The sequence below is a fragment of the Psychrobacter sp. Ps6 genome, from assembly GCF_022129235.1.
Classification (GTDB): Bacteria; Pseudomonadota; Gammaproteobacteria; order Pseudomonadales; family Moraxellaceae; genus Psychrobacter.
Genome location: NZ_JADQAI010000006.1, coordinates 115,344 through 198,920, shown reverse-complemented (window position 1 = coordinate 198,920; position 83,577 = coordinate 115,344). Strand labels below are relative to the sequence as shown.

Sequence of the window (83,577 nt, the reverse complement as noted above, 5' to 3'; positions counted from 1 at the left end):
AACCTGTACTAATTGCTCGTTTGGCTTGACCATACAACACCCAAGTGGTTTGTATATAAGTCTAATTAATCTATCTTGTATAGCTTACGCTATAGAATAAAAGAAAGAACATTTCGATATCACCGTTAACCTTGATTCAGTTAGGTTATGTGATACTTAGTCAAATAAGTAAAACTATAACAGACTCATATCTAACCCCCTTTGCTGACGACAATAGCGCGATGGCCCCACCTGATCCCTTCCCGAACTCAGAAGTGAAACATCGTTGCGCCAATGGTAGTGTGGTTCGCCCATGTGAGAGTAGGTCATCGTCAGCTCTCTATTCTGACTAGCCCCTTGATACTAACGTATCAAGGGGCTTTTCTTTGTCTACAATTTTGTTTCTGCCCTAGTCAACCTCATTAGTTGTCTCTACCTAGTTACTTCCTCTATCCATATCCCGTGTTATTGTATCTTTTTGCTCTTGTATTTGTTCTTTGGCTAATCTTGGCTATCTACTATTAAGACTCATCAAACCACACTCTACTTCTACATTTAGATTGTTGCTTAGCCATATTAGTGTTAAATTTACTCAACAATAAGTGATTATTTAGTAGAGTAAAAAGATGAGTACTGACGAACTCCCTCCTAATATTGGTGTTTCAGACAAAGTCATTCTATTTGATGGTGTTTGTAAACTCTGCAATGCGTGGAGCAATTTTATTATCAAGCATGATCGACAGCGCGTTTTTAAGTTGTGCAGCGTGCAATCAAAAGAAGGCAAACAGATACTTCTTCATTTTGGTCTACCATCTGAGTCTTATGAGACTATGCTCTATGTAGAGGGCAACCAGTCCTTTCAAAAGAGTGAGGCATTTTTTCAAATAATGACTCAGCTGAGCTATCCATGGAAAATAGTTTGCATTTTTAAAGTGATTCCAAAGCCGTTACGTGATTGGGTGTATGACCGGATTGCTTTAAATCGCTATAGTCTTTTCGGTAAATACGATTATTGTACTTTACCATCGCCGGACCATGAGGCACGCTTCTTAGATGCAGAACAATAAGCTTTCTCATGTCTCGTTTGTTAGTAGATTACTATTAGGATTTTTGTTCATTTATCATGGTTTAGTACCCAAAATACTGTGGTTAAGTGCAGTTGAAGTGGATTTAGTTTCGCTAAGTGGTCTTAGGATCCCTGCTAGTATTGCCTCTCCATTAGCTGGTATTGGTGAAATAATTTTAGGTTGCCTAATCATATTCTTAAAAAAATCGAATATTCCTGTGTATATAGCAGCGGTAACGCTATGCTTATTATTACTTTTCGTCGGTCTATCAAGCCCAAAATACTTGGTGGGCGCATTCAACCCCGTTACTACTAATATTTTAGGACTAGGTTTCTGTTATTTCATACTGTTTGCCAGTAAACATGAAAAGTCATGAGAGATGGCTTAAACCGATGAAGACTGACTTTGAAGCTTTGTGTAGACAAATAATATAAAGTCGATATTTTACGTTCTAAATGATAATAGAATCCGCTTAATACAGCATTATAGAAAGGTAAAAGAATGGATATCGAGCAGGAGTTTTCAGCGAAAGTTCGAGAACATCTACACGGACTTACTTCTAGTATAAAGCCAGTTTTAAAAGAGTTGATTGCGTATGACTATCCAAAGGAAGTGGTGAGTTTAGAATTTGAAGTATTTGCTAACGAATTTACAAAAGGGTTTCCAGTCAGAGCTTTTTTCATAGACGCAAATAACTCCGAGCACTTCGTTTATGTCAATGGTGAAGCACAGTATCCATCGCCTGTTGCTCCAGAGTTGTTAGAGATAGAGCATGTCTACCCTTATGAGATTGAAGAGAGATATACCAATCAAGATGAAGAGTTTGATTTATGGAGTATCGCAATCGATGAGCTTATCCAATGGTTTTCACAGTGCTGGAAAGAAGTGGGTGGAGAGTCGTTTCAGTTAAAGGCAAACATTGCGCCTCATGATAATGATGAGGTGTATAACCTTGTAGAGAGTAAGTGGGAAGAAGGATAGAAGTGAGTAAAGAAGATTAGGGAAAAGAATGGTAGAGTTTGGTGTTAAGTAACTGAGGTAAAAAACAAGTGAAAGCTAAATTTGCGGGTATTCAATATCTAGGCGACAGCGGTGTCACACAAATATGTAAAGAGGCAGTCATACAGCTTATACATGCTGGTGAAGACATAAGAGACGTGAAAATACTCACTGTTGAAGAAACTTATTCACATGCGCTATTGCTAACTCTCAAATATGATATTCAGGTTATCATCAAAGGTGGTTTTGCTTCTGGTTACAATGGAGAGGCACCAAAAGGATATGCATTCGTCTTAAACCTATTACGCAACTATACAGACAGTATTAATGAATACATTATTCCAAAGTCGATTTTTGAACGTATCTCCAATCCAAGTTTAACTGTGAAAGATTTGGAATATATCAATAGTATCGAGCCAGTGCGTCCTAATAGATGGCATGACGCTGTTTATCTCTATAAGGATCGTGAACGCAGTATTTTTAGTGAGTTTCCGCTTACTATTCCTATGGCATTGCTTGACCCACGCCTGATTGAGCTAGCATTGGATTTTGATAAGAATCCAGATAGTGCAATTATGAGTGCATACCGAAAGCTTGAGTCTATCGTCAAAGCGCGTACAGGCTTGAATAATGAAAGTGGCGTTAAGCTGTTTGCAAAAGCATTCCAAGGTGACGATTCGATTTTGTGTTGGGAAAACTTAGATTTAGGTGAATCTAAAGGCAGAGCATCGCTGTTTACAAGTGTCTATATGGCTTATCGTAACAATCGGGCACATCAAGAGCCTCGTCATGATCTAAGTGATGATATTCGAGAGTTTATATTGATTAATCAGTTATTTGTTTTAGAGAGTGAGTCAGTAGTGAGAAAATAAGAAAAGGCTTCTTAATATGTGATATGAAAAATTTTTCTGTTAATAAAAATATTGTTTTGGAGTAAAAAATTGAAAGTTCAATGGAAGAAAAATAAAAATTTGAAGCCTAGTATTATTCTAAAAAAGATTGATGATGAAAAGAGGTTGGAGAATAACAGGGTTAGCTTTTCTGGGTTTGAGTTTCATGATGCTATGGTCGCTATAGAAAGTATGATAGATTTCCCAAGTATAGCTGATGACTTGGATAAACATACTCTTGTGCAAAAAACAGTGTGGCAAGCCGCTAAAAGTACTAAAATCGAAGCAGATAAATTTCTTATTATTCTTAAAGAAAATATAGTTGTAGAATTGAAAAGGAGAAATAATAATTATTATTTATTGACTTCTTTGTCTATGAGATTGTTACATACAAAAAAAATAATATTTGATGGTTTTGTTTTTAGATTTTATAAATATGATTTTCCTAAAAAATTTAAAGGTAGAAAAAAATTAATAAATGAAAATAGAGATAGTAAAGAAACTGAGTCAAACGGTTATATTAAAGTGGTAGTAGAAATAGAAGCTAAGTCTGAAACTATTGCTACTAATAAGGCAATGAAAGCACTTGACATTTTGCGTAGTTTTTTTCTGTATACAATGTAATAGTTTTTCAGAAATAATTGGTGATGAGTATGAGCCAATTAATAAAATTCGTTTAGGAGAATTTCATACATTACACAATGCATCAGGGGATATTTTCGAGGATACATTTTGGTACGATCCTAGCTATTCTAAAGCTAAAGTGCATGTTTTTGGAGATGAGAAAAATACTGTTAAAAATGTAAGAAATATAATTAATACTTTTTATAAATTTGATAATAAGTATAGAAGTATTATATCTGATAGTATGCTGAGATTTGTCCGTGCTTTTGATGAAAAAAACCAAAATGTTGCTATCTTGAGAGTTTGGGGAGCATTAGAGGCTCTAGCAGCACCGAATGAAAGTAATTGTGATTCTGTAACCACGCGGTGCGCATTCATCTTTAAGGATTATGAATACCATAAACAGATACTTGAGCACCTGAGGGAGTATCGAAACCGAAATGTACATGCTGGACAAGAAAGTGAAATAGCTAAGACTTATGGATTTCAAATTCAAAAATATTTTAAACAACTATTTTTATTTCATATCAGACAGCAAGGTAACTTCAAATCTATAGATGAGGCTAATAGTTTTTTAGATTTACCAGCGGATAAAGAAAAGATATTACATTTGCAGAGTATTATAGAAAAATCTATTAGTTTTAGAGGGCATGGCTAAATTTTTGAATTGAAAGTTTAGCTTATCATTCATTAGTATCAGTGATTTCATGAAATATATTGAGATAAACTATATAACTTTATCAATATTTTCGCCTTATTCACTATGTTTTAGTATATGACACCCACACAAGAGAACCCCCATGACCACATCAAAAGTAACTTACCAAGGCGATTTGCGCACCACCGCCATTCATTTGCAATCAAATAATGAAATCATCACCGATGCGCCAACCGACAATCAAGGCAAGGGCGAGGCGTTTTCACCGACTGATTTGCTAGCGACCAGTTTGGCCAGTTGTATGCTGACCATCATGGGTATCAAGGCCCGTGACATGGAGATTGACCTTGCAGGCACCACGGCTGAAGTGACCAAAGTCATGGCCGCTGATCCAAGACGCGTGAGTGAGATCCATATCATCGTGACCTTTGATAAGGAACTTGACGATAGAACGCAAACGATCTTTTATAACACCGCATTGACTTGTCCAGTGGCCAATAGTATTCATCCTGATATCATGCAGAACTTAACGTTCCGTACTGCTCGTGGCATCTAATACCATGGCAAAAACGTTATTGATTGTCGCTCATGCACCATCGCCTAATACTGAGAAGTTGGCGCAAGCGGCGTATGCTGGTGCCAATCATCCTGATATAGATATCAATGTCGTTCTGAAGTCGTCGCAGGACACGCAGCCTGAAGACGTATTGGCTGCTGATGCCTTGCTATTAGGTACGACTGAAAATCTGGCATATATGGCAGGGCTGACCAAAGACTTCTTTGACCGCTGCTATTATCCCGTGTTGGAAGAGAAGCAAGGCATGCCATTTGCACTATATATACGTGCAGGGCATGATGGTACGGGTACCAAGCTTGCGATGAAGATGATTACAACGGGGCTGCGTTGGTCATGGATTCAAGAGGCGCTGATACTACAAGGCGAGTGGCAAGACAGCTATGTTGACCAAGTAGAAGAGCTTGCCATGACGTTAGCCGCTGGCGTTGAGGCGGGTATTTATTAGTAGCATATTTTGCCAGTGATTCGCGAAATATGCTGCAAATGTAATGGGCAGTCGAAGGAGCGTATCAATGCAAAACGATCATCTAAACAGCCAAGTGGATATCGACGCGTTGCCATTCTCTCAAGCGTGTGAGAATAATAAACAGCCCATTCTAGAAGTATTGCAAAACGAGCTGCAAGGCTTTACGCACGTGCTAGAGATTGGCTCTGGAACGGGTCAGCATAGTGTTTATTTTGCGCCGCATTTACCTGAGATACAGTGGCAAACCAGCGATGTCACTAGCAATCACCGTCATATAGCAGCTTGGTATCATGCTTATCCTGCGCCTAATCTATCTCTGCCATTAGTGTTTGATTTGGCGTACGATTCTGTACCTATCAATAGTCAGTCAGCAAATAGTAATATAGCCAAGCCTTATGATGTGATATTTACGGCCAATACGCTACATATCATTAGCTGGGTGTTAGTTGAACGATTATTTGTACTGGCTGGTGATGCGTTACCTGTAGATGGTAAGCTGATTGTCTATGGCCCATTTAACGAGCATGGTAACTATACTAGCGCGGGCAACCAGCGATTTGATGCGATGTTAAGGCAAGGTAATTCTGACAGCGGGATCCGTCATAAAGAAGATATTGTCAGTTTGGCAAGTACTCATCATCTAACGCTTAGCAAAACGTACGCGATGCCTGCCAATAATCAGCTATTGGTCTTTCAGAAGTATTAAATGATTAGGACATCAAAAAAAGACACCTCATTGATGATTCGTTGAGGTGTCTTTTTTTTTGCATTTCTTATGCAGTTACTGATGTTTTTTATGCTGCTAAATTATTTATACTCATCTGCTAAGAAGTCCAAATAACGTTTCCAAGAGCGTTCATCGGCACGGGCATCATATCTATCACTGCCAAATACGCTAAAAGCATGGGGTGCGCCACTGTAAGTGACCATTTCATGAGGAACTTTTGCCGCTTCTAGCGTTTTGCCCAGAGTCGCAAAGCTCTCTAGAGAGACAGACTGGTCAGCTGAACCATGGAATACCAATATCTCTCCAGTGGTTTTGTCATAACTTTGACCAGTCGGAATATCAAAGGCGCCATGGAAGGGGACAAAGGCTTTTTGCGGGAAGCCTGAACGGGCCAACTCTAATGCAACCGTACCACCGAAACAATATCCCATGGTCGTGCCGTTACGCACATCATTGCCCTCCAGTCGTCCAGCATTCAATGCACCTTGTAGTATGCGGCGCATTTTGTTGCGATCGTCATACAATTCGCCTGTTAAGCGTTTGTTTTCTTCGACAGAGGTCGGACGAATGCCTTGCCCAAACATGTCTGCTGCCAGAACGTTGTAGCCTTCATTTGCTAGCATATCAGCGCGTTTGCGCTCATAGTCTGTCAAACCATCCCAGTCATGAATGAGTAAAATAAAAGGAGCATTGGGCTTATCTGCTTTGGCGTAATAGCCTTCATACGCTTGGTTATCCACTGTATAAGTGACGTTCTTGGTCGTGATAGCGGCCGCTGTTTGGCTGACAGTCAATGCCATGAGACCCATTGATGCACCCATCAATAATGAGCGGTAAGGTTTTTTGGACGAGAAATTCGAAGTTGGTAACATAGTTGATAGCCTTATAGTTATATAAAAAAGAGATAAATATATGGCTAAAAACCATGCCAATGTTATTTATCGATGATCTCTAGTACGCCATAAAAGCATACCTTAAAGAATAACTACATTACAAGACTGGATTGTTAACGTTTGGGCTCACTCAAAAGTCGTCAAGCGGTTGAGTGACTGCGCACGTAAACTTTAACCAAACATCAACAAGGTTCACTATATATGCAACTATAAGCGACTCAGTTTTTGGGTAAGATAAGCCGTATGCCTTTTATTCCTTTATCTTTTTTAATAATTGGTCATGCAGCAGCACAGACAAATAATCGACAGATGAAGTCAGTATTATCCCAAAGGATACAACACCTGTGTAAGCACATTTTTAATGGTCTTAGAAGAGACTACTTTACTCATTAGCTAGGATGTTTTATGAATAATAATATCGATCATACCGACCCAGCCAAAGACATGAATACTGAACGCGGCAATGGGGGCGAAACCCACCAACGCGCAGGCGATGACACCAAAGTATTGACCACCCAACAAGGCGTGGCTATCTCTGACAATCAAAACTCACTAAAAGCAGGCGCACGCGGTCCTACGCTCTTAGAAGATTTTGTACTACGTGAAAAAATCAACCACTTTGATCATGAGCGTATCCCTGAGCGTATCGTCCATGCTCGCGGTAGTGCGGCACATGGCTATTTTGAGCTGACCGAATCATTAGAAGAGTATACAACGGCCAAAATCCTTACCGAGACTGGTAAGCAGACGCCACTCTTTACCCGTTTTTCGACCGTTGCTGGTAACAAAGGCTCAAAAGACACGCCACGTGATGTGCGCGGTTTTTCTGTCAAAGTCTATACCGAAGAGGGCAACTGGGATATCGTTGGTAACAACATGCCTATCTTCTTTATCCAAGATGCGATTAAGTTTCCAGATTTGATTCATGCGGTCAAGCCTGAGCCAGATCGCGGATTCCCACAAGCGGCGTCTGCCCATGATACGTTTTGGGATTTTGTCTCATTGAGCCCTGAAACCATGCACAACTTAATCTGGCTGATGAGTGATCGTGGTCTGCCACGTAGCTTACGTATGATGGAAGGTTTTGGTATTCACAGCTATCGTTTGATTGATAAAGACGGTAAGAGCACTTTTGTACGTTTCCATTGGAAACCCGTACTTGGCGTACAGTCAACCACATGGGACGAAGCCGTAAAAATCTCTGGCGCAGATCCTGATTATCATCGCCGCGACTTGTTTGAGTCAATTGATAATGGCATGTATCCTGAGTGGGAGTTTGGCGTTCAGTTATTTACTGAAGAAGAAGCGAATAACTTCCCATTTGACCATTTAGACGCGACCAAGCTCATTCCAGAAGAGCTAGTACCGGTGAAAATCGTTGGTAAAATGGTCTTGAATCGCAATGTAGATAATTTCTTTGCCGAAACGGAGCAAGTAGCGTTCTGTCCATCACACGTGGTACCTGGTATCGACTACAGTAATGATCCATTGCTTCAAGGTCGTCTATTTAGTTATCTAGATACGCAGTTGTCACGTTTGGGCTCACCAAACTTTGCGCAAATTCCAATCAATGCGCCAAAATGCCCGTTTGCCAACAACCAGCAAGATGGTCATATGCAAATACAGGTGCCTAAAACGCGGGTGCTCTATGAACCACAAAGCCTTGATCCAACACGCCCACGTGAAAGCGCCAAACGCGGATTTGCCTCATTCCAAGAGCAGATGGATGATGGCGTTAAAGGTCGTATCAGAGCAGAAAGCTTTGCTGATCATTACAGTCAGCCGCGTATGTTCTATCGTAGCCAGACCGATGCAGGCAAGGCACACATTGCCTCTGCATATGCGTTTGAGCTGGGTAAAGTAGACACTGCACATGTACGTACTCGTATGCTCAGCCATCTGCCGCATATCGATGAAGACTTGGCCAACCGTGTGGCAAATGCCCTTGGTATGGAATTACCAGAGCCTGCTGATGCCGCTGCACCTGTACAGGATCTAGGAACGTCAAAAGCGCTTCAAACCATCGGTATCTCACCGAAGAGCCTAAAAGGTCGCTTGGTCGGTATCTTAGTTGCTGAAGGCTCAAGCCATAGTGAAGTCAAGAAGTTTGAACAAGCCGCTATCGACGCTGGTGCTAGCGTCAAGATCGTCGCGCCTAATAAAGAAGTGACGTTAGACGATGGCACGCACATTCAAGCGGACGAACGTCTTGCTGGTGGCCCTTCTGTGCTCTTTGATGCTGTGGTCAGTATCATCATGCATCCACCAGCCAAAAAGCTGGCCATGGACAGCGCAGCACTAGATTGGTTCAATGATGCTTATGCACATTGCAAAGCGATCGCTTATTGCCCTGCGACTGAAGAACACATCTTGAGCAAATTGCCTATCGAAAAAGATGCGTTTGTGACGCCGCTTGATGACGTTGCTGGTTTTATCGAAAATGCTAAGACCCGTCTGTGGGAGCGTGAACCAAAGGTACGTGATCTTGCGTAATTTATATATATAAAATCCATCTTTAATAAGAGACCCAGCCTAAGCGCTGGGTTTTTTTGTGAAAAAATCATACAAAACGGTGGTCACAAGCGTTCACTGAAAACGATTTGTTTTGTATTGATTATCGCTATACTAAAAATACAAAGACACTAGGATCAGATGATCAGGGATGATAAATGAGTTCGTGTGAGATTGTACGCTTAGAGGGGTATATCCAGAGTAGCTACCTTGCGGTATATCCAGATAAAATAATGCTACTAGATGGCTGCTGCCGTGCCGATGTGCCGATGGTGCTTGATTATATCAAATCAACGCTAAAGCGACCCATTACCGACCTAAAAGTTGTGGTGGTCACACACATGCATCCGGATCATGCGGGCGGTGCGCGTAAGTTTCGACAAGAGACAGGTTGCCTTATTGTCTCTGCTGACAAGAAAGATCAGTGGTACGGCGGTATTGGTGGACGAGCGATGCATTTTGTCGATATCAATCTAGGGTATTATGTGGCGCGGCGGCAAGGTCGCCCATTTAAAAATCTGTATTATTCGGCAAGCCTAAAGCCAGACATCACTGTCACAGACGGTGACCTTGTCCCAGAGTTCGATGAATGGCAAGTGTTAGAGACGCCAGGACATACGGATCGTGATCTGTCTTTACTTCATCTGCACAGTCGCCAAGTATATACGGCTGATCTCATCATTAAATTGCGCCATAAGTTTGTTGCGCCGTTCCCTGTCTATGACCCCAAAGCCTATAAGCAATCGTTAAAAAAAATAAGAGATTTAAAGCCATCAATAATAATGATGGCACATGGTCGAGAGCGGGCGATGAGTAGGGCAGAGTTTGATGAGTTCATCGCTCAAGCACCCAAATACCCGCGTACGATTAAAGACACGATCAGCCATAAACTGCTATGGCGTAAGAAAGGCAGCTTCCGACTTTTTAAAAGGCAACGTCATAAGTAAACATAGAATAAAGAACTAAAAGTGCAGACGAAAAAAAGCCCAGCTACTATCATAGTAACTGGGCTTTTCAAATATGGTGGGCTGTCCGCGACTCGAACGCGGGACCAATTGATTAAAAGTCAACTGCTCTACCAACTGAGCTAACAGCCCTAACGTTTAAAGTGTTTGTATCCCTAAACGTGAGAGCACATTATATATATAATTCTGACAATTACAACCCCACATGATAAAAAAAGTGTAATTCTCTTATAAAATTGCCAATTTATTCCAGTTTCTTTAAGTTTTTGCCATTATATCGATATTGACTGCTCTATTTTTGGCTAAAGCGAGTCAATAATCAATTATTAGTCTCGAGAAAGCGCCTCGACGGGGTCAAGTTTGGCAGCATTACGTGCAGGCAAGAATCCAAATACTACGCCAATCAATGTCGAGCAAACAAACGCGGCAATAATAGAAGTCGGTGAGTAGATGACTTTGAAACTATCACCGCCCACACTATTAATCAGCTCACCAATGGCAAATGCCATTCCAATACCAATCAGTCCTCCTAGGATACAGACTAAAACGGCCTCAATGAGAAATTGCTGCATGATATCGCTTTGACGCGCACCGACTGCCATACGAACACCAATCTCATTAGTGCGCTCGGTGACAGAGACTAGCATGATGTTCATGACCCCAATACCACCAACAATCAACGAAATAACTGCAACTGATGAGATAAGTAGGGTCATTGTACCTGTCGTTGACTCAATCGTCTGGCGAATAGAGTCTGAATTTCGTAGCTCAAAGTCATCTTTGCCATGGCGACTTTCTATCAAGTCAGAAATGGCCGTCTCTGCGGCACTAGAAGAGATACTATCATCTAGCAACGCCACAAAGCGGTCAATATTGGTACTACCGGTGACGCGCGACATCACCGTCGTATAAGGCATATAGATAGTAGGCGTCGTTACACTGGGGCCAAAGCCACCATCGCTCTCTTCAAGTACGCCAATCACGCGTCCAGGCACACTACCAACCAATATTACCTCGCCAACAGGATTATCAATATCTGAGAAAAAGGTCTGTTTAGCGTTGTCATCGATGATGATATCTTGACTACGTAATGTAATGCTTTTTGCATCAAACCCTTGGCCCAATGCTAATGTCTCACCAGTGACGGTGAGATAGTCTTCACCAACGCCATTGACGGTAGCATCCTCCTGTATATTACGATAGCGGACACTAGAGCTGGCATTTACCTGAGGGCTGACACTGATAATATAGGGCTGATTGCCGACCGCCTCTGCATCTTCTGGTGTCAAATTGTCATCATTATAACGGCGTCTAGGGTCGCCTCTAGGGTAGCCATCATTGACGGTAATGGTATTGGTGCCTAGCGAGCTAATATTGGCGAGGATTTGCTGCTGAGAGCCTTGTCCAAGACCTACGATAGATACAACCGCAGCGATACCGATGATAATGCCGAGCATAGTCAGTAGGGTACGCATCTTATGCGCACGCATGGCAAGCAAAGACATTTTGAAAGCTTCAAGCAGTCGATCAATAAAACTACCAAAGGCACTTTTGCGATGCTCGCCAAGGATAGATTCTGGTTTTTTGTCTGTGTGCTTATAATGCTCAGTTTGATAGTCAGCGATGACATGGCCATCTTTTAGCTCAATCACACGCTCCGCTTGTGCTGCTAGTTTTGGATCATGAGTGACCATGATAATGGTATGACCTTGTGCGCTGAGGTCATGCAAAATCGCCATGACATCTTCGCCAGACTTACTGTCTAGGGCACCAGTTGGCTCATCTGCTAAGATAACATCGCCACCATTCATCAGTGCACGAGCGACAGAAACACGCTGCTGCTGTCCACCTGAGAGCTGATTGGGACGATTGTTGACCTTATTGCCAAGGCCGAGGTCAGTTAGTAGCTTCTCAGCACGATTGGTGCGTGCCTCGGTATCCATGCCCGCATACACGGCAGGGACGGCGACGTTGTCTTTGGCACTGATATCACCAAGCAAATGATAGCGCTGAAAAATAAAACCAAAGTGCTCACGGCGCAGTTCTGCTAGCTGATCGGCATCAAGCTTACGGGCGGATTGACCATAAATCTTATAATCACCAGCAGTGGCTTGATCTAGGCAACCTAAGATATTCATCAAGGTGGACTTACCAGAGCCTGACTGTCCAATGATAGCGACCATCTCACCTTGGTAAATCGTCAGATTGATATCATGCAAGACGCGAATGGTTTGCTCACCAGCAGGGAACTCTCTGATAATGCCAGATAGTTCCATAATGGGTTTGCCTGATGCAGAGTGGTTAGCGGTATTGGTTTTTGCTGAGTTGTTTGAGCGATTAGCAAAAGTGTGTGACCCTAAGTTTTGAGCCGTGCTACTTTCAGAGCTATCTTCAGTCGACGGTTTAGGGGATTGAGATATAGTCATAGCAGTGTCTTTAATAAAGGCTAATAAGCGTTATAGTGTTGTTATGAAAGGGCTGCTATGTTTAGCAAGCCTTTCTTACTCAACATAGTCAAAACACAAGTTACATTCGAGGTCCACCAGGTACGCGGCCGCTACCTGATTTCTTACCGCTTTCTTCACTGATGATTACTTCTTCCCCTTCTTTCAAACCACTTAAGATTTGCGCGTTTACTCGGTTATCAATACCGACTTCTACAGTACGCTCTTCTACGGTTCCGTCATCTTTTAATACACGTACAAACTTGCCCGTTGTTGATTTGCCTTTTTCTTTAGCTCGCTTTTCTTGTATCACTGTTGATGGTACTAATAGAGTGTTTTTGGCTTCGTTGACGATGATATATATCTGTGCCGTCATATCGATTCGGAACAAGCGGTCAGGGTTTGGTACTTCTACGTAGCCGACGTAATAGATAGCAGCGTCTGTCGAGCTGGTGCTACTGATCTGCTCTGGGGCAGGTTCGATAGCAGTTAATGTCGCATCATACTGCTTGTCTGGATTACCGATAATATTGAAATAAGCAGGCATACCAGCACTGACGTTAATGACATCAGCTTCTGAGATTTGCGCGTTGATACGTACGGTCGATAAATCTGCTAACGTCACTAATGTGGGCGCCGTTTGGTTAGCATTGACCGTAGTGCCTTGCTCAGTCGTAATAGAAACGACTGTACCTGATATTGGTGCACGAATCGTGGTATAGCTGAGATCTTCTTCAGCAGTACTGACGTTGGTTCGTGATTTGCGTAATGCTGCTTGCTGACTGTTGATATTGGCTTCTGTGGTCGCAATCGCGGCTTTAGCTGTGTCGATAGCCGCACGTGCATTGGCAACGGCTGCTTTTGCAGTCTCGACACTGGTCGCCTGCGTGTCATATTCTTGCTGGGAGATGGCATCGATAGCGACTAAGTCTTGCAAACGCGCAAAATCAGACTGTGCTTGTTTGAGCTCAGACTGGCGGCTAGCAAGATCGGAATAGGCACTTTTTAGTGCTGCCTGTTTGCTGAGCGATTCTGCTTGCGCACTTTGTAGCGCAGCTTCACTTTGCTCAAGGCTGGCTTGTTCGTTGCTCAGGTTGTTTTTTTGGGTCACTTGATCAATCTGTGCAATCAAGTCGCCTTGCTTGACTTCGTCACCGACTTCGACGTATAGGCGTTTTACTTCACCAGATACCTGCGCGCCGACATCAACGGTATTCAACGCTTTTACTTTACCAGACGCCATGACATTGTTTTCAATATCACCGACTTCAACGGTTGCGGTTAAATAGTTAGGTGTGGTTTCTTCTGGTTTTAAAAAAGTATAGGCCAAAGCCCCTAATGCTAAGATAATTAAGGTGATGACACCCCATTTAATAGCAGATTTTCTGCTTATTTTGCGCATGACAACAATCCAATCACAATTAAATCAAGTGTAGATATAGTAGAGACTTCATGTACGAAAGGGAATGATAATTAGTTTACGAAAGGTTAAGGCTTGTTTAGAACAGATAACATGACAGAAAATAAGTGGCTGCTAATGGTTGGATATTAGAAAGAATATATTTAGCAATGGATAAGAAAAAGGTATGTTTTAGAAAATGTTTTCAGTAGGATGACTTTGACAAAAAAGTAATAGAAAGGGGGAAAAATAGAAAGGCATGCCCAATCATTAGCGGCTCGTCTATCGCATCGCAAACAAACGCTTACCTGCAAGCTCTAATGCTGCTTGCAATAGAAGCTCCCATGCTGGCTGGCGAATAAGGCCTTTTATGGCTTGGTCACAACGATAGAGCAAAGCAGGCCACTCGGCAGTTTGGGACTTTGACTGACGACGGCAGGCTTGTTGATAAAGACCCTGCTTGCTACGCCAAATGCCTAATGCTTGCGGGTCTTGTCCATCCATCAGTTGTATAATTTGCCGCATGTCTTTACTGATTGCCCAAAGCACCAAGGTGGTCGGCTCATCTGTCGCCTTTAGCTGAAACATGATTTTGGCAACCTGCGTACTATTGCCCGCGAGCATCGCATCAGACAAGTCAAACACACTAAATTGAGCGTCACTGACCAAAGCGGCTTGCAAGTCTTTGATGTCCAGTGCCACGTTGTTTACCGGCTGCGTAGAATTATTAGAGTGCTCGTTATCTTCATGATTATCACTGTTGCTAACCGCTAATTGCGGTGCAAACAAATAGGACAGTCGCCATAGCGTTTGATAAGCACTGAGTAGATGGTGCTCAGTGTGTGACATCAATAGCTGCCACGCTTCTTGCGAGAGTCTTAACCCAAACTTTTGCGCCTGTATCTGCAACAACTGCTGGCGCTGCTGCTCGTTGTATAAATTGCAATCAATGACAGTGCCGTATTGAGCAAAAGGGGTAAACCATTTACTGCTCTGACTGCGTTTGTCTTGCTTGGGTGTTAACCATAATACGCTATGACTGTGCGCACCTGTTTGCGCCTCAACCGCAAAGCGCTCAAGCTCAGCAATAACTGCTTTATCAGGCTTATGGTTGCCAGTCACGATTACTGCACTGGCATCATCAAACAAAGACTGGCTGCCAAGCTCTGACAACACTTCTTGCCAACTCTTCACCGATATCAGCTCTATGCGCTTGATAGCGTAGTTTTGCGCGCGCCAATGCGGACGCAGCGCATCAATCAGCCATTGACTGAGTAATGGCGCATCACCATGCGCCAGCCACAAGCCCGCTACCGCAACCGAAGATTGCAGGAGTTTTGGATAAGCTTGTATAAAGGTATTTTGCATAGCGTGGTAGGACACAGGTTGGTAAGCAGGTGATAGTATTTGCAAAAATATGACGAGCGCTGTCGAACTTGCTTAGCTAACTAAGTATATATAGTGCGTACGCTCGTTGTTCTTCATACTTAAATGACTGCAAATGGTAGAGCTTCATAACAGTATTTGTTAAAAGTTACTTCTCAGGTACGACAACAACCGTTGGCGTTGCGCCTTTATTCATCAGTACAGACTGTTTGGCAGCAGGTGCGACTTTCGGTAGCGAAATCGCCACATATTGATCCGTGATACGGCGTGCTAAGCTGTCATAGAGCCAATCACGAATCTGGTCGCCTTGCTGATCGTCAGTACTGACGGAGGCTTCATTGTACTGATAGCTACGCTCGACTTGAATGGGGTTGGTAAGCGTGACGGGCTTGCCATTTTCGATCGTCTGGTAGCTGACATCGGCGGAGAGTACCAAGCGAATCTCTGTCAATACACCCACCAACTCGTAACGTTTAAAACGCACGTTACTGATATCGATCGCTGCAATCGGTTTAGCATCAGCTTGTTGATTGCTGCGAATCACATCATCAACTGTCATATTGTCAATGACATCGACACCTAATGTGGTTAGGCGGCGTGTCAATGGCAATTTTAGAGGAAATGAGGTGCGATTATCTTCGATAATGACGGCTGTCTTACTGTCATTAAGCAGCATAGGGGTGTCATAACCGCGTAGCTGAAAACCGCAACCACTTAGACCCGCCGTTGCACCCAATATCGCAAACATAGGTAATGCTGCGAGCATTGCGGTTGCAAGCTTACGCCCACCAGATTGTTTTGCACCAAAGTGCAGTGCGCTTGGCGTTGGTTGTGACTGTCCAGCTCGATGCTTGTATGACATAAACGCTATCCTCATATGATAAAAAGGCTTAGAGTACTAAGCCTAGGCGACTAGCCTGCAACCACAATATTGACCAGTTTGTTGGGTACGACGATTTCTTTTTTGATCTCGCCTGTGATGAACTTTGCCACGCTTTCCATCGTTCGAGCCTGTGCTTTTAGCTGCTCAGGATCGCTGTTTGGTGCCACATCCATCTTACCACGCATCTTACCATTGACCTGTACCACCATCGTGATCATGTCCTGTACCAGCGCACTTTCATCAACGGCTGGGTAGTCCAACGTTAAAGTATCAAGGCCTAGCTGCTCAAGCAAATGCTCACCAACGTGCGGCGCATAGACAGACAGCATAATCAGCAGATTGGTCAATGCTTCGTGTTTAACGTGTAGCTCTTGCTCGCTACTGGCGTTAAAAGAAGTCAGCTCATTCGCAAGTTCCATCAGGCTTGATACTGGGGTGTTGAGTGCCAAACGATCACCCAAGTCACTATCAATCTTAGCAATGGTTTCGTGCGTTTTACGGCGTAAGTTTTTAGCTTCTTTGCTCAGGCCCTCTGTGTTCAAGATAGCACCGTTCAGCGTATCAATGCTGATATTGGCGGCCGTTAGCGCTTGCATATGATCATTGGCAATGCGCCATACTTTTTTCACAAAGTTATAAGGACCTTTTAACGCATCATCTGACCATTCAAGCGTCTGGTCAGCAGGTGCGGTAAATAGCGTATATAAACGAACCGTATCTGCACCATATTTATCGATGGTTAGCTGGGGATCAACGCCATTGTTTTTCGACTTAGACATTTTCTCAATTTTACCAATCGTGACTGGCTGACCATCTAGTTTTAAGATGGCTTTGATCGGTTGACCACGTTCATTGAAGTCAATATCGATATCTTCTGCAAAGTAGTAAGTCGTACTGCCATCAGCGTTGACACGGTAGAAGGTACCAGCGAGTACCATACCTTGCGTCATTAAGTTGGCAAATGGCTCGTCGCCAGTGACTAAGTTTTCGTCACGCATGAGCTTATGGAAGAAACGTGCATACAACAGATGCATTACCGCATGCTCGACACCGCCCACATATTGATCAACCGGCAGCCATTTGTTGGCAGCAGACTTGTTGACCATGTTTTGCGCATCAGTCGGGCTAGCAAAGCGGGCGTAGTACCAGCTTGACTCTACAAAAGTGTCAAAGGTATCGGTCTCACGCTCGGCAGGGTTGCCACATTTAGGACAAGTAGTATTTACAAACTCTGGGATGTTTTTGAGTGGGTTACCGCGACCATCAGGCACGACATCAGTCGGCAACACAACTGGCAAGTCTTGCTCTTCAACAGGCACCGTACCACAATGCTCACAGTTGATCATTGGGATAGGGCAGCCCCAATAACGCTGGCGCGACACGCCCCAATCCCGCAAGCGATATTGGATTTTTTTCTTGGCAAGCTCTTTTGGCTCAAGTTTGGCAAGCATTGCTTCAAACGCCTGTTCAAAGTCTAGGCCATCAAACTCACCTGAGTTGACCAAAGTATTGCGCTCAGTGTAAGCAAGATTAACCTCAGTCTCGTTTGCTTTAGCATCCGCTTTAGCGTCGTCAAAATAGCCATCAGGCGTATGGATAACTTGCTTAATCGGTAGATTGTACTTAACCGCAAACTCATAATCGCGCTCATCGTGAGCAGGAACGGCCATAACTGCGCCCGAGCCGTAGCTCATCAACACGTAGTTGGCGACCCAAACAGGTACTTCTTCCCCAGTCAGTGGATGCGTCACAGTCAGACCTGTGTCCATACCGATTTTTTCAGCTTTGGCAAGATCCGCTTCAGCCACTGAGCCTTTTTTACACAATGTGCAGAACTGAGCGATCATGTCATCATTTTCAGCAGCGTATTGTGCAAGTGGATGCTCTGCGGCAACGGCGACATAGGTCACACCCATCAAGGTATCAGGACGAGTGGTGAATACATCTAGCGTGTTTTCTTCGCCAGCAAGCTCATAAGGGAAGTGGACTTCCATACCTGCACTACGACCAATCCAGTTGCGCTGCATGGTCAATACTTCAGACGGCCAGTGACCTTCTAGCTGATCCAAATCGTCTAGTAGCTCATCAGCATAGTCAGTGATGTTGAAGTAGTACATTGGGATATCGCGCTTTTCAACGGCAGCTCCACTACGCCAGCCTTTACCATCGATGACTTGCTCGTTTGCTAGGACAGTATTGTCAACTGGATCCCAGTTAACTGTTGAAAGCTTTTTATAAACCAAGCCTTTTTTGTACAACTGCAAGAATAGCCACTGCTCCCACTGATAGTATTCAGGGCTACAAGTGGCAAATTCACGTGACCAGTCAATGGACAGTCCTAGCAATTTAAGCTGCGCACGCATGTTGTCGATGTTGGCAAATGTCCATGCAGCAGGTGGGGTCTGGTTGGCAATCGCTGCGTTTTCTGCTGGCAAGCCAAAACCATCCCAGCCCATTGGCTGCATGACTTCATAGCCTTTTAGGCGATAATAACGGCTTAATACGTCAGAAATCGTATAGTTACGTACGTGGCCCATGTGCAGCTTGCCGCTTGGGTAAGGGAACATCGACAGCATGTAACGGCTTGGTTTGTCGCTTGGCTCATTGCTGACCTCAAAGCGCTTGTCAGTGGCCCATTTGGTTTGCTGCGCGGCTTCTATCGCTTGTGGGTTATAATAATGGTTGTCGGTCTGGTCTGCTGTCACGGCGTTGCTCATAGTCGGCTCGAAATTGGTTGATACTGATTTATTTAATACGGATTTGTTTAATACTGTTCAAAATAGGTGGAATTTGACAATGCCATAGCATAGCGTAATTTGGCAAAAATTGCGACGATATGATGCATTCGCTTACCAGGTTTGACGATTAAAAGTAATGCATTCTCTATATCCAGTCAGCCTTCGGTATAATAGAAATATTCACAAGCATTTATGAGCAATAATAAGGAGTCAACATGACCATCACCATTTACGGTATCAAGTCTTGTAGCACGATGAAAAAAGCGTTTACTAAGCTAGACGAGCTGGGCGTCAGCTATGATTTTCATGATTATAAAAAACAAGGTATTGATAAAGATACAGTACAGCGCTGGGTAAATGAGCTAGGGATTGATAAAGTGCTCAATAAGCGTGGAACGACATGGCGCAAGCTAGAGGAGAGCCAAAAGCAAGCGGCTGACGCCAGTGTGGACAATGCCATTGAGCTATTGATTGAAAAAACCAGTATGATTAAACGTCCGATTGTAGAAGGTCAGCTAGCAGATCAAGATCAGTCAATCTTGTTATGCGGTTTTGATGAAGCGGAGTTTGAGACGGCTTTTTCGTAGAGAGGTAACTTTCTATTTATTATTCTACATGACCAGCGTTCAAGTATTTCTACCCTAAAAGCCAAAAAGTTTAAAAAAACAGAAAAGAGCCCAAGCTTTGCATTAGCTTGGGCTCTTGTATATTAACAGCTGATAATAGTCACGTGTTATTGTTCTAACTATCTACCTCACGGCTGATTAAGGTGCCAACGCCTTCGTTAGTGAAAATTTCCAATAAGGTTGCGTGGGGCACACGGCCATCAACGATTACCGCACTTTTCACGCCGCTACGTACCGCATCAAGCGCACACTGAATTTTAGGAATCATACCGCCTGAGATCGTGCCGTCTTCGATTAAGCCATCGACTTTCTTTGGCGTGAGTCCAGTGACCACTTCGCCGTCACGGCCCAATACGCCTTTGATATTGGTTAATAGCATCAGTTTCTCTGCTTGCAAAAACTCAGCCACTTTACCAGCGACTAGGTCAGCATTGATGTTGTAGGTGTTGCCTTCGCTATCCACACCAAGCGGTGCAATAACAGGGATAAAGTCAGAGGCAATCAGCATATTAATCACATCTTTGTTGACGCTGACCACGTCGCCCACGAACCCTAAATCGACAGGAACAGCGATACCATCTGCACCGATTTTTTCCATCATCAGTTTCTTTGCTTGAATCAAGTTGGCATCTTTACCGGTTAGGCCGATCGCGCGTCCGCCATGCTTATTGATTAAGCTGACAATGGATTTGTTGACACTACCGCCCAACACCATCTCTACAACATCCATGGTGCTTTTGTCGGTGACACGCATACCATCGATACGGTCTGATTGACGCCCTAATTCTTTGAGTAGGTTGTCGACTTGTGGACCGCCACCGTGTACAACGACTGGATGCATGCCCACAGTTTTGAGTAAGACGATATCGCGAGCAAATGAGCTTTCAAGCTCAGGATCGGTCATGGCATTGCCGCCGTATTTCACCACGATGAGTTTATCAACAAAGCGCTGAATATAGGGCAGTGCGGTGGTTAATACCTCGGCGGTGTTTTTGGCGTCATCTAAATTAAGCGTCATTCCTAACTCCTAAAGGGCGGGTTTTAAATGGGTTGTTCTTTTTAGCATATTTAATCGATACAGGTTTAATGCCGTTATTCAGCAGGCATGGCGACAATCTGTGTTGCCAGATCTGTATTAAATGGGCGACATAACGCGGCAAAGGTCGCTTGAATGTCTTTTAGGTCATCCATGCTGTCACCAGCGAAGCGTGCAGTCAGGCTATTACTGGTATTTGATTGACGTAATACGCCAAATCCGTGCGCAAAATCCAAGCGGACACCATCAATGCAGCTAAGTCTAGTGCCAGCTGGCAATAAAGACTTGGCTTGTTCGACGGCTATATGTGATCTGACAGTGGAGCAAGTACAGACTGGTGACTCACATATAGCAGCTGGTAGATCAGCGGCGTCTAGTCGGTAATCAGAAATATCAAACAAATCAGCATGAGTAGTCACGCTCGCTAGCTGCTGCAAGTAGGTACAAACCCTCGTTAATTGCTCCATAATTGAGCAATCTGTCCTAGCAGTCTGCGGCATCGGCAAATAATGATCAGCCGTACTGACCATGGCGGGCAAGCGTTGAAGAATATCTGATAGCGCATTTTTATCATCTAAGATATTACGAGGCTTGGCAAACCAATGCAGTAAGCGCAATGCAGCATATATGGCATCATCATAAGGGATAAAGCGGCCATCATTAAAAATAAAATGCCCTGATAGCTCGCCAGCAAAGACAATTTGACTATTAGGATGCTGTACCTGTTGGCGCATAAAGCTGCTACCAGTCTTACTAATCACTGGCATCGCGCCAAGATCCGCCAGTAGCTTTGGCAGATGATGCGCGCATTTAATATCAAATAGCACCTCAGACGCTAAGGAGCTGGTCAAAGAATCAGGACGCTCTGTAACGGCAATGCGTGCCAATAAGTAGAGTAGGTGATCAGGCATGACCACTTTGCCGTTATTATCAACGATCATCAAACGATCACCATCACCATCAAATGCCAGACCAATATCGGCATGGTGAGAAATGACAGCTTGCTGCAACGCGGTTAGACGGTTGGGCTCGGCTGGATCAGGATTACCCAGAGGAAAACTGCCATCTGGCGTGTCATTGAGCACAATAACATGCTGGCAAAAACGGTCAAATAAGCGCTGAGTGATGTTGCCAGTGGCACCGTGCATACAATCAATAACCACAACCAGATTAAGCTTAGATGCTGTTTTTTGGTTGTTTGTAGGTGCTGCTTGATTATCCTGCGTCAACTGACAAAAGACTTGCTCGATAGCCGCGATATAGACGTCTGTTACTTGCTTGGCAGGCAGTTCTTTAGGCAACGTTCTAGACAATTCAGTACTGCTGCTAATATTTGTATGACGTGAGTCTGGTTCTGAGTCTAAGGTTGCTTGCTCGACTTGGTTTTTAGATGAGTAATGAGTATGAGAGATTAATTGTTGATACAGGGTTTGTATCTCTACATTACTGGGAGATTTATGATTGACCAGCCACTTGATACCCAATATGTCTCTGGCAGAGTGACTGGCGGTTACAATAATGCCATGACCTTGATATTGCTTTGCCCAAAATGCCATCATGGGTGTGGTAACAAGACCAAGCTGGATAATGCATAAACCCTGTTGGGCTAATACAGTAGAGAGTGTACGTGCAATCGATTCGCTGCCATGGCGCATGTCATAGCCAATAACGACGATAATTTCGGCTGCTATATTCTGCTGGACGTTAACGGTGTTATCGGGAGGGCAAGTAACAGCAGTAGCAGCCTGGGCATTACCATTTTTTGTGAATTGGCTGCGTTGAGAGCCATAGAGCTGAGCAAAACGATTGCCGAGCGCTTGTACAAACTCATCGGTAAAATGCGTGTTTGTACCACGGATATCATAAGCACGAAATAAGGATTGCTGCGCCGCAAAAGATGGCATGGCTTATTCTCCTTATTGACGTGGTAAATAGGTGATTATGAATACAAAATGGACAGCGCAATATTCTATTAATGTAAACAGATAAATTCTAGTCGCTATCTTGGTTACGATTTGGCTTAATGACGATCTAAGTCGCTGTCCAAAACTTACTTGCCAATGAATGGTTACTGACGACCTGAGTGTCCGAATCCGCCAGCACCGCGTACGCTTTCATCACTGAATTCTGCAACCACTTCAAACTCAGGACGAGCAACAGGCACCACGATATACTGTGCCATGCGCTCTGCAGGGTTCAGAGTAAAGTCTTCGTTACTGCGATTCCAAATACTGACCATCAGCTCACCCTGATAGTCAGCATCAATCAGCCCAACCAAGTTACCCAAGACGATGCCATGCTTATGGCCAAGTCCTGAGCGCGGCAATATCATACCGGCATAATTAGGGTCTTGAATATAAACGGCAAGGCCTGTACCTATCAAGTGAGTTTCGCCTGCTTTGATCGTTAAGGGCTCATCAATACAAGCACGTAAGTCGATACCAGCACTGCCATCGGTGGCACGAGTTGGCAAAGAAAATGCTTCATCTTCAGTAATCTTAGGGTTAACCACTTTCACTTGTACAGCTTGCATAACACACTCACTTAACGATTTAGAAGTTTTATAAATTAAGACCATTCAACATTATTGTATAAACAACAATGATATATAAATAGCAATGCTATATTTTTATTGAATACTTTATTATTTAACAATTCACTAGAGTATTAACACACTCGCCAAGCCTAAAAATGACATAAAACCGACAATATCTGTAACAGTGGTTAGAATCACTGAGGCGGATAGTGCAGGATCGATATTCATACGTTTTAGCATCAGCGGTATACTAATTCCCGAGACATTCGCCGCCGTCATGTTGATCGCGATGGCAAAGCCAATGACAGCACTAATTTCGATGTCATGAAACCATAATTGGGCAATAAATGCCATGATTATCGCCCAAATGATACCGTTTATCGCGCCAACCCATAGCTCTTTGTTAAGGAGCCAGACTCGGTTAGAACCACCGATTTGACCCATTGCCATACCGCGGATAACGACTGTCAAGGTTTGCGAGCCTGCAATACCGCCCATACTAGCGACCACCGGCATCAATATCGCCAGCGCCACCACTTCTGCCAACACTTCCTCGAACTGTCCAATCACTGCTGCTGCTAAAAGCGCGGTGCAGAGGTTAATGCCCAACCAGACACTACGGCTTTTAGCACTGGTCAAAATAGGCGCGAACAGCTCTTCATCTTGGCTAACACCAGCAAGATTTTTCATAGTGCTGTCGACATCATCTTGGATAATCTCCATGATGTCTTCGCCATTTAGCTGTCCAACCAGCTCGCCATAGCTGTTTGTCACAGGGGCAAAGCGGATATCTTCTGAACGAAAAATCGCCGCGGCATCTTGGATATCTAGGCGATCATTAATCGTGATAGCGGTATCAATCAGTTCTGACACTAACGTTTTTTGGTCATGTTTAATCAGATCTACCAGACTCAATAGCCCAAGTAATTGCTGGCTTTGATCGACCACGAGCAGCTCTTGGCTTTCGTCATCGAGTAGATCCTCGTTTTCGCGCAGCCAATCCTGTACATCCGCCAGATAGATATCATCCCGTATTTGGATAATATCAGGATCCATGTAGCTCCCAACTTCCCAGTCATCATACGTATCAAGTTTATTGACTTGGACGCGCGTTTCTTCATCGAGCGTTGCCATGACTGAGGTACGCACGCTCTCAGTAACGGTATCCAAAATCTCAGAGATGTCTTGGGCATCAAGATCTTGTGTAAATAGCGAGATTTCTTGAGAAGAAATATTCTCTAATAATGGCTGGCGGGTATCGTACTCGAGCTCAGCAAGTACCTCACCTTTAATGCCCTCTGGTACTTGCTCCCAGATGAGTAGGCGGTTTTGAGTCGGGAAAGATTCTAGTAGGCTTGCAATCTCATACTCAGACTGCTTTTCTAAAAATTCTGTAATCGCCTCATATGCTTTATCAGCAACCAAATCCTGCAAATACAGCAGTTTATATTCGGCACTGTATTCAGCCGGATTATAATCTCCTGGTAGCACTGATGGTCGTTCCTGATCGGGCATCGAGGTAGGCATAAGTATTCCAATATCTTTTATAAAGTGTCAATAATAGCAAATGGCAAAACGTCGGGTTAGCGTTTGCCGAGTCAGTTCTTTTTGGCATCAGCACTGCCAATATTGATGTTAGCGTTTACCCAATAAAGCGCGAATATTGGCCAAATACTCATCAGCGACCGCTTCTGGATCTTTGGTGGCTTTTTTCTTTTTGGCCTTGGCGGGCCAGTCGATATGATCTTCTGGCAACTCATCCAAGAATCTGGACTCTGAGGTGACACGCATCTGGCCACCAGCACGGCGCTGGGTCGCAAGCGTCAAAGTCAGTTCACGACGCGCGCGGGTAATGCCTACGTACATCAGACGACGCTCTTCTTCCACTGTGTCACTCATGATAGAGTTGCGATGCGGTAGCATCTCTTCCTCAAGTCCCATGATATAAACAAAATCAAACTCCAAGCCTTTTGCGGCATGCAAGGTCATTAGATTGACTTTGTTGGTGTTCTCTTCTTCTTGCTGCTGCTCGAGCATATCGAGCAAGACCAGCTTACGAATGATGGTATCAATCGTACGATCTTCGTCTTCTTCAGCGCGATTAATGAGAGATTGAATACTGGTATACAGCATATCAATATTATCAATACGGTTTTTTTCTTGCTGTGGGGTTTTGGCATCGCTACGGACAAAGTCAATATAGCCCGTCTCATCAATCATCTGGCGTACGATCGGCACAGGATCTGAGTGTTGGTCCAGCTCGCGTGTATAGTGCTCGATGAATTCGCCAAACTCTTTTATCGTGCCGTAAGCCTTGGATGGCAACACATGAGCCAAGCCGGCATGAGTACAAGAAGCCAATAGCGATATGCTGTGTTCTTGTGCAAACAAGCCAAGCTTCTCTAGCGTGGCAGGTCCCATACCGCGTTTGGGGGTATTAATAATACGCAAAAACGCGCTGTCATCTTCGGGATTTAATATCAGGCGTAGATAGCCCATGATGTCTTTGATTTCACTACGGGCAAAGAACGACTGACCGCCCGATAACTTATAAGGCACTTGTAGCTGGCGCAATTGTGCCTCTAGCATACGTGCCTGAAAGTTACTGCGGTAGAGTACTGCATACTGCTCCCACTCATTACCAAAACGCAGCTTATGAGTGACGATCTCTTTGGCGACGCGCTCAGATTCATCGTCGTCATTACGGCAATTGATGATCCGAATTTTTTCGCCTTGGCCTTTATCTGACCATAGCTTCTTTTCAAATAAATGCTCGTTGTTCAAAATAACAGCATTGGCAGAGGTCAAAATACGGGTGGTAGAACGATAATTTTGTTCCAGCATGACGATTTTTAGTTTTGGGAAATCTTCTTTTAGCAGTGCCATGTTTTCAGGCTTCGCCCCGCGCCACGCATAGATAGACTGGTCATCATCACCCACCACGGTAAAACGACCTTGCGGCCCAACCAAATGCTTAATCATCTCATACTGGGCCGTATTGGTATCTTGATACTCATCGACCAATAGATAACGAATACGGTTCTGCCATTTGTCTCGCAGTTCTCTATTTTCACGCAAGATTTTGGTTGGCAGTACAATTAAATCATCAAAATCGACCGCATTATACGCACGCAAGTTACGCTCATAAAGGGCGTATAAGGTTGCAAAAATCATGTCTTCTGGATCGTCTAACGTCTCCATCGCCTTGTCAGGCTCAATCAAATCGTTTTTCCAATCAGAGATCATCTTGATCGCTTTACCAACCAGCTCACGACTTTCAGCGCCACTTAGGTTGTCGCGCATCATCAGCTCCATCAAAAGGCGCTTACTATCATCGCTGTCCATGATAGAAAAGTTACCTTTTAGCGGAGTATGCATCAGCTCATAGCGCAAAAACTGGAGACCAAATTGGTGAAAGGTTGATACAGTCAAACCGCGCGTTTTTTCGCTTGGTAGTAGTTTGCTGACACGGGCTTTCATTTCACGTGCCGCCTTATTGGTAAAGGTCACGGCAGTGATGCGCTCAGCTGGCATGTCGCACTCTTGAATCAGATACGCAATTTTACGCGTGATCACCGAGGTCTTACCGGAGCCAGCACCTGCGAGCACAAGTAGTGGACCGGATACGTAGAGCATGGCTTCTTGTTGTTTGGGATTGAGTTGACTCATAACGTGACCTGTAAGACAAAAGCAAAAAGAGGGTAGCGCTGATATAGCACAAGTAGATGAATGCGGTGTGTATCACCAAAATTAATATCGTAGTGATATCTTAATAATGTTTGTTATAAGGATAATAGAATTTAAGGTTTGATGATGACCTATCGTAAAATTAGGTGGGTCATTATAAAGCAAAAACGGTCACTTTGGGGGAGGAGTTGGATGATGAAAATAGGGTATGAGCGCACTTGATTTTTGGTAAATAGCTTGACAGCGTTTGCGTATCGAACAAAGCATGGATTTGGGGTTAATATAAGGTAACGTCTATATCATAATTTTTGGTAAAAAAAACACATTTTGTTTCATAGAAAATGACCGTCGAATACAGTTAAAAACTAGCTTTTAGGCACTGATATGCGTATAGTACGTAAATAATTTATGCCAGTTGTCACGTCATTGTTAACCACGTGTAATGAGCTATTAAATCAATTAAGTACGCAGTCAGATATGATATTGATTTAATACGTTGATCTTACGTTGTTAGAAGATGCGTTGGGCGACCAGCCTTTATCCGCGCGCATACCGGAATCTCTACAGTTGGTCAGGTCTGACATCGTCGTTAATAAGCTTGATAATTGGTTATTACCAGCAAAATACCTAACATGTGACTCAATGACAGTTACTTAAACACAGTGTCAGTGAATGACAACTGCTTTGTGTTTTTGTCTGCGTTATACCTGTCGTGAGGCGACCTTAATGGGTCAGTGCCTACGCTGTGTCTAACACTCGATTGGGTGAGGAGCACGTATTATCATGTCTGCTTTTAATTGGTCAGCAGTTGCTTTTATCTTAGCCGCCATTGGGCTAGTTGTCTTTATGCTGGTGGTACCGCGTTTACTTGGCGGTCGCTCTCAAGGCTTACAAAAAGAAGAGATATTTGAAGCGGGTGTTGTCGGATCTGGCAACGCCCGTATTCGTTTGTCTGCTAAATTCTATTTGGTCGCGATTTTCTTTGTGATTTTCGATTTAGAGGCGCTGTATCTCTACGCGTATTCTGTGTCAGTACGAGAGGCTGGCTGGCTTGGTTTTGCTGCTGCTGCTACCTTTATCACTATTTTGATTATTGGTTTGATTTATGAGCTGAGCTTAGGCGCGATGAATTGGGCACCTGCTGACAAGCTACGCAAAAAGGCACGTCTATATGCCGCGCCTGCTGGCTTTAACTTAGCAGATATTACTAAGTTTGATGGTGCTCACGAGCTGATGGTCGATCCTACTGGTAAAGTACCCGCGCAATCATCCGGTCAAATCAATGTCTCAAACAATATTGAGACCAATCGCCGTCATCTACAAAACATCGATCATATCAATACCACAGGTAATGTAACGTCTGTGGATTTTGCGATGTCTAGTCAAAAAGATAAAGCTGCGCGTTAATGCCAGTTGATGGTTGTAGACCATAGTATATGTAAAGACAGGCAGCAAGATATAAAGACACCAGCCTGTTTATATCGATGATCGCTGATGATTAGCCACTTATTATTAATAAAATTATGGCGACAGCGCGAGCAAGATGATTGCCACGCCAAGCCTAATATGAAGGTTGTATGTTATGAAATACACATTAACAAAAGCCAACCCTGATGCAGATACCTATCCTGCACAGACCCGCCAAACGGTCAGTGACCCTATCGAAGATGAAGTGAATAAAAACGTCTTTATGGGTCGTCTCGAAGACCTCGTTCATTCGACAGCAAACTGGGGGCGTAAGCACTCACTCTGGCCATTTAACTTTGGTACGTCTTGCTGTTATGTCGAATATGCCACTACCTTAACCGCTGTTCATGATTTGTCACGCTTTGGGGCAGAGGTTATTCGTGCCTCGCCTCGTCAGGCAGACGTGATGATCGTTGCCGGCACTTGCTTTGTTAAGATGGCCCCTGTTATTCAGCGTCTTTATGAGCAAATGCTTGAGCCAAAATGGGTCATCTCTATGGGTGCCTGTGCCAACTCAGGCGGTATGTATGATATCTACTCTGTTGTACAAGGCGTGGATAAAATTATCCCTGTCGATGTGTATGTACCAGGCTGCCCCCCGCGTCCAGAAGCGTTGATTCAAGGCTTGATGTTATTGCAAGAATCTATCACCAAAGAGCGTCGCCCGTTAGGTATCCATGTCAATGAGCAGGGTATCTATCAGCCGCAAATGACGCCTGAGCGTGACCGTAAGCAAGCAGATCGTATCGCTGTCAAAAACTTACGTAGCCCAGACAGCATCTAGGTTTAGACAGCATCTAGGTTTAGACAGCATCTAAGTTTAGATAGCATTTAGATTCACAGCAATAACTTCAATATTTTATGCGCTTATCATAGTTCGGTTATGATTAACATAGCTCAGTTATGGTTGACATAGTTTAGTTATGATTAATGAAGGAATACGTCATTCATGGTCACGGTAGTCGAAAACACAGATCCTAATATTAAGCCTATCCCAGCAGTCATCACAGAGCTTGAGCAGAAGTACGCTGGTAAATTTGTCGTGCAGCACACTGTGGATGAGATTCCAACGGTTTGGGTGGCGCGTGCTGATTTATTAGACGTTCTCTTATTTTTGCGCAAACTGCCTCAGCCATACGTTATGCTATTTGACTTATCAGCGATAGACGAGCGTCTGCGTCAGCATCGTGCGGGTTTGCCTGACAGTGACTTTACGGTGTTTTATCATCTGATGTCGCTTGAGCGCAATAGTGATATACGTGTCAAGGTCGCGCTGAGCGAAGATGACCTCAATGTTCCAAGTGCGACGAATATTTGGCCAAATGCCAACTGGTACGAGCGCGAAGTGTGGGACATGTTCGGTATTGTCTTTACAGGTCATCCGCATTTGACCCGTATTTTATTGCCAAAATACTGGGAAGGTCATCCACTGCGTAAAGAATATCATGCGCGTGCGACTGAATTTACCCCATACTTCCTGAATACCGCCAAGCAACAATACGAGCAAGAAAACCTACGTTTTGTCCCAGAAGAGTGGGGCATGAAGCGCTCAGGTCGTGATGAAGACTTTATGTTCTTGAACATCGGTCCTAATCATCCCTCGGCTCACGGTGCGTTCCGTTTGGTACTACAGCTGGACGGTGAAGAAGTCGTCGATTGTATCCCTGATATTGGCTATCACCATCGTGGTGCAGAAAAGATGGCTGAGCGTCAAACGTGGCACTCATTTATCCCTTATACCGACCGTATCGATTATCTTGGCGGTGTGATGAATGAGCTGCCATATATCATGTCGGTTGAAAAGCTTGCCGGGATTACCGTGCCACCGCGCGCTGAAACCATTCGCGTAATGATGAGTGAGTTTTTCCGAATCACCAACAATTTGCTATACGTTGGTACGTTTATTCAGGATGCGGGTGGTATGACGCCTGTATTCTATATGTTTACCGATCGCCAAAAAGCCTATGACGTTATCGAGGCGGTGACGGGCTATCGTATGCATCCGGCTTGGTTCCGTATCGGCGGTACTGCGGCTGACTTGCCACGTGGTTGGCAGCGTCTGGTTCGTGAGTTCTTAGATTGGATGCCGAAACGCTTGGACGAATATGTCAAAGCAGCATTGCAAAACAGTGTGTTAAAAGGTCGTACTCAAGGTGTTGCTCAGTATAATGCCAAGCAAGCATTGGCTTGGGGTGTGACCGGCGCTGGTCTGCGCGCGACAGGTGTGGATTTCGATCTGCGTAAAGCACGTCCGTACATGGGCTATGAGAATTACGACTTTGAAATACCTGTCGGCTATAACGGCGACGCTTATGACCGCTGTATGGTCAAAGTCGAAGAGATGCGTCAGTCATTGCGTATCATTCGTCAATGTATGGACAATATGCCGCAAGGCCCTTATAAAGCGGATCATCCGCTGGCCGTACCACCGCCAAAAGACCGTACGCTAAATGATATTGAGACATTGATTAATCACTTTATCTCAGTATCTTGGGGTCCTGTGATGCCAGCGGGCGAATGTACGACGATTGTCGAGGCGACTAAAGGTCTGAACAGTTATTACATCACCTCAGACAAGGCTACGATGAGCTATCGTACCCGTATTCGTACGCCGACATTTGCGCATTTGCAGCAGATGCCATCGGTCATCAATGGCTCGCTGGTTTCTGATGCCATTATGTATTTGGCATCGATCGATATTGTGATGGCGGATTGTGATCGTTAAGATCTTGATCTTTAAGATTAAAACCGCTGCTTCAAAAGTATTTGTTCATCAATATATTATTGCCTGATGGCACACCAAAATGCGGTCGCTTATCGATATAACCCAGTTTTAATGAGACTGATATTGTCTAGTGATGGAGCAGGATGAGTGAGGAAAGACAGAAGATTATGAAAATTGTTTCCGATAAAATGCCAAAAGTAGATGTGGAAAGCATTCTCACCAGTGATGAAATTGCTGCCATTCATGAGTTTATGCACCATTACCCGCAGGCACGTGCCGCTTCGCTAGATGCGCTAAAAATCGTGCAAAAGCGCAACGGCTGGGTTGATGATGCGCAAGCGAATGCTATTGCCAACATCCTAGATATCCCAATGTCAGATATGGATGGGGTTGCGACTTTCTTTAACCGTATTTATCGCCAGCCTGTCGGTCGCCATGTGATTCTCATCTGTGACTCAGTGGCTTGTTATTTGACCGGTTATGAGGCGCTATCAGCTGAGATCAGATCGCAGCTGGGTATTGAGTACGGTCAGACAACTGCTGACGGTCGTTTCACCCTACTACCAATTTGCTGCTTGGGCAACTGTGATAAAGGACCAGCGGTACTGATTGATGAAGACACTTACGGCCCTGTCCAGCCATCTGAGGTCGCGCAATTATTGGAGCTATACGCATGAGTTTAACGATTTCAGAGCAAATTGCTCGTCGCGGTCAAGGCCAAGCGCCAAGCCAGCTGAATGCACAGCGTGTTCCGATCTATGGCGATAAAGACACAGCGACTAGCGAAACCAAACCATTGACATGGCGTTTGGCGCATCATGATGCCGTGCTTGATTTGGCTACTTACGAATCTCTAAAAGGGTTTACCGGTCTAAAAGAAGCGCTATCTAAGTCGCCTAAAGACGTTGGTAATATGATTAAAGCGGCCAATGTTCGAGGTCGCGGTGGTGCAGGTTTTAACGCGGGTCTAAAGTGGTCATTTATGTCGCCGCCGGATGGTTTGCCGCGTTATCTCATCTGTAATGCGGATGAAATGGAACCGGGCACATTTAAAGACCGTTTGCTCATGGAGCGTCTACCGTTTCAGCTTATCGAAGGTATGCTCATTACTGCCCATGCTATCGGTGCAACCGACGGTTATATCTTTATCCGTGGTGAGTATATCTTGGCAGCCCAGCGTTTGGTCGCTGCTATCGAAGAGTGCCTAACAAATAATCTCATGGGCGCCAATATTTTAGGCTCAGACTTTAGCTTTAATTTGCATGTGCATACGGGTGCTGGACGTTATATCTGCGGTGAAGAAACCGCATTGATTAACTGTCTAGAAGGCCGCCGTGCTAACCCACGTACCAAGCCGCCGTTTCCACAAATCTCTGGTGCATGGGGTCGTCCAACCGTTGTCAATAACGTTGAAACCCTGTGTAATATGCCAGCGATTTTGAATCATGGCGTCGAATGGTATCAGTCGTTATCTGATATTAAAGGCACCAGTAAAACACCAGGCACCAAACTATTTGGCTGCTCAGGCTTGGTCAACGATCCAGGCCTGTGGGAATTACCGTTTGGTTATACGGCACGCGAAATCATTGAAGATTTGGCTGGCGGTATGAAAGATGGTAAAAAGCTCAAAGCTTGGCTGCCGGGCGGCGCATCGACTGACTTTTTAACCGCTGATCATTTGGATGTGGTGGTAGATTTTGACACCATTCAAAACGCGGGTAGCCGTATGGGTACAGGGCTTATCATGGTCGTTGATGAGTCACAAGACATGGTGCCATTACTGCGCAACCTTGAGATTTTCTTTCAGCGCGAGTCATGTGGTTGGTGTACACCATGCCGTGATGGTCTGCCATGGGGCGTTAAACTGCTTACCGCCATCAATGATGGTGAAGGGCAAGTTGGCGATGTAGAAAAACTAGAAGGCCTGACGCGTGACTTATGGATTGGTAAAACATTCTGTGCGCATGCTCCAGGTGCGATGGAACCACTAATGAGTGCGATTAAATATTTCCGTCCAGAGTTTGATCAAAAAATCGCGCAGGCGGTTGGTGTCGATGTTATTGATGCGGCAGCCAACCAACAGCCAGTAGTGAAATAAGGAGAGCGGCATGGCAGTCATACATATTGATGGAACCACTGTCGAAGTAGATAGCAGCGACAACTTACTACAAGCCTGCTTATCACTCGGCATTGATGTGCCGTATTTTTGTTATCATCCAGCCCTTGGCTCAGTAGGCTCGTGCCGTCAGTGCGCGGTTAAGCAATTCCAGAATAAAGACGATATGGAAGCAGGTCGCGGTCGCCTTGTGATGTCTTGTATGGTCGCTCCTGGCGATGATATGTACATCTCGGTCACTGACGATGAAGCCAAAGCATTCCGCAAGTCGATGGTTGAGCTACTCATGACCAACCATCCACATGACTGTCCAACTTGTGAAGAGGGTGGACATTGTCATTTGCAGGATATGACTTACATGTCAGGTCATAGCCGTCGTCGCTATCGCTTTACCAAACGCACGCACCACAACCAAGAACTTGGTCCATTTATCGCACATGAGATGAACCGTTGTATCGCTTGCTATCGCTGTGTGCGTTTTTATAAAGACTACGCGGGCGGAGAGGATTTGGGCGTTTATGGCTCAAATAATCGTGTTTACTTTGGCCGTGACAAAGATGGTCAGTTTGAAAGCGAATTTTCAGGAAATTTAACCGAAGTATGTCCAACGGGTGTGTTTACTGATAAAACCCACTCTGAGCGCTACAACCGTAAATGGGATATGCAGTATGCGCCAAGCGTCTGTCATGGTTGCTCGGCTGGCTGTAATATCTCACCGGGCGAGCGTTATGGTGAATTGCGCCGTATCGAAAACCGCTATAACGGTGAAGTAAACCGCTATTTCTTATGTGACCGTGGTCGCTTTGGTTATGGCTATGTCAATCGTGATGATCGTCCAACGCAAGCGCTTGAACGTATCAATGATAAGCATGTCAAAATCAATATTGACTACGCATTAGATGAAACCATTAAGCGTATCAAAGATAAAAAAGTCATCGGTATTGGTTCACCGCGCGCCAGTCTAGAGACTAACTTTGCGCTAAAAAATCTGGTCGGCTTTGATAACTTCTCAACAGGTCTGAATCATCAGCAGCAAGCACTGGTCAATAAATGTATCGAAGTGCTTAGCACGGAAGGCATTTATAACCCTAGCATGACTGATATCGAAACGTATGATGCAGTGCTCGTATTAGGTGAAGATATCACGCAAACTTCATCACGTGTCGCCCTGTCAGTACGTCAAGCCGCAAAAAATGAAGGCTTGAAAATGGCGGCGGCGCTGCAAACGCAACCGTGGCTTGCTGAACCAGTTAAGCGTATCGCTCAAGATGCGCTAAGCCCAGTCTATGTCATCGATGTAACGCAAACTAAGTTAGAAGATATCAGTAAAGTGAGCGTAGTGGCGACCCCTGAAGATATCACTAAACTTGGCTTCAAGGTTGCTGATGAAATCGCTAATTTCGCTGATGATTTAGCAGACATAGCAGATCCACAAACAGCTGATGCAAGTGCTGAAACTGACGGTATGCAAGCGTTGGCGCAGCAAATCGCTTATGACTTGATTCAAGCTGATAAGCCGTTAGTTGTCTCGGGTAGTAGCTTGTCTTCTACCGCATTGATAGAAGCAGCGGCACAGATTACCCAAGCATTGACCCAAAAACGCGCGGCAATAAAAGCGACCGAGCAACAGCAGGTTGAGGCACATAATGCCAAAGTACAGGCAGCACAAGCGAAAGCGGCTAATGACCAGCCTGAAGAAGACCAAGATTTATCTGCCAAGCCAAACAAAACTGAAACAGGTGTAAATACAGAAGCGCAGGATGATGTCGAACGCGCACCTGCTGAAAACCTTGAGTTAAAAGAAGTGAACGCACAGTATCAGGCACAGGCAGGTATCTATCTAACGGTTCCTGATGCCAATAGCATGGGCGTTTGTATGCTTGGCGGTCAGTCAGTTGAAGAGCTGCTAGCCACTGATTACGATGTGGTTGTGGTTGCAGAAAACCAGCTAACAGATGCGATTGATGCCAATAAATTGACGCAGCTACTGACTGATAAAACGGTTATTGCATTAGATCATCAGCTCCTTGATTGGCATAAAGACGTAGATATCGTATTGCCAGCGGCAAGCTTTGCAGAAGCGGATGGTACATTGATATCAGCTGAGGGCCGTGCGCAGCGCTTCTTCCAAGTTTACGATAACGAATACTACCATCCGATGAGCAGCATTAAAGAAGGTTGGCGCTGGATACATGCTGTGCATAGCAGCATTGAAGGTCGTGATGTCGACTGGACGCAATTAGATGATGTTATCAATGCATTGATTGCTACCCATCCTAAGCTTGCAGGCATTAAAGGTGCCGCGCCTGATGCTGACTACCGTATAACGGGTCTGAAAATCGCGCGTCAACCGCGTCGTTATTCAGGTCGTACTGCTATGCGTGCGCCAATCTCAGTGCACGAGCCAATGCAGCCAAAAGATTTGGACACTGGTCTGACCTTCTCAATGGAAGGTTATAGCGGTAAAGAAACACCAAGCTCGATGATTCCTTTTGCCAATGTGGCAGGTTGGAACTCACCGCAAGCGTGGAACAAATACCAAGACAAAGTCGGTGGTCATCTGAAAAATGGTGATCCAGGTGTGCGCTTGTTCGATCAGCTAGAGCGCCTAGCCACTCGTCAATATGTGGCGCCAGAAGCGATGTCTTCGAATACAACTGACTTGCAGCACGGCCAAGCGAAACTGGTACCGATTCATAATATCTATGCCAGCTCAATGATGGCATCACGTAGCCCAATCGTCGCAGAGCAACTACCTGTTGCTGCATGGCGTATCGGTATAGACGATGCCAAAGACTGGAATATAGCTGCTGGTGATTACTTGGCGATAGAGATTGACAAGCAACAAATCACCTTGCCAGTACAGCTGGTCGGCTATTTGGCAGAAGGCTGTATCGGTTACCCAGTCGGGCAGGTGAGTATCATTCACCCATCCATGCCAGCGTCGGTACGTAAAGTAGACGCACCAGTGACGATGATGGGTAGCATAGCTAACGATATGATGAACAACAACGATACAGCGCAAATTAACGCAGCGCCGACCACCACACAGGAGGTGTAATATGCAAGTTACCCGTATTATCCCTGATGTGCCAAGCTTTTTGGCCAATAGCATGAGCTTTGATATTTGGTCTATTCTATTTTTGGTGGGTCAATCGCTAGTCATTTTTTTGGTCGTGGTATTGGTTGCGGCGATGATGATTATTTATGAGCGCCGTATGTTGGCCTTGTGGCAAGATCGTTACGGTCCAAACCGTGTCGGGCCTTTTGGTTCATTGCAGTTAGTCGCTGATATGCTCAAAATCTTCTTTAAAGAAGATTGGACACCAAACTTTACCGATAAGTTTATGTTCACGTTGGCACCTGCGGTCGCGATGTTTACTGCCTTGGCTTCATTTGCCATTATTCCTATCTCGCCAACGCTTGGCGTAGTTGATTGGGATATTGGTATTCTGTTTTTCTTTGCCATGGCAGGTATTGCTGTCTATGCGGTGATGTTCGGCGGTTGGGCCTCTGCCAACAAGTTCTCGCTACTCGGTGGTTTACGCTCTGCTGCACAGACGATCAGTTACGAAGTGTTTTTGGGCTTGTCATTGATGGGTGTGGTTGCATTAACAGGCTCGTTTAACTTGCGTGCCATTGTTGAGTCACAAGCGGACGGCTGGTATATCATTCCGCAGTTTTTTGGATTTTTGACCTTTGTAGTGGCTGGTGTTGCTGTCACCCATAGGCATCCATTTGACCAACCAGAAGCAGAGCAAGAACTGGCTGAAGGTTATCATGTCGAATATTCTGGCATGAAGTTTGGTATGTTCTTTATTGGTGAGTATGTCAACGTTGTCTTGATTTCTGCCTTGATGACTTGCTTGTTTTTTGGCGGTTGGCTTGCGCCGTTCAATTTAGATATTCCATTTATTCCACCAGCTTTTTGGTTCATGATTAAAACGCTGTTCTTTATGACTATGTTTGTTTTGGCTCGAGGCTCACTCATGCGTCCGCGTTATGATCAGGTGATGAACTTTGGCTGGAAAGTATGCCTGCCCGTAACCTTGATCAATCTGTTGATTACGGCTGCGGTCATTTTGATCTTTTCTCCAACGTTATAGTCATTACTAGTAGCCATCACTGATGAACTAGGGTAAAGCTGATAAGGATAATAATCCCATGTTTACTACCATAAAAAAGACCGTCATTGGTATATTTACCATTGTCCGCAGCATGTGGATGGTCAATAGTCATGCGCTTAGACCGCGTGACACCATCCTTTATCCTGAAGAGCCGGTACCTGTACCGCCGCGTTTTCGTGGACGTATTGTCCTCACACGTGATCCTGATGGAGACGAGCGCTGCGTCGCTTGTAACTTGTGTGCGGTGGCATGTCCGGTAGGGTGTATCTCATTACAAAAAGCCGAGCGTGAAGATGGACGCTGGTATCCAGAGTTTTTCCGTATTAATTTCTCACGCTGTATCTTTTGTGGACTGTGTGAAGAAGCCTGTCCAACGACAGCGATTCAAATGACCCCAGATTTTGAGCTGGGTGAATATAAGCGCCAAGATTTGGTCTATGAAAAAGAGCATTTGCTCATTTCAGGACCAGGTAAATACCCTGATTATAACTATTATCGTGTGACGGGTATGGCGGTAGCGGACAAACCAAAAGGCGCCGCGCAAAATGAAGCGGCACCGATTGATCTAAGGAGTTTGCTGCCATGATGAATATTTTAAACCATCCTGAACTGGCTGGGTTTTATTCGCTTGCAGCAGTGGCGATATTTGCCAGCCTGCGCGTCGTGACTCAGGCCAATCCAGTGCATGCTATCTTATCGATGATTGTGTCGTTGCTGGCAATTGCTGGGATATTTTTTGTATTAGGTGCGCCGTTTGCGGGTGCGCTAGAGATTGTTGTTTATGCAGGTGCCATTATGGTGCTATTTGTCTTCGTTATTATGATGCTTAATTTGGGCATGAGTAATGACGAACGTGAAGAGCGTTGGCTTGATGCCGGCACTTGGGCGATACCGACAGGATTGACGATAATCATTGCCGTTGTGCTATACGCGATGATTGGTCTTAATCATGATGAAGCGGTCATGATGGGTGGCACGACTATCTCTGCCAAAGCAGTCGGTACAGTACTATTTACTAAATATATCATGCTGGTTGAAATTGCAGCGTTATTACTACTCGCAGCCTTGGTCGCCGCTTATCATTTAGGTAAAGAGACAGTCGACGATGAGGTCATCGGTAATGATAGCCAAAACTTCAAGCCAAGCGTAGGCAGTATCAAGCAGTACGACAATGACAGTACGCTTACACAGTATGATGGCGTAGAAATGGCTAAGCCTTACGAATATAAAGATGTTGACCCGCATGACTATGTTGGTATGAAGGTAGGCATGAAAGCAGGCAGTCAAGTAGGTGCGAACAAAGTTACGCGCAAGGAGGCAGACTAATGGTACTAGCAGCAAGCGTGGCACAAGATGTGTCAAACGTGCCGTTTGCCCACGAGGTGGCAGGCTTAGTACAGCCAGTTGCTGAGGCGCACAATGTACTGGGTATGATACCCATGAGCCATGGACTGATTTTGGCAGGTATTTTATTTGCTATCGGTCTGTGCGGCGTCATGGTACGACGTAACTTCCTATTTATGCTCATGAGTCTTGAGATCATGATGAATGCGGCAGCACTAGCATTTGTAGTAGCAGGTAGTCGCTGGGTCGATCCAGACGGACAGATTATGTTTATCTTTATCTTGACCTTGGCTGCGGCTGAAGCGTCAATTGGTCTGGCAATATTATTGCGTTTTTATCATCAGCGTGGGCATCTCGATGTCGATAGCGCCAATGAGATGAAAGGATGATGTCATGAGTTTATTACCATTAACCTTTATATTCCCGCTCATTGGCTTTTTGATTTTAGCCTTTATGCGCGACAAATTATCAGAGACGGTCGCAGCGATTGTTGGCGTGGGTAGCATGCTGTTATCAGCACTATGCACGCTAGTGGTTAGCTATACCTTTTTGACCACCAATCCAGCTGGAACGGTAATTGAAGTTCCGCTGTGGACGTGGTTCCAAGTTGGCGACTTTGCGCCGCATTTTGGCTTGAGCTTTGATGGTCTTGCATTGACCATGACAGGCATCATTACTGGGATTGGCTTTTTGATTCATCTGTTTGCCTCTTGGTACATGAAAGGCGACACTGGCTTTGCCCGTTTCTTTAGCTATATGAATTTGTTTGTGGCCAGTATGTTGTTACTGGTACTCGCAGATGATTTGTTCTTGCTATATCTCGGTTGGGAAGGCGTGGGTATCTGTTCGTACCTATTGATTGGTTATTATTACCACGACAGAGCCAACGGCCGTGCCGCGATGAAAGCTTTTACCGTCACGCGTGTTGGTGATGTGTTCTTAGCCTTTGGTTTGTTTTTATTATTCCGCGAATTCGGCACGCTTAATATCCAAGAGATTATTACGCGCGCGCCAGAAGTGTTTGATGTCAATAACCCAATAATGATGCTAACCACCATGATGTTGGTCGGCGGCGCGATGGGTAAATCTGCGCAACTGCCATTACACACATGGCTTGCGGATGCGATGGCAGGTCCAACACCAGTATCGGCATTGATTCACGCTGCGACAATGGTTACGGCAGGCGTTTATTTGATTGCCCGTTTACATCCATTGTTTGAGTTGACACCAGGTATTCTATTGTATTGGGTAGGCGGTGTTGGGGCGTTAACGCTGGTCGTTGCTGGATTCTGTGCACTCGCACAAACGGACATTAAACGTATCCTCGCTTACTCAACCATGAGTCAGATTGGCTATATGTTTTTGGCGTTGGGCGTGGGTGCATGGCAAGGCGCGATCTTCCATTTGATGACCCATGCTTTCTTTAAAGCATTATTATTCTTATCATCAGGGGCGGTCATTCTTGCGGTACATCACGAGCAAGATATCTTTAAGATGGGTGGTCTGCGCAAAAAGATACCATTGGTATTTTGGTGCTATATCATCGGTGGCGGTGCACTCGCTGCGATACCTTGGGTTACCGTTGGTTTCTATTCTAAAGAAGCGATTCTTTGGGAAACCTATGCAACAGGTCACTTAGTATTGTTCTATATGGGTGTATTTGGTGCTTTCTTAACCGCGATTTATACGTTCCGTATGATTTGGATCATATTTTTTGGTGAAGAAAAGACCCATGCGCATAAACTATCAGGGGTATCGTATTGGTTGCCTTTGACCGTGTTGCTAGTGCTATCTACAGCCGTTGGTGCTTGGATTACGCCACCATTAGAGGGTGTATTGCCAGAGAGCGTTGGCCATCTATTAGAAGTTGCTGGTCAAGCACATGCTAAGCATACCGCAGAGTATATCGCGATGGGTGCCATGGCAGCAGGTTTGATAATAGCTGCACTACTATATGTGGTCAATAAAGGTCGCATGCTCACTAGCTTTAAGCGCTCTCGTATTGGCGGGGCGCTATATCACTGGTGCTACCATGGCCTAGGCTTCGACGCACTATATGATGTAATTTTTGTAAAACCCTTTTTGTTCATCGGCCGCTTATTAAAAGCCGACCCTATCGATAAAACGTGGTATATCTTGCCTAAGCTGGCCTCAGCAGGTAATAAGGTATTGTCTGCGACGCAAACAGGGTCACTTCGAGGTTATGCCACAAGCTTTGGCTTGGGTATGACTGTATTGCTAGTGCTGGTAATGATGACGGTGGTATAAGATGATTGAGTTACAACAAACGTGGATGCTACCAGCATTAATTGCAATTCCTTTTATTGCAGGATTATTATGCTGGGTGGTAGAGCGATTTAATAAACGTCTGCCGCGCTGGATTGCCTTGATCGGTATGATGTTGACCTTTGCTTTGTCATTGGTGCTTTGGCAGCAGGGCGATTTTAGTGGCATGAGTAAGCAGGTTATTGCACCAGATGCTGCGGTGCCTTGGGTCGCTGAATTTAGTGTGCCATGGATACCGAGCTTTGGTATTAGTTTTCATTTGGCGCTAGATGGTTTATCACTGATGATGGTAGCCTTAACAGGCTTTCTTGGTGTGGCAGCTGTTGCCTGTTCGTGGAATGAGATTCAGCGCCGCGTTGGTTTCTTCCATTTGAACTTGCTATGGAGTTTGGGCGGTGTCATCGGGGTTTTCTTAGCGATTGATCTGTTCTTATTCTTCTTCTTTTGGGAGATGATGCTGGTTCCTATCTATTTCTTGATCGCCATTTGGGGTCATGATGTGGTTGGCAAAACCAAAGAATACGCAGCCACCAAGTTCTTTATCTATACCCAAGCGTCTGGGCTTATCATGCTCATCGGTATTTTGGTATTGGTCATTATCAGCTACGCCCAAACAGGGGTAGTGAGCTTTAACTACAATGACTTGCTCGGTACGTCACTTGGCGGCTGGGAATATCCCATTATGCTGTGCTTCTTTATTGGTTTTGCGGTGAAGTTGCCAATTATTCCATTCCACGGCTGGTTGCCAGATGCGCATGCGCAGGCACCAACGGCAGGTTCAGTGGATTTGGCAGGGGTACTTATTAAGACAGCTGCCTACGGTTTGATTCGTTTTGTTCTGCCGCTATTTCCAGTAGCGTCACAAGAGTTTGCGCCGATAGCGATAACCTTAGGTACGATTGGTATCTTTTACGGTGCGTGGCTCGCCTTTATGCAAACGGATATGAAGCGTTTGCTTGCGTATACCAGTATCTCGCACATGGGCTTTGTGGTACTGGCGATCTATGCAGGAACGTTACTCAGTTTGCAAGGTTTGATGATCCAGATGCTCGCACATGGGCTTAGCTCAGCGGCATTGTTCATTATGGCAGGGCAGTTGTACGAGCGTCTGCATACGCGTGATTTGACCTTGATGGGTGGTATGTGGGGGCAGTTCCGCTACTACGCGCCGATATTGATGTTCTTCTGTGCGGCATTGCTTGGTATTCCAGGGACAGGTAACTTCATTGGCGAGTTTATGATTTTATTCGGCTCCTTTGCTCAGTATCCTGTGTTTGTAGTATTTGCGACATTCAGCTTGGTACTAGCAGGGCTATACTCGCTCATTTTGATTCATCGCGCGTTATTTGGTGAAAATAATATTGCCGCATTGGCAGAGCGAGAGACTAAGTCACATGGCTTGCCTGCGCGTAGATTAAAAGACTTGGGCAAGCGCGAGCTGTCATTACTATTGATGTTAGCGGCTGGTTTGGTATGGCTCGGATTATATCCACAGCCGTTCCTTGATACCTCAAGTCACGCGATGCAGTGGATCAATAATGCATATATATACAGTCAAGTGACACAGGTAGATGCGTCGCAACTGCTTGATGTAATGGAGGCACGTTAAGTCATGAATGAGATTACAATGAATGATTTGATAGGGCTTGTGCCTTACGCGCCGATTATCGCCGTAGTGATTACGGTACTCGTGGTAATGATTGCCATCACTATCAAGCGCTCGCATATGGTCACTGGTACAATCACCGTAGTCGGTTTGAATATTGCGCTGGTTACGTTACTTGGGCAAATGACGGGCTTTATCGAGAGTGGCGCTATCGCGCCAAATGCTGAGCAGTTATTTGTGGTTGATAACTTTGCTCAGTTCAATATGGCGGTGATCCTGATCTGCGCCCTGGCTTGTTGTACGCTATCGTATGCGTATTTGGCCAACCTCAAAGACAATAAAGAAGAGCTATACTTGCTCATGCTGCTATCGACCATTGGTGCATTACTAATGGTAAGCGCGCAGCACATGGCGTCGTTCTTTATGAGTCTAGAGATGTTGTCAGTGCCCTTGTATGGTTTGCTCGCTTACACTTATATGCGCAACCGCTCGCTTGAGTCGGGGCTGAAGTATTTGGTATTGTCGGCGACAGCGTCAGCGACTTTGCTCATGGGTATGGCCTTTATCTATGCAGAAGTAGGCTCACTAGCATTTAAGCCAATCAGTATGGTGCTAGGCAATTTGTTTGAATCGCCACTACTGATATTGGGTGCGGCGATGATGATGTTTGGTATTGCATTTAAACTCTCGGCTGCACCGTTCCATATGTGGACGCCAGATGTTTATGAAGGCGCGCCTGTTCCTATCGCGACCTTTTTGGCATCCGTCTCAAAAGTTGCCATGATGGCGCTGGCGGTTCGATTCCTAATCGATACCTCTTTATTGGCATTGCCATCGGTGCAAATGCTACTAATGGTGATGGCAACCTTGTCTATCTTGGTAGGTAACTTGTTGGCTGTGCGTCAGACCAGCCTAAAACGTCTATTGGGTTATTCATCTATTGCCCATATGGGTTATGTGATGATCGTTATCGTCAGTATTGGCGCTGCTGCTGATAGCATCTCTAGTATGTATATGGCGGTATATGCTTTTACATCTATCGGTGCCTTCGGTGTGGTGACATTGATGTCGAGTCCATATCGCCTGTCTGGCGAGGCCGATGAGTTGACTCATTACCAGGGGTTGTTCTGGCGTCGTCCAGTATTGACGGCTGTGATGACTATCATGATGTTATCATTGGCTGGTATTCCATTGACCGCCGGTTTTATCACCAAGCTATTTGCGATATTGGCTGCTGTACAAGGAACCAACTGGTTCTTAGCGGCGATGATTATCCTAGGTAGTGCGATTGGTCTATTCTACTACTTGCGCGTGTTACTCACACTGTTCAAACGTCCTAAGCAGTTCATCGAGTTTGACGTGTCTGGACAATGGGGTATTCGTACCGGTGGTATTATGGTCATTGCTGTGACAGCGATTATTCTATTCTTTGGTATCTTGCCAAACAGTATGATCGAATGGGCAAGTTTGGCTCGCATTTGGTAATGTCGCTGAGTCAATACGGCAGATAAGTCGCTGCGATCTATCTGTTGTTACGGTTAAAAAACCAAGATGCGCCTGCTTTATGATAAGCTTGGCGCATCTTTTTTTGCTTACTTTTCTGTCTTTGGCAAAGTTATATTATAAAAACACAGTTTAATAGAATATGAGTGATGAACAGTTATGAGTGATAATATCCAAACGGTCACGGTGCTCAGCAAAACCACATGGACGCCCAATTTATTTAGTTTTACCGTCAGCCGTCCCGATAGTTTTAAGTTTACCGCCGGACAGTTTGTGCGTTTGGGTGTCAATCCCAGCCAGTTGAAATATTACCAGCAGGTTGAGGCAAGTGATGAAGCCTCTGATGAAGCCTCTGATGAAGCCTCTGATGAAGCCTCTGATGAAGCATTGAATGAAGATATCTTTCGAGCGTATTCGATTGTGTCTTCGCCATTCGATGAGGTGATAGAGTTTTTCTCTATCGTGATTCCTGATGGTGCATTTACCTCGCAATTGCAGCATTTACAAGTGGGTGATGAACTGCTGCTCAACACCATGCCATTTGGGTTTTTGACTTTAGCACGTTACCAAAAACCACTGCCAAAAGACTTATGGTTGCTGGCAACAGGCACTGGTTTAGCACCGTTTTTGTCAATGCTGCAAGATTTAAAGACATGGGAAGATTACGAGCACATTGTATTGGCTTATAGCGCACGTTCGCTCGATGAACTTGCTTACGTTGAGCAAATCGAGCGCTTGCAAGAAGACTTTGGCACTTTGGTGGATAATCCAGCAAAGCTGATCTTCATTCCTATCGTCACCCGAGAGTCTGTCGACGGGGCATTGTCAGAACGTCTGCCAAAGCTATTATTAGAAGGGACATTGCAAGCGCGCGCGGGTATTGATTTGGATGTCGATACGACGCATGTCATGCTATGCGGTAACCCAGATATGGTGGATGACACCAAAGAAGCGCTCAAAACACTAGGCTTAGTGATGAATCGACGCGGTGAGGGTAATATCGCTGTTGAGAACTATTGGTAGGGGCAGCTGACGATTATCTTGATTCATAAAAAACGCTGCATCTTACAGGTTATTAGCCTTACAGATGCAGCGTTTTTTATGGAGAAGTGATTTATCTTGAATAGTTATTCTTGGCTTGGTTCGGTGGCATCGTCTATCGGATTGATGGGGCCTTGCATCAATTGCGGCTCATCATCGTCGCTAATGATATCTTCGTTATTGCTTGAGGCCAATAGATCACGATAGTTAATCTGCGCCTTCAAAACCATTTGCTCTTCTTCAAGCTTTCCATAGTTGATCTGTACTTTATACAATGTACTCATAATCTTTTTGTTGTTTTTTAGCCAGCGGTTAATATCGAGGTAAATCACTTCGTCTTTTGGGCGAGCAATATTGACGTAGGAGAGAATAAAGCCCAATGGGTCTTTTTTGAGGACGCTATGATAAAACCAAATAGCCAGTTTGACACCTTGGCGCTTAACAAAAGACTCGCAGCGCAGATTTAATATATCGGTATACGTCTGCTGACCGAATACAAAGCGTTGGACATTGCGATCGAGTTGGACATGGATCAAACTAAAATTACTGGCCACTTCAGCATAAATGCCGCCAGCATCAACCGTGCAGTATAAGCGAAACCAATCATCATGCATCTCAACGCGCAGCTCTAGTATGGCTTTTACATTATCCGTTACAAAGCTTTGTAGCGCCTCGTTGACGTATTTTTGCGCGACTGGTAAGGAGATCTCATCTTCGAGTTTGTCTGTCGTTTTATGATAGATGTCTTTAACCGATTGAGCGATACGCTCCCAACCACTACCAAGTGACTCATCAAAACGATAGCCGGTGTTCTCAAAGAACTCGTCAAAATTGTCTGAATTGTTCACGTTATCAAAGTCGCTCAAACTTATTATCCTTACAATTATAGGGCTTAGCACCAGCGTTTTAAAACAGTATATAACAAATACCGTGGCTTCAAAATGGACACATGCGTTTTATGACAATTCATTTGACACTATAAACACGATATTGGTTTTATAACATTTTCGATGACCTGTTTTTTTCTTAAATGGATGAAAGGTCATAAACATCGAATGGCTGGACCATAATTTTGACATTGACGGTTAGGCTAGCGACATAATTCTACGTCATGTTATGATAGCGCCAACATACATCGTGCATATCGTTGTAGTGCTCATTAATGAATGCTCTACACGCATACGCGCCACCTATTAGCTGAGACCCATTGTGGCCTATATCAAAGACTCACAAAGCTACCATTTTTCGGCGCAGCCTCCCAAGCGTGATGTGAGCTTACCTGTAGCGATTGTCATTGCGGTCGCCATACACGTGTTGATTATTTTTGGCATCAGCTTTTCGATGGGTAAAGACCCTGCGGCCATGATGCAGGATGTGGCAAAGGCGCTCACCGATAATATGAAGCCAAACGAAGACGCGCATTTTATTGCCAACGCCTCACAAGAAGGCGGCGGTACCATAGAGGAGCGGCTGAGACAAGAGAATGACCAAATGAGTCCATTGTCTGCTGAGCAAATGAGCGAGACACAAGACGTCATCAATCTACAGCGCCAAGTTCGACAGCAGCGCTACCAAGAGAGCTATCTGCGCACCACATTAAGCTGGCGTCAGGCGAGCGTAGAGTCGGATAATGATAGCAAACAAGCACAAGATGACATCATGGCACAAGAAGCGCGTCTGCGTAAGCAAATCGCTACTTTAGAAGCGCAATTGTCTCAGCGCCAGCAAGTCTATGCGACCAAATCCAAAGTGGTCACTATGGATAGTAACTCGACCACGCGTGGGGCAGCAGCCGACTATATCAATACCTTTCGTGAGCATGTCGAGCGTGTCGGCAATCTGCATTATCCTGTGCAAGCACGGGCGCAAGGCATTACTGGTGAAGTGCGGCTCATGGTCATCATTAGTAATAATGGCAATATTAAAGCCATTCGTCTGCTAGAAAGCTCAAATTCGACGATACTGGATGAGGCCGCAAAACAGTCAGTACGGCAAGCAGCACCTTTTGGACAATTCACCAAAGAGATGAGTGATATTGTGGAGTTACGACTGATACGTACTTATCGCTATAGCGACGAAGTGGATGTTACTTACTAACGCCACAAAACTAAAACCACAAAACTAAAGCGATAAAAAATCAGTGACACGATAAATAAACATAGAATATCAATGAATACGTCATAATATTCGACGATAATAATAAAGATTGATCGACACCCAAATTTATAACACACCGCTATAGAGTAAAGAGTTAGTATGGAATTTTTAGGTTTTACAGTAGATGTTGCAACGCTCACCAGCAATGCACTAGAGATAGTCATCAAGGTGGCTTTGGCAATAATTATATTTATCGTTGGACGTTGGCTTGCCAAAAAAGCCGTCGACTTCTCTGGTCGTCTAATGACGCGTAGTCATTTAGATGAAACAGTCTCTGGCTTTTTAAGCCGTCTGTTGTATGGCGTGCTATTGGTTGTCGTGGTCTTAGCCGCACTTAGCAAAGTTGGCGTACAGACCACATCGGTCGTTGCTATCTTGGGCGGTGCCGCGGTTGCGGTTGGTTTGTCACTGAAGGACCAGCTATCGAATTTTGCCGCTGGCATTATGATCGTGACTTTTCGCCCGTTTGTGCGCGGTGATTATGTGCAAATCAGCAGCTATACGGGTACGGTGACCGAGATTACCTTGGTCAACACCCATCTAACGACCATTAATAATCATGATATCATTATTCCTAATAGCGACATCACAACATCAGCGGTGGTCAACTATACAGCACTACCCAATCGCCGCGTCGATATCACAGTAGGTATTGGCTATGATGCGGATATCAAAATAGCCAAAGATCTGATGCTGAGCCTAGCCAGAAATAACCCGTTGTCTTTTACCGATCCTGAGCCTATTGTACGAGTGACCAATCTTGGTGACAATTCAGTTGATTTGACATTGAACGTGTGGACAACCAATGCTGACTGGTGGACCATGCAGTGCCAATTACTTGAGCAGTTCAAACACGCGTTGGATGACGAGAAGATTGAGATTCCATTCCCGCAGCGTAGCGTCCATGTCAAAGGCTTGGATCAAATGATCAATCAAATGGGTCAAGCGCAAAAGCTGCCGACCACTAAAGACTGATTAAGACCGAGTTAAAGATAGGGGTTTGGTAGGTTTAGGCCTGCCAAAATCTCAATCTCAAAGCGCTCCATCTCATCTTGCTCAGCCTCTCCGAGCTCATGATCAAAACCCAGTAGGTGCAGCACGCCATGTATCAGCAAATGACTGATGTGCTGTGCCACGGTTTTGTCTTGCTCTTGTGCCTCACGTACTATGACCTCATGACAGATAATAAGCTCACCAAGAGACAGTGTTGGCATTAATCCGATGATGGCGACAGGCAACTCGCTTGGATAAGACAAAATATTGGTCGCGTAGTCCTTACCGCGTGCCTCTAAATTAAGGGCTTGGCCTTCGATTTCATCTGTAATGTATATGTCCAAGGTTTTGGATTTTTCTTGCCACAGCTCAGAATCGATATCTGCAAAGTAGGGTAGCGTCAGACCTTCATTGATGCGCGCATTCATATAATCTAAAGTCGCCATCATGACAGATAATAGATACTTACGATCATAAAACGTATCAAGCGTCTCATCATCGATACCATCGGCTGCATTAATATCCAGTGCTACCAAGCTGTCATCGTCATTAGTGGCGCTATGATCTTGGTGGCTATTATTACTGTCAAATTGGTTCATATCGTTGTCCTGTTTTATTATGAATGGGCGTATTTAGTCGGCTATACTCAATCTAGACCATTCCTCACCCAAGTAATGCTAAACCTAAGCAATCTTTGCCAAGAAAAAACCGGACTACTTTAGTAATCCGGTTTTTCTATGCAATATAAATCTTTATAGTGAATTGTTCTAGCATTATTACAGTTTGGCAGCAGCATTAGCCACAGCTTGTCTACGTTCTTGCTCTTTGATACGTTCAAACTTACGTTTTTCTTCTAAAGCCATTTGCTCTTCATCATATACATCATAAGCTTCAACGATTTGCTGTACCAACTGATGGCGTACCACGTCTTTTGAATCAAATTTGGTGATATGAATCTCTTCGATGTCTTTTAAGATCTCCATCGCCTGCGCAAGACCTGACTTATGACCGCGCGGCAAATCGACCTGCGTGATGTCACCAGTAATGACAGCTCGTGAGCCAAAGCCCAGACGAGTCAAAAACATTTTCATTTGTTCGGGCGTGGTGTTCTGTGCTTCGTCCAAAATGACAAATGAATTATTGAGCGTACGACCACGCATATAAGCAAGCGGGGCGATTTCGATGATTTGTTTTTCGATCATCTTGCCAACTTTCTCAAAACCTATCATCTCATAGAGCGCGTCATACAATGGGCGCAAGTAAGGATCAATTTTTTGCGTCAAGTCACCTGGCAAGAAACCCAGCTTTTCGCCAGCTTCTACCGCTGGGCGTACGAGCAAGATACGCTCAATCTCGTTACGTTCTAGCATATCGACTGCACAAGCCACCGCAAGATAGGTTTTACCAGTACCAGCAGGACCAATACCGAACGACACATCAGAGCTTAAGACGTTTTTTACATAGCGCTGCTGGTTGCCACCGCGTGGTATGATGCGACCCTTACGTGTGCGTAAGCTAACAGGCGTAAACTCATTAGCCTCATCTGATTCTGCATCCTCGATATCATCATCCTGCTCATCGTCGTCCATATCCTCATCACGTGAGATGCTAGATTGGATAATCAGATGCAGCTCTTCTGCGCTGATATCTTTGGTGTTTTGGGCTTCATCGACCATCTTATAGATGATACGTTCACCGCGCTCGACAGCGGTCACATCGCCACTCAAGCAAAAATCGCCTTGGCGTTGCATGATTTTGATATCGAGGCGTTCTTGGATGTATTTCATGTGATTGTTGTATTCACCTAGCACGGTTTTGAGCTGTGCTGGCGTTAGGGATTCAAACTTTATACGGCGGCTCATGGTATCAGTCAAGCGATTATCCTTGTATTGTGTGCCCGGCGCTGTGATTTAATTTTGATAGCGTCACGGGTTTTCAGAGATAAAATGGTTAATGGCGTTATATGGGTGTCGAGTAGTTATAGTAGATACTAAAAGTGACGGTAATATTATTGTTGGTTTTGTGGAAGATAATAAATAAAAGTCTTGCCTTCATTATGGTAGAGAATTTTTAAAATTCAAGCGATACATTGAGCAGATAGCGTTGTTTTTGTATGTCGATTGCAATCAATGCACAGGCCTACTCTAAATTGAGTCAACGGAATATCTATTAAGTTCATTTATCGGTTAGATAACATCATCAGTGAAAAGTGACGCTCGCATTGAGATATTGATAAGTTAAGTTTTTACTGATTTTACCAATATAAACCTTGCTTGCGATAAGGATGGACGAACGATTTGTCTACGGTTAAGAGCGCAGCATGATAGGCAATTTGTGGTAATCTATGAGCGATATTACAACGCTTTACGATTGAGTAAAAAGCGGCCTTTATCAGATAAAGACTATCCAATAAAATGGCTATCGATCACCAAAGACGTGTCTGCCCGAAAATTATAATAGGAACAACAACGATGCAAGAGACAGGTTCACCTTTATCCAATTCTAAAAGCCTACCTGAAAAAAGAGAAGCAATCACCGACCAGCAAGTGCTTATCGTTGGTGGCGGTCATGTCGGTTTGTCTTTTGCCTTACTACTGGCACATCACGGCATTGCTAGCACGCTATTAGAAAAAAACCGTTATCCAACCATCAGTCCGACCGATGACCGTACGCGCAGTCATTATTTGGACAGTCGTAATACGGCATTATCGCGGCGTACGGTACAGATCTATCAAGAGATTGGACTGTGGGATGAATTGCAAAGCCATGCGTGCCGTATTGATAGCGTGCAGATTAGTGAGCAAGGTAGCTTTGGGCGCGCGCAGCTGAATAAAGCTGAAGAGAAAGTAGAATCCTTTGGCCAAGTCATTGAAAACGCTTGGCTAGGACGTAAGCTCTTATTAGCCGCACAGCAGTCGCCACTTGTTACCTTGATTGATAATGCCAGTGTCAACACCGTTGCCCAACAAGCGGACGGCGTGACGCTGAGTTTTAGCAACCATGACGCAGCAGAAAGTGAGCAGCAGCTACAAGCCAGCGTATTAGTCGCTTGTGATGGACGCGATTCTACCGTACGTCAGTTGTTAAATATTGGCACTACCACCTATGACTATCAGCAAACGGCTATCGTTGGTGTGGTCGAGACGGATAAGCCGCATGAGCATGTAGCGATTGAGCGTTTTAGCCCAGCAGGGCCACTAGCGGTGCTACCACTGACGGATCCAGAGGGCGACGGCAATAATGAGTATCAACAAGGTCATAGACGCTCTGTGGTTTGGGTCTGTCCAATAGGCGAAGAAACCAGATATCTAGAAGACGACGCACATTTCTTGCAGACGCTACAGCAAGCGTTTGGACAGCGCTCGGGCAAGTTCGTTACTACTGGTCGCCGCGGCGCGTATCCGTTGTCCCGTGTGCTAGCAGACAAGCAGGTCGAGGGTCGCTGCGTTATCATGGGCAATGCCGCTCATACTTTGCATCCTGTCGCGGGTCAAGGGTTCAATCTGTGTATGCGCGATGCGCATGTATTGGCACAAATGATGAGCTCACAAGTGCTCAAAGGCGAAGACATCGGTAATGCACAATTACTACAGCGCTATGAGAAGGCACGTCAAACCGATCAAAAGCGGGTGATTCGCTTCTGTGATGCCGTGGTACATGGCTTTACCCATCCTAATCCCGCCATTAAGCTGGCACGAAATATGGCATTACTGGCCTTTGATAAATTGCCAAATATCAAGCCATTGGTTGCGACCTACGCGATGGGTCTAAAGTCATAACAGCGCATAAAAATACGATTTTTTCAAAATATACAATAAATAAGAGGGGAGTCGTCCGTGCATCGTTTATAGAATGATGGACGGACAATGCTCCAAAAAGGATAGTTTATGAAAGACAATCATACGCTGATTATCGGTGGCGGTATCGTTGGCGCGACGCTCGCGCTAAAGCTGGCGCAGGATAAAATGCCAGTGACCTTAGTTGATGCCTGTCCTGCCCGTGACGAGTCAGCGTGGCAAGCGGTGCTAAGCAAACGTGACGCGCGTGTCTATGCACTCAGTCTGGCGAGTATTAACTTACTCAAAGAGGTTGGCGCGTGGCAACACATTGCCGCATCTCAGCGTAAAGCCGACTATTCCCAAATGCAGGTCTGGCAACTGAACGGCATGGGCGAGCTATTATTTGGTGATAGTTATGATCAAAGCGCTGTACCTGAGATACTCGGTAGTATGGTGGAGCCTGCCGTTATTGAGCATGCATTATGGCAGCGTTTGCATGAAGCGGATATCAGCGACTATCTGACCGTTATCGCTGGTCACAAAGTAGTGAATATGGACTGGCTAGGCGCGCAGCAAGGCTACCGTGTGACCTTAGATAATGGGACAGCGATTGAGGCGCGTCTATTGGTCGGGGCTGATGGTCGGGGCTCATTTGTCCGTCAGCAAGCAGGGATTGGGCTCGATACGCTTGATTATAATCAAACGGCGATTTGCTGTGCGATTCAAACTGAAAAACCGCATCAAGCGACTGCCCGCCAAGCCATGTTACCGACTGGTACGCTAGCGCTCTTGCCTTTAGCGGATATCACTAAGACTGATAAAGTAAATCCGCAGCATTGGCAGTCAATCGTATGGACATTGCCGCGTAATCAGGCATTGGCATTGATAGAGGAAGACGACCGCTTTATCGCGGACAAACTTGCGGCAGCGAGCCATTACGAGCTGGGTGCTATCAAGCAGATTGAGTCCATTGCCAGCTTTCCTTTAGCGGCACAGCAAGCAAAAAGCTACGTAGCTGACAATTTGGTACTCATCGGTGATGCAGCTCATGGCGTGCATCCGCTGGCAGGTCAAGGATTGAACCTCGGCATGCTCGATGTAAAAGTATTATGTGAGCAACTGGCACATGACTTTACCCGTAGTGGCGGCACGCTGTGGGGTGCTAACCAAACGCTGCGTCATTATGAGCGTTCGCGCCGTCCGCATAATAGCCTAATGATGCACAGCTTTTCTGCCCTTAATTGGCTATTTGCAGGGTCGCTTGCCCAAGCGCGCCCCGTGCAGCAGATCCGTAATGAAGGCATGTACCGCGTTGGTAAAATTAAACCATTGATGCGCTTGTTTGCGAAGCAGGCGAGTGGGGTTTGAGGTTGCTTATTTTTTAGTGACACAGAGTTAGTGACATGGCATGAGTATAAGTATGGCCTATCATAACTAGTAAGGCATTCACTATGACGACGTTCAAGACAACAAAATTATCTACTGCCTTATGGATGATAGGAGCTGTGGTAATAGCAGGCTGCCAGTCAGTGACTCCAGCCACAAGTAACATTGCACAAGAGGTTTTAAAGCCCTCCATTTGCGTGGTTGAACCGCCACCTGTTGATGAAAATGGCAAACCTATGCCAGTGGATTTGGACGATACATTGTCTATGGAGTTACGAGTGTTTTTCGATAAAGATAGTGCCGAAATAAAGGAACAATATACTCCGGAATTAAATAAGATCATAGCGTTCGCGGATCGCTGTTCTAATCTGACTTTTTTTGTCCAAGGGCATACCTCCAAAATTGAACAGCAAGCCATTGACGAGAAAGCTCTACATCTTGAAGGCTCGTCTCAGCAACTGGACTCTAACCCATTAGCGAGTGCTCGTGCACAAAGTATCAAAAATTACTTGGTTAATCTTGACCTGCCAGCGCATAGAATTCGCACCTTTGATTGTAGCGCTGATAATCCTATTGCCCCTAATGATACTGAGGAGGGAGCTATTATGAATCATCGAGTGTTCGGTTGGATATCAGCACGAGACAGGTATGATCATACACTCTTAGATTGTAGAGAATTTTAAAGGCAAAATATTATGAAAACCAAATTAAGAAATATATTTTTAATTTTGGTAAGCGCTTTGGCGCTATCAGCCTGCCAAACATCTGTTTCGCAAAATCAAACAACTCAAACTACTGATTTACCAGTTGTAGAAGTTATTTTAGGCAGCGATGGGGATGGTGTACTTGATGCGATAGATGAGTGTCCAGCTACACCTTGGAAGGTGATAATAGATGAAGTAGGTTGTCCTATTGCAGGTATTGGAGTAGGTCTAAAAATGGAGTATCGTGCTTTTTTTACAAAGGGTAGTAGTGAGCTATCAAAAGAGTATCAGCTTGAGCTTGATAAAGTAGCAGAGCAGATGAATAAGTACGATACCGCTACTATGAAAATTGAAGCTCATATTTCGGAAGATGAAATGGGGCAGGCGTTAAATACTTTATCTAAAAATAGAGCTATGATGGTCAAAAACTACCTTATTTTAAAACACGACATCAAGCCTAGTCGTTTGAGTGCTTTTGACTGTGGTATCAGAGCGCCTATTGCATCAGCTGACACCGAAGAGGGAAAATCCATGAATCGTCGAGTCTATGGACTAGCGACAGAGCCAAAAATAAACGCTTATAATGATCCGGCTGACTCAGCTTCAAAGATATGTGTCGAGTTCTAAATCGTACTCAATCTTAAAAATCTGTATCTACCCCAATGCCGAAAAGAACACCATCAGTACAGGAGAGACAATATTAATCAAAAAGCCAAAACTGATTGCCAGTGGCACAACTTTTAGTCCACCTGACTGTTGAATAATAGGCAAGGTAAAGTCTAAACTGGTCGCACCGCCAAGCCCGACAGCAGCCGAAGGATATTTGCGCATAAATACAGGAATGAATAGCAGCGCAAAGAACTCCCGTACCAAATCATTAAATAGCGCGACACTGCCCCATACCGCGCCGTAAGCATCGGTCATGACAATCGCTGATAGCGAATACCAACCAAACCCTGATGCCATTGCCAAGCCTTTCGTCCATGACACATCTGAGAACAGCAAAGCAAACACAAGCCCACCAACTAGCACCGATAGCGTAAAAATAATGCTCATCTCGACGCCGCGCTTATTGAGCATGACTTCTTTTAGCGTAATACCTGAGCCTTTGAGACCAATACCTACCAACAAGATCAAAATCATCAGCATGACCGTCATAGAGTTTTCAGGTGGCATATAATCAGTAGGCAAGAAGTAACCAATTACCATGCCAATCACGACGCAAACGACCTGAGCTAAGCTGCCTCGAATACTGACACGATGCTCTTTGGATTTGACGCTTGGTTTTTTGGCATGCCATGGTCGTACACGGTCAAACAGCATAAGTGCAAACAATCCTGTGCCAATCGTCAATATAGATAAGACGGTCACGTACAAGGCAATTTCGCCAACTTGATTACCCAGCCCTTCTACCTGTGATAGCTCAATACCGATCAATGCCAAGATAAGATAGACCAAATACGACAAGCCTTTATCGGCAAGTTTGGTCAAGGTCGGGTTAGAGGGAATGGCAAAGCCAATAAACATTGGCATCAAGACCAAAACGAGGGTAATTAGGCTTTGCATGGTGGTCGGCTCGCAGCATTTTTAACAAGATATTTTAAGAAGCTTGCGATTGTAGCATATCATCTTAGCAATACTGACATGGGCAACGAGGATGTATAGAAAATTATCAGGCGTTGATTGTCGATCAGTAATAGCTTAAGGCGCTATAATTCTTTACCAAACAAAATTTTATTGATACATTAAGGCACTGATAATATTTGGCTAGCATTATGTCGCTATACCAGCTCAAATCTAACTTTCAAGATCAGCTCCGTCCGATAAGTAATGCGCTGGTCGAGCAAAATGTGACTGCCAATCAAGTGACAGTATCTGCTGTACTATTAAGCGTGGGTACGGCATATGTGGTTGCCAAACCTGCCGTCGAAAAACAAAGATTATGGCTTTTATTACCATCCTCATTGTTTGTACGTATGGCACTCAATGCCATCGACGGTATGATGGCACGTGAACATAATCAAGCGTCAACGCTAGGTGCCGTACTGAACGAAGTAGGTGATATCGTTGCCGATACGGCGTTGCTAGCGAGTCTGTTACCTCATGTCGCTGACCAGAAAAGTGATGCGTCAGTAATCAGTTTATCAGCTCATCAGCAGCACATTTTTAGTTTGATCGCGCTTAGTATCAGCACCGAATTGTTGGGTATAGCCAGTGATGCAGTTTTAGGCAACCGTGCCAATCAAGGGCCTTTGGGTAAAAGCGACCGTGCTTTTGTGTTGGGTGCGCTTGGTGCGGTTATGGGTATTAAAACACCAATATATATGAAAGCACCGATATCATGGTTTCATCCCAGAATGGGACAATTTCTTATACTGATAGAGGTCATGTTATTAAAGACTTGCCTCAATCGACTGCGCTATATGGCAGCGTTATACTTGATGCGTAACCCGCCTGTATGTCGGTCAGACAAATCCGCTCCTCTTATGATCTGCCATAACGATTCTATTCAAGCTGATACTTTATCTCCTGACGGCTCTGTTTCCAACTTTTCTATGTCAAATTCTGCTACTCAAGCTTCCTTTTTGGAGTCCAAAACAATGCCATCTATTTCTGAAAATACCAAAGATACCTCAAAGGATATGAACGACGGTATTCATGTTCCTGAGGAGAAGGTTATCAATGGTGAAAGCTGCTATAACGCTTACGATGGTACGGCTATTTATTATCGCTATTGGCTAACGATGTCTTTAGAGCAGATAAAAGAAGCCAGTCAACCATTACGCCAAGTTATTTTATTGCACCGAGGTCATGAGCACTCGGGGCGATTGGCAGAGCTAGGAGAGCAGTTTGCAAAAGCGGGCTATCAAGTATTTGCTTGGGATGCACGCGGCAATGGTCGCTCAGGCGGTATCAAAGATCATGCTGAGAGCGTCACAGAGCTTGAGCGCGATTTAGACGGTTTTGTGCAATTGGTCATGGGACAAACTAGCATCGCTATCGAAGACACGCTGATTGTCGCCAGTAGTATTGGCGCAGTACTAGCAGCCGCATGGGTACATGATTATGCACCCAATATTCGCGGGATGATATTGGGCACGCCTGCGCTCAGTATTCGTCTGTATTTGCCCTTTGCCATACCGTCGCTCAAGGTAGCACGTACACTAGGCCTAATGTCACGTGTCAGCAGCTATGTCAAAGCACAAGTACTGACTCATGATAAAGACGCGCAGCAAGCCTATAATGCGGATCCGTTAATATCTAACAGTATCTCGACCGACTTGCTCATCGACACTCATGCGACGGGTAAGCGCTTGCTCGATGATGCAGGGGCTATCACCGTGCCGACGTTTGTCTTATGCGCGGGTAAGGATTATGTGGTCGATAAGCAGGCTGAGCGGACATTTTATGAAGCGATTAATACCCCGACCAAACGCTGGCAGTTATACCCAGATAGCTATCATGCAATTTTTCATGAAACCAATAAAGCCGACGTATTCGCAGACTGTATTGAGTTTGCCGAGCAGGTATTTAGCACACAAGTACAAGCGCCTGATTTGAGTACCGCCCATTTAAACAGCGCCAGTAAAGATAAAGTGGATCGGTTGGCGATTAAGCCGTTCAATCCAAACTTTGCGATTACCCGTTTTGCGATGCAGAAATTCGGTCATGTCAGCGCTGCGATTGCTACAGGGCTGGAGCATGGGTTTGATTCTGGTCATTCGCTGGATCATGTCTATTACAATCAGCCCAGCGGTCAGAACAAATTTGGACAGGCAGTCGATAAATTCTATCTAAATAATATTGGCTGGCAGGGTATACGCATTCGCCGTGAGCATATATTAGAGCTGGCACGTTTAGCACTCGCAGATATCAAAGATAAAAACCAAAGCAGCAATAAAGCATACCAACCAAAACTGTTAGATATCGCGAGTGGTCATGGTTTTTATGCGTTTGATCTACTGACAGAGTTTGCAGATCTGCACGCTGAGCTACGTGATTATGAGATGTATAATATCGAAGCGCTGCAAGCAAAAGCAGAGCAACTGGCAATGGCTAGTAGGGTAGTGATAAGCAAAAAAGATGCCTTTGATCCTGCCAGTTATACCAATGTACGGACGAAAGATGCCAGTACGGATACGACAACATTTGATATCGCTATCGCTTCTGGGTTGTTTGAACTATTCTCTGATAATACATTACCAGCGACGGCATTGGCTGGTATTTATAACAGCCTAAAATTGGGTGGTTATTTGATTTATACCAATCAACCTTGGCATCCTGAGCAGGAGTTCATCAGTAAAACATTGAACAATCACCATGGTAGCAGTTGGGTCATGCGCTGTCGCTCGCAAGCGGAAATGGATCAACTTGTTGAGCGCGCAGGCTTTAAGAAAGTCACGATGCGTATCGATCGCTTTGGTATTTTTACCGTGTCATTAGCGATTAAAACCGCACAAACTGATGATGAATAATAGATGAATAATGAGCGGGTCAAGCCTTACGAGCGTGTGCAGCTTTTTTCAGGTGGTGGCTCACGCTTTGGTTATTATTTGGGTAGCTACGCAGCCTTGGCGTCTCATGACTTAACGCCAGACATTATCGTTGGTACTTGCGGTGGTAGTCTGTCTGCTTACTTAGTACAACTTGCGCCTGATCCTAAGCACTTACAGGAACTCATGAGCAGTCGCGAACTGTATCGTGTCATTACTGCAATTCGACATGTTGCGCCAGATGAAGCCAATAAACTTCTAAAGCTGCGTTATATGACCTATGCACTCAAACGTTGGTGGTTATCAAAGTTGCGAGACAATGGACAAGGACAACGTCAAGCAGACAGCTACGAGCGACTGTTAAATGAGTTACAGCAGTTAGCAATGTTTCGTATCGATAACGAGGCAGAGTGGCTCGATGAATTGTCGCAGTTTGCTACTAGTAACAATAACGGTAGCGACGATAATAGCGCTGCTCATAAAGCGTCACCAGAGATAGCTATCATTGCTAGCCGTTTGTATCAAGCGCCTACTGATGATTCGTTTAATACAACACTAACACTGCAAGAGTTATTATTTGCGCCACCGCGCTTAGCAAATTTGTCAAATTCAGTATCAAGTCTGGCCGACGAGCAAATAATGTCATCAGCGCATACGTTCGCTAATGGACGCATACACCCGTCTGTAAAAGTACAAACTCAATGGGATTTTGCCTCAGTGGTTCGCGCTTCTATGGCTGATATGTATTATTTACCGCCCACGCATATCACAGAGCTTGGCTGGTGCTTGGGCGGCGTGATTAATCTTACGCCGATCGAGCTGGCTTGTCAGTTGGCTGAGACAGTATTTGCCGAGACCAAGGCGGGATATGACTCATGGCTTGCTGTCCCAGCGATTCAGCGTGTTTTTGGTTTTGACCCCAATGACCGATTGGCACAAGTGCATGGTTATAACCCAATGAAAGAGCCATCGCATACTACTAGTAAAAACCATCAGCTACATTGGCTGCCATTCGCAGATAACGCGCAGCAACTAATAGGGAAAAATGTGCAAAAGCGTTTTAACCTAAAACAAATGACCGTTGAGCTCATACATCGTGACTATGATGGATTTGTGCAGCAAATGCAGGCGCAATGGCAGTACGGCTACCAACGTACGACCGATTACATACAGCAGCATGACCTATGAAATACGCTACATCATCTAATTATATGAACAACACACCGCATATTATCGTTGTTGGTGGTACAAGCGGTCTTGGCTTGGCATTGGCGCTGCATCATCAAGCGCTTGGCTGGCAAGTGAGCGTTGTGGGGAGTAATACGGCAAAGATAGCCGATATCAACAGCCAATATCCTACTATCGTGACCTATGCATGCGACTTGACCGATCAGAATCAGACACAAGCGTTGTTGGACAGTCTATCCGATATTAGATTTCAAAGGCTTATCTATAGTGCTGGCAGCTATACTAATGAGCGTGTCCATCAGTTGAACCAAGCCGACAGCAATCAAATGCTAGCGATTAATTTACAAGCATTTGAGCAGATTTTTAAATGGGCAAGCAGTCAATTAAAGCAGCAGTTGAAACAATCACATCAGGCATTGGATTTGACCAAATGTAGCAGACCAAGCCTTGTCTGTATCGCTTCTATCGCAGGTACGATGGAATATCCTTATGCCAGTCTTTATGCAAAAAGCAAACGCGCGATGATTGCGACTGCCAGCGCATATCGAGCGGCACTTGCCCCTTATGATATTCAAGTGAATGCTATTGCCTCAGGCTATATCGACACCCAAGCGTTACGTGATTTGAATAATGGTGATGCTAGTCATAAGCCATTTATCATGAGTACGCAAACAGCAGTCAGTCATGTCATGCAAGCAATTGACGATGATGTAGAGCTGGCAATATTTCCACGTTCGATGCGATATATCACGAGCGTCTTAAATCATTTGCCTAAGCCTGTACTCAATTGGCTATTACGCAGCAAATTGGATAAAACCAGATAATGTTGCTATCCGTACTGTTAGTACAGTTAACCAAGTAGCCAGTAAAATACGGTAAATAGCGGGACGCCGATGAGCAAACTGTCTATCCTATCTAATACGCCACCATGTCCAGCGAGCATGGTTCCCGTATCTTTTACCCCATGCTGGCGTTTAAACGCTGATTCTAATAGATCGCCAAAAATACCGCTGACTGCCAAGCCATAGGCTGCTAGCAGGCATACCCACCCATTAAAAGGGGTGAGCCAAAGACCCAATAATGCTGCCAATATCGCTGCAAAAAAACTGCCAAAGACAGCACCTTCAATGCTTTTATTGGGGCTAATCGTTGGGGCGAGTCCTCGTTGAAACAGTTTGCGCCCCAGCAATCGCCCGCATAGATATTGGGCAATATCATTAAACTGACTGGCAAATAGTACGAAGAGCAACACACCGTATTGTTCGCGTTGCCACGTCAATTTCTGTAAGGCGATTAGGCTAACTATTAGGGAGGCAAAGACAACGCTGAATAGCAAATCTAAAAAGTTAAGACGCGTATAGTTTTGCGTAGCGTCTAAGGAGGCATTAGGACAGCGTAGAGAGTCTGGCTGCAAACCGCGTGCTCGGAGTTTTTGAATAAGGGTTTCTCTACTACGCAGACACCACAGGCGTTTGATCTCATAGCCACCGCGTAAACCGATTAAGATAAAGAATAAAACAATCAGCCATTGATAGGGATGCGCTTGATAATTGGCACTTTGGTTGTCGTTCGCTATCTTTGCAATCACATAACACGTGCATAGCGTCGCTAACATCAGCCACCAAGAGCGCGCAATTAAGTATATCTTCGGTAAACGTTTGCGCAGATAAGGGATGGCAAGTGCGCCCCAAACCAAACTGACGACCATCATCAGGGCAATCACAAACAAAATGTCAGAAGCCATACCTTTAACACTCAAATAGTAGAGGATATTTAGAGCCTATCTGTAATGATAGCTTAAATACCTCTTTAACTATAGCGTTAGATACTGATTTTAGTAGACTTAAGTGCTTTCTATAATAGGCACGCGCATTCTCTCTTCTTCTATGATATTAATGAATGATTCAAGTGTGGATTTTTTTAGCGACTCAACCACACTCGTTCGAGGAGTAGCCGCTAGATTTGGATAATCAAGGCGATAATGCCCACCGCGACTTTCAAAACGTTGATAAGCAGACTGAATAATTAAAGTTGCTAATTCAAGCTGCCTTGTTAATTGAAAGCATGCAAGTCCGCTAGCAGTAGTAGGGCTGCGTCTATTACTTGCATCGGATTGCTCAGACTCAGCATCTGTGAGCCAGTCTTGCCACTTTTGTATTTGGGTTAGTGCTTGCTCTAATTGACTGGCGCTACGGGTGATACCCATGTTAGTGGTCATGAGCGCTTTTAGTTCTGTGGCTATGGTTGCGACATCAGTTTTTGCGAGATTAGTGTCAACAACATCGAGTGTTTTATCGCCATGACCATATTGTTGTGCGACAAGCCCAGAGATAGGCAAGACCACAGGCTGCATATCTGTAAGAATTGGCGCTGACCAAACAGTAGTAGCTGATTGAGCTGCCTCATAATAAATGTCATCATTTATCTCTTCTAAGTCTTCTAAACGTTCTAAATACTGAGGTAGGTGGGCTGCAATATTACGACCAACCACCACGCACTCTAGTAGAGAGTTGCTCGCCAAGCGATTTGCTCCGTGTAGCCCCGTATAAGCCACTTCACCAGCCGCATAAAGTCCTGGCACATCCGTCAACCCATGGGCATCAGTCACCACACCGCCACAACTATAATGCGCTGTCGGGGCGACTGGAATAGGATCTGTCGTGATATCAATCCCAAGCGTTAATAGCGTTTGGTAAATCTGCGGGAAATGCGCTTTTACAAAGTCAGCAGGCAAGTGACTGACATCAAGATGCACGTAGCCAAATCCATTGTTATCAATCTGCGTAGCTATCGCCCGAGCGACGATATCTCGCGGTGCCAATTCAGCACGTGCGTCCACGTCCAACATAAAGCGGATACCAGTTTGCGGACAATATAATCGTCCCCCTTCACCGCGCAGTGCTTCAGATATCAAAAAGCTGCTGTCATCTAACGCTAAGCCTGTTGGGTGAAACTGAATGAACTCTAAGTTTGCCAAGCGGCAGCCTGCTTGCCATGCCATCATGACACCATCACCGACGCAGACGTTAGGCGCGCTGGCACGCTTGAATAACTGACCTAAGCCGCCACTAGCCAGTACTACTGCACGACTATGAAAGGTGAGCGGGCGTCCATTGATATGATCAAAGACAATTGCGCCTCGGCAATGCTTAGCATCGCTACCATCTGTAAAAAAAGTCTGGCTACTCGCTATAGGTAATGTCAGTAACTCAAGCGCTTCATGATAAGGCAAGATAGTGATATTGGTAGCAGCTTGCGCTTTGATGGTCAAAGCGTCCATCACGTGTCGACCCGTCGCATCATCTGCATGGGCGACGCGTCTACAGCCGTGACCGCCTTCTTTTGTTAAATGCAAGTCGCTAGTCTGTAACTGAGAGAAGTCCTGTGCGCTTGCATTATTCAAAGCGATAGGTGAGTTTTGCGTAAAAGGGACACCTTGCGCACATAGCCACTGCACCGCTTGTTGTCCTGCACCCAAGATACTGGCAGTATTATCAGGTGTGCAAAGCCCTGCACCAGCTACTAGGGTATCAGTAACATGGTCAGATACAGAGTCATCTTTGTCTAGACTGGCAGCAATACCACCTTGTGCATAGTGACTTGAGCAAACCTCAAGTGCTGCTTTGCTTAAAACCGTGATATTCAGTGACTTTGGTAGCGATAACGCTGTACTCAAGCCTGCCAGACCAGCACCAATGATAAGGACATCAGTATTTATGATATGGCTCATGCGACTACTCCTATAGTTATCAAGAATACGGTTATCAGGAATGGTGATGCGGGTTTGATTGGCTGAGCGCGGCTTACTCATGCTAGGCTGCTCCAACATTGGCAAACAATGCACGGTCTTGGACGATATCGCCACTGGCGGCCACACGTTGCTTTTGCGATTCAGCAAAATCAAGCATGCGCTGTAAAGGTTTTCTAGCGGCGGCGGCAAGCTCAGGCGTCATTAGTACCTCACCGCTGTTATTTGTTAGGCATTGCTCGATACCTTTTAGGCCATTCATCGCCATCCAAGGACAAAACGCACAGCTCTTACAGCTCGCGCTTTCACCAGCGGTAGGCGCTGCCAAAAAGCGTTTGTTCGGCGAGCGTTTTTGCATCTCATGCAATATCCCTAGGTCAGTCGCAACGATAAAGGTGTCAGCATCCATCTCATACGTTGATTGCAATAGTTTACTGGTAGAGCCGATGACATCAGCGAGTGCCACCACGCTATCGGGCGACTCAGGATGTACCAAGACTTTGGCTTCTGGGTATTCGGCTTTTAATTGCAGTAACTCAGTGGCTTTAAACTCATTATGCACAAGGCAAGAACCCTGCCAAAGCAGCATATCTGCACCCGTCTCACGAGCGATGTATTTGCCCAAATGACGGTCAGGCCCCCAAATGATTGGCTCTCCTTGCGCATGCAAATGACGGACGATGTCGATACCGACCGATGATGTTACGACCCAGTCAGCGCGCGCCTTTACCGCGGCGCTGGTATTGGCATAAACGACGACGGTACGCTCAGGGTGAGCATCACAAAATGCGGAAAACTCATCAGCTGGGCAGCCCAAATCGAGCGAACATTCTGCTTCCAAATCTGGCATGAGTACGGTTTTTTCCATACTTAAAATCTTTGCCGATTCACCCATAAAGCGTACGCCAGCGACGACTAGCGTCTGGGCGCTATGGGCTTGTCCAAATCGTGCCATCTCAAGCGAATCACCGACACAGCCACCTGTCGCGAGGGCCAAGTCTTGGATAAAAGGATCAACGTAGTAATGTGCCACCAGTACGGCGTTATTATCTTTCAATAATTTTTTGATGTTTTCTTCAACCATAATGCGTTCAGCACGAGGCAAGTCTGCTGGCATTTTTGCTTTGGCATATTCAATATTCATCTGTGTGGCGATGCGATTGTCGGTACTCATGATGGGTGCGTCGTAAGGGTAAATTTTCATAATGGCAACCTCTGTTGGCGCTATAGTGATAAATGGGTGTGCTAAAACAAGACGTTTGGCAAGATAAAATCAATTCATTGTTTTAATTATGCTCATTTTGAGCATAAATACAAGTATTTTTTGTATACCTGCTGATTAAGTACAGCTATTTTCATTACTTGCGATTTAGCTAAATGGTCTGCATTTTTAGTTTGTCTTTATACAGAAGCTGACGTTTAGCGATTGATTTTGATGTTTTACGATTACAACGCCAGACTATGATATTTCAAGATTCACGTTATACTGTTTTAGATTTGAGGCGTACCATCACTATCAGCCTTGATATCCCTTTTATGCCATTTTAAAGAGATAGGATAATCCCCAAAACTATGACGTTGTCTTATTCACATGCGCACCAGCAAGGTAGCGGCACAACAGAAGTGGTCGCCGTATTGGTCGCGATTACCGATCATATCGCTCGTGTCCTAACCGTTGACCAAGGTAAGCTATTGCCAAATGGTCCACTCATGCCGCTACATCGCTCGTTGCAAGCTGGCGTACGTCAATGGGTAGAAGAGCAGACGCAGCAGCCACTCGGATATTTGGAGCAGTTATATACCTTTGTCGATACCAATAGACGTAACATTGACGGTCATGCGCTCGTCTATGTTAGCTATTTGGGCCTAGTGCAAGAGACGCAAACGCAGGCGCTCCAAAGCAAGGCGTTATGGCGAGATTGGTATGATTATTTTCCATGGGAGAACCATCTAGATGGTATGCCTAGTATCATTATGGACTTTATCATCCCTATGCTATTGGAGTGGGCAAGTACCGCTGAAGACTCAGTTGCCCGGCAGCGTAGGCGTCAACGTATTGGTTTGTGTTGGGGATTGAGTGAAGGATTTTTGACAGATAGCGAGTTCATAGAAACTGAATCAGTTGGCGATAAGACTGATGAAAGCAGAGAATGGATCGCAGAGCATGTGTTGCTACGGTACGAAATGCTTTACGAGGCAGGACTAATACCTGAAGCGCCTAATTATCCACCCAATTACCAAACAGTTGAATTGCCAAGCGACTGGTCTCAGCGTATCGGCATACCGATGTATTACGATCATCGCCGCGTGATTGCTACTGCTATTTCAAGACTACGCGCCAAAATTGAATATCGACCGCTTATTTTTGGGTTGATACCTGACGTGTTTACGTTATCGCAGTTACAGCATAGTGTTGAGGCATTATCAGGTATACGCTTGCACAAGCAAAACTTTCGCCGTTTGCTTGAGTCACAGAATCTCGTGACGGAGACAGGAGAGAGTAGTAATGCTCAGCGTGGTCGCCCTGCCAAACTCTATCGTTTTCGTCATGATATTGAGCTACAAAGCTTATTGATGGACAGCAAGCTTCCTAAGCGCAAATAGTGGCTACTAACGAATACAGCTAGGTCAATTTCATACAGAAATCGACTTGCTTAATAAAAAACTTGTCACCTCTCCTTGCAGGACCGGCAACTTTACGCTATATTTATGCTCATTTTGAGTTTAAATATTTAGACGTTTTTATTCATATCATGTCTATTTATCCATATTACGCCTATTTATTCGTATCATGCTTACATGAGGGACAAAGATGACAATTGAAAAAGAGCCAGCATTGGATGACGTATTGCTTAAACCCTTGGTAGAAGATGCGCTAGCGGAAGATTTGGGCAGACGTGGTGATGTCACCTCGCAAGCCACTATCCCAGCAGATATGCAAGCACAATTACAGATCAAGGCGCGGCAATCAGGTGTGATATGTGGTATGGATTTGGCGCGTTTATCTTTTGCCTTAGTTGATGCAAACATTGAGTTTGTGGCTCAAGTGCAGGATGGCGAAACAGTCGCCGCCGGTGCTGTATTGGCTACTGTAAAAGGTAATGCACGCCGTCTGCTAACAGCAGAACGTACAGCATTGAATTTTATGACGCATCTTAGCGGTATTGCGACAGCGACCCGCCAGATTGTCGATAGCGTGGCGCAATATCCGGCACAAATTACTTGTACGCGTAAGACCATTCCAGGTTTGCGTATTGTACAAAAATACGCGGTACGCTGCGGTGGCGGTCGCAATCATCGTTTGGGTTTGGACGATGCGATTTTAATCAAAGACAATCATATTGCCATTGCTGGTGACATAAAAACCGCTATCGAGCAAGCACAACATTTTGCTGGGCATCTGATTCCAATTGAAGTCGAAGTAGATACACTAGAGCAATTAGAGCAGGCATTAGAGGCAGGTGTGAGTTTGGTATTGCTAGACAATATGTCGCCAGAAGTCTTATCGCAAGCGGTTGCCATGTGTAAAGGTCGCGCAAAGACTGAAGCCTCTGGTGGTATTACGCCTGAAACGGTACAAGCAGCTGCCAGTACAGGAGTCGATTTTATTGCGATGGGCTACCTAACGCACAGTACTACTGCTTTGGATATCGGCTTAGATTTTAGTGCATAGGCTGTCAATTATTTCAGCTTAATCTGAGCCGCCGCTTTTTATATTCGCTTTATATTCGCTGGATTTTTCGCCAAGATGATATAGGAGGGTAACCGAGCAAAGTTAATGATTTAACTCGCTTATCTGCCTATGTTACAATACTATTATGAATTGCCTATTGGGTCATCGTCGCACTCGCACGATGGCCTTATCTTTTTGCACAAGCGGTATCAATAGACAAGCGAGCGCTCAGTGAATACTGAAATTATCAAGATAATCCTAGCCTTTATGGTATTGATCAATCCATTTAGCGCATTGACGTTGTTCTTGGATTTGACTCGCGGCTATTCGATGAATAATCGACGTAAAGTTGCACGTGTTGCTTGTCTGACCATTTTTATCACCATCAGTTTTTTTACGGTGGCGGGTGAGACCTTACTAAAAGCACTAGGTATTTCTATTGGCTCGTTTCAGCTGGCTGGTGGTATATTGGTGTTCTTGATTTCACTAAATATGATGAACGGTGAAGGTAATCCTGTTAAGCCTGATCAAGAGAACTTCGATGTCGACCACGTGCAAGATGCGCCGCCGACGATGGCCTCAGCAGTGGTACCCCTTGCGATACCGATGATGATTGGACCAGGTGGTATTTCTACCGTTATTATTTATTCATCACAAGTCTCAGGAATTTTGCAGGTATCTGCCATTATCATTGCTGGTCTCTTCATTAGTCTATTTTGCTATCTGGCATTGATGGCAGCTGGTCGTATCAGTCGCTTGTTGGGTGATACTGGTCTGAATATTATGAGCCGAATCATGGGTATGCTATTGGCAGCCGTGTCTATCGAGATTATCGTTAGCGGTCTGCGTACGCTGTTTCCTGCTTTGATCTAAGCTATTTATTCTGTCTCTAATATTGAGCACTTAAAATCCTCTTAATTTATCTAGATTGAATGCCTAATGTTGTATTTAGCTTTGGTATAGATGCCAAGCCAGATACAACATCAGCAGTCCTACCAACGCATCCAGTATATTCCACGCTTTTGGCTTCGCAAATAGCGGTCTGAGCAAGCGTGCGCCATAACCTAGGGCAAAGAAGAAAAAAAACGAGGCGCTAATTGCCCCAACGGCAAAAGTGAGCTTACTACTTGCGCCTGTTGAAACCATCCCAACGAGTACCAATGTATCTAAGTAGACATGTGGATTTAGCCAAGTAAAACCAAAGCAGAGTAGTAGCGCTTTTTCTAAGCTGGTCACTACTTGCCCATCAATATTCAAAGCGTGTGATACGCGTACGCTGGCATACAGGCTCTGTAAGCCATAGCCCAATAAAAATAAAACGCCTGCTATTTTTGCAATATCTACCACATGCGGATAGCGTGCGGTGACCGCCCCAAATCCGCCAACGCCCGCTGATATTAATAGCGCATCGCTTACCGCACAAAACAGACAAACAAAAAATATGTGCTCGCGTTTGAGACCTTGCTTGAGTACAAAGGCATTTTGTGAGCCAATGGCGATAATGAGTGATAATCCAAGCAGGAAACCAGAGATATAATCGGGAGCATTCATAACAAGGCGCTTAGCATTTAAGAAGTGAGCGGAGAGAGTAGGAATGTTGACACTTTGCGTACTGGCAGGTCAGCAAAAACCTGTTAAGATACGCTATTGAATGAACGTATGCAATACGAGCACAACGAGTGCGTATTAGACGAGGGGCAGAGCAAGTCATGGTAGTCAGTTTGACAAGAATGCTAAAGTCATTTGGGCAAGCTCAAGATGACCTACCAACGTTAGCTGCCAACAATGCGCAGGAGATGGGCGTTAATCATAACTTGAATGACAATAGTGATAATGTCGATATCCATCATAATAATGACGCCGCTCAATCAAATCACGAGCGTGCTGCACTAACGCCGCCTGAGCGGGTAGACCGTATACGTGATGCATTGGCGCAAGTGAACGATATTCGCTCATCAACCCCATTGACTGATCGCTATTTATCCAATCGTGCTCACATACGCCCGACCAACAGACCGCCTTTTGACCCCGTTACTTTATGGTATCTCAAACATGGACGTTGTCCGATTATGACTGAGCTTGTTGATGTGGTCGATGAGGCCACCCTAAATGCGATGCCTATCGAAGCCGTTGCGATATTAGATCGTATCAATGGTAAGCTAAAACGCTATCGTGAGTGGAGTAGTGAGCTAAACGAGCAACAGCAACATAATGAACGTCAGTTTGTCATTGACAAGCTCGTGTCCGAAAGTATCCCTGAAGCGCTACATCATTATGAGCAGCTACAACGCTTTAGTCCGCATCGCACCAAAAACAATATGGTACAAGGCAAGATGACTGCAGGCGATATGCTGACAGATTTGTTTTTAGAGATTGATTATGAGCTTGATGAGTTATTGGACGAGCTGCATCAAACCGTTTTAAATCGTCTTGCCTCAACCCATCGTTACGTCAAGAGTCGCACGCAAAGCTAGCGTATTTTATAAAATAAAAGATTATCCAAAAACATAACAGACTCAATGTATAACAATATAAGGCTTTAACAGAGCCTTATTTTTTTGTTTAATAAAAGCAGTGCTAAGCAATAAAGTTGACGACACCAAAATCGCTTAGCTTAAAATACTGATTAAAATAATAAGAAATTTGTCAAACTATTCTGTCAAACAATAAGGACAACCCGATGACCCAAGTGACTGCTATGTTAGTGATGTTTGTACTATACGGAGTGCTGCCGGCCGCTGGGTTATATCTGGGGTATCGTGGTATTAAGAAAGTTACCGCTCCCAAAATGCTGGAATATACTGCCATGCCGCAACTGGGCTATATACCAGAAAAGAGCTTGCCAGTTGATGTTAAAACTGCACTTGAGCAAATCAATCGAAAAGGCAAAAAACTCCGCTTGATTTATGGTGATACCAATAATGACGGCAAAATAGACGATAAAGACACCATCAATGAAACTTATATCATGATTCAAAATCTGATGGATCGACATATACCACAAGCAGTGGCCGATTATCGCCGCTTGCATGACTTAGATGTGGCGGATGGCGCGCGCGCTGATACCACTAAGATCAAACATTCAGATGTCACTGGCAAACAAGCATTGTTAGAAGTGCTTAAGACGATCAACACACAGTTTGATGACTTACTCAATGCCTCATACCATCAAGATGGCCAAAAACTGCTCGCGACCAATCGCTATCTGCAAACACGCTTTGATCATCCAACTGCGGAGTCAACGATGCAGCCGTTGAGTAATCTTAGTAAGAAAACAGAGGCTATTGAGTCACCTACTTTGAGTAGCACGGATGTGAAAAATCCAGTAGCAGAAGATATCAAACGCTAAATGCCAACGATAAGTAGTCATACATAGAATTGAGTGATAAGTAGCGAGCAGTTATGAGTATATTAATAGGCATCGGTATTGTAACGACCGTCACGACTTTTTATCTAGGTAGAAAAGGCTGGCATGCCTTGCACAAAGCGGTCGGTATTACCCCAGGTGTGCTTATATATCAAGATGATCATGCGCCATTGTCACTGGCTACGTTAAGTTGGCAACAGCTTAACTTGAATAAAAAGCACTTAAAAAGCTTGTCAGATCAGCAGCTACGGCAACTACAACGTATCGATAACAAAGTGGATAGTTATCAAGCTTATCAGGCAGCATTACAAGCTCAACATAAAACGCCTGCTATAACAGAAGCACAGTTTGTATTGAACAAAATGCTGCAAACTCGGCTACCTGAAATGCTAGCCAGTCACTACCAATTAACAAATATAAATGTCACTAGTGAGAATAGTGAAAAGAGGTTAGAGGCTAGTGAGTTATTGCAAAGTGTTTTAGATAATATCGAACAGCGGTTGGATAGACTACTGGCACAAATGGACGAGGAGCAGCTAAAAGAGCTGCGAGTCATGAAGCATTATATTAATAGCCACGATAGCTGAGCCGTTATTTTTATACTGAGCAACTGTGACGCCTGTAAAAGAGACACAAAAAAGCGGTCGATGATGAATAGTCATTGACCGCTTTTTTATATTTATTCTAAATCTATCAAAAATTTAGAATAATGTTAAATAAACTGAACTAGCGCTTATCGTTGCGGTCACGAGTATTACGCGTGCCGCGGCTGGCAGGGCTAGCACTACTTTTAGGCTTCGCGCTGCTGTTGCGGTTGTCATTACGAGTGTCCGTACGACGCGCTTTAAGCGGCTTGTTTCTGATACGCTCTTGCTTTTCTTTAGCCGCGCCATGTAGGCCTGTGCCATAACGTGGACGTAAGCTCACCAAATCGGTCAACGTATTGATCTCTTTTTTATCGAGCTCTAAGAAACGACCTGTACGTAACTCTTTTGGTAAGGCAATCGTACCGTAGCGTGTACGCAATAGGCGGCTAACTTTCAGACCTTGTGACTCAAATAAACGACGTACTTCACGGTTACGACCTTCTTTGAGCTGGACGTGATACCACTTATTAACGCCTTCACCGCCGCCTTCTTTGATGTCGTCAAACTGCGCCATGCCATCTTCTAACATAACACCAGCAGTCAAGGTACGGGCGATATCAGGAGTGACTTCACCCAACACACGAACGGCATATTCACGTGTCACTTCGCTAGAAGGATGCATCAAGCGATGCGCCATCTCACCATCATTGGTAAATAATAGTAAGCCAGTTGAATTGATATCCAAGCGTCCCACCATAACCCAGCGATCATGAGTGAGCTTTGGCAAGCGCTCAAATACGGTCGGACGACCTTCTGGATCCTTGGCTGAGCAGACTTCACCTTCAGGCTTGTAATAAGCGATCACTCGGCGACGCTTCTCATTTTCGGCAGTATATTTGATCTGACGACCATCCACACGAATCTCATCGCCTGGTGTTACACGGTCACCAATCGTTGCTGGACCATTATTAACAGAGACGCGACCTGCTTTAATCACTTCTTCCATTTGGCGACGTGAACCAAGTCCCATACGGGCTAGTGCTTTCTGTAATTTTTCATCTTTCATCTGAATGTCCTTGAGTCGGTGGGTTTACATTTCTCAATGTATAATGATTAACAATTGTTTATACCAGATTATAAATTATAATAGGTAAGAATATGCATTGTTTGCTGTGAGCAGCATTATACTAGTAAAAGACTGCTTACACTGTATTTTTTGGCTTATTTCTCTGATTTATATACCTTGCAACTGTACTCAAGCCAATTTGAACAAAATCTTGCATATTTTTACTGAGAATGTTTAACATCTTTTAGATAACCGTACATATGCAGCAATATAACAGTGTAAGAATTTAGTATAAATTCAATCAATTATTAATATACGTAATATATGTAGCTGTAATTGATAAAAAAAATTTATATCTCACATCAAGTAATTAGTTTAAAAATAGCTTTTTGTATCAATCAATAAGAACGTTCGTTACAGTTAGCTAACTTATGTTATGATGCCGATTATTTTTGTGAAAGATGTAAAAAATAACGTCGATGCAAATTATCAATACAAAACTGTTTTTAGTCGTTTTATATGATTGCAGTAATAGAAGGGGCTTTTTGATATGAGACAAACAACTAAGTTGTTGAGTGCAGCATGTTTGTTAGCTAGTAGTATGCTCTATGGATGTGCTACTACAACCATCAATTCTGGGCTTCAAGCTGGTCAGTTACCACCCAGTGGATCTTTTACTGCAGAGAATGGTATAGAATTTAATGTCCAGCCCTTAAATTTAGCAACATTACCACCGAAAAAAACGATCACACCAAGTAGTGATTTAATACGTTTGATTAATACGTCTGGTCAAGTGGATTATCGTATTGCTAAAGGAGATATTTTAGGTATTACGTTGGTAGGTTATCCTGACATAGCGCCTCCTTTGACCAACAGTAGTAGTGCATCCAATCCATATGCATCTGGTTTTCCTATAGATCAGCAAGGGTTTATTCAGTTCCCACTTATTGGTCGTATAAAAGCTAGCGGTATGAGTGTGCCACAATTTACAGCGAACTTGCAAAGTCGCCTTCAGCGTTATCTCAGGTATCCAGATCCACAAGTGAAAATCATTAATTATCGTGGCAATAAGTTTTTTATCGATGGCGAAGTTAAGCAGCCCGGTGAGTTCCCTATTGCTGATGTGCCCGTTTCTCTATATGGGGCAATTTCTATGGCAGGTGGTGCAACGCCTACAGGTGATTCAAACAATGTTGTGCTGAACCGTAAAGGTACAAGCTACAATATAGGTTTACAGTCGTTACGACAGATGGGTGCTTCTGCCAACCAAATTTATTTACAAGATGGTGACTCTATCCATGTCAATAGCCAAGAACGTAATAAGGTATATGTGTTGGGAGAGTTTGGACAAGTGGAGCCAGTACCCATCTTAGAGCAAGGTATCAGCTTGGCACAAGTTTTAGGGGAGTCCAAAGGTCTCAATTCTAATACGGCTAATGCGGCCAAGATATACGTCGTTCGTGACAATCTCAATACGAGAGCAACTGATATTTATTATGTGGATATGCAAACGGTTACTAGCTTTGCGCTTGCTAATCGTTTTGAGATGTATCCTAATGATATTGTCTATGTTGACCCAACTGGTCTTACACGCTGGAATCGTGTTATTAGCGCCTTACTACCTTCCACTACTGCGTTTAGATCTCTTTCAACTCTATAGGTAACGATAATTATGGCGTTTAACAATATTTTGGTCGTTTGTGTTGGTAATATTTGCCGTAGTCCGATGGCAGAAGCGTTACTAAAAAAGCGTTATCCTAACAAAGTAATTGACTCTGCAGGCGTTGGAGCTTTAATTGGACATCCTGCAGATTCATCTGCTCTCAAAATTATGACTGAACAGCAGATAGATATTACAGACCATGTAGCCAAACAAATCGACGAAAAATTAGCAAAAAAAGCTGACCTTATTTTTACCATGTCAGATAGTCAGACTAAATGGATTGAGGAACGTTGGCCATTTTGCCGTGGTAAAACCTTTAAGCTTGGTCACTGGCAAAATAAGGATATTGCTGACCCATATAAACATGAAATGAGCGCTTTTGAGACAGCATATCAAGATATTGTTGATGGTCTCGATCAGTGGGCCGATAAAATTAGCTAAGTAATGCTTATCCGATGAACAAGCTGAAGTGGTAGACCTATAGTTATGAGTACAGATTCGAAAAATTTATCAAAACCTGTTTCGAAAGAAGATAATGATGACATTGATCTTATGGCGCTGCTGTTTGCCATTTTGCGCGGCTGGAAAATCATCGTATTTTTTGCTGTATTAGGCCTAGTAATTGGGGTTTTGTATAGTAGATATGTCAACCCTACCTTTAAGTCAGATGCACTTATTCAAATTGAAGAGAACTCCAAAGGAGTGGCAGCACTAGGGGCTGATATTTCTGAGTTAGTTGGGTCGGAAGTTAGTAAAGCCCAAGCAGAGGCAGAGCTGATAAGGTCGCGTATGATTTTAGAGCCTGTTGTCAGTTTACTGCATTTACGTATTCGCCTATCTGACCCTAATATTGGCACCTTAGATAGAATAAAAAGTGATAGTACTGCGACTCAAATAAATAAACCTGAAGGTGTGTCGCTTAAAACTAAAGATGGTGAAGTAGAAATCAGTCAGTTTAATGTATCTCAAGAGTATTTAAATCAATCATTTAGCTTGATGCGCTCAGAGACTGGGTTTGTCTTGAGCAATGGCTTTGAAGATTTCAAAGGTGAGATAGGTCAGCCCCAGCAGTTCAGAGGCACAGATGGTCAAATTCAAATCACAGTAAATAATTTACCTGCTGATGGTTATTTAATCAATCTTACTAAGCAGTCTCTCCAAATGACGACAGAGCGGTTAAATAGTGCTTTATCTGTGGTTGAAAAAGGCAAGCAGACTGGCATTATTCAGTTGTCTATGACCGGAGCCAATCAGCAACAAACCAGTTTGATCCTAAAACAAATCGTTTTATCTTATATTGATCAAAATCAGTCTCGTGGTTCTGAAGAGACCACTAAAACCATCAGCTTTATGGAAACTCAAATTCCGACCCTAAAGAAAAGGTTGGAGGATTCTGAAGCAATATTCAATGAATTCCGTAAAAAGTACGGTACTATTGATGTGGCAAAAGAAGCCGAACTACTTTTAACAGAGAGCTCGCAAATTGAGCTGCAACTCAATGAGCTAAAATTGAAAAAAGCGGATCTCACTACTTATTATACGGAAGAGCATCCATTAGTAATCCAGATCAATGATCAACTTGCAGTACTTAATGCTAGAAGACAAGAAATAGATAACACTATTGCAGGATTACCTGAGATACAAAGAGAGTTTTTACAACTATCAGCTGATACGACGATCAACAGAGAGATCTATCTCACGCTACTCAAAAACTACGAACAGTTAAAGATCGTCAAAGCTGGTCAAATTGGTTTCGCTCGTATCATTGATTTACCAATCAGTACCCACCGAGCGATCGCGCCAAAGAAACTACAAATTATCATATTGGCGATGTTATTAGGGACGATGCTTGGAACAATGCTCGTACTCCTGAAAAACATGCTTAGAAATGTGGTTAAAGACCCTGAACGTATCGAAGCAAAAACAGGCGTATCTGTGGTCGCGACGATACCCCGTTCACCTCTACTAACCAGATTACGTAAAGATAAAAAAGCGCCTAATCGTTTGCTGGCCTATGCTGATAGTAACAGCTTGAGTTATGAAGCCATCAAAAGCTTAAGAACGAGCCTGATGTTCGGTATGCCGACAGCAGAGCAAGTAGCTCAAAGAGCTAAGGTTATTTTAATTACTGGCGAGAGTCCTGGCGTTGGTAAATCATTTATTTCTGCTAACTTAACAGAAGTTTTTGCTCAGCTCGATAAAAAAGTACTGATCATGGATGCAGACATGCGCTTGGGTGAGTTGCACAAGATGTTCAGTATGAATCAAGACAATGGCTTAGCCGATTACCTTTCACAGAATGACAATACGTCACTACAAGGTAATACGGTTTCATCAGGAGAGCTTAGTCATTTTATTCATTCGACAGGGATAGATAATATCGATTTTATGCCTAGGGGTGAGCATCCACGTAATCCTGCATCACTACTGTCTAATAGTAGGCTTAATGGTTTAATGAAAGAGCTAGGCTTACGCTATGACTATATTATTATTGATACACCACCGATACTTGCAGCTTCTGATGCGATGATACTGGCGCAATATGCTGACAAAGTACTTATGGTAACTAGATATGATAACTCAATTGAGGGACAACTGGTCTATGCTGTCAATCAAATGAATAAAGCAAATATAGAAGTAGATGGAATTATTTTGAATGATGTACAGCAAGGTATTATGAGCAAATACAGCTATCATTATAGTTATGCCTATGGCAACAATAAATAATCATCAATATATCAGCTGAGTATTAAATTTATGAATATTGAGCCAAATGGTGATCTTAGGTCTCAAGAAAGTTACGACAGTCCCAGTCAGTTACAGCGCATGGTTCTGCAACTGCTGGCATTACCTCGCAGTGTCAAAAAGAGCATTCTAACTACTGCCGATTTTTTAATGGCAGTAGTATGTCTGTTTTTTGCCTTATCATTACGTTTTGGTTATATGGACGCTCATATTCCATTATTATCGTTATGTTTATACGCTCTGATTCCTATCATTAGTTTGCATCTTATAGGTTTTTATAGAGGTGTAGCGCGCGGGTTTTTTGATTCATTGATGGGACGTGTATTACAGTTGTTTTTTGTACTTATTATACTATATGAGGTTATATTGTATTTTGAAGTCTTGCCAACCATACCGCGCTCAGCACCCATTTTGTTTTTATTCATGTTCTTTATTTGGCTGTGGAACAGTAGGTTAACTATAAAGGAATTATTAACACGTTGGCAAAAGAATGCTGTAGAACATCAAAAAAATATGTCAGATCTAGATAATGTTGTCATTTATGGTGCAGGGCATGCAGGGCAAAAACTATTAGAAGGCTTGAGAAATTCACATAAGTATAATGTGGTAGCGTTTGTTGATGATGATCCGCAGTTAACAGGCGCATATGTGCTAGGTAAAAAGATTAACGCAGCCCAAGATCTTATTGAGATAGTTGATGAGCTTAATATTGCGCAAATTTTTTTGGCAGTACCCTCTATCAGTCGCGCTCGTAAACGTCAGATTATCAATAAACTGGCAGATATATCCATCAAGATAAAAGAGCTCCCCAGTTTACAAGAGATTGCTGATGAAAAAGTGACTGTCAGCCATATGCATAAGATTGATATTTTGGATGTGCTTGATAGGCAAACTGTTGAGCCTGATGAACGTCTGCTTGCTAAAAATATCACAAGAAAAAACGTGCTAGTTACGGGTGCTGGTGGTTCTATTGGTAGTGAGCTGTGCAGACAGATTATCAAAAATAAACCGCAATGTCTGGTGCTGTACGAAGTGTCTGAATTTGCACTCTATAGCATCCATCAAGAGTTGCTCGCTAAGCAGAAACGTAATCCTGAATATCAGGATATTCAGATAGTCGCTCTTATTGGCAATGTTACTAATGAGGATAAGTTATATCGTGTGTTTCAGGAATACAGTATACAGACGGTATATCACGCAGCAGCCTATAAGCACGTACCTATTGTTGAGTTTAATCCTTTTGAAGGATTGATTAATAATACCAAAGGTACCTATCACTGCGCGTGTGCCGCCATACGCGCCGAGGTTGACACATTTGTACTTATCTCTACAGATAAAGCGGTGCGGCCCACCAACGTTATGGGAGCGACTAAACGTATGGCCGAGTTGACTTGCCAGGGGCTCAGTAAAGTCAGTAATAAAACCTGTATCAGTATGGTGCGATTTGGCAACGTCCTTGGTTCATCTGGCTCAGTGGTACCTGTTTTTACCAAGCAGATTGAGCAGGGGCTTCCGATTACTGTTACCCACCCTGATGTCACGCGCTATTTTATGACGATACCAGAGGCAGCAAATTTAGTAATCCAAGCAGGTGCTATGGCCAAAGGTGGAGAAGTCTTTGTTCTCGATATGGGTAATCCTGTAAAAATTGTCGATCTGGCACGGCGCATGATTCATTTAAGTGGTTGTGAGGTCAAAGATGATAATCATCCTAACGGTGATATTGAGATAATGTTTACAGGTTTGCGTCCAGGCGAAAAGCTCTATGAAGAGCTGATCATTGGAGATGACAACATCGAAACGACTGAGCATCCTCTTATTATGCAAGCGATGGAACACAGCTTCCCATTACATGATATTGAGGAAGTCTTGACGCATACACCTGATAAAGCGAAAGAAGATGATGTTGTGTGGCTAAAATCTCAATTAACAACATTTGTGGCAGGTTATCGGCAGGATGATACACAGACAATATAACACTTGATCAGTAATATAATTTTAAACAATGAGTAATAAATTTTTGAGGAACCATCATGTTAACTGTTAATGATATTAAAATCGCAGTAATTGGTTTAGGCTACGTCGGCTTGCCGTTGGCAGTAGAGTTTGGCAAATATCGTCCTGTGATTGGCTTCGATATTAATGCAAAACGTATTGGTGAGTTGTCATCAGGTATTGACCATACGCTAGAAGTCAGTGCAGAAGAGCTGGCACAGGCCACCCAGTTGAGCTATAGCTCAGATATTAACGCTTTGAAAGAATGTAATTTCTTTATTGTGACTGTACCCACGCCTATTGATGACTACAAACAACCTGACTTAACACCGCTTATAAAAGCATCGGAAGCAATCGGCAGTGTTCTAGAAAAAGGTGATATCGTCGTTTATGAATCAACCGTTTATCCTGGCGCGACTGAAGAAGTTTGTATTCCTGTATTAGAGCAGGTATCAGGGCTTACTTTCAATAAAGATTTTTATGCGGGTTATAGCCCAGAACGTATTAACCCAGGTGATAAAGAGCACCGTGTCACCAATATCTTGAAGGTAACTGCGGGCTCCACGCCAGAGGTCGCTGACTTAGTAGACGAAGTGTACAACCTTGTTATTACTGCAGGTACGCATAAAGCAGCATCCATTAAGGTTGCTGAGGCAGCAAAGGTCATTGAAAATACGCAGCGCGATGTCAATATCGCTCTCATTAACGAGCTTGCAGTCATCTTCAATAAGATGGGTATCGATACGCAAGCCGTGTTAGAAGCGGCAGGTACCAAATGGAACTTCTTACCATTCCGTCCAGGTCTGGTCGGTGGGCACTGTATCGGCGTTGACCCTTACTATCTAACCCATAAAGCACAAGCGATTGGCTATAACCCTGAGATTATCTTGGCAGGACGCCGCCTTAATGATGGTATGGGTGAATATGTCACTACACAGCTGATCAAAACCATGATCAAAAAGCGTATTCAAGTAGAAGGCGCTAAAGTACTAATCCTAGGACTGAGTTTTAAAGAAAATTGCCCAGATGTACGTAATACCAAAATTATTGATATTGTGCATGAACTGCAAGAATATAACATTGATGTTGATGTCTATGATCCATGGGTTGATGCCAGCGAAGCTGAGCATGAATATAATATTTCACCAATCACTGAGCCAAGTGTTGGTCAATACGATGGTATTATCCTAGCGGTAGCACATCAAGAGTTTGCAGCTATGGGCGTCTCTGCCATTCGAAATTTAGGTCGTGACAATCATGTATTGTATGACTTGAAGTATCTGTTTACCAAAGATGAAACTGATATTCGTCTATAAATCATCCATACATTAAGATTGGAAAGCATTATGTCAAAGTATGAACAAGTCAAAGAAGAACTGTTAACAGATAAAAAAACATGGCTGATTACAGGTGTCGCAGGGTTCATTGGCTCAAATTTGCTCGAGACCTTACTAAAACTTAATCAGAGCGTTGTAGGGTTGGATAATTTTGCCACAGGGTTTCAGCACAACTTGGATGAAGTACAGTCACAAGTGAGTGATAAGCAGTGGCAAAACTTTCGTTTTATCGAAGGTGATATCCGTAGCTTTGAAGACTGCCAAACAGCCTGCGCTGGTGTAGACTATGTGTTACATCAGGCAGCACTAGGTTCTGTACCACGCTCTATCAAAGATCCAATCACTACCAATAGTGCAAATATTACAGGCTTTTTAAACATATTGACTGCTGCTCGTGATGCTGAAGTGTCTAGCTTCACCTATGCCGCTAGCAGCTCTACCTATGGGGATCATCCAGCACTACCTAAGGTCGAAGATAACATTGGCAAACCGCTTTCACCTTACGCGGTAACAAAGTATGTCAACGAACTATATGCAGAAGTATTTGCACGTACTTATGGCTTTAAGACCATCGGCCTGCGTTATTTCAATATCTTTGGTAAGCGTCAAACGCCAGATGGTGCGTATGCGGCAGTCATTCCTAAATGGACTGCGGCGATGATTACAGGCAATGAAGTCTTTATCAACGGCGATGGCGAGACCAGTCGTGACTTTAACTTTATTGAAAATGCGGTACAGGCTAATATCTTGGCTGCAACTGCCACTGATGACGCCAAAAACGAAGTCTATAACGTCGCTGTCGGTGGGCGTACGACATTGAATACGCTGTTTACCGCACTACAAGACAATTTGGCAGTTAGTGGGGTTGGTTACGATGAATCTCCTGTGTACAGAGACTTTAGAGTAGGGGATGTGCGTCACAGTCAGGCAGACATTGGTAAAATCCAGAATGCTTTAGGCTATGCACCGCAGTTTGACATCATTCAGGGTATTGAGAAAGCAATGCCTTGGTACGTTAAGTCACTAAAATAATATGATTAGTAAATTAAAATCTACTTTAGAACGCCTCAAAAAAAGTAAAGATGGTAAAACAGTAGCTAGTAATTTTGGATATTTAATGCTATTGCAAATCGCTAGCTATATTTTTCCCTTACTTACTATCCCTTATCTTGCTAGGGTCATTGGCGTAGAAGGCTTTGGTAAAATAGCTTTTGCAGCGGCAGTTATCGTTTGGTTTAAAACTATATCTGACTGGGGTTTTAATTATACAGCTACTAGGGATGTAGCATTAAGCAAAGAAAATCTGAATAAAGTTTCTGAGATATTTAGTAATGTGCTATGGGCAAGAATAGTATTGATGTTTATATCACTATTAATCCTAATGATCGCAATAGCTTTTATTCCATATTTTAGAGAAAATAAAAATATTCTTCTCGTAAGCTTTTTATTGATACCAGGAAATATAATTTTTCCTGAATGGTTTTTTCAAGCTATGGAAAGAATGAAATTCATCACCATTCTTAGTCTTTCTAGCAAATTAGTTTTCACTTTATTAGTTTTTGTTTTTATAAAGGAAAAGTCGGATTTTATTCTACAACCATTATTTATAAGCCTAGGGTTTATAGTAAGTGGTTTAATCGCTATGTACATAATCTTAGCAAAATGGAAGATAAAAATTCATAGACCAAAATTAATAGAAATATTTAAAACGATCAAAGGCAGCACTGATGTATTCATAAACAATATAATGCCAAACTTATACAATAGTTTTTCTGTAGTACTGCTTGGGTTTTATGGTGGTAGTGTTGCCAATGGGTTGTTAGATGCTGGTAGCAAGTTTATAAATATAAGTCAGCAATTTCTCTTAATTGTATCAAGAGTATTTTTCCCGCTACTATCTAGAAAAATAGATTCGCACAATTTATACGCTAAAATTAATATTTATCTATCTATATTTGCATGTATAAGTTTATTGATATTAGCGCCATTCATAATAAGATTCTTCTATACAGAAGAGTTTGTAAGCGCTGTCATAATCCTTAGAATTATGTCTATATCTATCATTTTTTCGGCGCTAATTAGTACTTTTGGTACAAATTTTATGATTGTAAAGGGATATGAGAAAAAACTAAGAAATATAACTGTTGTTTGTTCCTTCATTGGATTTGTATCCGCTTTTCCATTAGTGATACTGTATGGCTATATAGGTGCAGCTATTACGATAACATTAACACGAGCCATTTTAGGTTTGAGTATTCTGTATGAAGCTAAACAAATCGAAAAACAGAGATAGTTGATATGCCAATAGCCATACACATAGAGAAAACACCTTTTCTTAACATTGATTGCGTATTATAAATCGAAAAATCTGGTTAAAAAATATAGGTTTTTCTAAAAAGTATGCTGATAAAGTAATAAAAATAATCAGAGGTTATTGATTATTTTGGGTCTAATAATTTTTTGATAGAAGGTTCTAAAATGAAACAATCACTAACTATGATTTATAGAAGACTGAGATCTAAAAAAGCTATAGAGATATTAAAGCTATTAAAGAGCCGTGATATCAATAATTATAGTTCGAACTTGATATATCAAAAAAACAAGTTACTCGTTGTTTTAGATATGGCATTCTCAAATATTTCTTTTTATAAGTCTATGCAAGGGCATTGTGATCTTAAAAATCTGACCTATTCAGAGTTTTGTAAAATACCCGTTTTAACCAAAGACATGGTTAGAGATAATCCTGATGCTCTGATCAACCAGTCATATAAAAAAATTGATGAAGTGAATAAGGCAACATCTGGTGGCTCTACTGGTGAGCCATTGACGTTCTTTAGAACTAATACTCAAAATATTCACGGGCAAGCTGCTTACTATTATGCATTAGAGTTGAATAAAGTTGATATATTTGGAAAGTCTATTGACTTGTGGGGGGCTGAAAGAGACATGCACAGTACCCACACTAGTTTTAACTTCAAAAATTTCTTAAACAATAGGCTGACACTTAATACATTTGTGATGAGCGATGAAATAATCAGTCGTTACATTGAGCAAATTAATTCAACGAAACCTATCTTTATTAAAGCCTATGTACACTCTGTTTACGATATGGCTAAATATATTAATAAAAATAATATAAAAATTAAATGTAAGCCTGTAATTCATTGTACTACAGGGCCGTTATACCCTGAGATGAGAGATGAAATAAGTAAGGCTTTTAATAATGCGCATGTCTACAACTTTTATGGTTCAAGAGAGGTATCCGCAATTGCATCTGAAGCTCATGAAAATGAAGGAATGTTTGTTTTTTATGACAATTTATTTTTAGAAATATTAGATGATGATAATCAGCCTGTTAAAAAGGGTGAAGAAGGTGAAATTGTTATTACA

68 protein-coding genes, 1 tRNA gene and 1 rRNA gene (1 of these 70 cut by a window edge) are annotated in these 83,577 nt (G+C 43.9%); 49 read left to right on the top strand and 21 right to left on the bottom strand.

Annotation, left to right across the window (positions count from 1 at the left end; translation table 11 throughout):
• Window positions 1–203: 203 nt before the first annotated feature.
• The 9 genes from rrf (at window position 204) to I3255_RS09090 (ending at window position 5,966) form a co-directional block, all read left to right on the top strand.
• Window positions 204–317: ribosomal RNA gene (gene rrf / locus I3255_RS09130) — 5S ribosomal RNA — on the top strand.
• A gap of 288 nt (window positions 318–605) precedes the next feature.
• Window positions 606–1,046: a thiol-disulfide oxidoreductase DCC family protein gene (locus I3255_RS09125; RefSeq protein ID WP_238038558.1), complete on the top strand. Its 441-nt coding sequence runs from the start codon at window positions 606–608 to the stop codon at window positions 1,044–1,046.
• Window positions 1,047–1,547: 501 nt separating this feature from the next.
• Entirely contained in the window at window positions 1,548–2,027 is a 480-nt protein-coding gene (locus tag I3255_RS09120; protein WP_238038557.1) for a hypothetical protein, read from the top strand.
• A gap of 68 nt (window positions 2,028–2,095) precedes the next feature.
• A complete protein-coding gene (locus I3255_RS14970; RefSeq protein WP_238038556.1) occupies window positions 2,096–2,917 on the top strand; it encodes a TIGR02391 family protein in 822 nt (273 codons plus the stop codon).
• A gap of 69 nt (window positions 2,918–2,986) precedes the next feature.
• Window positions 2,987–3,559, top strand: coding sequence for a hypothetical protein (locus I3255_RS09110; protein ID WP_238038555.1), 573 nt, complete (start codon window positions 2,987–2,989; stop codon window positions 3,557–3,559).
• Complete coding sequence (locus tag I3255_RS09105; RefSeq protein ID WP_238038554.1) at window positions 3,522–4,217, top strand: hypothetical protein; 696 nt, start codon at window positions 3,522–3,524, stop codon at window positions 4,215–4,217. The genes I3255_RS09110 and I3255_RS09105 overlap by 38 nt, the downstream gene beginning before the upstream one ends.
• A 142-nt stretch (window positions 4,218–4,359) precedes the next feature.
• Window positions 4,360–4,773 (top strand): OsmC family protein, encoded by a 414-nt coding sequence (locus I3255_RS09100; RefSeq protein WP_238038553.1) that lies wholly within the window; start codon window positions 4,360–4,362, stop codon window positions 4,771–4,773.
• A gap of 4 nt (window positions 4,774–4,777) precedes the next feature.
• The gene (locus I3255_RS09095) at window positions 4,778–5,239 is read left to right on the top strand and encodes a flavodoxin family protein (protein ID WP_238038552.1); all 462 of its coding nucleotides are present in this window, start codon (window positions 4,778–4,780) and stop codon (window positions 5,237–5,239) included.
• A gap of 67 nt (window positions 5,240–5,306) precedes the next feature.
• On the top strand, window positions 5,307–5,966 hold the full coding sequence (locus I3255_RS09090) for a DUF938 domain-containing protein (protein ID WP_238038551.1): 660 nt from the start codon (window positions 5,307–5,309) through the stop codon (window positions 5,964–5,966).
• A gap of 101 nt (window positions 5,967–6,067) precedes the next feature.
• Here I3255_RS09090 and I3255_RS09085 read toward each other — a convergent pair whose 3' ends face one another.
• Complete coding sequence (locus I3255_RS09085) at window positions 6,068–6,859, bottom strand: dienelactone hydrolase family protein (RefSeq protein ID WP_238038550.1); 792 nt, start codon at window positions 6,857–6,859, stop codon at window positions 6,068–6,070.
• 426 nt (window positions 6,860–7,285) lie between these two features.
• Between I3255_RS09085 and I3255_RS09080 the strand changes: the two genes are divergently transcribed.
• Both I3255_RS09080 and I3255_RS09075 read left to right on the top strand, forming a co-directional pair.
• Window positions 7,286–9,373: a catalase gene (locus I3255_RS09080; protein ID WP_238038549.1), complete on the top strand. Its 2,088-nt coding sequence runs from the start codon at window positions 7,286–7,288 to the stop codon at window positions 9,371–9,373.
• Window positions 9,374–9,549: 176 nt separating this feature from the next.
• A complete protein-coding gene (locus I3255_RS09075) occupies window positions 9,550–10,338 on the top strand; it encodes an MBL fold metallo-hydrolase (protein WP_238038548.1) in 789 nt (262 codons plus the stop codon).
• Window positions 10,339–10,412: 74 nt separating this feature from the next.
• Here I3255_RS09075 and I3255_RS09070 read toward each other — a convergent pair.
• From I3255_RS09070 to leuS, 6 genes are all read right to left on the bottom strand, one after another.
• Window positions 10,413–10,488: transfer RNA gene (locus tag I3255_RS09070), tRNA-Lys, on the bottom strand.
• A 194-nt stretch (window positions 10,489–10,682) separates the two neighbouring features.
• A complete protein-coding gene (locus I3255_RS09065; RefSeq protein WP_238038565.1) occupies window positions 10,683–12,632 on the bottom strand; it encodes a MacB family efflux pump subunit in 1,950 nt (649 codons plus the stop codon).
• Window positions 12,633–12,882: 250 nt separating this feature from the next.
• A complete protein-coding gene (locus tag I3255_RS09060) occupies window positions 12,883–14,202 on the bottom strand; it encodes an efflux RND transporter periplasmic adaptor subunit (RefSeq protein WP_238038547.1) in 1,320 nt (439 codons plus the stop codon).
• A 279-nt stretch (window positions 14,203–14,481) separates the two neighbouring features.
• A complete protein-coding gene (locus I3255_RS09055) occupies window positions 14,482–15,567 on the bottom strand; it encodes a DNA polymerase III subunit delta (protein WP_238038546.1) in 1,086 nt (361 codons plus the stop codon).
• Between the two features lie 166 nt (window positions 15,568–15,733).
• On the bottom strand, window positions 15,734–16,447 hold the full coding sequence (locus tag I3255_RS09050; RefSeq protein WP_238038545.1) for a hypothetical protein: 714 nt from the start codon (window positions 16,445–16,447) through the stop codon (window positions 15,734–15,736).
• 50 nt (window positions 16,448–16,497) lie between these two features.
• On the bottom strand, window positions 16,498–19,185 hold the full coding sequence (leuS, locus tag I3255_RS09045; RefSeq protein ID WP_238038544.1) for a leucine--tRNA ligase: 2,688 nt from the start codon (window positions 19,183–19,185) through the stop codon (window positions 16,498–16,500).
• 236 nt (window positions 19,186–19,421) lie between these two features.
• Between leuS and I3255_RS09040 the strand changes: the two genes are divergently transcribed.
• Window positions 19,422–19,793, top strand: coding sequence for an arsenate reductase (locus I3255_RS09040; RefSeq protein ID WP_238038543.1), 372 nt, complete (start codon window positions 19,422–19,424; stop codon window positions 19,791–19,793).
• Window positions 19,794–19,947: 154 nt separating this feature from the next.
• Here I3255_RS09040 and argB read toward each other — a convergent pair whose 3' ends face one another.
• The 5 genes from argB to I3255_RS09015 all read right to left on the bottom strand — a co-directional run bounded on the left by argB (window position 19,948) and on the right by I3255_RS09015 (window position 27,073).
• On the bottom strand, window positions 19,948–20,850 hold the full coding sequence (argB, locus tag I3255_RS09035; RefSeq protein WP_238038542.1) for an acetylglutamate kinase: 903 nt from the start codon (window positions 20,848–20,850) through the stop codon (window positions 19,948–19,950).
• Window positions 20,851–20,924: 74 nt separating this feature from the next.
• Window positions 20,925–22,772, bottom strand: coding sequence for a phosphomannomutase (locus I3255_RS09030; RefSeq protein WP_238038541.1), 1,848 nt, complete (start codon window positions 22,770–22,772; stop codon window positions 20,925–20,927).
• 164 nt (window positions 22,773–22,936) lie between these two features.
• Window positions 22,937–23,401 carry a dUTP diphosphatase gene (gene dut, locus I3255_RS09025; protein WP_238038540.1) on the bottom strand — a complete coding sequence of 155 codons (465 nt, stop codon included), beginning with the start codon at window positions 23,399–23,401 and terminating at the stop codon, window positions 22,937–22,939.
• 126 nt (window positions 23,402–23,527) lie between these two features.
• Window positions 23,528–24,919 (bottom strand): magnesium transporter, encoded by a 1,392-nt coding sequence (gene mgtE, locus I3255_RS09020; protein WP_238038564.1) that lies wholly within the window; start codon window positions 24,917–24,919, stop codon window positions 23,528–23,530.
• A gap of 120 nt (window positions 24,920–25,039) precedes the next feature.
• A complete protein-coding gene (locus I3255_RS09015; RefSeq protein WP_238038539.1) occupies window positions 25,040–27,073 on the bottom strand; it encodes a UvrD-helicase domain-containing protein in 2,034 nt (677 codons plus the stop codon).
• Window positions 27,074–27,874: 801 nt separating this feature from the next.
• Between I3255_RS09015 and ndhC the strand changes: the two genes are divergently transcribed.
• The 14 genes from ndhC (at window position 27,875) to I3255_RS08945 (ending at window position 45,288) form a co-directional block, all read left to right on the top strand.
• Window positions 27,875–28,498: an NADH-quinone oxidoreductase subunit A gene (gene ndhC, locus I3255_RS09010; RefSeq protein WP_238038538.1), complete on the top strand. Its 624-nt coding sequence runs from the start codon at window positions 27,875–27,877 to the stop codon at window positions 28,496–28,498.
• Between the two features lie 175 nt (window positions 28,499–28,673).
• Window positions 28,674–29,342: an NADH-quinone oxidoreductase subunit B gene (locus I3255_RS09005; RefSeq protein ID WP_238038537.1), complete on the top strand. Its 669-nt coding sequence runs from the start codon at window positions 28,674–28,676 to the stop codon at window positions 29,340–29,342.
• A 165-nt stretch (window positions 29,343–29,507) separates the two neighbouring features.
• Window positions 29,508–31,283: an NADH-quinone oxidoreductase subunit C/D gene (gene nuoC / locus I3255_RS09000; RefSeq protein ID WP_238038536.1), complete on the top strand. Its 1,776-nt coding sequence runs from the start codon at window positions 29,508–29,510 to the stop codon at window positions 31,281–31,283.
• Window positions 31,284–31,450: 167 nt separating this feature from the next.
• Window positions 31,451–31,960, top strand: a complete 510-nt coding sequence (gene nuoE, locus I3255_RS08995) for an NADH-quinone oxidoreductase subunit NuoE (RefSeq protein WP_057758927.1) — start codon at window positions 31,451–31,453, stop codon at window positions 31,958–31,960.
• The gene (nuoF, locus tag I3255_RS08990; protein WP_238038535.1) at window positions 31,957–33,381 is read left to right on the top strand and encodes an NADH-quinone oxidoreductase subunit NuoF; all 1,425 of its coding nucleotides are present in this window, start codon (window positions 31,957–31,959) and stop codon (window positions 33,379–33,381) included. Before nuoE ends, nuoF begins: the two co-directional genes overlap by 4 nt.
• Before the next feature lie 10 nt (window positions 33,382–33,391).
• Window positions 33,392–36,460 (top strand): NADH-quinone oxidoreductase subunit NuoG, encoded by a 3,069-nt coding sequence (gene nuoG / locus I3255_RS08985; RefSeq protein WP_238038534.1) that lies wholly within the window; start codon window positions 33,392–33,394, stop codon window positions 36,458–36,460.
• Between the two features lie 52 nt (window positions 36,461–36,512).
• Window positions 36,513–37,505 carry an NADH-quinone oxidoreductase subunit NuoH gene (gene nuoH / locus I3255_RS08980; RefSeq protein ID WP_238038563.1) on the top strand — a complete coding sequence of 331 codons (993 nt, stop codon included), beginning with the start codon at window positions 36,513–36,515 and terminating at the stop codon, window positions 37,503–37,505.
• Between the two features lie 58 nt (window positions 37,506–37,563).
• Entirely contained in the window at window positions 37,564–38,112 is a 549-nt protein-coding gene (nuoI, locus tag I3255_RS08975; protein WP_110922265.1) for an NADH-quinone oxidoreductase subunit NuoI, read from the top strand.
• Window positions 38,109–38,852: an NADH-quinone oxidoreductase subunit J gene (gene nuoJ, locus I3255_RS08970; RefSeq protein WP_238038533.1), complete on the top strand. Its 744-nt coding sequence runs from the start codon at window positions 38,109–38,111 to the stop codon at window positions 38,850–38,852. The genes nuoI and nuoJ overlap by 4 nt, the downstream gene beginning before the upstream one ends.
• A 98-nt stretch (window positions 38,853–38,950) precedes the next feature.
• The gene (nuoK, locus tag I3255_RS08965) at window positions 38,951–39,259 is read left to right on the top strand and encodes an NADH-quinone oxidoreductase subunit NuoK (RefSeq protein WP_025653102.1); all 309 of its coding nucleotides are present in this window, start codon (window positions 38,951–38,953) and stop codon (window positions 39,257–39,259) included.
• Between the two features lie 4 nt (window positions 39,260–39,263).
• Window positions 39,264–41,138: an NADH-quinone oxidoreductase subunit L gene (gene nuoL / locus I3255_RS08960; protein ID WP_238038532.1), complete on the top strand. Its 1,875-nt coding sequence runs from the start codon at window positions 39,264–39,266 to the stop codon at window positions 41,136–41,138.
• A 1-nt stretch (window position 41,139) separates the two neighbouring features.
• Window positions 41,140–42,765, top strand: a complete 1,626-nt coding sequence (gene nuoM, locus I3255_RS08955) for an NADH-quinone oxidoreductase subunit M (RefSeq protein ID WP_238038531.1) — start codon at window positions 41,140–41,142, stop codon at window positions 42,763–42,765.
• A 3-nt stretch (window positions 42,766–42,768) separates the two neighbouring features.
• The gene (gene nuoN, locus I3255_RS08950) at window positions 42,769–44,247 is read left to right on the top strand and encodes an NADH-quinone oxidoreductase subunit NuoN (RefSeq protein WP_238038530.1); all 1,479 of its coding nucleotides are present in this window, start codon (window positions 42,769–42,771) and stop codon (window positions 44,245–44,247) included.
• A gap of 177 nt (window positions 44,248–44,424) precedes the next feature.
• A complete protein-coding gene (locus tag I3255_RS08945; protein ID WP_238038529.1) occupies window positions 44,425–45,288 on the top strand; it encodes a ferredoxin--NADP reductase in 864 nt (287 codons plus the stop codon).
• A gap of 104 nt (window positions 45,289–45,392) precedes the next feature.
• Here I3255_RS08945 and I3255_RS08940 read toward each other — a convergent pair whose 3' ends face one another.
• A complete protein-coding gene (locus I3255_RS08940; protein WP_238038528.1) occupies window positions 45,393–46,172 on the bottom strand; it encodes a hypothetical protein in 780 nt (259 codons plus the stop codon).
• Window positions 46,173–46,515: 343 nt separating this feature from the next.
• On the opposite strand from I3255_RS08940, the gene I3255_RS14965 reads away from it, so the two are divergent.
• Window positions 46,516–47,403 carry an energy transducer TonB gene (locus tag I3255_RS14965; protein WP_238038527.1) on the top strand — a complete coding sequence of 296 codons (888 nt, stop codon included), beginning with the start codon at window positions 46,516–46,518 and terminating at the stop codon, window positions 47,401–47,403.
• 159 nt (window positions 47,404–47,562) lie between these two features.
• Window positions 47,563–48,438: a mechanosensitive ion channel domain-containing protein gene (locus tag I3255_RS08930; protein ID WP_238038526.1), complete on the top strand. Its 876-nt coding sequence runs from the start codon at window positions 47,563–47,565 to the stop codon at window positions 48,436–48,438.
• 11 nt (window positions 48,439–48,449) lie between these two features.
• Here the strand turns inward: I3255_RS08930 and ybeY are convergent, their stop codons facing one another.
• Window positions 48,450–49,055 carry an rRNA maturation RNase YbeY gene (gene ybeY, locus I3255_RS08925; protein WP_238038525.1) on the bottom strand — a complete coding sequence of 202 codons (606 nt, stop codon included), beginning with the start codon at window positions 49,053–49,055 and terminating at the stop codon, window positions 48,450–48,452.
• Window positions 49,056–49,232: 177 nt separating this feature from the next.
• A complete protein-coding gene (locus tag I3255_RS08920; protein ID WP_058024365.1) occupies window positions 49,233–50,318 on the bottom strand; it encodes a PhoH family protein in 1,086 nt (361 codons plus the stop codon).
• A 609-nt stretch (window positions 50,319–50,927) separates the two neighbouring features.
• Here I3255_RS08920 and I3255_RS08915 point away from each other — a divergent pair.
• The 4 genes from I3255_RS08915 (at window position 50,928) to I3255_RS08900 (ending at window position 54,952) form a co-directional block, all read left to right on the top strand.
• A complete protein-coding gene (locus tag I3255_RS08915; RefSeq protein WP_238038524.1) occupies window positions 50,928–52,235 on the top strand; it encodes a UbiH/UbiF/VisC/COQ6 family ubiquinone biosynthesis hydroxylase in 1,308 nt (435 codons plus the stop codon).
• A gap of 108 nt (window positions 52,236–52,343) precedes the next feature.
• Complete coding sequence (locus I3255_RS08910) at window positions 52,344–53,603, top strand: FAD-dependent monooxygenase (protein ID WP_238038523.1); 1,260 nt, start codon at window positions 52,344–52,346, stop codon at window positions 53,601–53,603.
• Between the two features lie 83 nt (window positions 53,604–53,686).
• Window positions 53,687–54,304, top strand: a complete 618-nt coding sequence (locus I3255_RS08905; protein ID WP_238038522.1) for an OmpA family protein — start codon at window positions 53,687–53,689, stop codon at window positions 54,302–54,304.
• A 12-nt stretch (window positions 54,305–54,316) separates the two neighbouring features.
• Window positions 54,317–54,952, top strand: coding sequence for an OmpA family protein (locus I3255_RS08900; protein WP_238038521.1), 636 nt, complete (start codon window positions 54,317–54,319; stop codon window positions 54,950–54,952).
• 27 nt (window positions 54,953–54,979) lie between these two features.
• Here the strand turns inward: I3255_RS08900 and I3255_RS08895 are convergent, their stop codons facing one another.
• The gene (locus I3255_RS08895) at window positions 54,980–55,891 is read right to left on the bottom strand and encodes a lysine exporter LysO family protein (protein ID WP_238038520.1); all 912 of its coding nucleotides are present in this window, start codon (window positions 55,889–55,891) and stop codon (window positions 54,980–54,982) included.
• A 209-nt stretch (window positions 55,892–56,100) separates the two neighbouring features.
• Here I3255_RS08895 and I3255_RS08890 point away from each other — a divergent pair, with 209 nt between their 5' ends.
• From I3255_RS08890 to I3255_RS08880, 3 genes are read left to right on the top strand one after another with little or no spacing between them, the layout of a single operon-like run.
• On the top strand, window positions 56,101–58,800 hold the full coding sequence (locus I3255_RS08890) for an alpha/beta fold hydrolase (protein WP_238038519.1): 2,700 nt from the start codon (window positions 56,101–56,103) through the stop codon (window positions 58,798–58,800).
• A gap of 3 nt (window positions 58,801–58,803) precedes the next feature.
• On the top strand, window positions 58,804–60,006 hold the full coding sequence (locus I3255_RS08885; RefSeq protein WP_238038518.1) for a patatin-like phospholipase family protein: 1,203 nt from the start codon (window positions 58,804–58,806) through the stop codon (window positions 60,004–60,006).
• Entirely contained in the window at window positions 60,003–60,830 is an 828-nt protein-coding gene (locus I3255_RS08880; RefSeq protein WP_238038517.1) for an SDR family NAD(P)-dependent oxidoreductase, read from the top strand. The genes I3255_RS08885 and I3255_RS08880 overlap by 4 nt, the downstream gene beginning before the upstream one ends.
• Window positions 60,831–60,856: 26 nt before the next feature.
• Here the strand turns inward: I3255_RS08880 and I3255_RS08875 are convergent, their stop codons facing one another.
• The 3 genes from I3255_RS08875 to nadA form a co-directional block, all read right to left on the bottom strand.
• Window positions 60,857–61,750: a phosphatidate cytidylyltransferase gene (locus I3255_RS08875; protein ID WP_238038516.1), complete on the bottom strand. Its 894-nt coding sequence runs from the start codon at window positions 61,748–61,750 to the stop codon at window positions 60,857–60,859.
• Between the two features lie 99 nt (window positions 61,751–61,849).
• Window positions 61,850–63,817 carry an L-aspartate oxidase gene (gene nadB, locus I3255_RS08870; protein ID WP_346268623.1) on the bottom strand — a complete coding sequence of 656 codons (1,968 nt, stop codon included), beginning with the start codon at window positions 63,815–63,817 and terminating at the stop codon, window positions 61,850–61,852.
• Window position 63,818: 1 nt separating this feature from the next.
• Window positions 63,819–64,958 carry a quinolinate synthase NadA gene (gene nadA, locus I3255_RS08865; RefSeq protein ID WP_238038515.1) on the bottom strand — a complete coding sequence of 380 codons (1,140 nt, stop codon included), beginning with the start codon at window positions 64,956–64,958 and terminating at the stop codon, window positions 63,819–63,821.
• A gap of 368 nt (window positions 64,959–65,326) precedes the next feature.
• Here nadA and I3255_RS08860 point away from each other — a divergent pair, with 368 nt between their 5' ends.
• The 3 genes from I3255_RS08860 (at window position 65,327) to I3255_RS08850 (ending at window position 68,300) form a co-directional block, all read left to right on the top strand.
• A complete protein-coding gene (locus I3255_RS08860; protein ID WP_238038514.1) occupies window positions 65,327–66,358 on the top strand; it encodes a hypothetical protein in 1,032 nt (343 codons plus the stop codon).
• 208 nt (window positions 66,359–66,566) lie between these two features.
• Window positions 66,567–67,427: a carboxylating nicotinate-nucleotide diphosphorylase gene (nadC, locus tag I3255_RS08855; RefSeq protein WP_238038513.1), complete on the top strand. Its 861-nt coding sequence runs from the start codon at window positions 66,567–66,569 to the stop codon at window positions 67,425–67,427.
• Between the two features lie 231 nt (window positions 67,428–67,658).
• Entirely contained in the window at window positions 67,659–68,300 is a 642-nt protein-coding gene (locus I3255_RS08850; RefSeq protein WP_201602473.1) for a MarC family protein, read from the top strand.
• A 75-nt stretch (window positions 68,301–68,375) separates the two neighbouring features.
• Here I3255_RS08850 and I3255_RS08845 read toward each other — a convergent pair whose 3' ends face one another.
• Complete coding sequence (locus I3255_RS08845) at window positions 68,376–68,978, bottom strand: LysE/ArgO family amino acid transporter (RefSeq protein ID WP_238038512.1); 603 nt, start codon at window positions 68,976–68,978, stop codon at window positions 68,376–68,378.
• Window positions 68,979–69,106: 128 nt separating this feature from the next.
• Here I3255_RS08845 and I3255_RS08840 point away from each other — a divergent pair, with 128 nt between their 5' ends.
• The 3 genes from I3255_RS08840 (at window position 69,107) to I3255_RS08830 (ending at window position 71,381) form a co-directional block, all read left to right on the top strand.
• Entirely contained in the window at window positions 69,107–69,901 is a 795-nt protein-coding gene (locus I3255_RS08840; RefSeq protein ID WP_238038511.1) for a hypothetical protein, read from the top strand.
• 206 nt (window positions 69,902–70,107) lie between these two features.
• Window positions 70,108–70,776 (top strand): hypothetical protein, encoded by a 669-nt coding sequence (locus tag I3255_RS08835; RefSeq protein WP_238038510.1) that lies wholly within the window; start codon window positions 70,108–70,110, stop codon window positions 70,774–70,776.
• A gap of 53 nt (window positions 70,777–70,829) precedes the next feature.
• Window positions 70,830–71,381, top strand: a complete 552-nt coding sequence (locus tag I3255_RS08830) for a hypothetical protein (RefSeq protein WP_238038509.1) — start codon at window positions 70,830–70,832, stop codon at window positions 71,379–71,381.
• 139 nt (window positions 71,382–71,520) lie between these two features.
• Here the strand turns inward: I3255_RS08830 and rluB are convergent, their stop codons facing one another.
• A complete protein-coding gene (gene rluB, locus I3255_RS08825) occupies window positions 71,521–72,447 on the bottom strand; it encodes a 23S rRNA pseudouridine(2605) synthase RluB (RefSeq protein ID WP_201602464.1) in 927 nt (308 codons plus the stop codon).
• Between the two features lie 550 nt (window positions 72,448–72,997).
• On the opposite strand from rluB, the gene I3255_RS08820 reads away from it, so the two are divergent.
• The 8 genes from I3255_RS08820 to I3255_RS08785 all read left to right on the top strand — a co-directional run.
• Window positions 72,998–74,107: a polysaccharide biosynthesis/export family protein gene (locus tag I3255_RS08820; RefSeq protein WP_238038508.1), complete on the top strand. Its 1,110-nt coding sequence runs from the start codon at window positions 72,998–73,000 to the stop codon at window positions 74,105–74,107.
• 12 nt (window positions 74,108–74,119) lie between these two features.
• Window positions 74,120–74,551: a low molecular weight protein-tyrosine-phosphatase gene (locus tag I3255_RS08815; RefSeq protein WP_201606328.1), complete on the top strand. Its 432-nt coding sequence runs from the start codon at window positions 74,120–74,122 to the stop codon at window positions 74,549–74,551.
• Between the two features lie 45 nt (window positions 74,552–74,596).
• On the top strand, window positions 74,597–76,837 hold the full coding sequence (locus I3255_RS08810; protein WP_238038507.1) for a polysaccharide biosynthesis tyrosine autokinase: 2,241 nt from the start codon (window positions 74,597–74,599) through the stop codon (window positions 76,835–76,837).
• Window positions 76,838–76,867: 30 nt separating this feature from the next.
• The gene (locus I3255_RS08805; RefSeq protein ID WP_238038506.1) at window positions 76,868–78,832 is read left to right on the top strand and encodes a nucleoside-diphosphate sugar epimerase/dehydratase; all 1,965 of its coding nucleotides are present in this window, start codon (window positions 76,868–76,870) and stop codon (window positions 78,830–78,832) included.
• 56 nt (window positions 78,833–78,888) lie between these two features.
• Complete coding sequence (gene tviB / locus I3255_RS08800) at window positions 78,889–80,166, top strand: Vi polysaccharide biosynthesis UDP-N-acetylglucosamine C-6 dehydrogenase TviB (RefSeq protein ID WP_238038505.1); 1,278 nt, start codon at window positions 78,889–78,891, stop codon at window positions 80,164–80,166.
• A gap of 30 nt (window positions 80,167–80,196) precedes the next feature.
• Entirely contained in the window at window positions 80,197–81,219 is a 1,023-nt protein-coding gene (locus I3255_RS08795) for an NAD-dependent epimerase/dehydratase family protein (RefSeq protein ID WP_238038504.1), read from the top strand.
• 1 nt (window position 81,220) lies between these two features.
• A complete protein-coding gene (locus I3255_RS08790; protein ID WP_238038503.1) occupies window positions 81,221–82,480 on the top strand; it encodes a flippase in 1,260 nt (419 codons plus the stop codon).
• Window positions 82,481–82,665: 185 nt separating this feature from the next.
• Window positions 82,666–83,577: the 5' portion of a hypothetical protein gene (locus tag I3255_RS08785; RefSeq protein ID WP_238038502.1), read on the top strand. The gene runs 399 nt beyond the window's last position; only the first 912 of its 1,311 coding nucleotides appear in the window; its start codon is at window positions 82,666–82,668; its stop codon lies beyond the right edge, outside the window.

What these genes read in the sequence shown, in the direction of transcription:
- I3255_RS08805 (WP_238038506.1), top strand. Translation starts at nt 76,868, where the DNA reads ATGAATATTGAGCCAAATGGTGATCTTAGGTCTCAAGAAAGTTACGAC.
- nuoL (WP_238038532.1), top strand. Translation starts at nt 39,264, where the DNA reads ATGAGTTTATTACCATTAACCTTTATATTCCCGCTCATTGGCTTTTTG.
- I3255_RS09100 (WP_238038553.1), top strand. Translation starts at nt 4,360, where the DNA reads ATGACCACATCAAAAGTAACTTACCAAGGCGATTTGCGCACCACCGCC.
- nuoN (WP_238038530.1), top strand. Translation starts at nt 42,769, where the DNA reads ATGAATGAGATTACAATGAATGATTTGATAGGGCTTGTGCCTTACGCG.
- nuoF (WP_238038535.1), top strand. Translation starts at nt 31,957, where the DNA reads ATGAGTTTAACGATTTCAGAGCAAATTGCTCGTCGCGGTCAAGGCCAA.
- leuS (WP_238038544.1), bottom strand. Translation starts at nt 19,185, where the DNA reads ATGAGCAACGCCGTGACAGCAGACCAGACCGACAACCATTATTATAAC.
- I3255_RS08875 (WP_238038516.1), bottom strand. Translation starts at nt 61,750, where the DNA reads ATGGCTTCTGACATTTTGTTTGTGATTGCCCTGATGATGGTCGTCAGT.
- nuoI (WP_110922265.1), top strand. Translation starts at nt 37,564, where the DNA reads ATGTTTACTACCATAAAAAAGACCGTCATTGGTATATTTACCATTGTC.
- I3255_RS08795 (WP_238038504.1), top strand. Translation starts at nt 80,197, where the DNA reads ATGTCAAAGTATGAACAAGTCAAAGAAGAACTGTTAACAGATAAAAAA.
- I3255_RS09050 (WP_238038545.1), bottom strand. Translation starts at nt 16,447, where the DNA reads ATGTCATACAAGCATCGAGCTGGACAGTCACAACCAACGCCAAGCGCA.
- I3255_RS09055 (WP_238038546.1), bottom strand. Translation starts at nt 15,567, where the DNA reads ATGCAAAATACCTTTATACAAGCTTATCCAAAACTCCTGCAATCTTCG.
- I3255_RS08890 (WP_238038519.1), top strand. Translation starts at nt 56,101, where the DNA reads ATGTCGCTATACCAGCTCAAATCTAACTTTCAAGATCAGCTCCGTCCG.
- I3255_RS09085 (WP_238038550.1), bottom strand. Translation starts at nt 6,859, where the DNA reads ATGTTACCAACTTCGAATTTCTCGTCCAAAAAACCTTACCGCTCATTA.
- nadC (WP_238038513.1), top strand. Translation starts at nt 66,567, where the DNA reads ATGACAATTGAAAAAGAGCCAGCATTGGATGACGTATTGCTTAAACCC.
- nuoC (WP_238038536.1), top strand. Translation starts at nt 29,508, where the DNA reads ATGGTCACGGTAGTCGAAAACACAGATCCTAATATTAAGCCTATCCCA.
- I3255_RS09095 (WP_238038552.1), top strand. Translation starts at nt 4,778, where the DNA reads ATGGCAAAAACGTTATTGATTGTCGCTCATGCACCATCGCCTAATACT.
- I3255_RS08845 (WP_238038512.1), bottom strand. Translation starts at nt 68,978, where the DNA reads ATGAATGCTCCCGATTATATCTCTGGTTTCCTGCTTGGATTATCACTC.
- I3255_RS08900 (WP_238038521.1), top strand. Translation starts at nt 54,317, where the DNA reads ATGAAAACCAAATTAAGAAATATATTTTTAATTTTGGTAAGCGCTTTG.
- I3255_RS09120 (WP_238038557.1), top strand. Translation starts at nt 1,548, where the DNA reads ATGGATATCGAGCAGGAGTTTTCAGCGAAAGTTCGAGAACATCTACAC.
- nuoE (WP_057758927.1), top strand. Translation starts at nt 31,451, where the DNA reads ATGAAAATTGTTTCCGATAAAATGCCAAAAGTAGATGTGGAAAGCATT.
- I3255_RS09065 (WP_238038565.1), bottom strand. Translation starts at nt 12,632, where the DNA reads ATGGAACTATCTGGCATTATCAGAGAGTTCCCTGCTGGTGAGCAAACC.
- nuoJ (WP_238038533.1), top strand. Translation starts at nt 38,109, where the DNA reads ATGATGAATATTTTAAACCATCCTGAACTGGCTGGGTTTTATTCGCTT.
- I3255_RS09060 (WP_238038547.1), bottom strand. Translation starts at nt 14,202, where the DNA reads ATGCGCAAAATAAGCAGAAAATCTGCTATTAAATGGGGTGTCATCACC.
- nuoM (WP_238038531.1), top strand. Translation starts at nt 41,140, where the DNA reads ATGATTGAGTTACAACAAACGTGGATGCTACCAGCATTAATTGCAATT.
- I3255_RS08880 (WP_238038517.1), top strand. Translation starts at nt 60,003, where the DNA reads ATGAAATACGCTACATCATCTAATTATATGAACAACACACCGCATATT.
- I3255_RS09005 (WP_238038537.1), top strand. Translation starts at nt 28,674, where the DNA reads ATGAAATACACATTAACAAAAGCCAACCCTGATGCAGATACCTATCCT.
- I3255_RS08820 (WP_238038508.1), top strand. Translation starts at nt 72,998, where the DNA reads ATGAGACAAACAACTAAGTTGTTGAGTGCAGCATGTTTGTTAGCTAGT.
- I3255_RS08910 (WP_238038523.1), top strand. Translation starts at nt 52,344, where the DNA reads ATGAAAGACAATCATACGCTGATTATCGGTGGCGGTATCGTTGGCGCG.
- ndhC (WP_238038538.1), top strand. Translation starts at nt 27,875, where the DNA reads ATGTCTGCTTTTAATTGGTCAGCAGTTGCTTTTATCTTAGCCGCCATT.
- I3255_RS08810 (WP_238038507.1), top strand. Translation starts at nt 74,597, where the DNA reads ATGAGTACAGATTCGAAAAATTTATCAAAACCTGTTTCGAAAGAAGAT.
- I3255_RS09080 (WP_238038549.1), top strand. Translation starts at nt 7,286, where the DNA reads ATGAATAATAATATCGATCATACCGACCCAGCCAAAGACATGAATACT.
- I3255_RS08860 (WP_238038514.1), top strand. Translation starts at nt 65,327, where the DNA reads ATGACGTTGTCTTATTCACATGCGCACCAGCAAGGTAGCGGCACAACA.
- rluB (WP_201602464.1), bottom strand. Translation starts at nt 72,447, where the DNA reads ATGAAAGATGAAAAATTACAGAAAGCACTAGCCCGTATGGGACTTGGT.
- I3255_RS09040 (WP_238038543.1), top strand. Translation starts at nt 19,422, where the DNA reads ATGACCATCACCATTTACGGTATCAAGTCTTGTAGCACGATGAAAAAA.
- I3255_RS08830 (WP_238038509.1), top strand. Translation starts at nt 70,830, where the DNA reads ATGAGTATATTAATAGGCATCGGTATTGTAACGACCGTCACGACTTTT.
- I3255_RS09090 (WP_238038551.1), top strand. Translation starts at nt 5,307, where the DNA reads ATGCAAAACGATCATCTAAACAGCCAAGTGGATATCGACGCGTTGCCA.
- nadA (WP_238038515.1), bottom strand. Translation starts at nt 64,958, where the DNA reads ATGAAAATTTACCCTTACGACGCACCCATCATGAGTACCGACAATCGC.
- I3255_RS08815 (WP_201606328.1), top strand. Translation starts at nt 74,120, where the DNA reads ATGGCGTTTAACAATATTTTGGTCGTTTGTGTTGGTAATATTTGCCGT.
- nadB (WP_346268623.1), bottom strand. Translation starts at nt 63,817, where the DNA reads ATGAGTAAGCCGCGCTCAGCCAATCAAACCCGCATCACCATTCCTGAT.
- I3255_RS08895 (WP_238038520.1), bottom strand. Translation starts at nt 55,891, where the DNA reads ATGCAAAGCCTAATTACCCTCGTTTTGGTCTTGATGCCAATGTTTATT.
- nuoH (WP_238038563.1), top strand. Translation starts at nt 36,513, where the DNA reads ATGAGCTTTGATATTTGGTCTATTCTATTTTTGGTGGGTCAATCGCTA.
- I3255_RS09030 (WP_238038541.1), bottom strand. Translation starts at nt 22,772, where the DNA reads ATGCCATCTTTTGCGGCGCAGCAATCCTTATTTCGTGCTTATGATATC.
- I3255_RS08905 (WP_238038522.1), top strand. Translation starts at nt 53,687, where the DNA reads ATGACGACGTTCAAGACAACAAAATTATCTACTGCCTTATGGATGATA.
- argB (WP_238038542.1), bottom strand. Translation starts at nt 20,850, where the DNA reads ATGACGCTTAATTTAGATGACGCCAAAAACACCGCCGAGGTATTAACC.
- I3255_RS08885 (WP_238038518.1), top strand. Translation starts at nt 58,804, where the DNA reads ATGAATAATGAGCGGGTCAAGCCTTACGAGCGTGTGCAGCTTTTTTCA.
- dut (WP_238038540.1), bottom strand. Translation starts at nt 23,401, where the DNA reads ATGCAAGCTGTACAAGTGAAAGTGGTTAACCCTAAGATTACTGAAGAT.
- I3255_RS09015 (WP_238038539.1), bottom strand. Translation starts at nt 27,073, where the DNA reads ATGAGTCAACTCAATCCCAAACAACAAGAAGCCATGCTCTACGTATCC.
- I3255_RS08945 (WP_238038529.1), top strand. Translation starts at nt 44,425, where the DNA reads ATGAGTGATAATATCCAAACGGTCACGGTGCTCAGCAAAACCACATGG.
- tviB (WP_238038505.1), top strand. Translation starts at nt 78,889, where the DNA reads ATGTTAACTGTTAATGATATTAAAATCGCAGTAATTGGTTTAGGCTAC.
- I3255_RS08920 (WP_058024365.1), bottom strand. Translation starts at nt 50,318, where the DNA reads ATGAGCCGCCGTATAAAGTTTGAATCCCTAACGCCAGCACAGCTCAAA.
- I3255_RS08835 (WP_238038510.1), top strand. Translation starts at nt 70,108, where the DNA reads ATGACCCAAGTGACTGCTATGTTAGTGATGTTTGTACTATACGGAGTG.
- mgtE (WP_238038564.1), bottom strand. Translation starts at nt 24,919, where the DNA reads ATGCCCGATCAGGAACGACCATCAGTGCTACCAGGAGATTATAATCCG.
- nuoG (WP_238038534.1), top strand. Translation starts at nt 33,392, where the DNA reads ATGGCAGTCATACATATTGATGGAACCACTGTCGAAGTAGATAGCAGC.
- I3255_RS09075 (WP_238038548.1), top strand. Translation starts at nt 9,550, where the DNA reads ATGAGTTCGTGTGAGATTGTACGCTTAGAGGGGTATATCCAGAGTAGC.
- I3255_RS08915 (WP_238038524.1), top strand. Translation starts at nt 50,928, where the DNA reads ATGCAAGAGACAGGTTCACCTTTATCCAATTCTAAAAGCCTACCTGAA.
- I3255_RS08930 (WP_238038526.1), top strand. Translation starts at nt 47,563, where the DNA reads ATGGAATTTTTAGGTTTTACAGTAGATGTTGCAACGCTCACCAGCAAT.
- ybeY (WP_238038525.1), bottom strand. Translation starts at nt 49,055, where the DNA reads ATGAACCAATTTGACAGTAATAATAGCCACCAAGATCATAGCGCCACT.
- I3255_RS08790 (WP_238038503.1), top strand. Translation starts at nt 81,221, where the DNA reads ATGATTAGTAAATTAAAATCTACTTTAGAACGCCTCAAAAAAAGTAAA.
- I3255_RS09125 (WP_238038558.1), top strand. Translation starts at nt 606, where the DNA reads ATGAGTACTGACGAACTCCCTCCTAATATTGGTGTTTCAGACAAAGTC.